Source organism: Schaalia odontolytica, from assembly GCF_009730335.1.
GTDB lineage: Bacteria > Actinomycetota > Actinomycetes > Actinomycetales > Actinomycetaceae > Pauljensenia > Pauljensenia dentiphila.
Genome location: NZ_CP046315.1, coordinates 2305724 through 2421066 on the forward strand (window position 1 = coordinate 2305724; position 115343 = coordinate 2421066).

The following is a 115343-nucleotide window of genomic DNA, read 5'->3' on the forward strand; positions in this document are numbered from 1 at the left end:
AATCAGCGCCACTCCTCGTGATGGTTTCGATGCCATTGGGTCCTCCCGAATGCCGCGTGATGGGGTTTTTGGCTACACGACACAACCCTGTAAGTCTAGATTCTCGGTCAGGTTTTGTCATGATTATTCCGTAACATCAAAAAAAACGATGAAAACATGGTTAGTATTCATGTGTCCCCATGCTCTCACGCATTCCGGCGAGAGAGTCCACTCATACAAATGGAGGTTCACATGGCAGACCAGAGGGCCGCAGAAGGCGCCCTAAAGCAGGGTTTCGCGGCGGTTGAGTCCACCAAGGCCGACATCGACAGCCACCTCAAGCGTCTTGAGGGCGACCTGTCGACCATCGGCAGCTCCTGGCAGGGCGCTGCGTCGGTGCAGTTCTCTTCGCTGATGGCTCAGTGGCAGGAGAACGCAGCAAAGGTTAACCAGGCTCTTCAGGATCTCGCTGACAACCTGCGCGCCACCGATTCGTCGATGGAAGCCAACGAGTCCGAGACCGAGAACTCGTTCGCTCAGCTGCTCGGCGGACTGTGAGAGATTAGATTAGGAGACTGACATGGATTTCCAGGTAAATTACGGCGCTCTTGACGCCGCTGCCGCTGACATCAACACCGGTGCCGCTAACCTGCAGAACTGCCTCGACGATCTCGAGCAGACGCTGAACCAGCTGCGCTCGTCGTGGGAAGGCCAGACGCAGGAAGCCTACGACGTTGCTCAGCGTCAGTGGAACCAGGGCCTCGAGGGCCTGAAGGACGTGCTGCGCCGCACCTCCTCCGCCGTTGACTCGGCTCGCTCCAACTACCAGCAGACGGACCAGTCCAACGCTGCCCGCTTCTGAGAGCATGAGCGCCTAGCGCTACGGAAAAGGGTCGTCCCTTTGGGGCGGCCCTTTTCCGTACCCACGAGCGTCCGATTCCGCGCTACGACAGACCATTTTCGTGCACACAAGCGACCAGCTAGGTATTTTCCGACCCCACCCACAAGAATTTCCCAGTCGGTTACATCGGGGCGGGCGCGAGCGCATACACAACCGCCGCCGTCCCGTGTCGGGACAGCGGCGGTGACCATTCAAAGGATCGGCGCAGCGAGACGATCAACGCGGAGACACGACCGACGCACGAGAGGATCAACGTGGCGAGGGATCGCCCGCCAACAGGGTCAGTGCACCGAATCGGCGTCGGCGTAGACGATCGTGGCTCGCCGATCACCCATGATGACCTCGGTACCGGCGGGCACCTCGACCGCCTGTCCACCCGTCAGTTCCATGACGCGGCCGTCGGGCGTGCGAATCTGCGTGCCGTTCGCGGAGAAGGAGTCTTCGATCCAGGCACCGGTGGCCGTGGGGCCCAGGCGCATGTGCGTACGCGAGAGCGACATCGTGGCATCAGGGACGACGACCGCTCGCGATCCCTCGACGGCTGCGGGTGCACGCCCAAGCGTCACCGGCATGTCGATGAGCTCGCGCTGCCCAGAGTCGAAGATAAGCCACAGAAGCTGCGTGCGCGGCGACGTCACCGGCACACCCCACTGAGACTGGCCGGCACCACCCCACTGGGACGCGCCGGAGCGCTGCACAGTCTGCACGTCGCGGCGACTCGGCGGAGGGCCAGGCACACCGGATGCGGGAGCCGCATACTGCCCTCCCCCACCGTACGAGGCTTGGGCGGGCTGAGGGGACACCTGCTGAGTGGGAGCTCCCCAGCTGGGCGGGGCGGGAACCTGGGCGGGAGCGGCAGGCGCGGCAGGCACAGCGGGCACCGCGGGAGCGGCGGGCGTGGACGGTGCTGCGGGACGCTGAGGCGCGGGGCGATGAGTATCCGGCGCGCCCTGGGGCGGCGCGAGGAGTGTGTCGAACTCGTTGGGCTCGCGCACTGCGGGAGCAGCCGGTGCAGCAGGCACGCTGAGCGCAGCAGGAACGCTGAGCGCAGCAGGAACGCTGGGCGCAGCAGGCAGCGGGGAGACCGCCGGCGTTGCGGGTGCGCTGTCATCCTCCCCGTAGGGATCGTTCACGCGCTGACCGGGTGCCGAGTAGTCCGGCGCCGAAGAAGGCACGGGCGTCAGCGGCGCAGCGGGGGCACTCCACTGATCGGCTCCCCCGCGAACGCTATCGAACTCGCTGGGAGCCCGGCTCGGACGCTCGGAGCGCTCAACCTCACCGGGGCCCGCCGCGAGCGCCGCGTGCTTGCGCAGGTCGACGAAGCGGGTGCGGGTGGGGCCGCTCAGCCAGGTGCGCCCGTCGTGGACCATCGCATACGAGGCAAGCAGGCCCACGCCGGTGACTTGGAGGAGAACGGCGAGGGCCGTGTAGCCCAGCGCCGCGCCGAGCGACGGAGTCTGCGCGTCGTCCTCGTCGCGGATCAGGCACACACGCATGACGGCCATGCCCGGCGTCCGGCCCGATGCGCCGAGCATGAGCGCGGAGGCAACCACTGCCTCGGCGGTGACCATTCCAATCGTCCACGCCGTGAAGTGCACGTACCACGTCACACCAAGCAGGACCCCGAGGATCAGCAGGTCGATGAGATACGCGCCGACGAGCCGCGATGCGGGCGCGTGGGCGAAAGGAGTCTTCGTCGTATCAGCCATTACAGGACTGCCCTCCAAGCAAACTCGAAGAGACCCGAGGAGATAACCGCCGCGGGAAGGAGTGTAAAGATGCAGAAAGTCTGCAAGAAGTCGAGGATCGTCCCCGAAAGGGCGGCGTCGCCCTTAGGAACGTGCAGCGTCATCCACAGGACCGTCGCGATCGCGATAATCAGCAGGATGGACAACGGGAGCAGGGGGAACAGCGAGTACGTTGCTTCGCTGGTCCCCACCGCCAAGGACTGCGACCACTTGCCAAACAGGAACGCACACCCGACGCCCGCAGCGGCGACGCGAGGCAGGATCTGACCGACATGCGCGCGAATCCCCCGAGGTGCCGTCAATAGGGTCACGATGGACATGATGACGAAGATGAAGCCGCCGAGGCCTCGGCCCAACGTGATCGCGGGAGTCACCGTATATGCCAGGGGAATGCCGCCGACCAGGATGAACAGCGTCGAGGCGGCCACCAGGAGGGTGTACCGAGCGTCGGTGTGCCCGAGGGCGTCCGCCATACGGCCGCCGGTCAGCGTGCTGGGCTTTTGCGCGGGAGGCTGACGGATGCGCGACGCGATCGTCTGCACCGACGCGGAATCAATGAGCTGGCTGTCGGGCACACGCAGCGCAAAACGGGGCGCCATCAGGAACAGGAACACTCCGAGGAGGAGAGCCAGCGGAGCGATGTCGATGAGGCCGAACATCGGGTAGGCGCCAATCGTGACGAGAGCCGTGGCGCCGATCCACGCGAAGAGGGCGCTGAGCGCGGTGGGGGTCGTCGTCAGCGACACGACCGCCAGCGAAACCGCGAGGGCAACCCACACGCCGATCACAGGGGCGACCGACAGGGCGTGGATGCCGGACATTGACACGAAGCCGATCGCGCTATATCCGGCGAGCGCGGGCATCAGGAGTAGCAGGGCAGGCCTCGAACGGACCATGCGCGAAGCGAAAAGCGGGAGGATGGAAGCAGCGCAGCACACGGCGGCACACGCGCCGCGCGCCCACAGCGGGATCTTCGCGACTTCGACGGCCCACTTCGGGCCATCCTCGGGGTGAGCAAAGCCAATCAGGGCCGCATCTCCGAGCATCGGCAGGAGGCACAGCGAGCTAACCGCACCTATCACGATGAAGCAGTAGCCGAGGAGGGCGAGGACCGGGGACAGCCACTGGTTCTCCTGGCGCTCCGAGGCCTCGTTCACCTGCTGAGCGGACAGGACGCGACTGGACAGAGCGATCGTCGAGCCTGCGGGCAGGTCACGACCGAGGACAGCTGCGCCGTCGAGGGGACGCCCATCGGCGTAGGAGACGCGCACGGAGGGAAGGGACAGATCGATCTCCAGCATGGCGCACAGGCCCGCGACCGTCGTCCCTTCGGGAGCGGCGAAATCGGAGGTGCCATCGGAGTCGATAACAGTCACTGACACCATGGTGGCGCTCATGTAACCTCCGTTCTCAGGTAAACAACAGTGCCCAGTGTAATGCACCGACGCTAACCGCCGGTTAAAACTTGGAAGTCCACTCAGCTACACTGGGTGCAGTCGCATCGAACACGTACGCGCACAGCGCGAGGAGACCTGATGGTTACACGCAAGAAACGGCGGACTGCCGCGGTTCCGGAGCAGCCCTCCGGAACCCTAGCGATCCAGATGCCGCCGGAGAAGGCCGAGCCCGCATCGATCGGTAACGTCCTGATGATGGTCGTCCCGATGCTCGGTTCGACGGGCGTCATGGTCTTCATGGCCATGCAGAACCCCGACAATACGCGCTCGATGCTCATGGGCGGCGGCATGTTGGTCGCCATGCTGGGCATGGTCGGCTTCAACATGTACCGGCAGTTCTCCCAGTACCGCACGCGCGTGAAGACCCAGCGCCGCGAGTACCTCTCCTACCTGGCTGAGACGCGCGAGTCCGTGCGCAAGGTCGCAAAGAAGCAGCGCGCCTACTACAACTGGGTCTACCCCTCCCCCGACGCCCTCGTGACGCTGGCCGCCAACGGTTCGCGCCTGTGGTCGCGCGAGGGCAACACGTACAACCTGCTGACGTTCCGTTACGGCTCGGGCACCCAGCCCCTCGGCCTTATTTTCGAGCGTCCCCCGATCGACCCGATGACGGAGATGGACGTCGTGTGTCTGTCCGCCATGGACCGATTCATTGGTGTCCACGACCACACGGACAACGTCGGCAAGTTCCTCTACCTGGGCGACTTCAGCCACATCGAGGTGGTCGGCGACGGCGAGAGCGCCTACGACGAAATGCGCGCCATCATGATGCACCTGGCGTGCTTCATCGACCCCTCCAAGCTCAAGATCGCGGTCCTGTGTTCGGCCGATCGACTGGGCGACTGGGAGTGGGTCAAGTGGATGCCCCAGGCTCGTTCGTCCATCGTGCGCGACGCGGTGGGCCCGGGCCGCATGATCTCGACTGACCCGCGCGAGCTCGCCGAGATGATCGGCCCTGACATCGCGATGCGCGGCGCGTACCGCCCGGGTGATGACATGCCCGAGTGGCCCCACCTCCTCCTCGTGTTGGACGGGGCCGAGTTCCCGCCCAACTCCCCCTTCGGTTCGGCGGTGGGCGTGCGCGGTGTGACGATCATGTCCCGCGCCCGCGAGTGGACGCCCATGAAGTCGCACACCGCGCTGCGCCTCGTCATCCACCCCAACCCGGATCACAAGGGCGCGGACGTGGTCGACGTGGTCACCATGGACTCCCTGCCTGAGCAGGCGTTCGCCGACCGCCTCACCGCCGTTCAGGCCGAGGCCGTGGCCCGCCGCATGACGCCCTTCGCCACGCAGCAGAACCTGGAAGAGGCGGAGACGCCCGTGGGCCGTTCGGACGAGGCCCGCCAGATGGACCTCATGGAGCTCGTCGGCATCGGCGACATCCGAGACTTCGACCCCGAGAAGCAGTGGCGGCGCCGCGAAGGACGCGAGCGCCTCGCCGCCCCCTTCGCCGTCACGCCCGAGGGCCGCCCCGTGGTCCTGGACATTAAGGAATCCGCCCAGCAGGGTATGGGTCCGCACGGCCTCCTGATCGGCGCGACCGGCTCCGGTAAGTCCGAGGTGTTGCGTACCCTCGTGCTGGCCCTGGCGCTCACCCACTCTCCGGAGCAGCTGAACCTGGTTCTCGTCGACTTCAAGGGTGGCGCGACCTTCGCCGGCATGTCGGACCTGCCGCACGTGTCGGCCATGATCTCGAACCTGGAGTCGGAGCTCTCCCTCGTCGACCGTATGCAGGACGCCCTGCAGGGCGAGATGGTGCGCCGCCAGGAGGTCCTGCGTCAGGCGGGCAACTACGCGAACGTGTCCGACTACGAGGCGGATCGCCTCGCGGGCAAGCATCAGTTCCCGCCGCTGCCGGCCCTGTTCATCGTCCTGGACGAGTTCACGGAAATGCTGATGGCCAAGCCAGAGTTCGGCGAGGTCTTCATCATGATCGGCCGTCTGGGCCGATCCCTGTCGGTGCACCTGCTGCTCGCCTCGCAGAAGATGGATCTGGGTAAGGCGCGCGGCCTGGAGTCGCACCTGTCGTACCGCATTGCGCTGAAGACCTTCACGGAGAACGACTCTCGTGAGGTCCTGGGTATTCCCGACGCCGCGAAGCTCCCCCCGCTGCCAGGTTCGGGCTTCCTGAAGGCGGGCGGCGACGGCCTCGTTCGTTTCCGCGCGTCCTATGTGGCCGCTCCCCCGCCGGCGCGTACGCTCGCGTCGATTTCCGAGGCCTCGACGGCCGGCGCTCCGACCGCTCCGATCGAGATCCTGCCGTTCACGGTCGCTCCCGTCATCACTCGCGAGGACCTGGGCGAGGAGGAAGAGATCGACCAGAACCAGGAAGTCGTTCTGGCTGGCGACGAGGTCTGGGCGGACATGTCCGAGATGGACATCGCCGTGGCGAAGATGAAGGGCAAGGGTTACCCGGCGCACCAGGTGTGGCTGCCGCCGCTGGAGGTCCCGGATACCTTCGCGACCCTCATGCCCGACCTGCGCCCGGACCCGGAGCTCGGCTTCGTCTCGCGCGCGTGGCGCGAGTCCGGCACTCTGCGCGTGCCCCTGGGCACGGTCGACCTGCCGCTCGAGCAGCGTCGCGAGACCCTCGTTCTGGACCTGTCGGGCGCGGGCGGTAACTTCGCGCTGGTGGGTGGCCCGCAGACGGGTAAGTCGACGGCGCTGCGCACGATCGTGCAGGCCCTGTCGCTGACCTACACGCCGCAGGAAGTCCAGTTCTACGTCATGGACTTCGGTGGCGGCACGTTCGCCGGCTTTGCGGGCGCCCCGCACGTGGCGGGTATCGCGACGCGCGACACCGAGGAGGTGCGCACGCGCATGATCGCCGAGATCGCGGCGATCATGGACGACCGTGAGCGCTACTTCCGTCAGAACGGCATCGATTCGATGGACACCTACCGTCGCGGGCGCCTGGAAGGACGCTACGACGACGGCTACGGCGACGTGTTCCTGGTCATCGACGGCTGGGGCGCGCTGCGCAGCGAGTTCGACGGCCTGGACCGCCAGGTGACGACGATGATGAGCCGAGGCCTGTCGCTGGGCGTTCACCTCATCGTGTCGGCCGCCCGTTGGATGGATATCCGTTCGGAGGCGCAGGACATCTTCGGTTCGCGCCTGGAGCTGCACACGGCGAACCCGAAGGAGTCGATCGTTAACCGCGAGGGCGCCGCCCGTATTCCGAAGGGCCGCCCGGGTCGAGGCATCGACATGGTGGGCCACGAGATGATGATCGGTCTGCCCCGCGCCGACGACGATCCGGATCCGTCGACCGTGTCGCAGGGCGTGACGCGCACGGTGGCGAAGATCCGCGAGTCGCTGGTCCACGGCCCCGGTCCGAAGCTGCGCCTGCTGCCCGAGAATGTCACGGTCCCCGAGATCCTCACGCAGGTGCCGGATCAGCAGATCCTGCCGCGCGGCGGTGGCGACATGATCCTGGGCGTGGAGGAGTCCCGCCTCGGTCCGCTCCTGTTCAACACGCGCGCGGAGTCGCACCTGTACCTGTTCGGCGACGGCAAGACGGGCAAGACGACGTTCCTGCGCTCGATCATTTCCGAGGTCATGCGCCTGTACACGCCGGGCGAGGCGAAGATCCTCACGATCGACATGCGTCGCACCCTCATGGGCGCGGTTCCAAAGGAATACCAGCTGGGGTACCTGACGAACCACGCCGAGGCCATGAAGAAGATGCGCGAGCTCGCAGGGTACCTGCGCACGCGCTTGCCCGGTTCGGACGTGACGTCCGAGCAGATTCGCGACCGCAGCTGGTGGTCGGGTCCCGAGGCGTGGATCCTGGTCGACGACTACGACCTGGTCGCGACGACGTCGGGCAACCCGCTCATGGAGCTCATCGACCTGCTGCCGCAGGCGGCCGACATCGGCCTGCACGTGATCATCACCCGCCGTATGGGTGGCGCGTCGCGCGCGGCCTACGAGAAGGTCCTGCAGATGATGAATGACCTGGCGGTCACCGGTATCCTCCTGTCCGGCAACCCCAGCGAGGGCGCGATCATCAACGGTGTCAAGCCCAAGCGAGCGGTTCCGGGCCGCGCGCAGGTCGTCCACCGTGAGCTCGGTGTCGTCGCCGCCCAGCTGGTGAACACCCCACCCGCATCAATCTGACCGTTTATTGACACGGCGACCCCTTCGTCGCATATGATTGACCAGTCTGAAAGTAGGAGAAAAATATGTCCTCTCTCGTGTCCCGTCGCGCATGTGCGGCCACCTCGTCCCTGCTGCTCGCTGCCGTCGCACTGTCGGGCTGCTCCCTCTTCGGTGGGGGTGGCTCCAAGGCCACCGATATCAGCAAGCTGCCCAACATTCCCCAGGGGCAGAAGCAGCAGCTGGTCCAGCAGATGCAGTCCGCGTCTGGCGACCAGAAGAAGCAGATCGCCGAGAAGGCCGTCGCCCTGAACAACATGGTCGGCGCGCAGCTGGTGGGCGTGGAGCCCAGCCTGATTGCTTCCCAGCAGTTCAAGCTGGATCCCAAGGGCCAGACCGTGGTGAACAAGAACGACACGGTGTACCAGATGATGTCGGCCACCGACTTTTGGCGGCTGGGCAATGACACCTACGACCTGTGCGTGGAGCAGAACTGTGAGTACTACTCGTCCTGGACCGTGGACGTGGAGGGCTCCGGCTCTGACCTGACCTACGTGTGGACCCTCAAGATTGAGGGCTCCGACCAGCCCGACAAGCCGCTGGTCCGCCGCTTCAAGGTCGCCAAGTAAGCAACCGGGCGCATTGCAGCGCTCTTTCATCTTCCATCGATTTTAAGGAGCTACAAATGGCTGGAGAGTACCAGTCGGTTTCTGTTGACAGTGCGAAGCAGGAAGCGGCAGCCACTGAGGTTGTAAAGGGCTTTGATGCCATGACGGAGTCTGCTGAGGGAGCTTCTGCATTAGGAGCCGCTCAGAAGAGCATGTTTTGGGGGCATGAGACGGGTCCGCGTTCCGTGCAGGACAGCTCTACCGAAATGTTTAACGCAGTATCTGAGCTCCTGAAAAACGAAGCAGCCCTGATCAGCACGTTCGAGGCCGAGATCAATGCGGCGCTGTCGAGCTTTACGGGAACGGAGCACGAAAACAAAGCACAGATGGAGAAAATCAATCAGGCTCTCGACCGTGTCGCAAAGTCCGACGCTGCCGTGGCCCTGAAGGCATCGATCGGTCAGTTCTCAAAGGCTTTCGGCGTGTCCACCGCTTCGAGCGCGGCTGGTGCCCTGGTGGGTTCCCTGAGTGGAAAGCTACTCATGAACGGCGGACTTCCTCACGCGTCGAGCGGTGGATCCTCTGGGGGAGCAACTTCCCAAGCACCAACTCAGAACACACAGCCTACTGTCTGATTCATATTTCTGACTGTAGAAAGGACTTTATACATGGTTTCTTCACCAATGTACGAGCGCCTCAAGGTTTTCATGGAGGCTGCACGTTCCAACCGCGACTTGGACGCATGGGATACCGACCACAAGAAGACGCTGAAAGGCTTCGAGGAAGCAGCCGAGCGACTGAAGCGTTACAGCGACAATCAGGGTTTCCAGGGGCAGACTGCCGATGCGATGAACCAGTGGGTAGCTGAATCGCTTCACCGCATCAATATGGTCCGGTCGATCTACGAGGCAGGACACACGACCTACGAGGCCGGTCGATCCACGATGGCAACAGCGCTGAAGGAAGCTGAGATGATCTCTCCGACCCTTCTCGACTCCGCTACCGAGGCCATGCGCGACAACCCCGTCGTCATGGTTCCTAGCTCTTCCCCCGGAGGCGGCGTTTCTGTGCTGGGCAAGCGCTTCACGACCGGCGCCGCCTACGTGGACGCGGTCGAGGCACAGGCCAACGCGCAACGGGAGGCTGCCGCGCAGCGTGTCCTCTCGATGGTGAACGAGCGGACGAGCCACATCGCGGCGCTCATGAGGCAGCAGGCGCAGCTGAGCGAGCAAGTAAAGCAGCGTACTGATCACCCCGGCACGGTCGGTGGCGAAGTAGTTAAAGGGATATCACAGTGGTCATATTCAGAAGACCAGGGTTTCGGGCGCGCCGCTGACCGGAGCCCAAGCTCAGCGAACTACCCGGGTGGTTTCGCCCAGCCGTGGTGGAGCGAGGCGGACGCCGCCGCTGCCCAGAACCGTACCGTCGCATCGGGTGCCATCCCCACCCAGGAACCCGCCTATGGCGAGCTTGGGTCGCGGACAAACCCGATTACGGACCCCCAGGAGCTCATGGGCACGGACCTCCTCCACACCCCCGCGAACGGCACGGCGTACCGTAACGGGGTCGTCGGCGGGCACACCCCGGCTCCCCCGGCCGACGCACATCACCCGCTATGGCGCCTCAACGGAGGCGCGGCCTCCGACTCCGCCACGGCCGGCCGCCTCGGCGGCGCGGGTGTCCTCGGCGCGGGCGCGCTCGGCCTGCGCGGCGCAGCCCGCATGGGTTCGGGCAACCTCGGCGGGTCCGGTTCCCTCGGTGGATCCAGCGTCTTCGGCCGCTTCGGCGGATCCGGTGCGGGCGCGAACGGCCTCGGCGGGTCCGGTTCGGCCGGTGGCATGTCCGGCGCCGGTCGCATGGGCACTGCGGGCATGCGCGGCGTCACCGGCTCGACCAGCGGCCTGGGCGGCGCGGGCGCTGCCGGCCTCAAGGTCGGCTCCTACTCGGGTTCCGGCTTCGGCTCCTACACTCCCCCCGCAAATTCTGCGGGCGCTGGCGGCGCGAACGGTGCTGCCGGTTCCTCCGGCGTCACGGGTACCACGGGTGCAAACGGCGGCGGTGCTGCCGGCGCGGCTGGCGCTGCTGGCAAGGGCGGCGCGACGAGCGGCGGCTTCATGGGAGCCGGCGCAGGTGCGGGCGCAGGTGCTGGCAAGGACGACAAGAAGGGCCGTAAGAACCGTTACGTGGCCTTCAAGTTTGACGACGACGAGGACGAGCTGCCCGCTGGCTACGTGAACCCCCTGTCGCAGACCTCCGGCACCGACAAGGACATCACGCCGGCGAAGCGTAACGACGACGGATGGGACCCGCGCCAGTGGTGAGCATTCGTTCCAACGCCGCGCCCCGTTCTCCCTTCGGTTTTGTGGGGAAGGCGGGGCGCGCCGCGCGCGCCCTGACCACCGCCGCCTCCGCACTCACACTGGCAGCCGGGGCCCTCGCCCTGGCACCGGCCCCCACACACGCGGCAGACCCCATCACCACCCAGGAGTACTTCTCCTACTACCACCTGGACTCCGCACGGCAAAAGGGGTACACAGGTAAGGGCGTCACCATCGCGCTCATCGACGGCCCCGTGGATACCAGCGCCCCCGAACTGGCCGGCGCCACCATCACCGACAAGAGCCGCTGCACAATCGAGGCCTCGCCTGCGGAAGCACGTCACGGCACCGACATGGCGACCTTGCTCGTATCGCCCTATACGGGTGTTGCCCCCGACGCCACGCTGTACACCTACCAGACCGCCACCGCTGATGCTGTATCGTCAGGCACATGCAAGTCCAACGGACTACGTCTCGATACCATGGCTATCCTCATCAACCAGGCCATCGATGACGGTGCCCAGATCATCTCCATCTCGCAAAGCTCTGCAGAAAGAGATTCGGAACTTCAGTGGGCTCTCACCCGCGCGATGAGCGAAGGCGTCATCATCGTCGCATCCGCCGGCAACACGGCAAGCGACAACAGCATTGAGCAGCTGATCCGCTGGTCCGGCGTGGTCGGCGTGTCCGCCATCAACAGTGACGGCACGTTTGCGTCCTACTCCTCGTGGGGTAACGGTGTCGTGACCGCCGCGTTCGGCGGCCCCGTCAACACCGTCGACGCGAACACCGGAGCACCCACGACCGCCTCAGGTACGTCAAATTCGACTGCGCTAGTCTCAGGAATGCTCGCACTAGCACGCCAGAAGTGGCCCGACGCCACCACCAACCAAATCCTCCAGTCACTCGTACATTCAGGCTTGAACCCCAACCATGACTGGAATGAAAAGACCGGATATGGGGCTGCTGCTTTGGGCTCACTCGTGAACGATGATCCTTCGCAGTATCCGGATGAGAACCCAATCATCCAGAAGCCGGGTGGTTCCGAGCCCACGGCTGACAAGGTCGCCGACTACACCGATGGACTCATTAATCCCATTGAAACCACACTGCTTCCCGATTCCTACGTGTACCGCGGTGCCGACGATCAAGTCGTCATGTACCAGGCGGATCTGAAGACACCGCTCCACCTGGGAACGAGCCCCCGCTACCACCGGAAGTAGCCTCGGCAACCCGACACAGCGAAGCGCCCCTGCCACCCACCGTGAACTGCGTGTGGATGACAGGGGCGCTCCCCTATGCGTTACTTCTTCTTCGCGTTGCTCGCATTGCTCACGTGGAAGCGCGGGCTGGTCCCCAGGTGCGTCGGATAGCCGTGCTCGCGGCTCAAGGTGAGATGCTCATCGAAGCCCCGATACTGGTAGGAATCATCCGCGTTGATGCGCCTCGGATCCACGAGGCCATCCGCATAGTCCGCGATGTCCTGGCGGGTCGGTATGGACTCGTAGCCCTTGTTCATGAACGGGTTCTCGTCCGGGAACTGGGTTGGATTCGTCGTCAGCAGCACGTACGGATCCACCGCCCCGTACCCCGTGTACGGATTCCAGTACCCGCCGTTGCCGCCGATCCCCGTGCGGGCCAGGGCCTGCAGGAGCTGATTACCCGTCGCCTCGGGCCAGCTCTGCTTCGCCAACGCCAGGAAGGAGGCGATCGTCGGAGACGCGAACGACGTCCCCTGCCAATACCCGGTCTCCCACGTGATGCCACTCCTCGCGTAGGGACGCGACACGGACGCCGCCGACACGAAGTCCCCGTAGTTCGAATACGAGGTCAGCGACCCATCGGGATTCACCGAGGACGCTCCCACCACGCCGGTCATGCGCGCGAGCGACGTAGACGGGTTGTACTCCGACTCATTGCCCAGAGGGGCCACGACGGGCACCTTCTGCGTGATCGCGCGAGCCAACGCCCAGCGCATACTCTCAGTGTCGGCACTGTACGTCGACGACATCGTGATGATGTCCACCCCATCGTTGAGCGCCAGCTCGATGAGCACCGACGTCTCCGAGTAGCCGTGATCCCACCAACCAATCGCACAATCCCTGCTCGGCGTATCGCCTTTCAGAGACACCGTGTAGCGGTTGAGCCTCGCCTCAGGGGCGATCCCAAACTCCGGTGCTGAGACCATCTGGGCGATGACCGTGCCGTGCTCCCAGCTGTCCTCGCTAGACTCCACGTCGCAGCGGCTCATGTACTGGATGTTCGCGCCCTGCAGCTCCGGGATGTTCGTGTTAACCGGGCCGTCCAGCAGGCCGATTGTCACGCCCCTGCCCGTGTAACCCGATGCGTGGAGCTGCCCCAGGTAGTAGTAGGAGTAGTAGTCCTGCTCGTCCGACGTGATCGGCGCGCGCGAGGCCTGTGCCGGGGCTGCGGGGAACACGAGGGCCGCGCCGGCGAGCGCGCAGGCGACTCCTAGGCCTGCGCCGCGCCGCGCCAGGCGTGGCATCAGATGACTCATCAGCTGTCCTTTCGCTGCCCTACGGCACCGTCACGCACTGGGTGACCGGGGCGGACTCGCGGCCCGTGGAGGTCACGACGAGGCTCACGGTCAGACAGTTCTCGCCGCTCACCGCGGTCGTCGTCAGGCTGTTGCGGCGCATCGTCTCGGCGACCACAGCCTCGCCCGGTCGGGTGAGCACGTACTTGAACTCCAGCGCTCCGGGCTGGTACTGGCCCTGCTCGGGCACCTCCCAGCCCCAGCGGATCTCGTTGCCGTTCGGGGTGGCCGTCAAACCGGTCACGGCCTCGGGCGGGACCGCGCCCGCGTCGCCCTGATCGGAGTTGCTCACTGCCCCTGTGCTTGAGGAGGGGGTCGGCGTGGATCCGCCACCACCGCCTCCGCCCAGGTGGATACTGTGTCCACCGCCGGTGAGCATCGCGACGACCAGGCCGGCCGTCGCCAGCACCATCACGAGCGCGAGGACCGGCACCACCCACACGGGACGCTTCGACTCCCCCTCGACCAACCCGGTTCGGTTCGTCGTCGAGTTACCGGCCCACGCCTCGTTCGACGAGGCCTGGGGACCATCCGAGAAACTCCCGCGGCGGGTGCGCGTGCGCTCCGCGTCCAGGGCCGCCGCAGACGGGGATGACATAGCCGAGGCGGGCGCGCTCGAGGAGGCCACCACACTCAGCTTCATCTCCGTGACCGGGCGGTGCATCTCGCGTTCGACCGTCTGCAGCGCGTAGCCAAGGGCTGCCGCCGACCCGAAGCGCTGCTCCGGGTCCAGGCTCATCGCGCGGCGCACGATGGCCGTCACAGCGTCGGGCACGCCCGGGCGGTCAATGCGCGACACGCGGCCACGGGCGACGCGCTGGGCGACCGCGTGGGCCGAGTTGTCCCCGTCCTCCACCTCGAAGGGCGAGCGGCCCATGAGGAGCGTCCACAGGGTCGCGCCCAGTGCCCACACGTCCTGCGTCGGATGAGCGCGTGCCGTGCCCGCAATCTGTTCGGGCGGCGCCCACATCACCGAGAAGCCGTCGCGGCCGCCGCGCGGGTCCGCACCCACCGGCTCGGCCACGCCGAAGTCGGTGAGCACCGGCGACCCGTAGGCGTTGATCATGATGTTGCTGGGCTTAATGTCGCGGTGCACGTAGCCCGCGCGGTGCAGCATCTCAGCGCCGCCGCACATGCGGATCACCATCGACAGCGCGCGGTCCGTCGACATCGGGTTTGCGCGCACCTGATCGAGGATGTTCGCAACCGGGCAGTACTCCATCACCAGGTACGGGCGACCATCCGGCGTGCGCCCCGCGCCGTACAGCTGGGCCACCGCCGGGTGACCCGACACGAGAGCCATCACGTCGGCCTCACGTGCGATACCGGCCTCGCCGTCCGCCCCGCGATCCCTGCGCGCCACCTTGACGGCCACCTCACGGCTGGGCAGCTCCTGGCGGCACAGGAACACGTCCGCGAAACCACCCGAACCGAGTGGACGAATCCACTCGTAACCCGGCAGCGACGGCACCATTCCGACGCGAGCGTCGCTATCCATCAACGTTTCCCTTTCCTACGGCCCATGCGCTTGGCCAGCGAGCGACCGCCCTTGCGAGCGGCGTCAGCCTGACGGCGGGCGCGACGGCGCCAGCGCAGCGACTTCAGCGACAGCGCGTACCGCAGTCGCGCGAACAGCGACACCGAGGCCGCCCACTCGCGACGCAGCTCATCCACGTCGTTCCACGCCTGCTCCGCGTCCTCGGGGCGGGCACCACCGGCAGCGAAGTCCGCGACGTCCGCGCGTCGCGCCACGGTGACGGCCCGGGGAACCGCGCCCGAGAACAGCGACCAGCCGGGCACGCGTACGTCGGCAGCCGAGCGCTTGCGCGCCTTGCGGGCCTTGGCGTCCCCCTCCTCGTCGCTCTCGGACTTCTGAGGCGTCCACTGCGAGGCCAGCGCCCACGCGACCTCCTGGCGCGTCAGGTGCGGCTCGACGACGAGGCCGGAGTCGATCGCAGTATCCACGAGCTCGTCCCACGAGCCGCGCACCGACTCGGCGGCCTGCGCGCGGCGGCGGCTCTTACGGCGGCGAGACTTCGCCAGGAGCACCGCCAGGACCGGGCCCAGCAGCAGGAGGAGCAACACCGACACCGTGCCGATCGCCATCCACGGGATATGGACGCCGTTCGGATCGTGCGGATCCGTCGCCTGGTCGCGGGTCGCGGGCGGCAGCTCAACCGGCTGCTCGGGCGGCTCCGGGGGCTGCAGGACCTGCGGCTTGGGCACGGACTTGGGCTTGTTGACCTGCGTCGTGGGCTGCTGATCGCGCGGCGGAGTCGGGTCGAAGGTCGCCCAGCCCACGCCGGGGAACTCCACCTCGACCCACGCGTGCATGTCCGAACCCGTCAGGTCGACGCTGCCGGACGTGCCCTCACGGTAGGCGCCCATCACGACGCGGGCGTTGATGCCCTGCGAGTGCAGCATGAGGGCCATAAGGGTCGCGTACTGCTCGTCGTCGCCCACCAGCGCCTCGGCGCTGATCATGCGCTCGATGCGGTCCTGAGAGGAGCCGGGACGCGAATTGATCGTGTCCTCGTTGGAGTAGTAGCCATCCGTGTGCAGGAACTGCTCGATCGCGCGGGCCTTCTCCAGGTCCGAGCGCGCGGTCGACGTGTGATCCGCTGCCAGGGAGTCCACGTCCTTCGGGACGTTCGTGTCTCCCCCGGCGTAGCGCGCTGCGTTCACGCTGGCGAACTCCGAATCCGCGTGTTCGCGCGGCATCGTCGTACTCAGCGAGTAGCTCAGCTGGCCGGTCGGACCCGTTGTCAGGGCGGTATCCGCCCACAGGTCGTAGTTCAGGCCGTCCTGCTGCTCGGCCGCGTTGGGGGCGGAGGGTTCAAAACGCAGGACCGACACCTGGCCGATCGTGGGCACCCACGGTCCCAGCAGCTGCGAGGTCGACACCGAGGTCTGCACGCCCGCCGTATCGGCGCTGCGCCCCGGGATCGTGGACCCCACGCGGCGGTATCCGGCGGTGCCGTCAGCCGTGTTGGAGACACCCATGCCGAAGGTCGTCCCGTCGTACACGTCCATCGCGCCCAGGCGCACGCGCGCCTCCTTGGGCAGGTTGGACACGCGGATCAGGGATTCATCCTCGAGGTCCTTGTTGTAGTGGCGGTAACTGGACAGCGGCGAGGGGTACTGGCGCGCGTCCACGGGCGGCTCGACGACGTCGCGTCCGACGACGCGGTCCGAGGCCGTGGGGCCCAGCAGGGACGCCGCAGGGATCGCCGCAGCGACCATCACGCCCACCATGAGCGCGCCCATGCCCACGCGCCACCACACGTGCACGATCTGGCGCGAGGAACCGCCCATGGTCGTCGACGCGGTGGTCGCCGTAGAGGCCATACCAATGACGATGTCGGCGCCCAGTCGTGCGCGTCCGATCGCCGAGGCCCACGCCCACCACACGATGAGTCCCACCCACCACGCGATGACGAGGAGGGCGGACGGAGAGTGGCCCGACGGCCCCCACACGATCGCGATCACGCCAGCGAGGATCAGCGGCACCGATCCCCACATGGGGCGCCCGTAGCGCACCGTCACAACGCCCGCCGCGACCGAACACACGAGGCAAGCCATCCACGGCACCATCGCAGGCCCCACGTAGGAGCCGGCCGGCGGCGTCAGCGTGAGGAGGTCCTTCCAGGCCTCGACCGAACCGACGACGAGCGTCTGGACGGTCCGCGACGTCGGAACCACACCCCAGCGGGTCGTCTCGCGCAGCGCGGCAGGGCCGCCGAGGAGGAAGTGTGAGGCCACAACCGTCGCGACGATCGACAGCAGGTCCCAGCGCCACTTGGCGGCCGCCCACGCGACCACGAGGCCGACCACGACGCCCGCGAGTGCCGCGATCGCGCCCTGGCCACCACCGAAGACGGACTCGAACATGAGGATCGGACCGGAAAAGAGGACCCCGAGGACGAGCAGGGACCACGCGGGCATGGCGGCGCGGTAGATCGACCCGCCCATGGTGGTTTCCTGGGCGGCGGGGCGACGGGAGCGACGCGGCGGAGGTGCCGGACGCGAGGCGTTGCGAGCAGGAGTACTCACGCGTTCACCCCCCGCGACACGAGCATCGGCAGGTCTTCGAGGGAGGGGCAGTCGATGATGACGCCGCGCGTGATCTTGCGACGGCGACGCGCCCGGCCTGGGACCACGCGGATCACCGACACGATGACATCGACAGGAGCGATATTCGCCAGGCGAGCAGCCTCCTGGTCGTCCACGCCAGCGCCGACGACGATCGAGAGCACCGAGATCCCGCCGCGCTCCATGATGCAGCGGCGCACAATACCCGCGAACTCCGAGCGCGTCGACGTCTCCATCTCGGACAGCGCATCCAGCATCGCCATGGGCGAGCCCGTGGGGATCCACTCGTCCGCGGTGTGCATCGACACCGTGCGGGCCTCGCCCGAGCCGGCGAGCGCCAGCGACGCAGCAACCGACACGGCCGTCTCAAAGGAGCGTCGATCCCACGCATCCACGCGCGTATCCAGCAGCACCATGTGGTGCGAGCGGTGAGTCTCCTCGAACTGACGGACGATCAGGCGGCCAAAGCGCGCCGTCGACGGCCAGTGCACCGCGCGACGGTCGTCGCCCGGCTCGTAGTCACGCAGGGCGTGGAAGGACACGTCGGAGCTCGTCAGCTTCTCGCTGGCAACGCCCTCGACATCCATCTGCATGCCCGTCGCGTCAAAGGAGAAACGCACCGTCGGCGGGTGCACGTGCACGAGGATCGGGTCATCCCACGAACGCACGCGACGCAGCAGGCCCAGGCCGTCCATGCGCACGGTGCGCGCCGGGCCCACGTTGATGACGCCGCGGCGCTTCGTCATGACCGAGAAGGACTCGTTCCACGTGCCGTTTCCGCTGATCGGGGGCACGAGGAACTCGCCACTGCCTCGTCCGATCGTGACCTCCACGAGGGTCGAACCCGAGCGGCGCCCGGACTCGTTGACCACGCGGACGCGGCCCACCGCCACCTGGCCGGCGACGATGCGGTCGTTCTTCATGCGCAGGGTAACGGAGAGCGGGGACGGGGAGGCGACCGAGGCGACCGCGACCACGAGGGCCACCAGGCCCATGACGGCCACGATGAAGCCCTCCAGCCAGCCGAAGGCGAAGGCCGCGACGGTGCCCGCGAGCATCGCCACGATCACCGCCCACCCGACCGGGGTCAGCGCGCTCAGCCAGCGGGCGACGCCCTCGTAGCCGGGCAGCGCCTGCACGCGGGCGCTCAGGGCGCGCCACGCATTCTTCACAAGTCGACGTAGTTTCTTCACGGCTTACCTCACCGGGCGGCAATTGCCGACGCGCACCTTCTGCGCGAACGCCGCCTCGGAATCCGCCCGCGTCGCGATGTTCGACTCGATGGGACCGGCACGATCGATAGTCACCTCTTCGGTCCAACCGTCCAGATCCGAACTAATCGTACATTTGTGAGTAAGCGACGTGCCAGCCCACCCCGGAGCACTGAACGTAAAGGTGTGGCATCCACCCGGGGGCGTGTGCTTCTCGCCTCCCTGGCAGACGTCCGTCCACGTCAGGTTCACGTCCAGCTTTGTCACGACCGACGAGTCCGCCTGCATCTGAGTCGTTCCCCAGTCGTTCGTCGCCGCGACCGTGGCCGAGTACTCAGTGCCCTGTGCCAGGTCACTGAAGGTCGCCTCCGTGGCGCCAACCCCGACGGGTTGCTCCCTGTTATTCAGGTACACCTTGAGACCCGACAAGGCGGGGTTGGCACCGATCGGATCCCAGCGCACGACGGCAGACGTGCTACCGACATCCGAAACCCACACCCTGACCGGATCGGGCTTGGCCGTGGGTTGGCCAACGGCAGAAACGGCGTCCGACGTGACCTCATTCCTGTTGAGGCCGCGGCCAGACTGGCAGAAGTGGACTTCACGCTTCTGCCAGCCGCCCACATCGATTCGCTCGCCCTCATGGATCGGCGTTCCGTTCGCGCATGTGCCGGAGGTCAACGAGTAGCGCACCGTCAGCTCCGATGCGCTGAAGCCGTGTCCCTCCTTGGGCCTCAGATTCGAGACAACCAGCTGCCCCGGCGTGCCGTTGCCCTGCAGAGTCGGGGTATCGATCGGCAGAGGCACGGTCGCCACAGCCACGTGCGTGGTGGTAACCAGAGAAGCATCTCGATCAGAGTTCGTCAGCTGCACCGTCACCGGTACGGACGTGTCGGTGTCGACGCCATCAATCACCACCGATTGAGCTTCAGCAGGGACTCGAACCTCTGAACCACCGACCGAGACTATTGTCTCCCCCCAGCCAGCTCCACCGTGGTCGTGCCGTTCCCACGTGACCTTCACCTTCGCCTTGGACAGGCTGAGACCACTGTCGACCGAGTACGCATCGACGGACGTCGGCTGGTCCGGCGCGCGGTGCGGGTGCATGGTCGTCCCCAAAGACATCGGCGACGGCGTGTCCGCTTTGTTCTGCGCCTGGACATACACCGTGTAGTCCGTGCCGTTCTGCAGACCCGGGATCCGCAGGTAGGTCTTAGGGGCGGACACCGGGTACTGGGTCGACTGGCCAGATCCGCCCGTCGCAACGAACACCGTGTACGACAGGATCCGCGATCCTTCGTTGTGCGGCTCCACCCACGAGACCTCGAGGGCACTATCCGTACCCACGACCGTGGGTGCCGCCATCTGCTCGGGCGCCATGTCGATGCGCACCTCGGCGGAGGCAGCCGACGGGTCTGAGTCCCCGGCCTCGTTGTGAGCGACGACCGTGAACGAGTGCATCTCTCCGATCGCCAGGCCCGTAATCTGCGTGCCCGGATCACGAGTCTCGTAGGTCTTCCCGTCGAACTTGTCCGTAATCGTGTAGCCCGTAATCGTGCCACCGTTGGAGGCACCCGAGTCGAAGCGAACGAAGGCAGAGTTCGCGCCCACCGGCGTCGCCGAGACCTTCTGGGGCGGTTCGGGGCGGTCGACGACCTGGACGACAACTCGGCCCTGGACCACGCGATCCGGGTCGTTCGTCGCATCCATGACGCGGTACACGATGGTCATGTTGCCGTGGAAGCCGGCCTTGGGGGTCACCGACAGGACGTTGCCGTTGCCCGAGGCGGTTCCCTGGCCCACGTGCACCGACGCGTCCAGGACCACGAGCGGATCCGGGAACGGGTTCGTCGTGTACTCCGAGAGGTTCACGTCCACCGCCTGGCCGGCCTTCGCCTTGATGCGGGCCTCCGTGGTCGTCACGAGGGGCTTGGAGGACTTCACGATCGTCACCGGAATATCGGCGTTGACCGCGCCCGAGCCGTCGTCGACGCTGACGGTAATCGCGCCGACCGGGCCCTTGGGCTGGTCCTTCTTGCCGGACACAGTCAGGTTGTAGCCGTCCAGGGAGACGTCCACGCCGCCGGGTGCCTTCACCACGGCGTAGGAGAAGCTGTTCTTGGCCTGGTCATCCGGGTCGTCCACCATCTGCGTGAGGTCGACCGTCACGCTCTCACCCTGGCCCACGACGATCGGGGTCGGGGTCAGGCGCGGCGGCAGGTTCCTGGCCGGCTGGATCGTGATCGGGATCGTCAAGGTCGAGGACAGCGCCGAGGCGTCGTCCGAGGCGCCGTCACGCACCGTGAAGGACACCGAGGCCTTGCCCGAGGCCGTGTCGGGCGCGCTCAGCGTAATGTGCGTGGAGTCCTGGAGCGAGGCCGATTCCAGGCCGCCGCTGAACTTCACGGACGAGGCGTCCGTAATGATCGGGGAGCGCGAATTGTCGCGCACCAGCACGTAGTCGTGCATGTCGAGGGTGAGGGTGGAGCCCGCGCGCATCGCCACCGGGACGCGCGTCGTGTCCAGGCGAGGAGCCAACAGGTCGGTGCCAGGAACGGTCACGACCGCGCTCGCGCTCAGGCCGTCGGGGTCCGTCACCGTGTACACGACGAGGCGACGACGTGCGTCCGTGGAAATCGACAGGTTCTGCCCCGACACGCTCACGCCCGAGGCGTCCGAGGACACCGTCAGCGCGGCCGTGGTGCCGTCCGGGTCCTCGTCATTGACGAGGACGGCAACGCTCACGGGCTTGGAGTCCGAGGGCAGGTCGGACACGGGCACGACGTCGTCGCGGGCAATCGGCGCGCGCAGCGGCGCCTCAGCGTCCACCGTCACGGTCAGCTGTCCCTGGGCGCGGCCACCTCGGCCGTCCTCGATCTGGTAAGCCACGACGAACACACCGTTCGTGTTCGGCGCCTTGACCGTCACCAGGTCCTCGGCCACCGTCACGGTCGCGGCCGGATCCGACACCGACACGGTCGCCGGATCCGTGTCCATGTACAGGGTATCGCCGTCCGCGTCCACGTCGTTGTTCAGGACGTTGATGCTCACCTCGCGCCCCGGACGCACCGTCACCGAGTCGGGAACGGCCGTCGGGTTGTGGTTCTGCGAGCCGGGAGGGGCGATGCCGACGCGCACGCGGGCGCGTCCCTGCACGCCGAGGCGGTCCTCGACGATGTAGGAGAAGGTGTCCGTGCCGGTCGCATCGTCGGAGGGCGTGTATTCCAGCCACTCCGTGCCCAGCACGACGCTGCCCTTGGCCGGCGGCTGGTCGATGCCTACCAGGGCGACCGAGTCGCCGTCGGGGTCGATGCCCGTCAGCGGCACGGGGACGCGCGTCATCTGGCCCTGCACGGCCCAGGCGCTCAGCGCCTTGGGCACGGGCGCGCTGTTCGCAGCGGAGGAGGCGATGACCTCGAACGTGACGGTCGACGTCGAGCGGTTACCCACCGAATCGACGGCCGTGTACGCCACGCGCACCACGCCCGCCTCGGAGCCGGCGGCCAGACGCACCTGGTTGCCGGTCACGAAGACCGTGCCCAGCTCGGCGCCGGTCATGACCTGCACCTCCGGATCCAGGCTCAGCGACAGGCCGATCGGCGAACGGTCGTTCGACAGGACGCTCACCGAGCCGATGTCATCGGCGCGCACCTTCGCAGTGTCCGGCGTGGTCTCAGGCGGAGTCTCCTCACTCTGCGCGTTCGTCGGGATGACGCTGACCTGGGCGGTCGCGGAACCCGCGCCGTTGGAGACCGTGTAGGTAAAGGTCGTCACGTCGGACAGGCCGCCCGGCGACGTGATGCGCAGCAGGTGGCGCTCGATGAGCGTGACCTCGAGGCCCGAGTTCGCGGGCACGTCGATCGACTGAACGACAAGCACTCCGCCGGACGGATCCGTGTCGTTGGCCAGCGGCGCGATCAGCGAGGCACCGCCGCTGGGCAGGACCGCCAGGTCGTCCTCGGCGATCGGCAGGGCGTTCGTGTCGTCGTCGACCACGTCCACGCGGATCACGCCCACGGTCGTCGACGGGCCGTCGGAGACCGTGTAGGTGAACTGGAAGGATCCCGGCACCGAGCCCGTGAACGTCAGCGTGCCGCGCGAGAGGTCAGCAGAGACCGCGGTGCCCGCCGGGGCCGTGCCCGCAGCCACGAGGGACAGGGCGTCGCCGTTGGGATCCGTGTCGTTGGCGATCGGGTCGATCGTCAGCGGCTCAGCCACGCGCGCCACGTAGAAGTCGGCGCGCGCCACCGGCGGCACATTGCCCGCCTCCTGGACGCTCACCTTCAGCTCGCCCGTGGTCTCAGCGTGGCCGTCCGACAGCGTCACGGCGATCGCCTTGACGCCAGCGCCCGAGCCCAGGTCGCGGATCTGAACCGTGCCGTCCTCGGAGAACTGCACGGCCATGCCCTCGGGGGCAGTCGCCGACATCAGGTAGAACTGGTCGCCGTCCGGATCGATCCAGTCCGACAGGAGGTTGTACTCGACCTGCGCGTTCGCACCCACCTTGATGACCGGGTGCTTGAGCTGGCGCGGGCCCTCGTTCTGGCTCCACGGGTGGATCGTCAGCGTCACGTTCGCCGTCGCGCCCGCGAGGCCGTCCGAGGCCTCGTACGTGAAGGACGTCGACCCGCTCGTCATGCTCTCGGGGACATCCGTGATCTGCAAGGCGCGGCCGCCCCTCGTGCGCACGATCGAGCCGAACTCAGGGTTGGTGACCGCGCGCGCCGTCAGCACATCACCGTCATCGTCGGAGTCGTTGTCGAGGACGGGCAGCAGCGTCGAGCGGCCCGGGCGGATGCCGAACTCGTCATCCACGGCCTCGGGCGGCGTGTTCTTGTCCTTGTGCTCCGGCTCGGAGACCTGCTGGCGCTCGTCGGGGGTCGGAGTGTCCTCTTCCTCCTGCTCCTCGGTGGGGGTCTGATCCCAGTTGCTGACCACGACCATGTTCTTGTCGGGCAGCCACAGCGTGCCCGTCGAAACGTCGTTGAGGACGATGCGCGTGCGGTTCGTGCGGAACACAGCGGAGGAGGCCTCGGCCAGGCTCGACACCGTCTGCGCCTGGTTACGCGTGGAGTCCGTGCAGGTGCGCACGAACGCGCCCGAGCCCGCCCATGCACCGTAGGAGCAGCCACGGTGGAAGACGGGGGGCGCGGGGGTGCCCTTCTGGCCGCTCTCCGAGGCCTCCTGACGCTCGATCGCCTTGCCGTTCAGGGGCACGGACACCAGCTGGTCGCCGGTCGCGAGGAGGACCGAGGCGGCCTCGTCGCCGGGGGCCTGCAGGACGGCACCGCTCACGTGTTCCTCGGACAGGTCACGCACCTTGCCGCCGGGCAGGACCAGCTTGTTGCCGGTCTGGTCGTAGACGACCGGCTTGTCGCCGACCGCGGTGATCGTCGGGGGCCCGGCGGGAGTAAAGTCTTTGATCTCAGTGGTTTTCACGCGCCAGGCCTGGCCTTCGCTCGTCAGGGTCACGAGCTTGGAGGAACCGGGAGAATAGGCGAAGACCGTGCCCGAGTTCGACACCGTCACGATGCCGTCGCTCAGGTCGTTGGCGACCGCATCCTCACGCAGGAGCGACATGGTGGCGGGCTCGTTGGCACTGCCGACCCACAGGAGGCCCTCGTTGGGGTCGAGGACCGCCAGGACCGAGCCGCCCTGAACCTGAACAGCGTTGTCGGGCAGGGTGACGGACTGGCCGAGGGAGAAGGAGGTCGGACGCACCGGGGTGACCGTGCGACTCACGGTCTCACCCAGGGTCACGTCGCCGCCCTCCTGGCCGATGTCGAAGGACGCGGACTTCACCGAGACCGTGCCGTCCAGCATGAGGGCGTCGTAGTTGAGGTGCCCGAGGAGCTTGCGGTCCTGGTTCGTCACCCAAATGCCGCCGTCGTCGACGCTCACCTGGGTGACCTCGACACCCCGATACACGACCGCGAGCACGCACAGCATCGCGGACACCAATAGGACGGAGAGCGCGGGTATCCGCTTCGACCAGGTGTTTCGCGATCGACGCGCCTTGTTCATGTGGCTTTCCTCAGTCTCAATGTGCGCACTGGTATGGGGCGTTGTCTGTATCCGCGGAGGGTATGGACAACCATCCCAAGGATACACACCGACCAACCCTATGGATAAACCCCGTAGACAACAACAGGTACCGAGGAATCTGCAACCTGTCGTACGGGGTTCTCGCGGCGGCGCGTATCCATTCCTCATGCGCGAGAACCTGACCACAGTCGCGCATTTGGGCGATCACGCTCCGGGAACGAGGCCGGTGCGGGTCACGGGTCCGCTCTCCCAACGCCGCAGTCACGGCGCCCGCCCGCGCGCGGGAACCGCAAGCCCGTGCAATGACCTGGGCTGGTTCGAAGAACGGCGCCCACCCGCGCGCGGGACCCGCAGATGAGGGCGGGTCGGGTTACGGTGAGTGCATGGCGAAAGAGAAGATCACCTACCGCTGCTCCGAGTGCGGGTGGACCTCCCCCAAGTGGGTGGGCCAGTGCCGCGAGTGCGGGGCGTGGGGCACCGTCGACCAGGCCGGCGAGGCCTCGGGCGGGCCGCGCGCGGCCGCGACTCCCCCGCGTCGCCCCGCCCTGCCGATCGGCGAGGTGGACGGCGAGCGGGCCTCGTCGCGCTCGACGGGCGTGAGCGAGCTGGACCGGGTCCTCGGCGGCGGCATCGTTCCCGGCGCGGTGATCCTCCTGGCGGGCGAACCCGGAGTGGGTAAGTCGACGCTGCTGCTGGACGTGGCCGCTAAGGCCGCGCGCACGGCGGCGGCGGGCGGGCGCGGCCCCGTCCTCTACGTGACGGGCGAGGAGTCGGCGGCGCAGGTGCGCGGGCGCGCGGAACGCATCGGCGCGCTCGAACCGAACCTCCTGATCGCCGATGAGACGGAGCTCGGCGTCATCCTCGGGCACATCGAAGCCTCGCACCCCTCTCTGCTCATCGTCGACTCCGTGCAGACCATCTCCTCCGCCCAGGTCGAGGGCGGGGCGGGCGGCGTCGCGCAGGTGCGCGCGGTCGCGGCCTCGCTGATCCGGGTCGCCAAGGAGTCCGACCTGCCCACCCTGCTCGTCGGCCACGTGACCAAGGACGGCGGCATCGCCGGTCCGCGCGTCCTCGAACACCTCGTGGACGTCGTCTGCCAGTTCGAGGGCGACCGTCATTCGCGCCTGCGCCTACTGCGCGCGGTGAAAAACCGCTACGGCCCCACCGACGAGGTGGGCTGCTTCGAGCTGACAGACTCGGGCATCTACGGCCTCGCCGATCCGTCCGGCCTGTTCCTGTCGCGCACGACGCGCGGCGTGCCCGGCACGTGCGCGGCCGTTTCTCTGGAGGGGCGCCGGCCGCTGCCCACGGAGATCCAGTCCCTCGTCGCCCCCTCGTCGGGCGGGTCACCCCGGCGCACGACCTCGGGCGTGGACCACGCGCGCGTCGCCATGATCCTCGCGGTCCTTCAGGCCCGCATCGGCGCGGACACGTCGGGGGCGGACGTCTACGTCTCCACGGTCGGCGGTGCACGCACGGTCGAGCCCGCGATCGACCTGGCGATGGCCATCTCCATCGTCTCCTCGCTCAAGGGCACTCCTCCACGCCCCGACCTCGTCGCGGTCGGAGAGATCTCGCTGACGGGCGAGGTACGCGCCTGCACGGGCACCCAGCGCCGCCTCGCCGAGGCCGCGCGCCTGGGCTTCTCCAGCGCGATCGTGCCCGCCCAGGGCAGCGAAGACCTGTCGGGAGTCGACGGCATCACCGTGTTTACTGTGTCGGATCTGGCGACGGCTATTCGTGTCTCTTTTCCGGCGGACTCGCAATAATAGGAATCACACCGACTGTTCTGGGAGGGAATCACATTGACGTCCGATGCAGCGATCCTTCGTGACGCACTGCGCGCAGTCGCGCCCGGCACGCCTCTGCGAGAGGGACTGGAACGAATCCAGCGCTCCCACACGGGTGCTCTCATCGTCCTGGGGTACACTCCGGAGGTGCAGGCCCTGTGCTCGGGCGGCTTCGACCTCGACGTCGCTTTCACGGCCGCGCGCCTGCGCGAGCTGTGCAAGATGGACGGCGCAGTCATCATCGATCCCAACCAGTGGCGCATCCGCAAGGCGAACGTGCAGCTCTTCCCGGACCCGACGATCCCCACGGACGAGTCGGGTATGCGTCACCGCACCGCGCAGCGCACCGCCCGCCAGACCCACCTGCCGGTGCTATCGCTGTCCGCGTCCATGCGCATGATCTCCATCTACGTGGGCTCCGAGCATCGCCTGGTGGAGGAGCCCGAGGCCCTGCTCTCGCGCGCGAACCTGGCGGTTGACACGCTCGACCGCTACAGCCAGCGCCTCGACGAGGTCCTGCAGACCCTCACGATCCTGGAAATGCGCGACAGCGCGACCGTGCGCGACGTCGCCACCGTCATGCAGCGCATGGAGATGATCCGGCGCATCACCTCCGAGATCACGGAGTACCTCGAGGAGCTGGGCTCGGAGGGCCGCCTGCTGGCCCTGCAGGTCGAGGACCTCGTGCGCGGCTCCGCGTCCGAGCGCGCCCTCGTCATGCGCGACTACATCGCGAACCCGGACGACCTGGCACGCGTCGAGGCCGAGCTGTCCTCGCTCGGCTCCGAGCGCATCGTGGACCTCACCGCGATTTCGAACATCCTGGGCCTGGACGTGTATGAGGTCGCGGACCTGGATCGCGAGATCACGCCGCGCGGCGTGCGCGCCCTGTCCCTGGTGCCGCACCTATCGTGGAGCGCCATCAAGGTCGTGTCGGCGCACTTCAACTCGCTGCCGCAGCTGCGCGCGGCCACCGTCGAGGACCTGGAGGAGCTCGAGGGGATCGGCCCCTACCGGGCAAAACTCATCACGGAGAACCTGGCCCACCAGGCTCAGGCCGTGAGCGCCGGCATCGTCGGCTGGTAGCCGCTCGCCGACTCCCAGCCGTTAGCGGCCCGACTGTGTGCCGGACTGGGCGCCCGACTGGGGCGCGGGGGTGGGCGCGGGGGTGGGCGCCGGCGTCACGTCGACAACGGTCGAACCGACTTCTCGCGTGCCCATCGTGACGGCCACCTTGTAGGTGCCGGCCGCGGCCGCGCTCGCGCCGCCCGCGGGAGCCGTACAGCCGTTGGTGTACACGTATCCGTCCCAACTCAGCGAGCCGGACCAGGTGCCACCCGGGCGCAGCAGCAGCGTCATCGAAGACTGCTGGCTGTCGGCACAGCGCGAGGAGTCGTAGACCTGGTGGTCGCCGGTCGTCACCGCCAGGTTAAAGCGCGTCAGCGACGTTGAGCAGGCGACCGAGCCGCGGTTTTCCAGCGTGAGCGTCACGGGCATGGCGGAACCAGAAGCCACGGGGCTCGCCTTCGCAGTGGCCGTGATGTCGCGGTCCAGGCAGGCAGGAATGTCGATCGTGGTGCCGTCGGTGAGCAGGCCGTCGGCGGTGGCCTCCTGGCCGCCCTTAAGCGTGTATCCGGAGGCGTCGAGGGCTCCGGACTGGACGACGGACTGCGGGGTCGACTGGGGAACAGGAGAGGCGCTGAAGGCTCCCCCGATGGCTCGCACAGCGGCGACGATACCCCACACGATGAGCGCGATGATGAGGAGCAGGCCAAGGCCGGTGATGATGCGCCGGGGCCACAGATTCACGGGCGGACGTCCACCGCCCGAGGAGGCCTTCTTAGGCCGACGCGCGGCTGCCCCGCTCCCCCGCTTGGCCGTCGAGGCGCCGGCGGAAGACGCCCCGAGCCTCGAGGCTGCCCGACCGCCCGTTGCGGCTCGGGAGGCGCGGTCGCCGGCGCGTCCGGATGCGGACGCGGAGCGACGGGACGAGGGTCGCCGGGGGGAATTCTTACGCTGGTCAGCCACGCGTCCACGATACCGGCCCGCGCCATCGGGGCGCGACTAACGCTCGGGGCGGGCTCACTTTCGCGCGCGAGAGGACTCCCACACGAGGCGCTTAGGCTGCTGCGCTGCGCTTGTGCGAGCTCGAAGATCCGTCGTCGTCGGGGTTAATCACGCACCAGCGTTCCACGACGAGAGCGACGACAATCCAGACGAGGCCAACGAGGCCGCTGAGGCCCGACGCAATCGCGTTGGCGACCATCGCCGAGGCCTCGAGCTGCGTGAGGGACACGATCATGACACCGATGAGGACGCCTGCGAGCGCGGATCCAACGATCGCGCTGGCCCTGGCGAACACGGCGACCCGCATCGCGCCGATCGCGTCAATCCACGTGTCCTTGTTGGCGCGCAGGCGGCGCACGGCCAGGCCGGACCAGATGAGGAGCGCGGTCGCGACCGCGAAGACGACGGCCGGGCCGGGCGTGACGATCATGGGGGTGCCTCCCGCACGCATGTGCGCGAAGAAGCCGAGGAAGCTGAGAAGGGCACAGACGAAGCCGACCAGCGTCACCCAGGTGATCGACAGGGGTTTCATTTAACGCCTCTTGACGATGGGGATCGCACCCGTCATCGTGGGCCGCACAACAACGCGGCGCAGGATGCCGGTCTGAGTGGCCTCTTCCTCGGGGATGGGGCCGACGGGGGTATTGTCGGGCAGCCCGGGGGCAAGGATGGTGGAACGTCCGTCGGCGTGCACGGTGGCCTTGGGGGCCTCGTCGTCGCGCCCCAGGCCGGAGCGGTCGTCGACGACGCGCACGTCGTGGGAGGCGCCCACGGAGAAGTTCCAGTCGGGCAGCGCGATCTTGGAGCGGGACTCCTCGCGCTTGGACTCGAACACGGGGGCCCAGCGGGGCTTTTCGGTCCCGCTCGGCTTGTAGGTGCCGGTGCCGATCTTGCGGGTCATGCGGCCGGCCGGGGAGTCGGCGGGCACGGAGGACACGGGGTGCCAGGACGGGCGCGACGAGGCCTTGGCTTCGTCCGCGCGGCGGCGGCGCTGGCGGTGGGGCGGGCCGGGCACCGCCGGGGCGGTCGGGGCCTCGTCCGCGGGGGCTTCGCCCTGCGGGGCTGCGTCGGTTTCGTCAGCCGGCGCGGCGGCGTCCGCGGCCGGAGCTTCGGCCTCGGGCACGTCAACGCCGTGCGACGCGGATTCATCGAGCTCTGGCTCGCTGGCCTCAGGCTCTTCGGCGCTCGAGGCCTCGTCCGAAGCCTGGGCGGCGGCCAGGCGGCTCCAGATGCTGGCGCGAGGGGCAGGGGCCTCGGCGGCGGAGACGGGGGCAGCCTCGGGTTCCTCGGCCTGCTCGGGGGCCGACTCGGAGTCTGCGGCCTCCTCAACGTCGTCGCCGGAGTCCTCGATCACCGTGTGGGCAGCGGGAATCTCCACCGGCTCGGCGGGCTCGCCCGGGCGGGTGACGAGGTCGCTGACCTGGCTGATCTCGCCGGTCAGAGCCTCGATGAGCTCGCGCATGTCGGCGCTGGCCTGCTCGGCACGCAGGGCGAGGAGCTGGTCGGAGTCGGCCATGACGGCTGCGGGATCCTCCAGCCAGTCGTCGACCGCGTCGATGATGCCCTCGCGGTCGGGGGTGTCGGCCAGCAGGTCGGACACGCGGCCCACGCCCTCGAGGACGGCGTCGGGCTCACACAGGATCCAGGGCGCCAGAACGAAGGCGCGTTCCTTGGCGCGCGGGTGCGGCAGGGTGAGGACCGGGTCGGAGGAGGCCAGGCCCTCGATCTGAATGATGTCGATGTCGACGGTGCGCGCGCCCCAGCGCTGGTGGCGCTCGCGTCCCAGCTCGCGCTCGATGCGGCTGGTCTGGGCGAACAGCTCGTCGGGGGTCGCGATCGCGGAGCCGACGACGACGGCGTTCCAGTAGTCGGGCTGGGGGGCTTGGCCGGGGGCCAGCACGGGCTTGGTACGCATGATCGGCGAGACGTCGTCGATCTGGAAGCCCTCCATGTAGGACAGCGCCTCGACCGTGTGCATGAGGGTGACGGGCACATCCCCAAGGTTTCCGCCGATTGCCAGGACGACGCGGCGCGAGCGCAGGTGCTCGGGGCGCGTTGCATCGTGGGCGGGCGCGGCGTGTGCGGCCTGGACGTCGCGACGCGTGGGCAGGGCGCCGCTCTGCTCCTGCTCGGCGGGGCTGGGGGCCTGGGCGCGTCCGTAGGCCTCGATCTCGCCGGTGAGGACGGAGCCATCCTCGGCCTCGTATACTCCCTTGAGGGACAGCGACAGGGGCATCGCGTCGGTCTGGCCCGCCCGCACGGTCACGGACACGTCCGCGAAGGGGTGGTCGATGGGGGCGTCGGGCTTGTGGACGGTGACCTCGGTGCCGACGACGCCCTCGTGGCTCATGACGTGTGAGGCGATGGTCTCGGCGAGGGTCTCGATGAGGTCGACGGCTGTGCCGGTGAGGACGGCCATGGCCTCGTCGGCAATGTCCGCGTAGGAGACGGTGGCGGCGATGTCGTCGGCGGTGCCGGCGGTCTCGACCCACATGACGATGTCCGCACTGAAGCGCTGGTTGCGGTCGCGCTCGAAGTCGTAGACGCCGTGGTTGGCCAGCGCCCCGAGTCCTTTCAGGGCGATGATGACGCGTCGGTTAGTCAACGTCGGTCTCCTTTCGGGTGATGGCCGCCACGGTGGCTGCTACGTCGTGGACCCGCACGGCCCACGCGCCAGCTGCCGCGCAGTAGGCGGCGATGTCCGCACTGTTCGCGTCCACGTCGCCGTCGAGGGCCTTGACGAAACGCTTGCGAGACGCGCCGACGAGGACGGGGTATCCGCCCTGCAGGAAGCGCGGCAGTTCGCGCAGAATCTGCCAGCACTGGTCGCCCGTCAGCGAGAAGCCGAGGCCCGGGTCGACCACAATTTTATCAGCTGTCACACCAGCATCAATAGCGTCATGAACCTGGGACCCCACGCGCTCGATGAGCGTACCCACGAGGTCATCCCCGTAGTCGAAGTGCTCCCCCGGCATGCCCGGCAGCGCGCGGTAGTGCTGAACGACGTACGCGCAGCCCGATTCGGCAACAGCAGCGTTCATCTCGGGGTCCCAGCGCCCGCCGCTCACATCGTTGATGATCGCCGCACCGACGCGCGCGGCCTCGCGGGCCGTCGACGCGTGCAGCGTATCCACCGACACGATGACTCCGTCAGTGGCCAAGGACTCGACGATGGTGCAGATGCGCGCCCACTCCTCGTCCGCGCTGATACGCGTCGAGTTCGGGCGGGTCGACTCCCCGCCCACGTCGATGAGGTCCGCTCCGGCGGCCACCATCGCGCGCGCGTGGCGCAGGGCGGCCGCGACGTCCGTGTAGCGTCCCCCGTCCGAGAAAGAATCCGGGGTGACGTTGAGGATGCCCATGATCGCCGTCCGCCCGCTGGGCAGGCTCAGGCCGCCGGGCAGCGCCGGAGGTGGCGGGACCAGGGACGAGGCCGGGGCGGCGGGCAGGGGCAGGGCACTCACGTCATCGGCTCCCGGACAGGACGAGGGCCATCATCTCGGCGCGGGTCGCGCCGTCGCTCATGATGCCGCGGAGCGCGCTGGTCACGGTCGAAGAGCCGGGCTTGGAGATGCCGCGCATCGACATGCACATGTGCTCTGCCTCGATAACGACGATGACGCCCTGGGGATCGAGGATCTCGTCGATCGCGTCAGCAACCTGGGCAGTCAGGCGCTCCTGGACTTGAGGGCGGCGCGCGTAGCCTTCGACCACGCGGGCCAGCTTGGACAGGCCCGTCACGACGCCGCCGCGCGGGATGTAGCCCACGTGGGCGCGGCCGTAGAAGGGCAGCAGGTGGTGCTCGCACACCGAGAAGAAGGTGATGTCGCGGACCAGGACCAGCTCGTCGGTGCCGGCGTGGAACTGGGTGTGCAGGTGCTCGCGCGGGTCCTCGGTCAGGCCCTTGCACATCTCGCGCCACGCGCGCGCCATGCGGTCGGGAGTGCCGACCAGGCCCTCGCGCTCCGGGTCCTCACCGATTGCGACGAGCAGGTCGCGCGACGCCTTTTCGACGCCAGCGGGATCGTAGGTCACGCCTGCTCCCCTTCCACGCCCGAGGCGTCGGTGCCATCGGTCGGCACCACCTCGGCGTCCTCCTCCATGACGGGCTTCAACTCGTCCTCGGCTTTAATGCCCACGGGGTGGCCCAGGACCACGCCGGGGACGGCCGCATCGGACTGGTAGTTCCACACGGGGCGCTCGGGGGCCTTGACAACGTCCTTGAAGATCTCCGCGAGCTGCGCCTCGTCGAGGGTCTCCTCCTCGAGCAGGCGCGAGGCCAGGGTGTCCAGAACCGCGCGGTTTTCCGACAGGATCCGCCACGCCTCGCGCATCGCGTTGTCGAGGAGGCGACGCACCTCCTCGTCGATGATCGCGGCCGTCTCGTCGGAGAAGGAGCGCGGACCCTCGCCGGACCCGTGACCGAAGGCCTCGGTGTCTGCGTCGCCCAGCTTGACCATGCCAATGCGGTCGCTCATGCCGTAGTCGGTGACCATGGCGCGGGCCGTCTTCGTGGCCTGCTGGATGTCGTTGGCAGGGCCGGTCGACGGGTCGCGGAACACGATCTCCTCGGCGACGCGGCCGCCCATGCCGTAAACCAGATCGTCGAGGAGCTGGTTGCGGGTCTTATTGAAGCGATCCTCGGTGGGCATGACCATCGTGTAGCCCAGCGCGCGACCGCGCGGCAGGATCGTGACCTTCGTGACCGGGTCCGTGTAGTTCAGGGCGGCGGCGGCCAAGGCGTGGCCGGCCTCGTGGTAGGCGGTCACAGCCTTGTCGTGGTCGTTCATGACGCGGGTGCGCTTCTGCGGGCCAGCGATCACACGATCGATGGCCTCGTCGATGGCCCGCTCATCGATGAACTGCATGTCCGAGCGCGCGGTGAGCAGCGCGGCCTCGTTGAGGACGTTCGCCAGGTCGGCGCCAGTGAAGCCGGGCGTGCGCTTGGCGATCTGGCGCAGGTCGACCTGCTCGGTGAGGGGCTTGCCCTGCGCGTGGACCTTCAGGATGGCCTCGCGGCCCTTCAGGTCGGGGGCCTCGACGGCTATCTGGCGGTCGAAACGCCCGGGGCGCAGCAGCGCCGGGTCAAGGATGTCGGGGCGGTTGGTCGCCGCGATCAGGATGATGTTGGCGCGCTCGTCGAAACCGTCCATCTCGACGAGGAGCTGGTTGAGCGTCTGCTCGCGCTCGTCGTTGCCGCCGCCGATGCCGCTGCCGCGGTGGCGACCCACGGCGTCGATCTCGTCGACGAAGATGATGGCCGGCGCGTTCTTCTTGGCGCGCTCGAAGAGCTCACGCACGCGGGAGGCACCCACGCCGACGTACAGCTCCATGAACTCCGAACCGGAGATCGAGAAGAAGGGGGCATTCGCCTCGCCGGCGACGGCCTTGGCGAGGAGGGTCTTGCCCGTTCCGGGAGGACCGTAGAGCAGGACGCCGCGCGGGATGCGTGCGCCCACCTTGTGGAACTTGTCCGGGGAGGCCAGGAACTCGCGGATTTCCTCGAGTTCCTCCACGGCCTCGTCCTCACCGGCGACGTCCGCGAAGGTGACGTCCGGGCGCTCCTGGTTGAATTCCTTAGCGCGCGACTGCGTGAAGCCGCCCATCATCCGCGAACCCGACATGGAGCGCATGATGAAGTAGAATGCGACGCCCAGGATCATCAGCGAGATCAGCAGTTGAACGACGCCGCCGAGGATGCCGGACTGGGGACGCATCGCGTTCCAGCCCTTCGCGGGGGCCTTGTCGGCCACCGTGTCCAGAATCTCCTTGGTCTGTACGTAGGAGTACGTGAAGTAGACGTTCTTACCCAGATCAGCCGTGCGGTCGCCACTGCCCGTGCTCTGGTGGACGTAGTTTTCCGTCAGCGTCAGATTCACCTGCTGGGTGCCCTCGTTGAGGACCACCCGCTCGACCGTATCACCCGAGATGAGCGCGAGGCCCTCGGAGGTCGTCACGGCACGAGGGGCGAAGAAGCCCCACACGAACCAGCCACCGGCGAGCAGCATGATGAGCGGAACCATCACCCACCCCAGGCTGGGGCGTTTGTTCTTGATCTTCTCGTTCACGTGGGTCCCCTACAGGTAGGCGTTCTCAGTTGTTGTAGACGTGCGGCTGCAGCGTGCCGACGAAAGGCAAATTACGGTACTTTTCCGCGTAATCCAGGCCGTAGCCGACGACGAACTCGTCGGGAATATCGAAGCCCACGTAGGCAACGTCCACGTCGACCTTGGCGGCCTCCGGCTTACGCAGGGCGGTCGCGATCTTGACGGAGGAGGCACCTCGTCCGAGCAGATTGGCCTGCAGCCAGGACAGGGTTAGGCCCGAATCGATAATGTCCTCGACGATCAGCACGTGGCGTCCGGCCACGTCCTGGTCGAGGTCCTTCAGGATGCGCACGACGCCCGAGGTCTTGGTGCCGGAACCGTAGGAGGACACGGCCATCCAGTCCATCTCGAGGGGGGTGTGCAGCTTGCGGGACAGGTCCGCCATGACCATGACGGCGCCGCGCAGGACGCCGACGATCAGCAGTTCTTCGCCCACGTAGTCGCGGTCGATCTGCTCGGCCATTTCGGCGAGCCGACGGTCCATATCCTCGGCGGTGACCAGGATTTCCTTCAGGTCGTTACCCATATCGGTGGCGTCCACCGTGTCCTCTTTTCGTATCGAAGCTACGCGAGCGATTCCACTATAAGCGTGCCACACAAACGCTCGCCTGTTCCAGGAAGGACGGGATTCTCTCTATCAGCGCAACATCCTGTGATCGTGCAGGCAGTGCCGGGCCGCTCCAGTGGGGTCTATCGCGGTGTATTCCCGCTGTTTAGGCGGGGTCTGGTGCCGTCGGGGCGCCCACCTCGCGCGCGGCGAAAGCGATGCGCGCGTGCGCGCCGCGTCCAACACGTGAGGCGGTGCCTCCGGGCAGGTCGATGGGCCCCTGGCCGCGCCACGCGACCACGAGGTCGTCAAGGGCGTCCACGTGGGTGCTGGACAACGCGCGAATTCCTGCGGCGCGCGCGGCCTCACGCAGCGCCCGGGTACGCACCGCTCGGGGGGCGCCCAGCAGGCCGGAGACCGCCAGGGACGGGTGTCCTGTCTCTGAGTCATGTTCCGCCCCGGGCGCCACCGAGGCCGCGATCGCGCTCGCCCACTGGGTGAGGGCATCGTCGTCGGCCGCGCACAGGGCGGCCGTGCGGGCCAGCGCGGGAACCGGGTCCACACCCAGAGCCGACGCCAGGGCGGGGATCGCGGCGTGGCGCAGCGCCGAGCGGCGCAGGGGGCTGCCGTCCGCGGCGCGCCACGGCCCGTCGATGTCGTTGGTCGGGTCCTGAATCGGGGTGAGGCCCGCCTGGGCACACGCCTGCTCCGTGTCCGTTCGCCGCAGCCCGAGGAGGGGGCGCAGCCACGTCACCCCATCATCGTCGCGCGAGACGGGGGCGATGGCCCGCAGGGACGAGGGGCCGGAGCCGCGCGCGAGGCGCAGAAGGACCGTCTCAGCCTGGTCGTCCATCGTGTGGCCGAGGAGGATCGGGGCACCCTCACGCTGGGCGACCGCTCGCAGAGCGGCTCGGCGGGCATCGCGGGCTGAGCCTTCGGGCCCACCCGGGCCCTCCACCGACACGGTCTCAACAACGGCACGCGCCCCCAGAGATTCCGCTCGATCAGCGACGCAGCGAGCCTCCTCGCCGCTGCCCGCGCGCAGCCCATGATCGACGGTCACCGTCACAACCGGGATTCCCGCGCGCGCGGCCACGTCGATCGTCGTCAACGCCAGCGCCAGCGAATCCGCACCCCCCGACAGGCCGACGACGAGAGCGGGAGGGGCCCCGACCTTGTCGATGAAGGAGGTCAGAGAAGCGCGCACCGCCAGGGAACAGGCTCGCAGGGGGCCGCGCGGGTTCGCACCCACGAGGCGGGAGGCGTCAGCGCACACGCGCCAGCCACGCTGCCGGCTCCGCGTACTCGCGGGCGCTCGGCAGGGCCTCGACGCTGGACAGAAGCTGCGCGATCGCGTCCTCGCGCACGACGGTGCGCGCAAATCCTTCGGTCTGCGCCTGCAGGGCCTCGACCCCGGCCAGGGGCATTCCGGCCGCCGCACACGCGCGCACCAGGCCGACACCCCCGGCGTGCGCGCGGTGGGTGCGCAGCCACTGGATCGAGGGCAGGTCGCGAGGCGTGAGGACCTCCATCTCCGCGGTGGGCAGGGCGTCCAGGAGCAGCACGATGCGCACGAGTTCGTCGCTGCGCTCGGGCAGCGAGCGCATCAGGTCGGCGATGTAGGGGACGAGGTGAGGGGCGTGGGTGAGGTGGACGCCGCGCAGACCCGTGCACAGGGAAACCCAGCGGCACCAGTCCGTCTGGTCCAGGGCGTAGCGCTGCGCGTCGGCGAGCACGTTGGGGGCCACGAGGATCCGGCGGCCAAAGCGCACGTCCCAGATGCCCGTCGCGTCCTTGGCCAGGGCGCGCAGAATGACTGCCTCGGCGGCCAAGACCTTGGGCGTGCGCGCGTCCTCAAAGCTCTCCAGGAGCGATCCGACCGAACGAATCAGGCCACGACGGTCGACGACGAGGGTCGAGGAGCCCGCCACCTTCTCGGAGGCCTCGGGCAGGGTGGACAGCTCGGCGAGCCGACGATCCGACCATGCGACCGAGCGGCGCAGGCGCGCCACGACGGCGGAAGCACCCACGCGAGAGGCCGAGGGCCCCGCGTAGGACAACGAAGCGAGAACTCCCGCGACGTTGCGCGGGCCAAACGGCATATCCATGGCCTCAGTCTAGCCCGGCGAGGCCCTCCTCGAAGGCGTCGAGGTGGCCGCGCGTGGCGTAGGCGCCCTCGGTGACGTTGTCGTGGCCGATCGACACGAGGAGGACGCGCCCGCTCTTCGTCATGACGGAACCGGACAGGGAGGTGACCTCCTGGAGGGCGCCCGTCTTCGCCTGCACGTTTCCGGCCGCGAGTTCCTCAGTCATGCGCTTGGAGAGCGTGCCCACCAGGCCCGCCCACGGCAGGAGGCGCATCGTGTTCGCCTCGGTGCCCGTGCCCTCGTACGAGGCCTTGAGGACGCCGACGAGGGTGTGTGCGCTGATCTTGTCGTTGCTGGACAGACCCGAGCAGTCCTCGAGGGTCAGGCCCTCCGTGGGCACACCGGCCTCGGTCAGGGTCTTGCGCACCGTCTCGGTGGCGCCGTCATAGGTCGAGGGGGCTCCCGCAGCGCGCGCGGCGAAACGGCAGTACTGGTCGGCAAGGGTGTTATCCGAGTGGGCGAGCATCCAGCGCAGCTGCTCCCCCATCGTCGCCGAGCTCACCTGGGCCACGGCTCCCGCTCCCGCGGGCGGATCCCCGGCCTCGCCGAGGGTCGCGGAGATCCCCTCCGCGCTGAGGGCCTGCGAGAAGACCTCTGCGACGCGTCCCGGCGCGTCCGAGTAGAAAGCGTTGGCGCCCTCGTAGGTGCGTCCGGCGTCAATCGCCATGGGGCCGACGTGGCCCTCGTAGGAGCCGACTTCCTGTGCGTCCCAGGAGGACAGGTGCGAGGCGCCCTCGAAGAGACTGCCGCGCCAATTCAGGGTCACGGAGGTGATGCCGCGCTGCGCCAGGGCCGCGGCCGTGTCCTTCGCGAGGGTCTGCAGGCCCGCGCGGCCCGAGACCTCAACCTCGTCGGAGGTGCCAATTCCCAGGAGCAGATCGCCCTCCGAATCCAGGTAGAGGGTCTGGTTGTCAGCGCCGAGGAGCGCGCTGGTCGTCAGCGTCGCCGTCGGATCCAGGTGGTGCAGCGCGGAGAAAGCCGCGAGGGTCTTCGTCGTCGAGGCGGGCGTGTGAGGGGTGGCGGCGGCCGCATCCAGGAGGACCTCACCAGTCTCGGCGTCCACGACCGTGCCCCACGCCGTGTAGCCGCCCTCAGCCGCAGCTGCCGCGACCGGCGCCCACAGCGCCTGGACGTCCTCGGCGGAAACCGGCAGCTTCGCGCCCTTCGCATCACCGGAAATCGTTGCGGGTTCAAGCGTCGAGGCCGTGGGAGCGTCCGCCGGAGTAGCCGTTTGCGTCGAACAACCGGCACCCACCAGCGCCGCCGTCGCCACGAGTGCGGCGCTAGCGCTTACAATGGCCCCCATAGACGTGCGATGCATGGATTTCCCTTCGTGGTTACTTCGGTACCTACAGTACCTGTCCATGCGCCGACACAACCAACCGGACCCCCGAGTTTCGGGGCTAATGAGGAAGGCGCGGCCATGGAGTTTGACGTGACCATCGAGATCCCCAAGGGGAACCGAAACAAGTACGAGATCGACCACGTGACGGGCCGCATCCGCCTGGACCGCATGCTCTTCACGTCCACTCGTTACCCTGATGACTACGGCTTCATCGACGACACCCTGGGCGAGGACGGCGACCCGCTGGATGCCCTGGTCCTCCTTGAGGAGCCCACTTTCCCCGGCTGCGTGATCCGCTGCCGCGCGCTGGGCATGTTCCGCATGCGCGACGAGAAGGGCGGCGACGACAAGGTCCTGTGCGTTCCCGCCTCGGACCAGCGCGCCTCCTGGCGTACCGAGATCGACGACGTGTCGGAGTTCCACCGCCTGGAAATCCAGCACTTCTTCGAGGTCTACAAGGACCTCGAGCCCGGCAAGAGCGTCGAGGGCGCCCACTGGGTGGGTCGCGAAGAGGCCGAGGCCGAGATTCGCCGCTCCTACGAGCGCCTGAAGGAGCACGAGGGCGAGCACTGAGCTGACTGCTTGAGAGGGGCCGCGCAGACACACAGTCTGCGCGGCCCCGGATCGTCAAGCAACGATGCGGCTCAGAGCCTCACGGCGTAGGGCATGATCGAGCCCCAGCTGTACACGCCGGTGATGCGCACGGGCACGCCGAAGGTGGGAGCCTCGATCATCTGGCCGCCGCCCAGGTAGATGGCGACGTGGTAGATGCCGGACTGTGTGCCGTTGGAGGACCAGAAGATCAGGTCGCCTGCCTCCATGGAGCCGATCGGCACGTGCGTGCCGTAGCTGTACTGCGCGCGAGACAGGTGCGGCAGGTCGACGCCGGCGCTCTCCCAGGCGAGCATGGTCAGGCCGGAGCAGTCCACGCCGCCGTAGGATTCGCCGCCCCACACGTAGGGCACGCCGAGGTAGCTCTTCGCAGTCGCGATTGCCGTGTCGGCACCGCCACCCGAGTAGGAGGGCGCCGAGTACGAGGGCTCCTCGTAGGAGTAGGAGGGCGCGGAATACGAGGGCGCGGAGTACGAGTAGTCGTCGTCATCGTCCTCGTCGTCCGAAGAGGACGATGCCTGGGATGGGGCAGCTGCGGCGGCAGCAGCAGCGGCAGCGGCAGCGTCGGCCTGACGCTGGGCGTCGGCGGCAGCGGCTGCCTGCTCGGCGGCGATGCGCGCAGCTTCCTGACGCTCGGCCTCGAGGGCGGCTTCACGCTGGTTGATGAGGTCGACGGTCGTGTTCTGCTTAGTCGCGAGCTCCTGCACGTAGGCGCCACGCTGGGCGGCGACAATCGCGGCCTCGTTCTGCGCGACGGCCGCGGCCTCGTTGGCGGCGTCGGTGCGGGCCTTGACCGCGTCGGTGGCAGCCTGCTGGTTTGCGAGCGCGGAGTTCGCAGCATCGCGGGTCACCTTTGCGACCTGCTCGAGAGCCGCGACGTTCTGCATCTTCGCCTCGGCCGAGGAGGAGAAGGAGTTAATGCCGGCCTGCTTCGTCTCGACGGTACGCAGTCCGTCGGAGTCGAGGTAGGGGGCAAGCGAGTCGAGCGTGCCGCCACCGCCTCGGTAGGCGGCCTGGGCGACGGAGGCGATCTGCTGCTTGCCCTCCTGGAAGGCGGCTTCGGCGGCATCGGCTTCGGAGGAAGCCCGGGTCGCCGTCTCGGTCGCCTCGGACAAGGCTATGTTCGCCTCGTTGAGATCCTCGCCGGCGATCTGCGCATTCTGGGTCGCGGTTGCTGCTCGGGCACTGACCTCGGCGAGCTTGACCTCAATCTGGGCGACGCTCATCTTCGCGGCCTCTTCGGCAGCCTGGGCGGCAGCGATCTCTTCCTCAGAGGGGGCGGCTTGCGCCATCTGGGGCAGCACGAGGAGGGCGCAGGCGGCGATAGCCGTCAGGCCCATGCGAATGGTTCCGCGTCGTCTCATCGTTGTCTCATCTCGTCCAATTGGGTGCGCCGGAGCGCGCGTACTGGGAAAGAGCCTATCCACTTTCGTCACGCTTGGCAACAAACACACCATAAAACTCAACTTTCACACATGCAACAATCGCAGAATTCGCAACACCAACACCATGATTACCGTGCAAACACCTGCGCTTTCATAACATTTTCAACCACCACTGCGAGCCTCCTCACACATCCCGACACCACGTCCCCACCTGTCACAAAAGTCCACCATCCGGGACCATCGCGCCCAGTCCTCGTCAATGACAAACAATTGAAGGCATGAACCGTCGAATGTGCCGCTGACTGCGCGTCAGCACAAGCGACTGCCGCGCAGTCCCCCGACAGCGGGACGCGCCTCGACGCATGTTCACTTCACCGCATCTGCGGCCCGCCGGAGGGGAATCAGAGACGAACCACCCCTCTCCTAAGGAGCCGCACGATGACCGCCAACGACTGGTCCTTCGAAACCAAGCAGATTCACGCCGGATACAACCTCGACCCCGCCACCGGCGCGACCGCACTGCCCATCTACCAGACCTCCTCCTACGCCTTTGCAGACACCGCGCAGGCAGCGAGCCGCTTCGCCCTGCAGGAGCTGGGCCCCATCTACACGCGCCTGACCAACCCGACGACCGACGGCGTCGCCGCCCGCATCGCGGCCCTCGAGGGCGGCGTCGGTGGCCTCCTCGTCTCCTCCGGCCAATCCGCGACTGCCCTGTCGATCCTCGCCCTGGCCGTCGCCGGCAACAACGTGGTCGCCTCCCCCTCCCTGTACGGCGGCAGCGTCACCCTGCTGAAAAACACGCTGGGACGCCTGGGCGTCGAGACCCGCTTCGTCGCGGACCCCCTCGACCCCGAGGCCTGGCGCGCGCTCGCCGATGACAAGACGGTCGCCTTCTACGGCGAGACCATCCCCAACCCGCAGGGCGACATCCTCGACATCGAGCCGATCGCCGCGGTCGCCCACGAGGTCGGCGTGCCCCTCATCGTCGACAACACGGTCGCCACCCCCTACCTGATCCGCCCGATCGAGTGGGGCGCCGACATCGTCGTCCACTCGGCCACCAAGTACCTGGGCGGTCACGGCACCACGATCGCGGGCGCGATCGTCGACTCAGGCAACTTCGACTTCGCCTCCCAGCCCGAGCGCTTCCCCCTCTACAACACGCCGGACGAGTCCTACCACGGCCTCGTCTACGCCCGTGACCTGGGCGTGGGCGGCGCGCTCGGCGCGAACCTGGCGTTCCTGCTGCGCATCCAGACGCTCATCAACCGCGACCTGGGCGCCGTCACCTCCCCCTTCAACGCGTTCCTCATTTCGCAGGGCATCGAGACGCTGTCCCTGCGCATCGAGCGCCACGTCTCCAACGCGCTGGCGGTCGCCCGTTTCCTGGAGGCCCACCCGGACGTCGAGTCCGTCAACTACGCGGGCCTGGAGTCCTCCCCCTACTACGAGCTGGGCAAGAAGTACGCGCCGCTGGGCACGGGCGGCCTACTCTCCTTCGTCATCAAGGGCGGGTACGAGGCCGGCCGGGCTTTCGCCGACGGCGTGCAGCTCCTGCCCGTGGTCGCCAACATCGGCGACGCGAAGTCCCTCGTCATCCACCCCGCGTCGACGACGCACTCGCAGCTGACCGAGGAGGAGCTGGTCAAGGCCGGCGTCGCGCCCGGCACCGTGCGCCTGTCGATCGGCCTGGAGAACATCAAGGACATCCTCGCCGACCTGGAGCTCGGCTTCGACGCGGCCCACGCGGCCACGGCCTAACAGACCCGTCGGCGGCCTCGGCGATAGACACTCCTGAGGCTCCGAGGCCGCCGATACCCCCTCCCCCGTCTCCCGCGACAGCGAAGCGCCCCTGCGAAAGAAGGACATCATGAGCCGTCACAATCTGCCCCCCGCACCCACGTCTGGCGCGTGGCGTGAGGGCGACCCGGTCGCCTTCCGCAAGTTCGCGAACCTGGGCGCTCACCGCCTCGAGAACGGCGAGATCCTGCCCTCCGTGACGCTCGCCTACGAGACGTGGGGCGAGCTGGACGAGGCCTCGTCCAACGCGGTCCTCATCCTGCACGCGCTCACCGGCGACGCGCACGTGTGCGGCGAGGCAGCGCCCGGCCAGCCGACCCCCGGCTGGTGGGAGCAGATCGTGGGGCCGGGGCGCATCATCGACACGGACCGCTACTACGTGGTGGCCGCGAACGTTCTGGGCGGCTGTCAGGGCTCCACGGGCCCGGCGTCCCCCGCTCCCGACGGCGCACCGTGGGGCTCGCGATTCCCCGTGATTTCCACGCGCGACCAGGTCTACGCCGAGTCCCGCCTGGCCGACCTGCTCGGCATCGATGAGTGGAGCATCGTCGTGGGTACCTCGCTGGGTGGACACCGCGCCATCGAGTGGGCCGTCAGCTACCCGGAGCGCGTGCGCCGCCTCGTGGTCGTGGCCTCGGGCGCGCAGACGACCGCCGACCAGGCGGCATGGACACACACGCAGATCCGCGCGATCGAGCTGGACCCGGCGTGGCGCGGCGGCGACTACTACGCGGGCCCCGGCCCCACCGCCGGGCTCGCGCTCGCCCGCCAGATCGCGCACACGACCTACCGCTCCCCCTCGGAGCTGGACGAGCGCTTTGGTCGCATCCCCCAGAACGACGAGGATCCGCTGCACGGCGGACGCCTGGCGGTCGAGTCCTACCTGGACTATCACGGCGAGAAGATCGTGCGTCGCTTCGACGCAGGTTCCTACGTGGCGCTGTGCCGCACGATGCTGTCCCACGACGTGGGCCGCGACCGCGGCGGCGTCGTTGAGGCCCTCAAGGCCGTCACCGCGCGCACGCTCGTCGTCGCGGTCGACTCGGATCGCCTGTTCTTCCCCGAGCAGGTCTGGCAGATGGCGGCCGGTATTTCGGGCGCGTTCTACCGTGAGATCCACTCCGATCACGGTCACGACGGCTTCCTCATCGAGCACGGCCAGCTGACCGCCCTCCTCGACGAGTTCCTCAACGAGCGCATCCCCTCGCGCGCGTCCTCCTTCGCCTGATCGGCACCCTTTCTCCGTGAGGTCGCCCCGGTTCCTCCTCCTCATCAACGAGGCCGGGGTGGCCTCGCGCGTTATGCTGACCCCATGAGCGTTACCAGCGACCCCACGCCCGGAGACGAGCCGATCCCGGACACGAGCGGTCTGCCTGACCTGTCCAGGGTGGAGACCCCAGCCTCGTCGCCCGAGGGAATCCCCGAGCGCGACGTCATGGCCCCGTGGGGAGAGGACGGCCCTCCCGGGCTTCAGTGGCGCGCCGACATCCTCGGCGACGGGTATGAGTCGCGCACGATCGAGCTCCTCGACGACGCGGAGGGGCCCTGCGTGGCCACACTGGTGCGCGCGACCCCGCCCGCTGACGCCCGCATGACAGTCCTATACCTGCATGGGCGCAACGACTACTTCTTCCAGACCGAGATGGCGCAGCAGCTGGTTGACGCGGGCGCGGCGTTCTACGCGCTGGATATGCGCAAGTACGGGCGTTCCCTGCGCCCCCACCAGACGATCGGCTACGCCGACGACCTGTCCGCGTACGACGAGGAGATCGGAGAGGCCATCGAGATCATCCGTTCCGAGCGCGAAGACGAGCCGATCGTCCTCATGGGCCACTCGACGGGCGGCCTGATCGCGACCCTGTGGGCGCACCGCCACCCGGGCGTCCTGGCTGGCCTCATCCTGAACTCGGGCTGGCTGGAGATGCAGTCGATGGCCGCCTGGCGCGGGGCGATGGCTCCCGTCATCGGGCGCATCGCGTCGCGCAACCCCATGTGGGAGGTGCCCTCGGGCGGGACCGGCCACTACGGCCGATCGCTCGCGGGGCGTGCCTCCTCGGAGCTTCCGATCCCGGAGGGGCTATCAGCAGAGGACCCGTCGGTCGCCGGCTGGCCGATCATCCAGGAATGGAAGCGCCCCGAATCTTACCCGGTCCCCGCCTCGTGGCTCGAGGCGATCATGGCCGGGCACGACACCATCGAGAAGCGCGTACACCTGGACTGCCCGGTCCTGTCGATGGTGTCCACGTCGGCCTATTTCGAGGAGGAGTGGTGCGAGCGCGTCTTCACGTCCGACACCGTCCTGGATCCCACGGTTATCGCCCAGCGGAGCTTGGGCCTCTCGGACCTGGTGACGATCGCCCGTTTCCCCGGCAAGCACGATCTGGTCCTGTCGGACGCTCCCGTGCGCGAGGCCGTGTACGCGACGATGCGCGGCTGGCTGGACGCTTTCGTGCACTGAGCCTCAGGTAGCGAGGAGGCCCGGGATCGCGCGATCCCGGGCCTCTCTTCGTGCGCGTGCGTCGCGTTATGTGGACGCCCGCCGCAGTCGCGTCAGTGCTTGGCGGAGTGCTGTCCGCGCGGAGCCTGCGCGTACTCGCGCACGATCTCGCGGTTGATCTCGTCGAGGGCTTCGGCCAGGGTCGGGCCCAGGCGGTCGCCGATGCGCACCTGACCCCACGCGTCGATATGGCCGAGGCCGCGCGCGGTGAGCAGGGTGTCGAGCGACGGGTAGGTCAGGCCAGCGCCCGAGATGGCGCCGCTCGCGGCGAGCACCAGGTCGGCGGGCAGGCCCAGCTCGCTGCGGGCAACGAGGGGCGTGTCCTGGCCGAGAATTTCCGCAAGGGTGCGCAGTCCGGTCTCGTCGCGGCCGAGGACCGGCAGGCCCTCCGCGCGTGCCTGGGCGACCTCGGGGGATTCTTCGGAGCGATCCACGGACGAGGCCGTGGCCGCGTCGGTCGCACCGTCATCGTTGAGTTCGCTCGACTCCTCGCGAGCGCGGCGCGTGGCGCGGCGGCTCATGTGGGCGGGGCGTTCCCAGCGAGGCTTTTCCTCCTCGGGGGTCTGCTGCTCGTCGGCCTGCTGGGCGTCATCCGTGCACGCATCGTCGGCCTGCTGGGCGTCGGCCTGCTCAGGGGCTTCCTCGGAGTGAGACTCGTCGACGGGCGCATCGGCGTCATCGTGAGCGTCGACGGCGGACTCATCGGCCACGTCGTCGGCGTTCTCCTCCGTGGCCTCATGCTCCCGAGCCTCAGCGACGTTGTCTTCGTGATCGAGGAGCTCGTCGGCCAGCTCGGCCTCGGCATCCTCGGAGTCGTCGCCGTGGACGGTATGCTCGGCGTGCTCGGCGGTTTCACTAACGGGCTGCTCGTCGGAGAAGTCTTCGGTGGAGGACTCTTCGGCTGCGGGCTTCCAGGGGGCCGGGGGCTCCTCGTCGATCGGGTAGGTGAAGACCTCGCGCAGGTGCGGGGCGACCTTCGGCGTGGGGAGCGTCGTGGGGGTCTCCGAGTCCTCCTCGTTCAAGGCCTCGGCGCCCTCCTTGGCAGGCGCAGGGATCGCGGACTCTGCGGGCGCACTTTCCTCGAAGGGAGCCGGCTGTTCGGTTGCGACGGTGATCTCGGGGGCGGCGGTGGCGGAGGCAAGGAGCTGCGGGGCGTGACCGTAGAGGCGCGGGCCAACCGCGTTCACGTCGAGGAAGAGGCGGCCGTTGGACATCTGGCGCAGGTTCATGAGGTGCACCTCGACGCCGGAGGTCGCCAGCACGGACAGAGCGGGGCGCACGGAGGGGTCGATGTCGCCCGCGACCATGATCAGGCGGGGACCCGGGCCGACGGCAGGGGGCATCGAATCGCGGAACTGCGCCCAACCGGCGCGGAAGCCCTCGGGGCCGGACGGGTACTCGGCGGCGAGATCCGACCAGGAGATCGAGGCGACCTCTGCCAGTCGGGACAGGGAGGTAATGAGGGTCTCGGAGTCAAGTTCTTTGAGGATTTCGACGGAGACAATCTGGCCGGTCACGTCGAGAGCCGTCAGGCGGGGCGTCTCCTCGTCGTCCTGGCCGGTCATGTCGCGCCAGGTCACGGGGAACAGAGGACGCGAAACAATCTGCAGGACCTGCTGGCAGATAGCGTCGACGAGGTCGGGTCCCAGGTCTTGGGCGACCGGGTATCCGAATTGAGCGGGTACGAGGTGACCATCCTCGAACTCAAACAGGGCCATCGCTCTTTCCTTCACGTGTATGGGGCGCTCGTGGCCATTGTTTCATACGTTCCAAAAGAAACTTGGGTGACACGGGGACATTGCGATAGATACCAGGTAATCATGTGTGCGAACGAGATGCATTCGCCTGCCATCTCACCGCACGAACCCGCCGCTACCACGCTCCTTCATGTCGGTAGAATAGTGGACTAGTAACGCACAATTTCGACTCCAGGACACAACTCCGATGCCCGACCTCGACATCCGCCAAGGCGACCTCGAAAAGTTTTCCACTGAGCTGCGCGAACTTTCCGCAAGCATCGCAACCTACACGACACTGCCCCTCAACCTGTCCCAGGTCCAGTCGGCCATGCCGGGAGGCTCGGCCTACAAGCAGGCCCAATACGCGGGCGAACACATGGAGGATCAGCTGACAGCCTTGAAGACCTCCCTCGAGGGGCTCGCGGACAACGTTCAGGCGGCAGCCACCGAGTTCCAGGCAACCGAAGACATCAACCAGCAGTCACTCCAACAGATCATGGCGAGCACACCCGAACCCTGCCCGCCCGTCGGCCCCGCGAAGGGAGAGTAAAGCATGGCGATCTCGTGGGCAGACATCATCGCGTGGGAGACAGGTCCCCTTGACTCCATCGGGAGCGACCTCTTCGAGGCAAGCAGCGGCCTTCGCAGCGCCTACGAACAGGGCGAGGGGGCACTGCAGGCGGTCCAGTCGCAGGGCAACGCCGTCACAGCCATGCGCGCGACAACCATCTCGAACCTCGCCTCGCTTGAGCGCGCGCTCACCAACGTCAACGGTGCTCTCATCGCCATCGAAGGCGCACGAGACGGGGTCGCGACCGTCATGGCAAACATCAACGCCCTACAGGCATACGCTGAGGCGAACGACTGCACGATTCTCTCCGACGGTAGCGTCACCGGGAAGGGCACAGAGAACGAGCAAGGGGAACCGTCGATCGCCCTGGCTTCCATTAGCATCAACATCGGGAAGATCCTCAAACAGGCCGACCAGGTCGACACGGATCTCTATCACGCGCTCAGCGACATCAACACCGACACCTACACCGACGGGGACAAGAAAGACAACAAAGTCGCCGGCGTTCCCGACCACCCAAAGAAGGATTGGACGCCCTCCCAGGTTGCCGCCTGGTGGAACTCACTACCCGAGAAGCAACAGAAGCACCTCATCGACCACTGCCCAGACGAGGTTCGCCACCTCGACGGCCTCCCCGCAGTGGCGCGAGACAGGGCTAACCGCAACGCCCTCAACGGCTATTTTGACAACAAGGGAAAGTATCGCCCGGGTGCCCTTGCGGATGCCGAGCAGGCCGTCAAGGACGCACAAAAGGAATACGACGATGCCCGCACACGCCTCTCCGGCGAACCGAGATCAGGCCACATGAACTCGGAGGAACTCGCCGCCAAAGAGAAGCTAGATCGAGCAAAAGAGGCATACCAGGACCTCGTAGTCATCAAGTCGCAAACGGATCCTAGCTATCGACTGACTCACGGCCTCGCCCCCGCCTACCTGCTTGACTTTGACTACGACGAGAAGTACAAGCGCACGACCGCGATCGTTTCCTCCGGCAACCCCGACACCGCGACCCACGTGTCAACCACCGTCCCCGGCATCGGCACAAACGTGCGTGGAGACCTCGGATACTACATGAAGTTCAACGATCGCCTGAGGGCACAGACCGCCCACGCGGGAGTCGACCCCGGAAACGTCGCGACGATCTCCTACCTCGGATACGTGGCACCGAAGAACTCCGGACTGGATCTTGTTCAGGCGGCGGACATCGGCTACGCGGACCGGGCTGCACCCAAGCTGGCCCGCTTCGAAGAGGGACTGCGCGCGAGCGCAGACGCTCGGGGCCACCAGTTCACCAACACGCTCCTCGGCCACTCCTACGGCTCAACGACTTCCGGCAAGTCGGTGCCCATGATGGCCGCGGGGACCATCGACAACTTCGTCATGTTCGGTTCTCCCGGATCAGGCGTGCGTAACATCGATGCCTACGGTCTGCCCGAGGGCCACGTCTACGAGTCATCGACCCCCTACGGCGACGCTGTCCAAGGACTGGGTCCTGACGCCTCGTACGGAACCAATCCCCGCAAGCTGGAGGGCATCACCCATCTGAGCGGCGACACAACCGGCTCCTCCAACTATGCGGTTGCTACCGGAGCATTGTCGTTCGATAACCACATGTCCTACTTCGACGAAGGCACCCGAACGTCTCAGGATTTCGCCAACATCGTCGCCGGCGGCAAGCAGACGACGGACGAAGAGTGGGAAGCGCTCCAAACTGCTCAAGGAAAAATTACGGAGCTCGATCGCAATCCCTGGATGAAGCAATACATGGAACCCAATGAAGCGAAAACACCGCCACCTACGACGCCAGACATCATGCCGGGAGATCCACTCGCACGCCACTCGTGAACTAGCCCACCCCGAGGCGCTATCCCAGCCCCTCAGGCCGAGACCGCGTCCATGCGCGACGTCAAACCCCGGCCACTGACGCGCATACGCTAACCGCGCTCGCCCTCGCGAGCGCAGTTAGCGTATGGACACAACGACAGGCACAGGTCAATACAGCTCAGACGAAGGCACAATCCAAGCGCTGACATGTTCTGAGCAACTATTCCTGTTTTCCTGCCGACATGGGACCAATGTCGTGTAGGATACCTTGTGTTGCGCACGGAACGGATGACAGATCATCTTCCAAGTGGTTAGACTACTGCGCATCAGGTTATCAGCAACAGACAGGGTGGCGAACAATGGGCAGAAAAGACCTGCGCATCGTTGAATACTCGGCACCAGAACCACGAGTTCCGGCATCCGAGGAGACTCGCCGCGAATTATCCCCCTACCGCCTGGACACTCACTCATGGCCGCGCATGTATCCGCATCCTGACCAGACAGTCAGCCCTCACTTCCCTCCTGTCGAGCGCATGCCTGTCCCCGTGACACCCTTTCCAAACCTGTTCCGCGACGACCCGGAACCCGCCTAATCTGAGGGCCGCAGGCATCGAAATGCCACGGCCCTCTTCCTTGTCAATCAGCCACACCCCGTCCGCGCGAGCATCCGCACACCGGATACCCCGGGCCGCTCCCGCGCCATCGTGACACACTGGCATCATGAGCGAGAGCTTCCTGACGGACCTGCGCACACTGATCGACGTCGACTCCTCGAGAGGCACGCGAGCGCGCTATTCCTCCGACGCCGGTCTCACGCGCATCCCGCCCTTGGCCGTCGCGTTCCCCCGCACGCCCGAGCAGGCGATCGCGGCCTTCGACCTCGCCCGCGCCCACGGCATCCCCCTCACCGCCCGAGGCGGCGGCACCTCGTGCGCATCCAATGCGATCGGCCCCGGCCTCGTCCTCGATTTCTCGCGCCACATGAACCGCGTCGTCTCCATCGACCCCGAGGCCCGCACCGCCACCGTCGAGCCCGGCTGCGTCGGCTCCACCCTGCAGGCAGCAGCGGGCACGCACGGGCTGCGCTTCGGCCCTGACCCCTCATCCCAGAACCGCGCGACAATCGCCGGCATGGTCGCCAACAACGCGTGCGGCCCACACGCGACCGCATGGGGACGCACCTGCGACAACATCGTGTCCCTGGATTGCGTCGACGGACAGGGCCGACGCTTCACGGCCACGACCGGACACGACGGCGCACTCAGCGACGTGCCCGGCCTCGCCTCGCTCATCGACTCGAACCTGGCCCCCATCCGCACCGAGCTCGGCCGATTCAAGCGCCAGGTTTCCGGCTACTCCCTCGAGCACCTCACCCCCGAAGGAGGGCGCAACCTCGCCGCTATGCTCGCGGGCACCGAGGGAACGCTCGTCCTCATCCTGTCCATCACCGTGCGTCTCGTCCCCCTGCCCGAAGCCCCGGTCCTGGCGGCCCTCGGCTACCGTTCCATGATCGACGCGGCCGACGACGTGCCCGCACTGCTCGCCCACTCGCCCCTCGCCGTCGAAGGTATGGACCGCCGCCTCGTCGACGTCGTACGCGCACACAAGGGGCCCGGCGCCGTCCCCGCCCTGCCCGAGGGCGACGGCTGGCTCCTCGTCGAGGTCGGCGCCCCCGGCGAAGACCTGGAGGTCACCCTTGAGCGCGCACGCGCCCTGTGCGCCGACTCGGCCGCCGTCGATACGGTCGTCTACCCGCCGGGCGCACAGGCCTCGGCGCTGTGGAGGATCCGCGCGGACGGCGCGGGCCTGGGCGGACGTACGCCTCCGGACGGCGCGGGCGGCGGCGACCAGCAGGCCTGGCCCGGCTTCGAGGACGCGGCCGTCCCACCCGAAAACCTCGGGGACTACCTGCGGGACTTCACCGCCCTCATGGAGGAGTTCGACATCGACGGCCTCCTCTACGGTCACTTCGGCGACGGCTGCGTTCACGTGCGCCTCGCAATGCCCCTCGACACCCCCAAGGGCGTCGCCCACTCGCGCGCATTCCTGCAGTCCGCGGCCCGTATCTGCGCCGCGCACGGAGGCTCCGTCTCCGGCGAGCACGGCGACGGCCGCGCCCGCGGCGAGCTCCTGCATTTCATGTACTCCCCCGAGATGCTCGACCTCTTCGCGCGCGTCAAGCACGTCTTTGACCCGGGCAACCTCCTCAACCCGGGAGTCCTCGCCGCGCCCATGGACGAGGCCGAGGCCGCTTCCCGCTCAAAGGCGCGCACTGCCGGTTTCGCCGGCAATTCCGTGGAGTTGCAGCCAGGCGTCGATCCCCTCGATCGCAACCTACGACGAGTGGCCGCCCACCCGATGCCCGCGGACGGCGGATTCGCATTCACCCACGACGGCGGCGACTTCACAGCCGCCGTCCACCGCTGCACCGGCGTAGGCAAGTGCCGCGCGGGAGTATCGGGAACCTTCATGTGCCCGTCCTACCTGGCCACACGCGACGAGAAGGACGTGACCCGAGGCCGCGCTCGCATCCTCCAGGAGGCCGCAAACTCACAGCTCGTCAAAGCCATCGACTCCCCCGAGGTCCTCGAGGCCCTCGACCTGTGTCTGGCTTGCAAGGCCTGCTCGGCCGACTGCCCCGCCGGAGTCGACATGGCCCGCTACCGCTCCGAAGCACTCTTCCGCACCTACCGAGGACGCCTGCGTCCCCTCAGTCACTACACGCTCGGCTGGCTGCCGCGACTCACCCGCGTCACCGCGCGCGTGCCCGGCCTGGCTGCCGTCGCGAACGCCCTCATGTCGGTAGCACCGCTGCGATCCATGGCCTTCCGCATCATTGGCCTCGATCCTCGCCGTGGCATGCCCGACCTCCAGTCCGGCACCTTCACCGCGTGGGCTCGGCGCCGGTCGCTGCTCGCCACATCCGTGCCTCCCCATTCCGACCCCGGCACCTCTGCCCGCGAGCGCGAGGCGACCACTGCCTCGTCGCTGCCGGATTCCCCGATCCTGAGCGGCCCGCGCGATCCCGGCGGGCGGCCGTACGCGCTCGTGTGGGCGGACTCGTTTAGCCAGACCCTGGACGACACGGGTGCGCGCGCGGTCGTCAACGTGCTCGAGGCCAACGGTTTCGCTCCGATCGTCGCGCCGGACGCGTGCTGCGGGCTCACGTGGATCACGACGGGTCAGCTGACCGGGGCCAAGAAGCACCTCACGTCACTGCTCGGCGCACTCGCCCCCTTCGCCGCGTCGGGAATCCCAATCGTCGGCGTCGAGCCATCGTGCACGGCGGTGCTGCGCGACGACCTGGCGGACCTGCTGCCCGACGACCCACGTTCGGCGCTCGTGTCGGGCGCGACCCACACCCTTGCGGAGGTACTGTCTGCGGTTCCCGCGTCCGCCCGTCACCTGCCGAGCCTGGAAGGCGTCGAGATCGTGGCGCAGCCGCACTGCCACCACTACTCCGTCATGGGGTGGGACACGGACCAGGCGCTACTCGAATCGTTGGGAGCGCGCGTCACACGCCTCGAGGGCTGCTGCGGCCTAGCCGGGAACTTTGGCATGGAGGCGGGCCACTACGATCTGTCGGTCGCGGTCGCATCACACTCACTGCTGCCCACGTTGTCGGCACATCCGGAGGCCGTGTACCTGGCGGATGGCTTCTCGTGCCGTACCCAGGCCGCGCAGCTGGCGGACCGCGGTGGCGTCCACCTGGCGACGCTGCTGGCGTCGCGCTAGGTGAGCGCGCTGTCGGAACTGACATGGGCTTCCCAGTTGGCCAAACGCAGCTACAGCCCCCGTCCTGACAGGGGAGAAAACGCCACAGACATACCAATCGGTCAGGTACAATACGGTCATGTACTTCTTCGTCGCCGTGCTGCTGTGGCTCGTGTTTTTCTTCGCCATCTGGTACTACAAGAAACTCGTCCTGTGGGTGCTTCTCTCCCCGGACTACCTCCTCATCATCGGCGGGGTCGGAGCCTTCACCGTCGATCACATGTGGTGGCTCACCTCGACCAGGCAAGCCCACTACGTCTGGGCGACCCTGGCGATGATGGCCGTCGGCTTCGGATACCACGCCCTCAATAGGTGGCTCTACCTGAGGTCGGCCCACACCTACAAGATCGTCAGCTTCCCCTTCGTCGTCGCCTCCAGCCTCGTCATCATGCTGGGCCTCGTCCTGAAGATAGCCGACGAGGTCGCCCCGCGCCTGGCCGACAACCCCACGGTTCAACACGTCATCTACATCATCATCGGGATCGTCCTGGCGATTGTCGCGTGGATGAAACGCCAGTCGACGATGGCCAGGCTCTTCCCGCCGGAACCGAGCCTGGTCATCAACGGCGACGTGACGATCAACGGCGGAGAGGTCACCGCACAGGCCCCCGAGGCGCCCGAGTCTCCCTGCACCCATCCCGGCAGCGACACGGGCGTGGCCTCCTACTGACACCCGATCGGCCCGGCAATCCGCACCAAAGCCCAGCACTCAGCATCCCACCGACACATGTCGCAGACTACTCAAGCAACGAAACAACACACCGCACCCATCCGACAGCAATCGTCGAGCGTCGAGCGATGTGCGTCGTTTGTCGTTTGTCAACAGATTGCCTCGATAGCACTTGTTGTTGAGAGTGCTACACCCGATCCGTCAGCATTGCACCCTTTCTGTTCGGGTGCAGCGCTTCATAACGGGTGCACCGCCCCGCAACGGGTGCAGCGCCACACGGCGCTCCAACGGCACAGCACACAATCAAGCACCAACCACCACACACGGCAAGACAAGAGTACCAGCACCCACAACGGATACAGACCCCACAACAGCCACAACACAAGCAGCGATACACCCGATCCATCAGCATTGCACCCTTTCTGTTCGGGTGCAGCGCCACACAACGGGTGCATTGCCAGTGGCTCATCCCCTGCACACCAGTCCACACGCAACGGTGATAACGCGGAGGTACTCCTGATGCACGTCGGTAATCGTCGAGGTCAACCTCAACAACGATCCCGCGCCTCACACCGCTCAGCTGACGGTCATCACAGTTGTCTCAGTACTTCCTCGACGGGTGAATGATCACAGGGGCATAGGACAACACACGGTTGCACCAGCACTCATAGCCTCCACCGCATGGCGGCCGTCAACGGAGCGACAACGGGAACGAACACGCCCGTCGAGCGTTCGGTTGCGAGTCTCGGCAGTGTCACATCACGCCTGGCGGGTAGACCACATGAGCCCCGTCCCTCGCCCCCCACCCTCTCGCCATGCGGGCACCGACCAGGCCTGACCGCGCCTGGACCTCATCCCTGCTCAGCACGCACAATGCCCACAACCTTCGTCGAGGCCAGGGCGCCAGACAGGCGCGACCATCGGGCCACGACGTCCGAAACATCGATGGACGGGTCAACGAGCAGTGCCGTCGACAGGGCCTCCGCCAGCACACCCGACGAGGCCACGACACTGACTTGTCGCACACCTGCATGAGCGGGGTATCCCGTACGCGGGTCGATGATGTGGTGGTCGAAAACACGACCACCACCGACAGATGTTTCACGCGATGTTTCACGCGCACGACGATCCGCCGCAGGCCCCACCAGAGGACCCACCGCACTCCCCGCCGCAGACCCCGCACAAACCGCACGCACACCGCCCAGCGGCCCCAGGTTGTCGCCAGACGTCGACAGGGACGCCATGCCACCCGCAGGCAACTCGACGATACCAGCGACCGACGTGGGCCCACCTTGAGGGTCGCGCAGGCCCGCGCGCCACGAAGAGCCGTCGGCGCGAGTCCCGAACACCGACACCGACGACGTCCCCACCGACACGAGGACGCCGCGCGCCCCCATAGCCACTGCCAGATCGCGGCACGCGTCGGCGGTGCATCCCTTCGCGATACCGCCCAGGTCGAGGCTTGGGCTGGGCGCATCCACACCGCCCACGGACTCACCAGGGAGACCCATCACCCAACGCCGTTCGCCCACACGCGACAGCAAACCCCACGACGACGCGCGCAACGCCGCCTCCACGACACGCTCAGAAGGCGCGGGCGGCAAGGGCGCACCCGCGACGTACGCGGCCCGCATCGACTTAACATCCCAGGCGGCAACGAGCGGCCCGATCAGCGGGTTGAACGCTCCCCCGGTTGCCTCCGCGAGCGCCAGCGCGTCGCGCAGCAGCCGGTCGGTTTCTTCACTGACGACAAGGCCGAGGCCGGCCACGGCGGAATCGGCCCCGCAACGGGATGCACCGCCACCGCACCCAGTCGAAGCAACAGCGGCATTGAGTCGCGACACCTCGGAGGAAGGCCGGAACACGCTCCACATGTCCTCGTGGCGTGCAACAACGCCCACGACTGCGTTGACGATCGCCATACCGTCCCCGCCCCAGCCGATGATGTCGACGCGGGTGCCCATCGCGGGGAAGGAGGATCGCCACGTGGGCGCTACCCCCGCGGACTCAGCCATCGCCTCGTCCCCCGGGGTGCCGGCGAAGCGCGAAGCCTCAGCCGTCGGAGCCTCCGAGGTCCTTGTCGAGGTCGCCATCCTTGGTGGCGTCGTTCAGGCCGGGGATGTTGATGTCGTCGGCGCCGTCCGGGGAGACGCCCTGGGCGGCGGCGATGGCGCGGATGGCGGCCTGCACGAACTGCTGGTGGGCGACGGTGGCGCCGGTGATGACGTCGACCTTGGCGGGGTCGCCGACCTTGGTGAGGTTGTCGGAGTACTCCTGGTAGGAGGCGACGGCAGCCTGCGCCTTCTTGTAGTAGTCCTCGTTGAAGACTTCGCCCGCGGAGTTCTTGCCGTACTCGGCGCCCTTGTCGGTGCCGTCGGCCAGCGTCGTCTCGTAGGAGGTCGCGGTGATGCGCCCGCCCTCGACGGTGATGGTGATGGTGCCGATGGAGCCCTGGTCGTCGGCGTTGGACTGGGCGGTCCAGGTGCCGTCGCTCATGGGCTTGGTCATGTCCAGGCCGGTGTTGGGCGTGCACGCGGCCAGGATGGTCGCGCCGAGGGCGCCGAGGACCGCATACGAGGCCGGAGCAACCCAGCGGGATCGGCTCTCAACAGGGGTGGGCGTGGTCATCGCACCTTGTCCTTTCCGCTGCGCGCGTCGCCGTCGCGGCCGGGCAGGACCAGGCCGGAGGCGCGCTGTTCGAAGTCGTGGTCGTGCCAGGTTTCCTTGACGACCTTGCCGTGGTCGAGTCGGATTTCGCGCTGGCCCTGTTCGGCGACGAGCGCGTCGTGGGTGACGACCATGAGGGTCGTGCCGTCCTGGTGAAGCTGGTTGAACAGGTCGAGGACGATCTCCTCGTTGGTTTCGTCCAGGTTGCCGGTGGGCTCGTCGGCCAGCAGCAGCTTGGGGTAGTTGATGAGGGCGCGCGCCACGCACACGCGCTGCTGCTCGCCGCCGGAGAGCTGGCGCGGCAGGTGGGTGGCACGGTCGGCGAGGCCGACGCGGTCCAGGGCCTCGAGGGCTTCCTTCTCGTCGGGCATCGAGTGGTAGTACTGGGCGACCATGACGTTCTCAAGGGCGGTGAGGTGGCCGATGAGGTGGAACTGCTGGAAGACGAGGCCGATGGTGCGGCAGCGTACCTCGGTGAGCTCGTCGGCGGTCAGGTCGGAGATGTCGTGCCCGTCCAGCATGACGGTGCCCTTGGTGGCGGTGTCCATGGCGCCGACGATGTTCATGAGGGTGGTCTTGCCTGAGCCGGAGGGGCCGACGATGGAGACCCACTGGCCGCGCGGGATCTCGAGGGACACGTTGTCGAGGGCGTGCAGGTCCCCGTAGATCTTGGAGACGCCCTCGAGGCTCAGCAGCGCGTCCGTGGGGGCCGACGAGGCCGGGGTGGCGGTGGAGGTGGTCATGGTGACTCTCATTCTCCGCGCAGGACGAGCGCGGGGTCGACGGCCAGTGCACGGCGCACGGGCGGGAGGCAGGCGAGGACGGCGATGAGGATCGAGCAGGCGACCGTGCCGAGGAGGATGACGGGGTGCAGCGAGATGGAGCGGTGGAACACGGAGGTGGAGATGAGGACGGCGAGGCCGTAGCCGGCCCCGGCGCCCAGGAGGCCTCCGATGAGGCCGAGCATGACGCCCTCACCCATGAACTCGCGGGTGATGGATCGGGCGGTGGCACCCAGGGCCTTGCGCAGGCCGATCTCGTTGCGGCGCTCGGTGACGACGGCGATCATCGTCGTGGACACGCCGATCATGGTCAGCGCAAGCACGATGACGGTGATGACGACGAGGAGGGAGCGCAGCATCGCCAGCACGCCCGTGTCGGACTGGGCGAGGCGGCGCACGGTCTGGGCGTGAACGTCGGGGTTCGCGGCGTTCATCGCGTCGGCGATGGCGCTGAGCTGATCGCCTTCCAGGGCGATCGAATACTCGGCGAGCGACACGGCGCCGGTCTGCCCGGTCAGCGTGCTCATGTCCTGTCTGGACATGTACACGTAGCCGTCTTCGTTGCCTCCGGTCTTGAGGATGCCGGACACGGTCAGGGTGACAGTACGCGGATCGACCTTCAGGCCGGGCGCCGGGGCGCCGGACTGTACCTGCGCGCCCTTCGAGGAAGCGCCGGCGTCCAGCTGGCTCACCGTGATCGTGTCCCCCGCCTTCACGTCGATCGTCGAGGCGACCTGCTCACCGACGAGGATCTGACCCGTCGCAGCGGGCCATTCCCCGTCCACGTACCAGTACGGGTTCATGGCGTGCACGGCCTCCAGGTCGGCGCCGCCCGCGACGTAGGGCTGGTCGTTAATCGTGACCGTCTCGTAGTCAAAGGCTGCGGATCCGACCAGAGCGCTCGCGGGCACCTGGGCGGTCGCGGCGGCCACGGCCTCGTCCGTGATGGGCACGTCACCGGCGGGGGTGACGACGAGGTTGGCGCCGTAGGAGCGGATCTCTCGGGCCAGCTGGGCCGGCACGTCGACGGCGATCGTGACGAGGCCGGACAGCGTGGTCGCGCCGATGGCGACGGCGAGGATCGCGATGAGGACGCGGGAGCGACGGCGCAGGATGGAGGAGGTGACCATCCGCCAGAACATTGCTCGTCTGGACATGTGCATCACCTTCCGTGCAGGACTTCCGCCGCGTTGAGGCGCAGCAGGTAGCGGATCGCCGGGATGGAGGCTCCCAGGACGACGAGGATGACAAGGACGGTGACGAGGCCGACGACGACGGGCACGAAGGCGATGGAGGAGCCAAAAACCATGTAGCCGATCGCCTGCGCGAGGGCGAGGCCTCCGCCGTAGCCGATGGCGCCGCCGACCAGGCCGACGACGATCGTCTCCGTCAGGAACAGCGAGATGATCTGCTTATCCTTGGCACCCACGGCCTTCATGAGACCGATTTCGCTGGAGCGCTCCATGACGCCCGCGGTCACCAGGTTCGCGATGGCCAGGGCCGAGGCGATGAGCGCCAGGACGGTCACGAGGACCATGAGCAGCTGGGTCTTCTCCAGGATCGTGCCTTCGGACTCGGCGACCTGGCGGACCGGGCGGGCCACGGAGTCCGTCATGACTTCCTCGATCTGGTAGGCGATCGAGGAGACGTAGGCGGTGCAGTACCAGGTTTCCTTCTCGGACACGCTCAGCGAGTTCGGGTTCTTCGCGGCCTTGCGCGCCAGGTCGTTGTCGGGGGTGGTCAGGGCGGAGACCTCGACGCTGCCGACGACGCCCTCGCGCTCGAGGAGCTCCTGGGCTTGCGCCAGCTGAATGTACACGCCGCGGTCGGCATCGTCGCCACTGGTGAGGATGCCGCGCACCGTGAACTCGCGCGTGATTCCCTCGCGGGTCAGGGTGAAGGTGTCGCCGACGCCGAGGCCGTGGGCAGCCGCGTAGGTGGTGCCAACAAGGGCGCCGCTCTCGTCGTCGTCCGCGGGCCACGACCCCTCGATGCCCCACCAGCCGCGCAGCTTGTCGAGGCCGGTTTCGACGCTCTCGCCGGTGGCCAGCTCGAGGTGGTGGCTGAACCAGGTACCGGTCGTGGGCACGTGCTCACCGCTCGCGTCGGTGGCGGACACACTCAGCAGGGGTGCGAAGTCGAGGATGTTGTAGGTCCAGAAGATCGTCTTGATGTTGCCGAGCTCGTCCTCGCGCAGGTAGGAACGGGACTCGGTGGCCTCGCCCGTGGAGTAGAGGTCGTCGAGGACGGCCGCGCCCTGGGGGCGCACGACGATGTTGGCGCCGTAGGACTTGAGTTCCTGGTTGACCTTGTCGCCCACGTTGAACATGACGGAGAGCATGGACGTGGCGACGCAGGCGCCCAGCGCGACGGTCAGGGCGATCATCAGGTGGCGATTGCCGCGCCTCGTGAGGGCGCCGCGCAGCATTCGGACGAACACGCGATCCCCTTACTTCGCGAAGACGGAGGCCGAGGCCTCGAGAGCCGAGATCGGCACGGTCAGCGTACCGTTGGAGACCTTGTAGTCGATGGGGATCGGGTTGCAGCCGCCCTTAAAGCCGATGGTCGCGATGTTCATCGCCACTTCACACAGCTTGCAGATGACCTTGCCGTCCTTCTCGTAGTAGCCGGTGGGGCCGCAGATATCGCACGCGTCCAGGCCCACGCCGAAGGAGGAGCCGGACTTCTGGATGACGATAAAGCGCACCTTCACGCCGCCCGAGGTCGTGTACTCGAAGCGGTGCAGGTGGCCATCGGAGATGTCGGCGAGGTTGACACTCACCTGGTCGTCGACGACGCTGAATGACTCGGGCGCGGACAGCTCGATCTCCTGGCTACCGTACGCGACACCGACGGTGATGAGCAGCGCACCGCACAGGTAGCCGAGGGCTGCGGTGCCCGCCATGGACTTGTAGAGGCGCGAGCGCGCGCGGCCCAGGCGTCCCTCGGCGGGGTTGGCGCCCACAGTCGGGATGGAGCGCGAGGCCAGCCAGGTGAGAACGACGACGGCACACAGGGCCAGGCCTGCGGCGATGGTGAAGACGGCCTCGTGGTTGATGAACCACGACATGGCGTTCCACGCATCCTTGGGAATCGAGATCCAGCGCTTGGCCTTGAGGATACGCACGATCATCAGGGCGTGGTTGGCCAGCAGGGCGATCAGGATGAAAGCCGCCGGCCACACGCGGTTGTTCCACGAGCACAGGCGGTAGGAGACCCATGTGACGAAGCAGACGAGCACCCACGCCAGCACGTAGCCGACGAGCGCGAGAACGACCGGGGTCGAGTAGATCTCGACGCCGCCCGAGAGCATCATGACGGCCTGGTTCATGGCCGTCGGCACTGCGCGGAACAGGGCGGCCGCAATGTAGAGGGCGCCGACGATACGCACGAGGGTATCCCCGCTCACTGCGGTGTCCATCGACGAGGCCGCCCGGGCCTCATCGTCGGCGTCGCCGGGCAGGAGGGAACGCACGCGGCGCGAGCGCACCGCGATGAACGCGAGGAACAGGACCGCGAGGACGATCGCGACGGGGAGGGTGAACAGGCCAACGGTCTGGCGGTTCACGGACTTGGGGGCCTGGACGTTAATGATCGTCAAAGCCAGGGAGGATACCATGCCCAGGCCGATACCGGCCCACACGGCGACCGAGCGCACCTTCTTACCGCGGCGACCACGCCCGGCGGCGGGCATGAAGCGGATGACGGCGCCGAGCGCGAGCATCGTCAAGAGCAGCGTTAGGGTTGCTTCACTCATCTGCTGAAGCATTGGCTTTCCTCCCGTAATAAAGGTTCACCGAAGTCGTAGCTACGGTATCGATTCTAGTCCCCTCACGGGGCGAGGGCCGAGGCCAGCGGTCCTATAAAGAACCACTGCCTCGGCCCCTCTACAAGCGATCGTCGATCACCAGGAGACGGCCGTGGGATCCCACTGCCAATCCGGGAACTCGGCGACGAGCGGCTCGGTCCAGAAGCGACCCTCAACACCCGTGGTCTTATCGGTGTGCAGCAGCCACACGCTGGGGGGCTTGATCATGAAGGACACGTCGTAGGTGCCGGCGTCCAGCTTGGGCAGGTTCAGGCCGTAGTGCGGGCCGTCGGACGCGTTCATCGGCATGAGCGTGCCCTCCTGGACGACGTTGCCGGACTTGTCCTTGATCGCGTAGTCCACGGTCAGACCGGGGACGAAGTCGCCGGCACCGTAGCCGAGCTTGTTGTCGGCGGCGGCGGCGATGTCGGCCTCAATGTGCATCGAGGATTCTGCGGCGGGGGTGCCCACCTGGGGCTCCATCTCGACGGGTTGGAAGTAGACGCCGCCCACGACGAGGGGGCCGACGTGGACCTCGTCGCCGAGGGGCTGCTCTTCGAAGCCAGCGTCCTCGCCGGGGGCGGGGGCGGCAGAGTCAGCGGCGGCTGAGGACGAGGCCGCGGGCTTCTCGCTGGAGGACGAGGAGGAGTTGTTGGAGCAGGCGGCCAGAGTGCCTGCGAGGGCCAGCGTGGCCAGGGCCGCGCCGACGCGGAACAGAGAGCGCTTCATGTGATGATCTCCTGTGCGTGTTGGTTGGGTGAAACGTCGGTGTCGCTCGAGGGTGTCATTCCCCGGCCCGCGACTGGGCGGCGGCCTCGCGGGCGAGGCGAGCTTTTCCGAAGAAATAGAGACCGACGATGATGGCGAGAACGATGGCTTGCGCGGCCAGGTTCTCCACTCGGGGGTAGATCCCCAAGAGGTCAATGGTGGGGAAGCCGGAGATGGGCGTCAGGGACACGACGTCCGCCTCCTGAAGTTCCCCGATACCAGAACCCGTGAACGTGAAGGCCATGAAGGCCATTAGCAGCGAGGTAATGGTGAAGAAGGGGCGCAGCGGGATGCGGACCGCCGCGAACTGGATGAGCAGGTAAATGATGACCAGGGCCACGAGGCCGACCGCCAGGCCGATCCACACGTAGTGGACCTTGTCGCCCGCGGCGGTGACGATCGGGACGTAGAAGAGGATCGTCTCCGCCCCCTCGCGCAGGACCGCGAGGAAGGAAATGAAGGCCAGGCCCAGCAGGGAGCCGCTGCTCAGCGAGGCGTCCGTCTGCTTCTTGATGTACTCGTCCCACGCCTTGTTGGAGGACTTGTTGATCATCCAGTTGGAGACCCAGATCAGCATGGCAACCGCGAAGAGCGCCGCGAAGCCCTCCAGGAGCTCCTGGTTTGCGCCCGCCAGGGAGGTGACGTAGCTGAAGAGGAAGGCCAGACCGATGGACAGGCCGAAGGCGAGGACCACGCCGCCCCACACGATGGGGGCCTTGTTCTTGTGGCCTGCCTTGGCCAGGTATGCCAGGACGGCGGCGACGACCAGGATCGCCTCCATGCCCTCGCGCAGAATCACGAGGAGGGAGGGCAGGAACTGGGCGATCCACGGGGAGGTGCCTGAGCTGTCAGTGGTCTTGTCGGCGGCCTTGCCGGTGTAGCCGTCGAGGCTATTGGCGTCCTCGCGGATGTAGTTCGTCAGTGTCGAGAGGTGCTGGTCGACCGCCGCCGAGTCGTCGTCGGTCATGGCCTTCTTCAGGAGGGAGAACTCCATCTCCACCTGCGAGACGCGCGAGCCGGAGATGCGGCTCATCACCTGCTTCTCCATGCCGGTGATCTCGTAGTGCTTGTAGTAGGCCTCGTTAACCTTATCCTTACCGGCCTTGGCGTCGCCGCCCTTATAGGCGTTGACGCCGTCCTCGAGGATGCCGTTGATCGTCTTGGCGACCTCACCCCACGCGCCGGGGCTGTAATCATCCGACGAGGCCTGGGCTGCCGACCCGGGAGCCACACCGTCCAAGGAGGCGCCGTCCTCGACCATGTACTGCTTGAGGGTCGTAGCGTGGTTATCGACGCCCGCACTGTCGGCGTCACTCATGGCCTTCTTCAGGAGGGAGAACTCCATCTCCACCTGGGAGACGCGCGAGCCGGAGATGCGGGCCATGACCTGCTTCTCCATGCCGGTGATCTCATAGTGCTTGTAGTAGGCGTCGTTGACCTTGTCCTTGCCGCCCTTGGCGTCGCCCGCCTTAAAGGTGGACACGCCTTCGTCAATGAGGCCATTGATCGTGGTCGAGACATCGCTCCACGTCTGATCCGCGGCTCGCGAGGGCGAGGCGAACATCGCCACGGCCAGAGCTGCCATGACTGCGACGATGAGGACGCGACTGAGTCGCTGACCGATGTTGCTCAGGTGAACGCGAAGCACTGCCACCGCTTGCCTCCTGTAGGTCCAGTGATGAGGTATAGCCGGGATGATGGAATTCCTAAACGTTGAGCCTAGCCACATCTCGCCGAGGTGAAAAGTAGTCCGTTTAGGTCATCCTAAATTGTGACCATGCTGTGACGGTGTCTAGCGCGGTGACACACCCCCCTTGAGGGACTAAGGGCCCAGGGCGATCATTTGCTGACGCGGTGCCACGAAAACCTTCCCCCGTCAGGGAAAACGAGCCACGTCGCTTGCGCGCCAATCTTCCCCTGTGGCGATCTACCACCCGCAGCCACCGTCACGCGCATTGGGCGACCAAGGCGCGGCCCTCCCAGGCGCAGGGGTTCACGACCACCTCAACATCCACGCATCCCCGCGCGCGTTGCACGCGCGTCGTCCAACCAGGAGGCCGTCGCGCCAGGCACATCGTCTCAACTATCCGCGCGCCACTCTATTTCAAAATCTGTCAGAATATACGGGCAGCACAACAGCCCAACAGGAAGTGGCCACAGCTCCATGTCTACCGACCCAAGCACGCACTGCGCACCTACGACTCCCGTATCCACCGGGGCGACCCCGACACCGAGCCCCCTGCCCACTGTCACCGCGACAGATAACGCGGCCAAGGCCTCGTTCCCCATGCGGCCCGCGCGCCCAAGTCGCGCCGACTGGGTGCGGATCGCGATCTTCGGCATCCCCTACGCGACCTTCTTCCTACTCGGCACCGTACCGACATCGATCATCCCCGAGTCATGGAACGTCACTGCCGTCAACATCGTGCTCGACTCGATTTTCCTGGTCATGGTGCTGGCATTCTTCGGGCGCGAGTTCTTCCCCGCCTTCTCATACTTCCGCACACGACCGGTACTCAAGATCGCACTGCTATTCGGCATGTGGTTCCTCCTCACGATTGTGCAAGCCACGCTGCGCATCTCCATCTACGGAACCAATCCGCCGATAGCCCAGAACCAACAGGCCGTCATGAACGCCCTGTCCGAAGGCGCTCTCAGCATCGTGTTCTCCTTCTTTGTGGCCATCGGCGTCCCAATGATTGAGGAGATCTTCTACCGGCACATCCTCATCGGCAAGCTCAGCGCGTTTGCGCCCACGTGGCTCGTCGCGTCGATCTCCGCCATTCTCTTCGCCTACATGCATTGCTACCAGTGGCAGGACCTGCTGGCCTACCTGCCGATCTCCATTACCCTCACCCTCGTCTATGTGAAATCAGGGAAGAACGTCGCCTACTCGTGGGCGTTCCACGCTCTCAACAACTCGATCATGGTGGGCCTGATCTTCCTGCTGCAGAGCACGGGCGTCACCCCCTGAGCAGCCAGCACAACACACAAGCGACACCTACAACACGCGAGGCCGTGACCGGTTACCCGGCCACGGCCTCGTCGCTACGCTCGGCGAGCGGCACCCGCGAGGGCACCGCACAACCGTCCGCACCCTGAGCGCAGCCACCGTCGACAAGCCAAAACCCGTGACACCTCTGCTCCGGCCCTACGCCTGCGCACGTTAACCCGATGGGCGGCGGCCTGGGCCCTTTGATGCGCACGTGAACCCGATGACCTGCATCTGGGCCCTTTAGCTCGCACGTTAACCCGATGACCTGCACGTCGGCAGCCACGCCCACATGCATGTCTAGGGGTTAACGTGCGCATCAAAGGGTCAACACGCATGTTCAGGGGTTCGCGTGCAAACAACACACCACGCAAGACACCGTTACGCCCAAAACGCAGACCACCTCACCCACAACGGCCCATTTTCAGCCTATTTCGCCGAGGTGGTCTGCACTTTGGGCACCATACTGCCTCAAGCCGCGGCCTCACCGCCACCAAACGGGGGAAATGGCGTCATTAGAACCTCGACACGCCGGCGACATGCCCCCAGCCAGCTCCTAATGCTGCAAAACCCCCACCGCCACCGGCATGAAGGGTGCCGGAGAGACCGGAGGGCACGGGCGGGCTTCGAGGCGCGGCGCCGAACGAAGCGAGGCCGTCCAGCCTCGCGGGCGGCCGAGCCCTCCGGCACCCGGAACACCAGCGGAATCACAACCCCACCCACAACGGAACGAGGCCGCGACCGGTTACCCGGCCACGGCCTCGTCGCTACGCTCTGCGAGCGGCACCCGCGACGGCACCGCCCGCCTCACGCATCAGGCGGTCATGTCCACGTGATCCTCGACTGCGGCGCGGCCAGCCTCGAGGCGGGCGACGGGGACGCGGAACGGGGAGCAGGACACGTAGTCGACGCCCACGTTGTGGAAGAAGTGGATCGAGGCCGGGTCGCCACCGTGCTCGCCACACACACCGAGCTTGATGTTCGGCTTGGTGGAGCGGGCGCGGCGCACGCCCTCCGAGACCAGGGTGCCCACGCCGTGGACGTCGATGGACTCGAAGGGGGAGACGCCGAAGATGCCGGCCTCGATGTACTGCGGGAAGAACACGCCCTCAACGTCGTCGCGCGAGAAGCCCCACACGGTCTGCGTCAGGTCGTTGGTGCCGAAGGAGAAGAAGTCGGCTTCCTCGGCGAGGTCCTCGGCCGTCATGGCGGCGCGCGGCAGCTCGATCATGGCGCCGATGGAGACACCGGACAGGTCCACGCCGCGGGCAGCGGCGACGGAGGCGATGATGCCTTCGCCTTCCTCGCGCACGAGCTGGAGCTCACGCACGGAGCCGACGAGCGGAACCATGATCTCGGGACGCGGGTTGAGGCCGCGGGCCACGAGGTCGGCGGCCGCCTCGCACAGGGCGCGCATCTGCAGGGCGAACAGGCCGGGCAGGTAGATGCCCAGGCGCACGCCGCGCAGGCCCAGCATGGGGTTCTGCTCGTGCATGCGACGGACCTCGACGAGCATGGCCTCGTCGGCGGGGTCGAGGGTGCCGGTGGCCTTGCCGACGGCGACCTTCGTCTCCAGCTCGATGAGGGCGGGCATGAACTCGTGGAGCGGCGGGTCGATGAGGCGCACGGTCATGGCCTTGCCGTCCATGACCTCGAGCATCTCGAGGAAGTCCTGCTTCTGGAGCTTCTCGAGCTCGTTGAACGCGGCCTGGCGCTCGTCGGACTCGGGAGCGGAGAGGATGGCACGCTCAACGAGCGGGCGGCGCTCACCCAGGAACATGTGCTCGGTGCGGCACAGGCCGATGCCCTCGGCGCCGAAGGCGATGGCGCGCTTGGAGTCGAGGGGAGTGTCGGCGTTGGCGCGCACGCGCAGGCGGCGGACCTTGTCGGCGTGGGCGAGGAGCTTGTCGACGGCCTCGACGAGCTCGCGGGTGCCCTGGTCCTCGCCGGCGGCGGCAATGCCGGCCTCGAGGCCGTCAGCCAGGTAGGTGGTGACGGGCGAGTCGGCGACGGGGACCTCGCCGCGGAAGATCTCACCGGTCTGGCCGTCGATGGCGATGGTGTCCTCGGAGGTGAGGACCAGGTCGCCGATGGTAACGGTGCCGGCAGCTTCGTCGATGACGAGGGATTCGGCGCCACACACGCAGGTCTTGCCCATGCCTCGGGCGACGACGGCGGCGTGCGAGGTCTTGCCACCGCGGGCGGTCAAGACGCCTTCGGCGGCGACCATGCCGGGCAGGTCATCGGGGTTGGTCTCGCGACGCACGAGGACGGTCTTGATGCCCTTCTCGGCGGCCTCGACGGCCTGGGCGTTGTTGAAGGCGATCTTGCCGACGGCGGCGCCCGGGGAGGCGGCCATGCCGCGAGCGATGAGCTCCTTCTCGGCCTTGGCGTCGAACTGCGGGAACATCAGCTGGGTGAGCTGGTCGCCGGTGACGCGGCCCAGGGCCTCGTCGCGGGTGATGAGCTTTTCGCCCAGGAGCTGGGTGGCGATACGGAACGCGGCGGCGGCGGTGCGCTTGCCGACGCGGGTCTGGAGCATCCACAGCTTGCCGCGCTCGACGGTGAACTCGATGTCACACATGTCGCGGTAGTGGGTCTCCAGCTTGCGCATGATGGCGCGCAGCTCGTCGTAGACGGGCTTGTTGATTTCCTTGAGGGCGGACAGGGGCAGGGTGTTGCGGATGCCCGCAACGACGTCCTCGCCCTGCGCGTTCTCGAGGTAGTCGCCGTAGACGCCGGAGTGGCCGGAGGAGGGGTCGCGGGTGAAGCAGACGCCGGTGCCGGAGTTGTCGCCCATGTTGCCGAACACCATGGTGCAGATGTTGACGGCGGTGCCCAGGTCGTGGGGGATGCGCTCACGGCGGCGGTAGATGCGGGCGCGCTCGGTGTTCCAGGAGCGGAACACGGCCTCGATGCCCATGTCCATCTGGGTGCGCGGGTCCTGCGGGAAGTCCTTGCCGGTCTGTTCCTTGACGATGCCCTTGAAGGTGTCGACGAGGCCCTTGAGGTCCTCGGCGGTCAGCTCGGTGTCGCCCTTCACGCCACGCTCGGCCTTGAGGGCGTCGAGGGCGCCGGAGAAGAGGTCGCCGTCGATGTCAAGGACGGTCTTGCCGAACATCTGGATGAGGCGGCGGTAGGAGTCCCACGCGAAGCGCTCGTTACCGCTAACGGCAGCGAGGCCGAGAACGGACTCATCGTTGAGGCCGATGTTCAGGACGGTTTCCATCATGCCGGGCATGGAGAACTTGGCGCCGCTTCGCACGGAGACGAGGAGCGGGTCGGAGGGATCGCCGAGGTGGCGGCCCATCTGGTCTTCGACGCCGCGCAGGGCGGTGGTGACCTCGGTGGCAAGCGACTCGGGAACCGTCGACTCCTTGAGGTATGCGCGGCACGCCTCGGTGGTGATCGTGAAGCCGGGGGGAACGGGCAGACCGAGCTTCGTCATCTCGGCGAGGTTGGCTCCCTTTCCTCCGAGGAGGTCCTTCATGGACTTGTCGCCCTCGGAGAAGTCGTATACGTACTTGACCATCGTGGTCCTCAACTTCCTTGTTTGCGATGACCGACCCACCAGCGGGTCGCTACCAGGGGTAAGGATACACGCTTCAAGGGACCTAGGTCACCTCAAGGCGCGCGCGAGCATGATTGTTCTTACATAGACGAGGCCGGGACAGTCGACCGCTCCCCTCTCCCCCGTGAACAACGCAGACAAACACAGGTGGGGCGAGCCCGAAGGCCCGCCCCACTTGCAGCGTTTGAGTCAATCAGCGCACGCGGAACTCGATGGTGGTTCCCTCGCCCACGTCGATGAGGTCGCCGTCGTTCAGGGCGATCGTCACCATGGGGGTGACGTCCTGGAACGAGCCGTCGGCGTGGCGCAGGACGGTGCCATTCGCGCTGCCCAGGTCCATGAGGGCCCAGGAGCCGGGGGTCGTCATCATGACGGCGCAGTGTGAGCGGGAGATCTCGGTCTGCGGGCTGGGCACGCGCAGGACGGTCGCGACGGGGCGGCCGGTCAGCGCACGGGCGTCGGGGTCGCGGCCGATGACGACGTCACGGGAAACCTCGACGGGCACGGTGCCGCCGTGAATCAGGAATGCGACGGGCGCGGCGGGGCCCGAGTTCGTGGGAGACAGGCGCAGGATCGTCGCCTCGGTATCGGTCTCAGCACCCAGGTCAGCCAGGCCCTCGGCGCTCATGGCCTCAGGGACGGCGGGAGACTCGACGACCTCCCCAGAGGCCGGCTCAGACGAGGCCGGGGCACCCGACTCGCCGAAACCGCCCGCACGCTCGGCGGACTCAGCGGTGTCGACCGGCGGTTCCTCGGCATCAGCAACGATGTAGAGCTCGCCCGAGGGCTGCTCAGCATCCTTCGCAGGCGCCTCCTCGTGCGAAGCTTCCTCGACCTGCTCATCCGAGACCTCGGGAGCCGCGGGAGCTTTCTCGTCGTCAGGGTTGCGCGAAGAGGGGCACAGCGACACCGGGCCATTGCTGGTCGCGGCGAGGAACTGGGCCTCAACAGCCGCCAGATCGACGGAAGCCGAGTGCACGGAAGGCTCCGGCAGCTCCTCGCGAGCCTCGCGGCGGGCACGGCGCTCGCGGTCCGGAATATCGGGATTGATCAGAAAGCCCATCGTGTCGACAGGCATCGAGGCAAGGGCCTCGACCTCGTCGAGTGCGCGTCCGATACGGATCTCGCCAGCTTCGACGCGATCGGCGGCGGGCACCATCCACGTGACCTCGTCGCCGTCGACGATGGTGGCCTCGAAGGTCTGCCACTCACCGGGGTTAAATGGCCACGCCCAGATCGGGTCGGTCCACACCTGCTCGGTGATCTGGCCGGCGGCACGCATGCGCAGCTGAATATTGCCCAGCACAGTCAGGTACGGCTGCTCGCCCGCGCAGTCCAGCAGCAGGACGTCACCCTTTTCAGCCTGGACGTGGGACAGCCACGCCTGGGTGTCGGCGCGTCCCCACACCACATCGGCGGCGGAATCCGCAAAGTCGAGCGGAGCCAGCGCCGCACCGAGGGGACCCGTGACGAGCATCGCGCCCTGCCCGCGACACAGGAAGCGTCCAATCTGAAGCATCAGTTACCGCCTTCTCTACGAGGAACCCGGCGAGCGGTCTCAATCGACGCCGGACGTACTGGTTGAATCATCCGATTCATGACATTCGTTGTCAATGTTACTCGCGATTTGGTTCCTGCGTAAACTACAACCGCGGTCGCATTGTCCCGAGTCCCCGCCTCCAGCGACGCTCGAACAAGTCTGTCGGCCGTGCCCTGCGGACCATCGCCGTCCGCAACAACCTCATGAATCCGCGAATCACTCAGGACACCGTGCACGCCATCCGTGCAAATCACGGCCCGATCTCCATCTTCCAACGGCATGATTGTATAGTCCGCTTTCACACTTCCGACCTGGCCTGCACCGAGTGCCTTTGTCACGACGTTTGCGGGAGGGATCACACGAGGAGCCCCGGAGGTAGCCGCAAGATCACGCGCCTCCTGCAGCGCCGAGTGGTCGTGGGTGAGCTGCCGAATGCCCCCACCACCCACAACATAGGCACGGGAGTCACCCACGTTAAATGACAGCCAGTACGGCCCTTCGGCGGTACGCAGCACCATGAGGCCCGACAGCGTCGTGCCGGGCGCACTCATCGGATTATCGACCGACGCCAACGAGGCGACCGCCGTGGCCGCTGCGTCGATCGCAACGGACAGATCCACCAGGTCAACGGAACGATTCCCAAGGCGCTGAGGACTCAGGAACTCCCGCAGCGTAATGACAGCCTTCGACGAGGCCTGGGCACCACCCAGGTGCCCACCCATCCCATCTGCGACAGCGAAGACGGGGGGAACCGCCAGCCAGGAATCCTCGTTCTCAGAGCGGACCGGACCGATGTCGGTCGACGCGCCCCATCGAACTGCGGACCATTCCGCATGTTCTTCTAGAGACATGTGCCTTCATCCTTTAGCTGCGTTGAGCGCGAGAGACTACGCGCGATACTGACTATTTTACACCCGGCGTGACCAGCGTCTCGATCGACGAAACTGGACTGCAAGTAAGAATAACGAACCGACGAAATGATCTGCGTCATGGAACCTCCACGCAGACACGCACCGGGTCTGACATGCGCCCGGAAGAACGCGACACCGTCGTGATCTCGATGCAGTTCTCGCCACTGGCCCCATCGACCGTCACACTCGTCGATTCCACGCGACCACGCGATTTACCGGCCGCCCCCGAGCCCTCGTAAGCGTACACGATGTCCGAGGGAGCGGGACCCTCGGGCGCGGTCCACGTCCAGGCCACCGTACCGTCGGAATACTCGCCGGCCAGATTCGACACCTTCGGGGGTGCCACGCCCAACGCGTCACCCGGGGCCGCCGAGGTACTCGTCTTCTCCGGATCGGGAGCGATCCGCGTAAACGACCCCTGTCCACGGAGTATCCCCGCCACCAGCCCGGCCGCGATCAGCGCGGCCAGCAGCGCCAGCAGCACGCCCGCCAGCGGCGAGATAGTCTTCTTAGCCTCCAAGGATCCCTCGACGACACGACGAGCCGAGACCTCGTCCACATCCCCAGAACGATCGCTCTTCCACGAGTCCGCCACTGCCTCGACGCCGCCGGAACCAGCCCCTCCCTCGAATGAGTAGGTGGCAGAGCGCAGCCGCGTCGCATCCGGGTCGATGACCGGCGCGCCACGCAGCCGCGTCTTCTGATCGCCAGCGACGGTGACGGAGGCTTTAGAGCGCTTCTCCTTGATCTCCATCTCCGTGCGCGGGTAGCCAATCTCTTCCTGAACCCGTTGAAGACCCTCGCCAAACTCCTTGGCCGAAGGCGTGCGCTCCGCCGGGTCCACCGCCATCGCCGCACGCAACACACGCTCCAACTCACAGGGAGCATCCGCTCGCCCCAGGCCACGCATGCGTCCGCGCTGCACGCGGTTGGCGATCGACGCCGCCGAATTGTCACCGATTGGGTCCTCGAAGGGGCTACGCCCCGTCACAAAAGTCCACGTCGTTGACGCCAGAGCCCACACGTCCTGCAGCGGCGAGGCGGGTGCGGTCACGTCCTGCTGCTCCGGGGGTGCCCACAGGACCGAGAAACCATCGAAGGCACCAACCTCCAACGCTCCGACCTTCGACGCGACTCCAAAGTCGGCCAGGACCGGCTTGCCGTAGGCATCCATCATGATGTTCGAGGGCTTGATGTCGCGGTGCACGTAGCCCTGCCAGTGGAAAGTCTCGACGACGCCGCAAATCTTGATCATCGTATCCAGGGCGTCCTCAAGCGACATCGGTCGCGCGCGAACCTGGGTGAGGAGGTCGGCAACCGGGCAGTACTCCATGACGAGATACGCCCGCCCGTCTGCGGTCGTTCCCACCCCGTGTAGCTCCACGACGGAGGGGTGCCCCGACAGGAGAGTCATCGCATCGGCTTCACGATGCAGTTCCTTCGTGCCCCGCGCATCGCCCTGAGCACGCACGACCTTGATAGCCACATCGCGACTCGGTAGCTCCTGACGGTACAGGAACACGTCGGCGAAACCACCTTGCCCCAGAGGACGGACCCACCGGAATCCGGGAATATCCGGCCCCCTCATGCCTGCGACAGCTGGACTCACTGATCGTTCTCCTCTCGCATCGTGCGCCCGACCAGGGGAGTATCCCTGCGTAGCTTGCGGCGCATGCGCAGACTGCGCAGGGAGAAAGCCCGGCGCACGCGCGCGAGGAAGCCCGCACGCTTGGACACCTGGTCGCGCAGGTCCCTCACCTGTGCCCACGCGGCGCGTGCACTGTCGCGCGAAAAACCATTAGAAGCAAAGTTAGCGACGTCTGCGAAGCGCGCGATGACGACGGGAGCGGGAACGTCACCTCCGAAGCGGCTCCAGCCATCAATCACGTAGCGCCCCTTGTCGGCGACGCCTGCACTATCCGAGGAGGAGGTCGCCCCGTCCTCGCCAAGGTTCACCTCGTCCGTCACCAGCGCAAAGGGATCACCCGGGTCTTGCCCCAGTTCCCACTCGGAGGAAAGAGCCCACGCGGTCTCCTGACGAGTGCGTCCCAGATCGATACGCAGGCCATAGTCGGCAGCCAGGTCCACGACCTCGTCCCACGAACCCACCAGCGCCTCGCCGGGGGAGGCCCTGCGGCGACGCCTGCGCCGGCCCGCCTTGAACACCAGGATCGCCAGGGGTGGCATAGCGAGGAGGATGACAGCGCCCGAGCCTGCGGCGATGAGACCCCAGGGAAGGCCCGCCTCGGGCGGCTTGAGGGGGTCGGCGTTCTGGTCTCGTGTGGGCGGAGGCATCTCAGCCGGGGGCTCGGGAGGCTCCGGCGGCTGCAGGACCTGCGGGCGCGGGACGGAACGAGGCTTGGGCACCTGAGTCTGCGGCACATGATCGCGCGGCGGAGTCGGGTCGAACACGCCCCAGACACCGCCCGAGAACTCGACCTCGACCCACGCGCGAATGTCGGATCCACGCAGGGTCGCGGCACCTCCCTGGGAGCCGCCCTCGGGGTAGGCTCCCATGACGACGCGCGCGTTGATCCCCAGCTGGTGCAGCATGAGAGCCATGAGCGCGGTGTACTGCTGGTCGTCGCCGATCAGGTTCTCGTCGGAGGCCAGCATGCGCTCCAGCCGATCGCTGCGCACGCCCGGCCGCGAAAAACGAGTGTTCTCGTTGAGGTAATAGCCGTTGGTGGACAAGTAGTGTTCGATGGCTCGCGCCGCCGCGAGCGGCGTCGACGCGTTCTGCGTGAGCTCGGCGGCCCTATCAGCGAGGCCGTCGGGAACATTCTTGTCCTCCAGGGTTACCGACACCGCCACGAGGTTAGCCAGTTCTTCGTCGCGCACGGGCGCGACGAAATCCGTGGTCACGTTGTAGCTCATCGAACCGACGGGGCCGGTGGTCAGAGCCGCATTCGCCCACGTATCGACATGGAGGCCCTTCTTCTGCCGGGCTGCCTGCCCGCCAGTGAAAGCGATCTGCGAGGGAGTTCCCAGGACGGGAACCCACGGGCCTGACAGTCCTGTGGTCGTGAGCGTCACCACTGAGGTGCCCTGCGCGCGACCGGGGATGGTCGTATGAACCGGGATGTAACCCGTATGTCCGTCGTCTCTCTTCCGGGACATGCCGAAGGTCGTACCGTCGTAGACGTCCATCGCGGCGATTCGCACACGCTGGTTCTCAGGTAGATCGGAGACGGTCAGCAGCGTCTCGTCCTTGAGATCCGTCGTGTAGTGACGGAAGGAAGACATCGGGGAAGGGAACGCCTGAACGTCAATGGGCGGCTGAATCAGGTCGCGCCCAACAAGGCGCCCGCGGGAGGACCCCAGGACCGTCGCAGCCGGCATCGCCACGCCGACGGAGACCGCGAGAACGACGATGGCACCAAGCGCTCGCCTCCCCACGTAGACGGTCGAGCGAGAACGACGCCCAACCGTCGCCTCGCCGCCAGGCGAACTTGCTCGTCCCACGAGCACATCCTGCCCCAGGGTGATTCTCTGGTACTGTGCGGCGCTCGCCCACCAGGCGACCACAAGCGCCCACCAGACCAGGACCAGCGACAGAGGAAGAGGATAGCGAGCGAGCCCAAAAAACACGGCGATAACCGCCATCGCCACGACGGGGATGGACCCCGGGACGGCCCGTCCGGCACGCGCCGTGATCAGGCCCGCCAGGACCGCCAGGACCAGGCCGCACATCCACGGCACCAGCGCCGGTCCGGAGTAGACCGACACCGGGGGCGTGAGCGTCAACAGGTCCTTCCAGGCACGGAACGATCCGAGCACCATGACCTGCAGGGTCTGCCCCGTGGGTAGGAAGCCGTACAGCGCCTCTGAGCGCAGCGCGGCACCGCTGCCGACCAGGAAGTAGGTCACCACAACACTTAAGACCGTCGTGAGTGCATCCCACCGCCAGTAGGTAGAGGCCGCGGCGATCGCCAGGCCGCAGGCCACTCCTGCTCCGGCAGCGATCGCACCAACTCCGCCACCGAAGACCGGTTCAAAGGCCGCGACAGGCCCCACGAAGAGGAAGGCAAGAACCAGGAGGGACCATATCGGCAAGCTCGACCGGTACGTCGCGAAACGCTGTGTGACGGTCAGGAGACGCGAACGCGTCGTCTTGGGACGAGGCCCCTGCGGCCCCACGTTGGGACGGTCGCCGTCGCGGGAAGAGGCAGAAGGAACGGAGGACGCTCGCACCTCGGTTGCAACGGGGGACGTCGGTCTCGTCTGAGCCTGCGATTCAACCCTTTGTGCGCGAGGCTTGGTATCAACGCTGGTGGTCATGCAAGCCCTCCGGCAACGATAATGCGCGGCAGGTCCTCAAGGCGCGAGCAGTCGAGGAGCACCCCTCGACCGAGGTCTCGCCTGGTTCGTCCCTCAGCCCCACCGATTCGGATGATGGAAACAGGGACGTCAATGGGAGCCAGCCGCGCCAGGTGCGCGGCGTCGACATCGCTCACCTTCGGGCCGACCACGAGGGTGAGGGCCGAGATTCCGGGACGCTCAGCCACTGCCTCGCGCACGCGCAGGGCCAGGTCCCCTCCGGAACCCGCCTTGATCTCGGAAAGGGTGTCCAGAAGGCGCATGGCGCTACCCGACGGCAGCCAAGCCTCCGTCGTCGTGACGGACACGGGACGAGACTCTCGCAAACTGGCCAAACCAAGCGATGCCGCGACGGAGACCGCCGTCTCGAAGGAGTCGTGATCCCAGACGTCGCGGGAAGTGTCCAGGACAATAACGTGGTGGGAGCGGTGCGTTTCCTCGTACTGGCGCACGATGAGCTTGCCTAAGCGGGCGGTCGACTGCCAGTGGACGGCGCGCCGATCGTCTCCGGGTTCGTAGTCGCGCAGCGCATGAAAGGACACATCGGAACTGGAGAGCCTGCCCGTGGACACACCCTCGACATCCAGTTGGAAACCGGTGGCGTCGAAGGGAACGCGCACGGTTTTCGGGTGCACGTGAAGGATGACGGGCTCGTCCCACACGCGCACGCGGCGCAGCAGTCCGAGCGCGTCAGAGCGCACCGAACGCGCCGGACCCACGTTGATGAGGCCGCGGTGACGCGAGGAGATAAGGAACATTTCGTCCCACGACCGTCGCGCACCCAGCGGGGGCACGACGAATTCGCCGGTGCCCGAGCCGATCGGTAGCTCGATGATGCCCGATCGCACGGGCCGGTTACGTTCGTTGCGCACCGTGATCTCCCCGACGGCAGTCTGGCCTGCGACGATGCGCTCGTTGGGGACGCGGATCGACACGAGGTGCGGGGGCTTCCATGCGACGCGGGTGGCCGCCAGCACGAGTGCGACGGCGCCCGCGAGCGCGCACGCCAACGCCTCGACCCACTGGAATACGGCGGCGACCGTAACACCGGCGACGATGAGCACGATGACGGCCCAGCCGATCGGCGTGACGGCTCCCGCGAGCGCCGCGAGGGGCCGCGGACGGCCGGTCTGCTCCCTGCGGTGCCCGACCCCGTCTGCGCTATCCGAACGCTTCCCTTCCATCACTTCTACCGAGAGGCTCCTTACGCGCCGACAGCGGGTGCGGGGACCGAGGTGAGGGCGCGCTGGATGACGCCCTCGGAGGTGGCACCGGAGAAGGCGGCGTCGGGGTCGACGACAATGCGGTGGGCCCACAAGGGGACGGCGAGCGCCTTGACGTCGTCGGGCAGGACAAAGTTGCGACCCTGGGCGGCGGCCCACACGCGGGTGCATCGGACCATGCCGATCGCACCGCGCGTCGAGACTCCCAGCATGGAAGACTCGTCCTCTCGCGTGGCTTCCGCGAGGGCGGCCACGTAGTCCAGGACGGCGCGGTCCGTGTGATTATCCGCTGCGAGAGCAGACCATGCGACGATGTCCTGGCCGGACACCATGGGTTGGAGGTTCTTGGATCGGTCGGGCGAGGCCGAGCCGTCAAGGACGTCGATCATGGCGCTACGCGAGGGGTAGCCGATTGACGTCTTCATGAGGAAGCGGTCCAGCTGGGCTTCGGGCAGGGGGTATGTTCCGGCCTGCTCGACGGGGTTCTGGGTCGCGATAACCATGAAGGGCTGGGGCGCGGGACGACGCACACCGTCGACCGTGACCTGCGCTTCCTCCATGACCTCCAGGAGGGCCGACTGGGTTTTCGGCGAGGCGCGGTTGATCTCGTCCGCCAGAACGATCTCAGCGAAGACGGGGCCCGCGTGGAAGACCCACTCGCCGGTCTTCTGGTTGAACATGTTCACGCCCGTGATATCGGAGGGAAGCAGGTCGGGGGTGAACTGAATACGCGAATGCGTGCCATCGATGACGGCGCTGATGGCGCGGGCCAGTGCGGTCTTGCCGGTGCCCGGTGCGTCTTCGAGCAGCAGGTGTCCTCCGGCAAACATGGTCGTGAGCGCGAGGCGCACCGCCTGGCGCTTGTCCAAGACCGCCACGGAGACCCCGTTAACGAGGTTCTTGAACACCTGGGCGAAACGCGTCGCGTCCTCAATGGACAGTGACATGAGTATCCTTTTCTCTTCGGTCGTTGTGTTGGTTATGTGTCTTCCGGTTCCCGGGCTTTCTCGCTCGGATACCTGTCCTAGTGCATGTACTTGACGATCTCTTTGCCCGTCGACAGGCTGATGTAGAGGGCGACCTTGTAGCCGCCATCGTTTGGCAGTTCGGAGCCGAGGACCCGAAGGGCCGGGGTCTCAGTGGGCGATATGACGGCGTCGCTCTGCTTGTAGATCGTCTGGCCGGTCGCCGAATCGACGACCTTGAGCCGACAACCGTAGGTGCACAGGCCCTCGATCTCCTTGGAGCGGCGGATTCCCACCGCGAAACCGCCGTCTGGGTAGCCCACGAACTCCGCGTCGATCGGGATGTTCGCCCAGTCCTTGTCCGGGGCGGCGTGGTCGTTCCTCGGGGTGCCGGTGACCCTGATGGCGCTCGAGACCATGCCCGAGGTCGAGATCTGGCAGAAGTAGAAGTTCTGCGGAACCCCGTTCGCCTCATCTCCCCCGAACCACACGAAGTTCGTGCCCTGGACCCTGCGGTTTTTGTCGTTGGCGCGGGCCTTGGCGGAGCAGTCGGCGCCGCTCGTTCCCCAGAACACGGTGAGCTCGTTGGCGAGGTAGCCTCGCCCGGGCTTGACGTTGACGTTCGTGGCGTGGAGCTGGCCGGAGTTGCCCGTCGCCGTGATCGTCGGCGGGTCGATCTCGAAGGGCGGGGTGTTCGGGTTCGGCGGGATGCGCACGGTCTGGGGGGCCGACGTGGTGGCGTCACCTTCAAGGTTGCGCACGGTCACGGTCACGGTCGCTGTTGTCGCCGAATCCTCGAGGACCACCTTGAGTTTGCGCGTGTCCCCCGTGACATTCTGCGACTCGCCGTTAACGTTGATGGTTGTCTGGCCCCATCCGCTGCCGCCACTGTTGCCGACCGTCCACGAGACGAAGACTTTCGCCACGATCACGCCTTGTCCCTCCCAGCGTTCGGTGGTCACGGTGACCACCGGCTCGTCCGGGGCAACGTGTGAGGGATGAGGATGCCCGCTGGTGGGCGAGGACCACGGTCCGGCCTGACCCTCGCCGTTGACGGCCCGGACCCGAACGGCGTAGTCGTGCCCGTTGACCACGGAGAGCGTGGTCGACAGTCCATGCACGGTGATCGGTTCGTCGGTGTTGACCTGGACCTCGTAGTGGTCGATCTTCGACCCGCCGTCATTCTCCGGTGCCACCCACGAGACCTTCAACACCGAGTCACCGGCCTCCACCTTGGGCGCAACCATCTGGCTGGGCTTTCCGACCGTCGTAATCCTATTCGACGCCGCGGAGGGCTTGGAATCGCCCTCGCTGCTGGTGGCGACAACGGAGAAGGAGTAGCCGCGACCGGCGCTGAGCCCATCGACCGTACACGAGCCGGCGGTGCAGGTGGCCGACACCTGCTGGCCCGAGTCAGCGTCAAGGACCCGGTAGCCGGTGACGGTGGCGCCGTTGGTCGCGCCCGGGGTGAAGGTCAGGCGAGCGCCGCTCGTACCCCTGGCCTCGGCGTGCACTCCCGTGGGGCGATCCGGCGCGCCGACGACGGTGACGGTGATGGTGCCCTGCGTCGAGCGCGACGGGTCGCGCAGGTAGTCGTTGAGGCGGTAGGTGACCTTGATGGTTCCCACCGCGTCGGGGGTGATCGACACGACCGTCCCCTCGGCGTGCACCCGCCCGGCTCCCAGTCCCATGACCGCGCCCTCGAGCGTGAGCGGGGAATCGGGGAAGGGGTTGATGGCACGAGAGGCGACGTCCACCCTCACCGTTTCGCCGACCCGGGCCCGTTCCTGGTAGTCAGGCGCGCTGACGTGAGGCTTGGAGGAGGCCACGACCTCGACGGGGACGGAACCCGACACCGAGTTGCCGTCCGTGTCGGTCACGCTCACAGCGATGCTTCCGGCCGGGCCTCGGGCCGTGCCCTGGGCCGCGGTCACGGTGAGCGTCGAACCCGACACCGAGGCGCTGATGCCATCGGGGACGGTGCCCACCGAGTAGGTGAAGGTCGAGGGGTCGCCGCCCTCGGGATCGGTGACTCCGAGCGCCAGGTTCTGGGTGACGGCCTCGCCCCCGGCCTCGACGCGCACGCCGGTCGGGGTGAAGGTGGGCGGCTGGTTCTGGGTCGCGCGCACGCGAACGGGTACGGACAGGCTCGATGACAGAGCGCCCGCGTCATCCCCGTCGCTGACCTGAATGGTGAATGCCGTGTTTCCGGAGAAGCTCTCGGCCGCGCTGATCGTCAACTGCGTCGCACCCTCGGCGCTCACCGATGTCAGCCCCGCCTGGGCGGCCGGAGAGGACCCCTCCACCAGCTGCGCAGAACGCCCCGATCGCACGATGACGTAGTCGGCGAGGGAGATCGTGCGCTGGGATCCCGCGTCCACCTCGATCGGGAGGTTCGCGTTATTCAGGAAGGGCGCGGTGGCGTTGCGTCCGGGCACGGTGACGACGGCGGAGTTGGTCAGTCCGTCGCGGTCGGTGATCGTGTAGACGACGAGGCGCAGCTGATCGGAGACCGGGATGAGCAGGTCCTGGCCGCTCACGTTCACCCCGGACTCGCCGGTGGTGACCTTCAGCTCGTCCACCGACCCATCGGGGTCGTCGTCGTTGTCGACGACGCGCACGCGCACGGCCGACCCGTCCTCGGGCAGCTCCGTGTAGGCCACGTAGTCGTCGCGGGCGACGGGGGCCTTGAGGGGGACGTCCTCGGATACGTAGATGGTGGCCAAACCGGTGGCGGAGCCGCCTCGGCCGTCCGAGACCGTGTAGGCAACCGCGTAGCTGCCGGTTTCGGATGGGGTGCGCACCGAGATCGTGGTCGCGGAGCGGACCTGAGGATTGAGCGCGGGCGTGGCCGTCGTCAGGCCACCCTCATCCAGGGTGAGCGTGTCACCGTCGGGATCGACGTCATTGGACAGGACGTTGATGTTGAGGACGCGATCAGGGCGGGCCTGCACGGTGTCCGGGACGGCCACGGGGTTCTGGTTGGACGTGGGTGACGGGGAGATCGCGACGCGCACGCGGGCGGAGGCGCGCGCTCCCTTGCGGTCCTCGACCGTGTAGGTGAAGGTGTCGGTGCCGACCGCCCCGCGGTTGGGCGTGTAGTCGATCCAGGTGGCCGAGGCGGTGGCCACGCCCTGCGTCGGTGAAGAGTCCACGCCGACCAGCGTCACCGAGTCGCCGTCGGGATCGATGCCGCTCAGCGTAACGGGGATCGTCACGGCCTGACCGGCGCTCGTCCACGCGTTGAGGGTCCTCGGACGGGGGGCCTCGTTGCTGTCGGAATCCGGGATGACCTCGAAGGTGACCGTACTGGAAGCGCGGTTGCCGGCGGAGTCGATGACCGAGTAGGTAACTTCAAGGAGTCCGGGGCTGGTTCCGGCCGCAAGGCGCACCTGGTTTCCAGTCACGAAGGGCGTTCCGACCGCCGAGGCCTGGTCGTACTCGAGAGTCGACTCAACCTGGAGGTTCAGACCGGCCGGGGAGCGGTCGTTGGACAGAACCGAGACCGTTCCGACGTCGCCGACGCGCACCTTCGCCCGGTCGGGCCGCAGCACGGGTGCCATGTCGGAGCGATCCGAAGCGCCGGGAATCACGGTCACCTCGGCGGTGGCACTTCCCTGACCATTAGAGACCGTGTAGGAAAAGGTCACGGTCTTGTCGATGCCCGCATGGGCGGTGATCCGCAGGAGGTGGCGTTCGATGAGCGCAACCTCAATATCGGGCGCCTTCGTCGTATCCACCGAGGTCACTGAGAGCATGCCTCCGGCGGGGTCGTAATCGTTACCCAGGGGATTGATCAGGACAGATCCGCCCTGGGGTAGGACGGCGGTGTCGTTCTCTGCGATGGGACGCACCGAGGAGGAAGCCACAACCTCCACGCGGATGATACCCAGCGTCGTCGCGATCCCGTCAGAGACCGTGTAGGCGAAGGAGTAGGATCCGGGCTGCTGCGCCCGAAAGTCGATGGTTCCGCGGTCGAGGTCCGGGGTGAGAGTCGCACCCGACGGGGCTCCGGAGACGGCGGCGAGGGAGAGCGGGTCGCCGTTGGGGTCGGTGTCATTCTTGAGCGGGTCAAGGGTGACGATCTCGCCCGGCTGAGCCTGGAAAAGGTCGCCGTTGGCCGAAGGCGGGAGGTTGCCCGCCTCCTGGACGTTGACCACGAGCTCTCCGCGAGCCTCGGCACCCTGGTCGTCAGCCACCGTCAGGACGATGGTCTTGGGGCCAGCCGACGCCCCCTCCTCCGCGATGGTTACGGTGCCGTCTTCGACGAATGAGACGTTCAGGCCAGTCGGAGCCTGGACCTCCTTGAGGTAGATCGGGTCACCGTCGGGATCACGCCAGTCACTGAGGGCCTGGTACTGGATCTGCGCGCCCACCCCGATCTTGACGGAGGAAGAACGCACCTGAGTGGGGGCCTCGTTCTGGCCGTAGGGGTGGATCGTGACCTGAACGTGGGCGGAAGCGGAGGCCCGCCCATCCGAGGCATCGTAGGTAAAGGACGTGGATCCGCTCTGGTCTGCTGATACGTCCTCGATTTGCAGGGCGCGCCCGCTACGAGCCACGACCACAGAACCCCATCCCGGCTGCGTGGTCGGGGTGGCGGTGAGCACGTCTCCGTCCAGGTCGGAATCGTTGTCCAGGACGGGCAGAATGGTCGAGCGTCCCGGGCGGATACCAAACTCGTCGTCGACGGCCTCGGGCGGAGTATTTTCCTCGCGCTGCTGCGGGTCGGCCACCTCGTTGGTGAGCTCCGGGCTATCCTGCTCTTCTTCGCTCTCTTCGAGCTGATTCTCGACCTCATCCCAGTTGTCCATCAGGACCATGTTCGAGTCGGGCAACCACACGTTCCCCTCGGCGACGTCGTTGAGGACGATGGCCTTGCGATTGGTGCGGAAGACAACCTCACGGGCGGAGACGAGCGTATCGACGACCATCTGCTCGTTCGAGGTCGGATCCTTGCACGAGCGCACATACGCCCCCGATCCGCTCCACGCACCGTAGGCACATCCTTCATGCCGCACGGGCGCCGCCGGGATGCCGGTCGGGGCCCCCTCGGCGGCGGGCGTGATCACGGGTTGCCCACCCGTCAGTGGAATCGCTACAAGAGAGGTGGCGGTGGCCATCAGGACCGAGTCATCCTTCGGTCCGGCCTGCTGCAGGACGGCATCGGCCTCTATACCGGCCGCGCCGAGGTCGAGGGTCTTATTCCCGGGCAGAAAGAGGGTGTTAGAGGCAGAGTCAAGGGCGACAACCTGATCGCCGACGACCGTGATGGAAAGGCGGGCACCATCGGGAATCCCGGTGACCTGAGTGGTCTTCGCTTGATCGACTGACCCGCTGCGCTTGACGGTCGTGAGCGTTCCCGAGTTCGACAGGGAGTACACGGAGCCGTCCTCGCCGGTCACGAATGCGCTGACCCCCATGTTCGAGGCCAGAGCTGCAGAGTCGGCGAGATTGGAGGGGCTCGGAGACGCCGCAGACGTTGTCCACAGGGTGCCATCGGCAGCGTTGAGGACGCCGAGGACGTCACCCCCCTGCATCGCACTCGAGCCGGCGGGCAGCGCCGTCGGAGAGCCGAGGGCGACCTGGGTGACGTTGACGGGGGCAACGGTCAGTGAGCCGAGGTCGGAGACTGTCACCGTTTCGCCAGCCTGGCCGACGTCAAAGTTGGTAGCCTCGGTGCGCAGGGCACCGTCAAGAATGCGGGCTTCGTAGTCGAGGTGGCCGACCAACTGCTTGGACTTGTTAGTCACCCAGATACCGCCATCATTGACATTGACCTGAGTCACTTCGGCACCCTTATAGATGACGCCTGCGATGCAGAGCGCAGCAACGACGAGCATGAGAACAAACGCCGGCAGACGTCGCCTCACACCGGTTACGTTTCGTCGCTTTTGCGCGCGCATTGACCCTCTCCCGATTGCTGAGTAGTGCCCGCACAATAGTGTGGCACAACTTCAACCCAGCCTAATAGTTAATCAGAATCTATCAGAGGCAGGATTACTTAACAACTAGAGGGCGGCTCGCCGCAGAACGAAGGGCCGCCCTCTAGAAAAGGCACTTTGTCAGCTTCAAATAATTGGCGAGTAAATCACTCCCCGTTGAAGGTGAACGCGCGATCCTTTCCTTCTCCGGTGACGCCAACGGTGACAACCTGACCGGGTTGCAATTCTCCGAAGAGGATGCGCTCGGACAGTGCATCCTCGATCTCGCGCTGAATCGCGCGGCGCAGCGGACGCGCACCCAGGACCGGGTCGAAGCCCACGTCAGCAAGCAGCTCGCGCGCGTCGTCGGTCAACTGCAGGCGCATGTCCTGAGCCTCCATGCGCTTGGCCAGCTTGGCGATCATCAGATCCACGATGCGAGAGATCTCCGGCTTGGTCAGCGGCGGGAACACGATCGTATCATCGACACGGTTGAGGAACTCGGGACGGAAATGCTGCTTGAGCTCCTCCGCAACCTTCGACTTCATACGACCGTAGTCGTGCGTCGAATTGTCCGCGGTCTGGAAGCCCGTGAGGACACCCTTGTTGATGTCTCGGGTACCCAGGTTCGTCGTCATGATGATGACAGTGTTCTTGAAGTCCACCTTGCGACCCTGCGAGTCTGTCAGGCGGCCCTCTTCCAGGATCTGAAGCAGCGAGTTGAAGATGTCCGGGTGAGCCTTCTCGACCTCGTCGAAGAGGACAACCGAGAACGGCTTACGACGAACCTTCTCCGTGAGCTGGCCCCCCTCGTCATAGCCAACGTAGCCCGGAGGAGCACCGAAGAGGCGCGAGGCCGTATGCTTCTCGGAGAACTCCGACATATCCAGCTGGATCAGGGCGTCCTCGTCGCCGAAAAGGAACTCGGCAAGGGCCTTGGCCAGCTCAGTCTTACCAACGCCGGTCGGGCCGGCGAAGATAAACGAGCCGCCGGGACGGTTCGGATCCTTCAGACCCGAGCGCGTACGCCGGATCGACTGGGCAAGCGCCTTGACGGCCTCATCCTGGCCGATAACGCGCTTGTGCAGCTCGTCTTCCATCTTGAGTAGCTTCGCGGTTTCGGTCTGGGTGAGACGCACGACCGGGATACCGGTCGACATGGCCAGAACCTCGGCGATCTCCTGATCCCCGACCTCGGCGATCTCGTCGGATTCGCCGCCCTTCCAGGCCTCTTCCTTCGCCTTGCGCTCCTCGTTCAGCTTCGACTCCTCGTCGCGCAGCGACGCGGCCTTCTCGAAGTCCTGATCATCGATAGCCGCCTCCTTGTTCCGGCGCACCTCGGCGATCTTCTCATCGATCTCGCGCAGCTCTGGCGGGGCAGTCATGCGACGAATGCGCAGTCGCGCACCGGCCTCGTCGACCAGGTCGATAGCCTTATCCGGGAGGAAGCGATCTGAGATATAGCGATCCGCCAGCTCGGCGGCCGCCTGGATCGCGGCGTCCGTGATGATAACCCGGTGGTGAGCCTCGTAGCGGTCGCGCAGACCCTTCAGGATCTCGACCGTCTCATCGACGCTGGGCTCCTCGACCTTGACCGGCTGGAAGCGACGCTCAAGGGCAGCGTCTTTCTCGATGTACTTGCGGTACTCGTCGTTCGTGGTCGCACCGATCGTCTGGAGCTCGCCGCGGGCCAGCATGGGCTTGAGCATCTGGGCGGCGTCGATGGATCCCTCAGCGGCACCAGCACCCACGAGGGTGTGGATCTCGTCGATGAACAGGATGATGTCGCCGCGCGTGCGGATCTCCTTGAGGACCTTCTTCAGGCGCTCCTCGAAGTCGCCACGGTAGCGCGAGCCCGCCACCAGCGACCCCATGTCGAGGCTGTAGATCTGCTTGTCCTTGATCGTCTCGGGCACGTCGCCGTGCACGATCGCCTGGGCGAGGCCCTCGACGACCGCGGTCTTACCGACGCCGGGCTCACCGATCAGAACCGGGTTATTCTTCGTGCGGCGCGAGAGGACCTGCATGACGCGCTCCATCTCGACTCGGCGGCCGATGACGGGGTCCAGCTTGTTCTCGCGCGCGGCCTGCGTCAGATTGCGGCCGAACTGCTCGAGGATCGCGGAGTTGGAGCGCTCGGGACCACCCGAGCCACCCACGCCCGCGCCGACAGACTCGCGGCCCTCGTCGTCGCCGCGCTGGTAGCCACTGAGCATCTGGATGACGGTCTGACGCACCTGCGCCAGGTCCGCGCCCTGCTTGGTCAGGACCTGGGCGGCCACGCCCTCGCCCTCCTTGAGGAGGCCAAGCAGCAGGTGCTCCGTGCCGATGTAGTTGTGGCCCAGCTGCAGGGCCTCGCGCAGGCTCAGCTCGAAGACGCGCTTGGCGCGCGGGGTGAAGGGGATGTGGCCCTCGACCGGCTTCTCACCCTCGCCGATGATCTCAATGACCGAGGCACGGACGGCCTCGCCCTTGATCTCCATCGTCTCCAGTGCCTTGGCTGCGACGCCCTCACCCTCGGAGATCAGCCCGAGCAGCAGGTGCTCCGTGCCGATGTAGTTGTGCTTGAGACCGCGGGCCTCGTCCTGCGCGAGCACGACGACCCGGCGAGCGCGGTCGGTAAAGCGTTCGAACATGCCTCTCCTCATTTCACAGGACGGGCATTTCGCCGAGCTCGACGTACGCCCGTCCCAGTTGACTGGTTACAGCCTACGAAAAGCTCCCGCGCCGTGCGCGCGCTTTCGCCCTGGGCGCATGGGCGGCCCTCAATGTGTGCTCCCCGCTGCACAAATCGCGCCCAATTCGATGGTCCAAAACGTTTAATTCCGTCCAGAAACGTTGCAATTTCAACGATGCGGTTTCGTTGCTTGAAAAGTTGTCGCAGAAAATGCGTGCGAGATTGTCAGGGGCCTAGGACACGGTGCTAGGCCTCGACGAGGACCGTGAACGGCCCGTCGTTGACCAGCGAGACCTCCATCATCGCCCCGAACTGGCCGGTTTCGACGTGCAGGCCCCGGCCTCGCAGATCGGCGACCACCGCGTCGACGAGGGACTCAGCCTCCTCGCCGGGGGCGGCGTGTGCCCACGAGGGGCGCCGCCCCTTGCGAGTGTCCCCGTACAGCGTGAACTGGGAGATCACCAGGATCGGCGCGCCCGCGTCGGCGGCCGAAAGCTCGCCGTCGAGGATACGCAGCTCGGCGATCTTGCGGGCCACCGTGGCCACCTGCTCGGCACCGTCGCCGCGCTGGACCCCCAGGAGGACAACAAGGCCCTGGCGCGTCTCGCAGCCACTCTCCCCCGCCGGGACTGCTGGGTCCTGCCCGCCAACGCGGGACGCTACGCTCTCGCGGCGGGCACCGGATTCGTCAAGACTGTCGAAGGCGAGACGGCCGACGACGGTGCCGTCGACGCGGACCTCGCCCGAGGTGGCGCGCTGGATGACGGCTCGCATCAGCGCGACCCCAGGGCCGAGCCGAGGCCGCCGAAGCCCGTGGACCCGCCGCGCTGGCCGGCCTCGCGCGAGAGGTCGGCACCCGGGCGGGTCTCCGGGGACACGGAGGACTTGCCGTGGACAGGCACGATCTCCTCCTGGGCGGCGGCGACGCCGTCGATGTCGAAGACAGTCGTCACGGGCACGGCGCGCGCGATCAGCGCGAGGGCGATCGGCCCCTCGTCCGCGTGGCGGGCTGAGGAGGTAATGACGCCGACCTGGCGTCCGCCCACCTCGATGGGTGTGCCGGGCGCGGGCAGGTCGCCGCGCGAACCGTCCAGCTGCAGGTAGGTAAGGCGGCGCGGGGGCCGTCCGAGGTTCAGGACGCGGGCGATGGTTTCCTGCCCGCGGTAGCAGCCCTTCGTCGTGTGGACGGCGCTGCGCAGCCAGTCCAGCTCGGGCGGGATCGCGCGGGCGTCGGTCTCGCGGCCCAGGCGCGGCTTCCACGCCGCAATACGCGTGGCCTCCCACGCCAGGTATCCGGCGCGGCGGCGCGAGCCGGCCTCGGGGCAAGCAGACAGCCAGGCGGCCTCAAACTCGTCCGCGGCCTCGCGTGAAACAGCGTGAAACATCATCGGGGTGCGCGCGCCGGGGTGACACTCACCCTGGAAGTAGGCGGCCCCACCTTCCACGACGCCGGGCCACGGGTCCTCCCAGGTCCACAGGTGTCCGGGCAGGTCGGCCGCGGACTCGGGCATATTCGCGCCCGCGCGGATCGAGGAGAACACGGCGACGTCGCGCTCGGAGACGGCGACGCGCAGCGCAAAACGCATCGACTCGAGGAACGCCACAAACTCCGACACATCCGAGCGTTCCACGATCAGGTGCAGCGTCTCCCCGTCGTCGCTGGCGCCGGCCCAGTGCTCGACGCGACCCTCGGGCGAGAGGATCAGCAGCTCGCGGCTCGCGCCGGGGACGAGGTCGGTGACGTTCTGGGATGCAAGCGACGTCACCCACGTCAGCCGATCGGCCCCTGACACAGAGATGACGGCCAGGTCCGGGCGGCGCACCAGCGCGCGGCCGCCCTCGAGGGCCCACTGCTCCCCCGACGGGTCCCCGAAGTGCGGGGTCGCGCCGAAGGATGCCACGGCCTCGTCGACGAACTCGGAATCGAACGCAGACTCAGACAAGGAAGCCGTCCTGGGTGTCGTCGATGCCTTCGATGACCTCGCCGGACTCGGTGGAGGCCTGCGCGGTGCGCATGAGGCGGCCGGAGATCTCGACGTCGACCTCATCCTCGCCGTCGAGCGTGCGCTCCTGCGTCCACATGAGCTCGCCCGCGACCAGGCCGAACATGCGGCCCAGGTGCGTGACGCGGGTGGCGCCCACGCCGAGAGCGATTGCATCGGAGACCATCTGCACGCGCGGGCCGACGCTCACGCCGTCCCACACGGCGCTGTGGCCCTCGGTGGACGCGGAGGTCGCAGTGAATTCGCGGGGGTTGTACTGGCCGGGCGGGGGCAGCGGCGCGTCGGAGGGGGCGACGGAGACGTACACGGTCTCTTCGCTGATCAGGTCGTCCTTCTTGATAGCGGACAGGCCCTTCGCCGCGTCCCACGTGGGATCGATCGGCTCGGAGGCGACGCCCGCGTACACGCGGGTCACCAGGCGCATCTGCTCGCCGACGACGTCGCCGCGGATCTCCTCGATGACGGGGGAATCCTCGGTGGGTTCTTCCTGGCCGGGGGCGGCGGGGGCGGCGTACATGCCCCACCCCTCCCAGGTTCCAAGCATCCACGCGACGGGAGCGACGAGTGCGGGCAGGTCAGCAGGTATCACCATCATGCCTCCAGCCTAACGCCTCGGGTGGACGCTCACCGCACGAGCAGGGGCGCGCGCAGCTGGAAGCGAACGGGACGAGGCCGGGGCCCGGCTATGCGGTCGTCCAGCCGTCGTGGGGTCTCAGATTCCGCCGATGCGGATCATCGCGTACACGGGCAGGGCGGCGACGAGGAACTTCGCGGCGCCGCGGCCCAGGATGTTGGCGAGCTCGGCGGAGGACGCGCGCTCTCCCAGCAGCGCGTCGACGACGGAGACGGCGAAGCCGACGCCGAAGCCGGTGACGCCACCCAGGGTCAGGAAGGCGGCGAATTCGCCGAAACGCTTGGCGATGAAGGGGAAGACGACGGGCAGCAGGTCCGAGGTCTGCCCAAGGAACCAGGCGATCGAGGCGACCACGAGACCCGCGACGAGGCCTGCGATCATCGCGAAGGCAACGCCGACTTTCGCGCTGCGCCCGAAGCGCGCGGAGGCCGCGCCGATGACGGCGATCAGGGCCGCCATGGGAACGATGCCCGACCAGCGCTCGTGGACGGTGAGAGAGACCCACATGGAGCCGGAGGTGACGATGAGGAGGCAGGTCACCGACGAGGCGAGGGCCGCACTCAGGGCCGTGGAGCCCCAGTGCTCACTCGTGCGCCCCACGGAGTGATCGCGCGGCGCGGGCGCGTCCAGGATCGTCGCAGCGACCAGCGCGACCAGCGTGATACCCGTCAGCGGCACGGCGATGTCGAGGTTCTTCCAGTAGGCAACACCCAAGGGGGTCAGCGCACCACCCAGGGCGAGGACCGCCTGCGCGAGCCACGGCATGTGCAGGCGCGCCAGCGTCGGCCAGCCGAGAGCCAACAGGAAAGACGCGACCGCGACGACGGGTCCGACGCTCCAACGAGACCCCGGCAGCCACCAGGCAACGATCGTGGCCGCAGCCAGCACGGTGACGGTGAGAATACCGATGATCGTGGGCACGTGTCGGTTGGCCAGGGTGTCGCGGCGACGTCCGCGGCTTGAGCCGGTGCGGCGCCGCGTGGGCGGGGTCGATGTCATCACGCTTCAATGGTCCCACATGTGCGCACCTCACGAGGCAGGGGCCGCTCGCGCGGGTCGGCTCTCCCGGGCACGGGGCCGGGGGTCAGGCCCGCTTCACGCTGCCACGGCCTCGGCGATGAGGGGCGGCCTGTGGCGCACGCCCCGTGTGGGTTGATGCACGCCGCCACGGGATGCGCGCGGGCGTTGACTGGTCGTACAGTTGGGGGGCACGCCGGACCGGTATGCCCCGGGCTCCAAACTCTGCCGCTACGAGCGGCCTTCGCGCCGACAGGCGCATTCGGTTCGGCGTGCTTTGTCGTATGCGCGTGCCGGCGCGTATCCCGCGAACTACCGCCTCACGGCACGGTTATCCACGTTGTCCACCATATGAGTTCCACGCACTCCCTTGTATGCACGTGGGCCTCTTCCCCCGCACGTTAACCCGACGATATGCACGTGGGCCCCTTCCCCCGCACGTTAACCCGACGATATGCACGTGGGCGGCCCTGCCCACGTGCAGGTCAAGGGGTTTCCGTGCGCATAAAGGGGTTTACGTGCAGGTCATCGGGCCCACGTGCGGAACCCATGCGGGACAACAACTATCCACACACAGCGGGGCCGGCGCCGCATCGCAGCACCGGCCCCCACTGTCGTTCAGAAACCGTCACATGAGCGGGTAGCGCACGATCGTGGCCTCGCGGCCCGGGCCGACGCCGATGGACTGGATGCGGCAGCGCGACAGCTCTTCCAGGCGCTTGATGTAGTCCTGGGCGGCCTGGGGCAGCTCATCGAAGGAACGGCACTGCGAGATGTCCTCGCTCCAGCCGGGCAGCTCCTCGTACACGGGCACGGCGGCCTCGAAGCCGGCCTGATCGAGGGGCATTTCCTGAGTGCGCACGCCGTCGACCTCGTAGGCCACGCACACGGGGATCGTCTCGTAGCCGGAGAGCACGTCAAGCTTGGTCAGGCAGATGTCGGTCAGGCCGTTGATGCGTGTGGAGTAGCGCATGATGACGGCATCGAACCAGCCGGTGCGGCGCGGGCGACCCGTGGTCACGCCGAACTCGCCGCCCTTGGTGCGCAGCGCCTCGCCGACCTCGTCGTCCAGCTCCGTGGGGAACGGCCCCTCGCCGACGCGCGTCGTGTACGCCTTGGCCACGCCGACAACACGGTCGATGCGAGTCGGGCCGACGCCGGAGCCGGTGAGCGCACCACCCGCGGTCGGGTTGGAGGAGGTCACGAAGGGGTAGGTGCCGTGGTCGATGTCGAGCATCGTGGCCTGGCCACCCTCGAAGAGGACGGTGTCGCCGCGGTCCAGCGCATCGTTGACGACGAGGGACACGTCGCACAGCATCGGCTTGATGCGGTCCGCGAAGGACAGCAGGTGGTCCGACACCTCGGCGGGGTCGAGCACCTCAAGGTCCACGGCCTCGAAAATAGTGTTCTTGGGGGCCAGGGCGGCCTCGACCTTGGCGCGCAGCTCCTCGGGGTGGAAGAGGTCCTGGATGCGCAGGCCGATGCGGTTCATCTTGTCGGCGTAGGTGGGGCCGATGCCTCGGCCGGTCGTGCCGATGAGGTTGTTGCCGCGCGCACGCTCGTTCGCCTGATCCATGAGGCGGTTGTAGGGCGGGATGATGTGCGCGTTGGAGGAGATGAGCAGGCGCGAGCAGTCGACGCCGCGCGCGGTGATGTCCGCGAGTTCCTCGAAGAGTACGTCCGGGTCGACAACGACGCCGTTGCCGATGATGGGGGTGACGCCTTCGGAGAGGATTCCGGCGGGCAGGAGGTGCAGCGCGTACTTTTCGCCGTCAATAACGACGGTGTGGCCGGCGTTGTTGCCTCCGTTGAACTTCACGACGAGGTCGGTGTGCTGGCCGAGCTGGTCAGTGGCCTTCCCTTTGCCTTCGTCGCCCCACTGGGCGCCGAGCACGATGACGGCGGGCATGAGAATCTCCGTTTAGTTGGGTCTGTTACGCGGGCGCGCGCAACAGACCCATCCTACCGGAGGAACGACGAGGCCGGGGCGCCCTGGCTGGTCGCGTCAGTTTCCGGCGGCAACCAGGGCGACGCCGACGCCCCACAGGGTGGCGCTCGTGAGGGCGGCGATCAGCTCGATGGCGATCGTCCATCCGAAGGCCTTGAGGGCGTGGAGGGTGGCCGTCCAGGCGCTGGCGGTGTCGCGGCTGCGCAGGTATTCGACGAGGAAAATCGCCGCGACCATGCCCAGGACGAGGCCGAGGGGCAGGCCGATGAACCATCCGACGACGCCACCGACAGCTCCCCATACGAGCGTGGATTGGGGGATTCCCGCCTTGTTCATGCCGCGGGCGGGGATCACGTATTTCAGGACCGTTCCGAGGATCAGGACAAACGCCACGATGGCGAAAACAATCCACGCGGCGCGGGTGCCGGTCATCCACGACCACACAAGGATCGCGCCTCCGACAACGGGTGCAGAGGGCCAGATCTGTACGACCGCACCGATCACTCCGATGAGGATGACGATGCCAACGATGACGGTTCCAAGGACGCTCATGGCCTCATCGTATCGTCTCCGGGTTTCGTGCGATGACGCTCACGCTGATAGCCTGGCCTCGTTACCCCGATCCCCAGGAGTGCTGATGGATATCACTCCCCCGCGCCTGCCGTTGGACTCCCTCCTGAAGAGGCGCCCCATGACGGTGTACACCGTGTCGTGTCCGCCGGCAGGGGCCGTCGCGCGCTGCGTGGCGTTTTGGCGAGCCATCGGCATCAAGCGCGAGTCAACCACGATATGCAAGCGTTTCGCGGACATCGGCTGGTCGGGCACAGAAGTCACGGTCATGCCCGGGCAGGTCGAGAACCGAAAGCGGCTCCGTGACCGTGATTTTCCTGATGATCTCTCAGATATTCCTCCCAGCTTGCTGCTGGGAGGCCTCGCCGTCTACCTGACGTCGAAGGCGGTGCGCGCGCAGCTGCGCCACCTCAACAAGACGACGATCATCGTCGCGGCTCGCCCGATGCCGGGCGCCGAACAGGCCAGCACCGAGCTGTGGTGTTTCCCCTGGGATACGGCGATTCAGCGCGCCCGCCCCGGCAAGGACCCCTTCGCCCGCGTCTTTGAGTACCTGCACACGGCCCTGCACCAGCAGGGCATCCTGCTGGCTCCCCCGCGCCTCGTCGACGGCGAGGAACTGCCCGAGGACCACCCCCTCTCCCCCACCAACATCGCCCAGATGCGGGGCAGTTTCCTCGACCCCGTCACCAAGTTCCTCCCGTCGAAGGAGCGGTCATGACCCCCGGGTTCTCACTGCGCCGGATTTTCAACCGCCGCAGGTACTTCTATGCCAGGGTCGCGCTCGACCCGCAACAGGAGAAGGCACCATGCACAGTGAAGCAATGAAGAAGCGACAGCCCCGCCGCGACAACGGAGAATCACGATGAACTCTTTCATCTCAAGTATGCAGCAAGGCTTCAACGAATCTTTCAGCGCCATCACCGTTTTTCAGCTGTCAGCACCCCCGTCCGATGCCGTCTCTCGCTGCGTCGGCCTCTGGAAGACGAAGGGGGCCCGCCGCACCAGTACCGGCATGCAAGAGCAATTCAAGCAGCGGGGATGGACCGGAACGGAACTGATCATCGGACACAGCGGTCGTGCATTCCTGACTAATGTTGTCTTCGAGACACGCTCATACCGTCGCCTCTTGTCACATGCCCCCTCTCTCTTGCCCGACCGAATCAAGCGAGCCACCATCACCAAGGTGTACGTGGATATCATTGCACGCACAGTCGAGAGCGAATCGAGTCCGGTGACCGAACTGTGGTGCCTCACTGATTGGGCAACACGGATGAATCTCAGCGGCTTTGAAAAAAGTTACGCTGAATCGTCGATGCACTCACTCGAAGAGTCCTTCAACGCGCAGGGCATCATGACTGCACCCGCCCGTGACCTCAATCGCTGGGATATCCCGTCAGACATCCCCCTCTCACTCCCCGAGCTCACGGCAATGCGCAAGGCTGCAAAGAAGAGCCGGGGGTAGCCTCCCTCCCTGACCGATCACCACGAGGCCTCCCCTGCCTCGTCGATCCCCGGGGAATCTCGCGCAATAGTACCCTGACACCAGAGCGCATCTCGCTTGCGTTGGGACCGTGCTGATGCGCTGACACAGGTCGTGCACGAGGAGGCTGCTTATGACCCCTGGTTTCTCGCTGCGCCGGATTTTCAACCACCGCAGGTACTTCTACGCCAGGGTCGCGCTCGACCCACAGCAGGCTCTCGACCTGTGCATCGGATACTGGGTGTCGACCGGCGCCTGGGGAGAAACGCCGGGAATGCGCGAGCAGCTCGCCCAGCAGGGGTGGGTCGGCACCGAGATCACGACCGGCAGCGACGCTCGGCATATCGCCGTCTCATCCGTCTTTGACGAGATATCACCCTTCGGCGTCTTCCCGTCCGCGGCGCCTCGCAATGTCAAACGGGTACGCCAGGAAAACACGCCTATCCTCATCGCCTCACGCTCCTGCTCGGTCGCAGGCCGCCCCGCGAGCGAACTCTGGTGCTGCGAGGCTCGCATTCTGCACGATGAACGCTGGGGTACTGACGCCTTCATAGACATGTCCTTCCGTGAACTCGCGGGCGACCTCCAGTGCCAAGGACTCCTCCTGGAAGCTCCTCGATTCTTCCACGGCGGAGACCTGCCGAAAGACCACCTCTTCACGAGAGAAAACGTCCTGTCGATGCGTAAGGCCGCCAAAAAGGAGTCTCGCCGCAGGCGCTAACGCGCACCCACGGCGAGACAACAGATGGTTCGGAAGACTCAGCCCTGCGCGCGCAGGGAAGCCACCTCGTACAGGGCAATGCCCGTGGCGACGGCCGCGTTGAGGGACTCGACGGTCGACGCGATCGGGATCGACACGATCTGGTCGCAGGTCTCACGCACGAGGCGGGACAGGCCGGCGCCCTCGGCACCGGTCACGACGACGAGGGGGCCATCGGCCAGCGACAGGCCACGCAGGGGCGCGTCGCCGCCGCCATCCAGGCCGACCACGAAGTAGCCAGCCTGCTTAGCCTCCTCGAGGGCGCGCACAAGGTTCGTCGCACGAGCCACGGGCACTCGGGCGGCCGCACCGGCCGACACCTTCCACGCGGTCGTGTTGACACCCGCGCTGCGACGCTCGGGAATGATGACGCCGTCCGCTCCGAACGCGCCCGCACTGCGCAGGACCGCGCCCAGGTTGTGAGGGTCCGTCACCTGGTCGAGGGCGACGAGGAGCGGGTGGCCCAGCTGCTGCAGAGAACCCGCGATCAGATCGGAGGCGTCGGCGTACTCGTATCCGCGCACCTCGATGGCGACGCCCTGGTGGACGGCGCCGTCAGTCGCGACATCCAGGTCGCGGCGGGTGACCTCGTAAACGGGGGCTCCCATGGCCGAGGCGAGGCGCACAACCTCCTCGACGCGGTCGTCCTTCACGTTGTCGAGGACGAAGACTCGCTCGATCGGGACCGAGGCGCGGGCGGCCTCGGCGACCGGGTTGCGGCCGGCGATCAGCTCGTGACCGGGCTTGACGCGGATCGACGACTTGGCGCGGGCGCGCGCGATCGCGGCCTCCTGGGCCTCGCGGGCCTCGCGCTTCACCTTGCGCTTGTGGGCAGGATGGTAGGTGCGATCCTCGGCCTTGGGGGTCGGGCCCTTGCCTTCGAGGCGGCGGCGAGAGTGGCCGCCGGTGCCGACCTGCGCGCCCTTCTTGGTGCCCTTCTTACGGATGGCGCCGGGGCGCCCGCTGTGTGAGGCCATGGTGTCTCCTCGTTTTCTCGTGAACTGACACAAGCGTACGGGTTTTGGGCTGCATCGGGGCCGCAGGGGCGCGCGCGGGGGCCTAAATCACGATTGGGCGGGGTCAGCCTCAGCACTGCGACAGCATGGCTGCGATCTTCTCGACCGTCGCACCCGAGCGGATCGTCACCTGGCGATAGAAGTCCTCGCGCAGCAGGCGCTTGTGATACGCAGTCTTCAGGAATTCTTTTTCGTCGAACTTGCCCCAAAACACAGCGCTCTCACCAAAGTGGACGGCCTCATCACCCAGTTCCATCGCCTCGATGCGTTCGCGCACGTGATCCCGGTCCAGGCCTCTCGTGTAGAACAGGGCGTCGCGACGGGCGATGTCGCCGTGCCACCAGTCGGGCAGGCCAGACAGCTCAGCAAGGTAGTCCTCCCCCGTCAGAATCGCGAGACGGATCGGGAAGTCATAGTTTCTTTCCAGGATGTCTTCGACCACCTGGGCCACGTCCTCAGCCGGGGCGTCGGATTCGAACAGGAGGTTGCCGCTGTTAATATAGCTGCGCACGTTCGTAAAGCCAGCGCGCGCGATGAGCTCACGCAGCTCGCTCATGACGACCTTGTTCTTGCCGCCGACGTTGATGCCGCGCAGCAGAGCCACGTACTCCATGCTGTTCCTCTCCGTTTGCCGTGATGCCTCGCGGCGTCGACTGGTTATCAGATTACGGCCTTGACTCGCATCGCGCTGATCCCGCACGTGATCCCTCCAATCCGCACGCGGGCCCTCCAAGCCATAAACTCACACCCACCAAACAGGGGAATTGCACGACACGGGGGTCCGACACACCGACGACACACTGCTAGAAAGCTACGTGTCGTGCAAACCCCCATTGCCGCCCCAATCGGCACCCGCCGCATCACCTACTGGGCAAGGACTCACCGCTTACGGCAGCTATGCGTTACAAACGTCGTCAAACCAGAGCATTTTGAAGCCCTCTGTGAGGACCCGTGTTACAAACGTCGTCAATCTGAGGCCAAAATCCACTTTTTTTCGCAAAAATGCCGTCGGATTGACGACGTTTGTAACAAGCGCAAGATAATCCGCACGAAAAGCAGCTCGGATTGACGACGTTTGTAACAACACGCGCCGAACCAGACAACAGCGACCTGGCCCCACTGGTGTGGAGGGCGCCGGAGGGACCGGAGGGCACGGAGGGCACGGGCGGGCTTCGAGGCGCGGCGCCGAACGAAGTGAGGCCCTAGCCTCGCGGGCGGCCGGGGCCTCCGGCGCCCGGAACACCCGTGGGGCCACAAGCAGCAACACGCCGCTCGGACGGCGGGCCGCCGCCCACGGGCACATCAAGCAGCCCGGCCCGGCTCGCGCGAGGGCCGCTGCACCCGTTACGGGGCGCGACACCCGATCAGAAGGGGTGAACTGCCTACGGATCGGGTGCAGCGCACCAAATCACAAGAGCAAACGCGGAATCGGCGAGACGACCGCCGACACGCACAAGGCCCCGGGAGCGCGCGCTCCCGGGGCCTCAGCACACAGCGATCAGCCAACGCTCCACGTCGCGCCATCGCGCCCGTCCGCGACGGTGACGCCGGCGGCGGCCAGGCGGTCGCGCAGCTCGTCGGCGCGAGCCCAGTCTTTGGCGGCGCGGGCAGCAGCCCGTTCCTCCAGCACGGCCTGGACCAGCGCGTCCAGCGCCGAGTGCTCGGCCGCAGCCGCGCCAGAAGCGCCAGCGCCGATGCCGGCCTGTCCGCGCCACTGTTCAGAAGCGGGGTCCAGGCCCAGCACATCCAGCATGGAGCGAACCAGGATCTGCTCGCGGTACACACCGGAAACGTCACCAGCAGCAAGCGCGGCGTTACCGGCCTTGAGGTGCTCGTGCAGGACCGCGAGCGCGCCGGCGACGTTGAGGTCGTCGTCCATGGCGGCGACGAAGGCCTCGGGCAGGTCGGCGGGTGCCAGGGCAATCTCGGAGGCCGGAGCCTCACCGGCGGTCTCAATGGCACGAGCTACAAAGGTGGAGAACTTCTCCCAGGCGGCGTGCGCGGCGGGCAGCGTCTCGGCGCCCCATTCGATGGAGGAGCGGTGGTGAACGGTGGACAGCGCCCAACGCACGGCGACGGCCGGATACTCCTCGGTGAGCGCCCCGATCGACAGGACGTTACCGAGCGACTTGGACATCTTCTCGCCCTTGGTGGTCACCCACGCGTTATGGACCCACAGACGCGCGAACTCCCAGCCCGCGCCGTGCGACTGGGCCTGTTCGTTCTCATGGTGCGGGAAACGCAGGTCGATGCCGCCGCCGTGGATGTCGAACTCGTCGCCGAGGTAGCGGCGCGACATGGCGGAGCACTCGAGGTGCCAGCCGGGTCGCCCGCGTCCCCACGGGCTGTCCCACGAGGCGGTGGCGGGCTCACCGGGCTTCGTGGCCTTCCACAGGGCGAAGTCGCGGGGGTCGCGCTTGCCTGCCTCCACGGCCTCGTCGATCTGAGCGTCGTCCTCGGTGGTGCGCATGTCGGCCAGGCGCTGGCGGGTGAGCGAGCCGTAATCGGCCTGGGAGTGCACGTCGAAGTACACATTCCCGTGCCCGTCGCTGTAAGCGTGGCCGGCGTCGATGAGGCTCTGAACGAGGTCGAGCTGCTCGGGAATGTGTCCGGTGGCGCGCGGCTCGTAGGTGGGGGCCTGCACACCGAGGGTCTCGTACGCCTGCGTGAACTCGCGCTCGAAGCGGTAGGCCCACGCCCACCAGTCCCAGCCGGCTTCGGCGGACTTGTGCAGGATCTTGTCGTCGATGTCGGTGACGTTGCGGACGTAGGTGACCTCGTAGCCGCTGCGGCGCAGCCAGCGGATCAGCGTGTCGAAGGAGACGGCGGCGCGCAGGTGGCCGACGTGGGGGGATCCCTGGACGGTGGCGCCACACAGGTAGATGCCGACCTTCCCGGGGGTGACCGGTGTCAGGGGCTGGACGCGGGCGCTCTTGGAGTCGTACAGGTGAAGCATGGCTCAATCCTACCTGGGCACCTGGCCCGCTTCCGCCCGCGACCGCATTCGCGGAAGTATGTAACGAGGCCCGGGCCACGACTGCGCAACCGCGCGGCTTCGCTGGTGGGGGCTCGGGCCTCGGCGAGTCAGGGAAAACTCAGGCGCCGGGGCGCACGCGCGCGGCGATCAGCGCCTTGAGGTCCTCGGCGGAGTTGGCCAGCGGGGTGACGCGCTCTTCGCGGCCTTCGATGCCTTCGAAGCGCTCGGGCACGGGCGGCAGGTGGCCGGTGGCCTCCTGAATTGTCTCGGCGAACTTGACGGGCAGGGCGGTCTCCATGACGACGAGCGGGCCCTCGATCTGTGAGCGCAGCGCGCGGGCGACGTGCACGCCGTCGGCCGTGTGCGGGTCGAGAAGGTAGCCGCTCTCCTTTTCCGTGCGCGCGATCTCCGCGAGGCGGTCCGCGTGCGAGGAGGTCCCGGAGGTGAAGCCGTAGGTGTCGCGCAGGGAGGAAAATTCGGGTGTGCCGGACAGGTCGAAGTAGCCGTCGCGCGCGAGGGCATCATCGAAGAGGGCGCGGGTGGCGTCACCGTCGCGGCCCAGCAGGTCGAAGATGAAGCGCTCAAAGTTCGAGGCCTTGGAGATGTCCATGGACGGGCTGGAGGTGGCCAGCGTGTCCGCGGAGGAGCGGGGGCGGTAGACGCCGGTGCGGAAGAACTCGTCGAGGACGTCGTTCTCGTTCGTGGCGACGACGAGGGTGCCGAGCGGCACGCCCATCTGGCGGGCGATGTGGGCGGCGCACACGTTGCCGAAGTTGCCCGAGGGCACGACGACGCTGACCTTGGACGAGGCGTCGGCCCCTTCCTCGGTGACGCGCAGCCAGGTGGCCACGTAGTAGCAGACCTGGGCAAGCAGGCGCGCCCAGTTGATGGAGTTGACGGCGCCCACGTGCCAGGTGGCCTTGAAGTCGGCGTCCATGTTGACGGCCTTGACGAGGTCCTGGCAGTCGTCGAAGACGCCGTCGACGGCGACGTTGACGATGTTCTCGTCAAGGAGGGAGAACATTTGAGCTCGCTGGAAGGCGGTCATGCGGCCGGCGGGCGTGAGCATGACGACGGAGAGGCCACGTCGGCCGCGCAGCGCGTATTCGGCGGAGGAGCCGGTGTCGCCGGAGGTGGCGCCGACGATGGTCAGCCAGTCGCCGCGGCGGGTGAGCTCGTATTCGAAGAGCTCGCCCAGGAGCTGCATCGCCATGTCCTTGAAGGCGGCCGTGGGGCCGTTGGAGAGGTGAGCGAGGTGCAGGTCGGTGCCCTCCAGGGCGTCGACGGGGACGATCTGGGGGTCGGAGAAAGCGGGGGTGCGGTAGGCGCGGGCCGTGATCGCACTCAGGTCGTCGGCACCGATGTCGTCGACGAAGAGGGAGATGATGCCGGCGGCCATGGCCGCGTAGCCGTCCTCGCGCAGGACGATGCGCAGCTCGTCCAGGTCGGACTGCGACAGCGTCGGGTATTCCTCGGGCAGGTAGAGGCCGCCGTCGGGGGCGAGGCCTTCCAGGAGGATGTCACTGAAGGAACGGGTGGGCGTGTTGGGGCCGCGTCGGGTCGAAATGTAGCGCACGGGTCGATCCTATCGGAGAGGGGGCGTGGCCTGCGAGGGCGCCCGTTCCTCGTCACATGCGTGGGACGAGGCCGGGGCATGGGATCGGGGGAGGCTCCCCCGAGGCGTGTGGTAGAAACGTGGTGTGAGCATCAACGATTCCCAGTGGCCAGCCCCGACAGACTCCGACGCGTCGGCCGCTTCGATACCGCAGCCAATCACGCACGCGAAATCTTTGTTTGCCACGCCGAACGCGTTCCGCGCCCCCGCGCCCGGGACTGTTCCCGCATCGGCCCCCGCGTCGCACGGCAAGAAGCTGCGCTGGTGGCACGTTGCGCTGATCGCCTTGCTGACGGTCATCGCGATGGTTGCCGGCGTCATGTTTTTCGCGACCAAGGCGCCCCGGGTTGCTCCGAGTCCGCGCGGGCAGGGCTACACGGGGTCGGGAACCCTGACGGGCACTCTGGCGAGTTCGTGGGCCAACGGCGTGGACGTGGCCTGGAACCTGGACGAGTTTTCCGCTTACGTCGACGACTACGACGCTCCGTCTCTGCTCGTGGAGGGCACGACCCTGTACGTGGCCGCCAGGAGCGACAGTGAGGGCCATGCTGTTGCCGCCGCATACGACATCTCGGGCGCGAAACCCGAGAAGCTGTGGCTGAAGGAGAGCTCGGACGCAACGGTGACGAAGCGGAGCGACGCGCAGACGCTCGCTTCCGCCGGAGATTCGCTCGCCTACAACGACGTTGTGATCGATAAGAAGACCGGGGCGATCGCTCAGGCCCCGTGGCCGGGCGATGTTCCCATGGCCGCCGCCGATGACATCCTGGTGACCTGTTCCGGCATGGAGACATGCGCCGGCTGGAAGCAGGAGTCCGGTTCCTGGAAACAGCAGTGGAAGAGCGTCACGTCTCGACAGGGGCGCGACCTCGCTCTGGAGGCGCCCAACAAGACGCGGATGATGGGCAGCGGGGAGGACGCCTCGTTCCTGCTGTCCGCCGAGGATGGTTTCGCGCCCCAGATCATTAATATCCACACCGGCACGGTCACCACCCTCGGGGGCGATGCTCCGGCAAAGAAATTTGAGAGCCGCGGCTTCCTCATCGCCTCCGACGGCTACATCAACGTCAGCGACTACGACAAGGCCGACGTCTACGACATGACGGGCAAGCTCGTCGAGACCATCGATTACGAGCGGATGTGGGCGGTCCCCACGAGCGACGGCCCCGCGCCGAGCCTCGATCAGCTCCGCTCGTACCTGAAGGACTCGAAGGCCCCGTGGGCGACGGGAACGATCGAGATGACCGGCTCGAAGTGCACCACGGCGACCCTCATCCTGTCCTCGGATGCCATGCCCCGCTCGGCGTACGGCGTCAAGGACATGTCCATCAGCGACTCGGAGCCCTGCCTCTTCTCGCCGCTCGACGTGCGAGCCAGCGCCGATGGGGCTGCGCTGTTCATCAGCGAGGCCGGCTCTCCGTCCAACCAGCGCGTCTACTTCGCGAACACCAACACGAAGGAGGCACACACCTCGAAGGATCTCAACGGGGCTCATAGCCTCACGTGGGCCTACGATGACCTGGTGATCGGCATGACGAAGCAGGGGGTTGTCGCCTTCACCCCGGCCTCGGCCTAAATGAGGACTCATGAGTAACGATTCTTCTCGCTGGGCTCCCCCGGACGCGGATTCCAACCCCGCACCCGGGAGCGAGCCGAAGACGCAGAGCGCCACCGAGCAGCCCGGAGACCGCGCAGCTTCGACCGGTGCCTCGCCGGCCCCCGCGAGCGCACCCCGGAAAGGCGCTCGCCCTCCGCGCACGCGCACCAACCCCGAGCGTATCGCGGGCCATCAGGCATACATACGACTGCAGAGGAAGAAAGCAGCACTCATCGTCGCCACGAGCCTCGCGGTCATCGCTTTCCTTTTCGCGCTACCGCGTTTCATCACAGCGATTCCACAGCCCACCGCAAAACCGGTAGCCTCCCAGGGCTACAAGGGTTCGGCCACGAACACGAACATTCTCTCGTCGGACTGGGCAGCGGGCGTGAGCGTCGCCTGGACCGTTCCTGAACCTCGCACCGGCATTGACAAGCCATCCGAAACCACCCTGTTTGCCGACGGCACAACACTCTACATGGTCTCCCGGGACCTTCATTCCCATTCCATCTCTCTTGCAGCCATCGACGTCTCTTCCTCCGAGCCCGCCGTGCTGTGGACATCCAACGACGGGTCCATGCAGGTCCCATACTCGGGGATAGATTTCTCCATCGTCTCCGTCGGCGAGTGGCTCGCCGTCGAAAATATCCTGATCTCGAAAGCAACTGGCATTCAGACACAGGCGCCGTGGGAGGACGGCCATCCGATCACCATGGTCGACGACATCCTGGTGACCTGTTCCGGCATGGAGACATGCGCCGGGTGGAAGCAGGAATCCGGTTCCTGGACACGGCAGTGGCAGAGCATTACGGGAAAACAGTCCCGTAACTCCTCCCTCTCACGATGGGACGGGCCACGCACGATTGGGACCGGAGAGGAGGCTTCCGCCTTGGTTCCCGTCGATGACTACAGGAACCCACAGATCGTCAACGTATACACGGGTGTTGTGACGCCCTTTGGACAAGAGGGGCGTTTAGCTAATGCCCGTTCCTATTCCTACAATGCTCTGTATCCAGCCTCGGATGGCCTCATCGTGCGTAAGAACGCCACGTTGCTCGAAAAATTCGACATGTCCGGCAATTCCCTGGGCACTTTTGGGCCGAGCCTTAAGTACATTATCCCCGCAGAAGATGGCCGCATGCCGACTCTGAGCGAGTGGGATGCTTTCTTCGACTCGGGCAGGACGCCATGGACGACGGGCATGCTGGAGGCGACCGGCGACAGGTGCCAAACCCTCACGGTGCACACCTCGGGGGGCGTTGCGAAATACTCCGCGGAGGGATTGGTGGGGGTTTCTTCCAGCACCCGTCCGCCCTGTTCCTTCTCCCCCACGCACGCTCGTGCGAGCGCCGACGGAACCGCTGCGTTCATTCTGAACATCGGGTACAAGGAACAGACCGTCTGTTTCTTCGACATGGCGAACAACAAGACGCATACCTCAACCGAGTTGAGGGCGGCACGGAATCACACGTGGGTATTCGACGACCTGCTGGTCGGACTGACAGATGAGGGTCTCATCGCCTTCACGCCGACTTCCTCGTGACGCTACCCTGGTTCCATGACTGATCTGCCTTTCCGTATCGGCCAAGCTGTCGACGTCCACGCGTTCGCCGCCCCCGACTCGCCGCGCCCTCTGATGGTCGCGTGCCTGGAGTGGCCGGGCGAGCGGCCCCTCGAGGGGCATTCGGACGCGGACGTGGCCGCGCACGCCCTATGCGACGCGATGCTGCTGGCGACGGGCCTGGGCGAGCTCGGCACCGTGTTCGGCGTGGATCGCCCCGAGTGGGCGGGTGCTTCGGGGCGCGCGCTCCTTGAGGAGGTTCGTCGCATGACCGCCGAGGCCGGCTGGGTGCTCGGCAACGCGACCGTTCAGGTCGTGGGGAACCGGCCTCGTATGGCCGCACGACTGCCCGAGGCCTGCGCGGTCATGAGCGAGATCGCCGGGGGCACGGTCACCGTGTCAGCGACGACCTCGGATCACCTGGGTTTCACGGGACGAGGCGAGGGCGTGGCCGCGCTGGCGAACGCCCTCATGGTGCGTGCCGAGTAGTACCCCCGCTCGGGGCCGCACGGCACCGACGACGCAGGTGCCTGCGCCTCCCTGCGGCGGGCGAGATTGGACTCGCATGCGTCGGGGACGCGCCTCGTCTGAGGCGAGGCGTTCAGCCCTCCATGTGGTCCAGGGTCGCGCGGTCTGCCTTCACGGGGATCGTGAGGGCCAGGCCCGCGCCGAGGATCAGCATGATGCCGAGAATGCCCCAGTAGGTGTAATCCTGGCCGGCGGGCGTCATACGCTTGCCAAGCAGCAGGAAGAGGCTGTACATCGCGGGAGCCATGAAGGACACGGCACGGCCGGTCGTCGCGTAGAGGCCGAAGACTTCACCCTCGCGGCCGGCGGGGATGATGCGCGACAGGAAGGAACGCGACGCGGACTGGGTGGGCCCAACAAAGACGCACAGGACGAGGCCGAGGCTCCAGAACACGATGGGGCCGCGGGCGTGCAGGAAGAAGACGCCGAAGCCTGCGACGACCATGGCGCACAGCGACAGGATGATGACCTTCTTCGGGCCGATCTTGTCATCGACCCAGCCGAAGGCGACGGTCGCCAGGCCTGCGACAACATTGGCGGCGATTGCGAAGATCAACACCTCGCTGGCGCTAAAGCCGAAGGCCGTCTTGGCCAGGACCGCGCCGAAGGTGAAGACGCCGGCGAGGCCGTCGCGGAAGACGGCGGAGGCGATGAGGAAGAAGAGGGTGTGCGGGGCTTCGCGCTTGAGGGTTCGCACGGTGCGCCACAGGAGCTTGTAGGAGTCGATGATTGACTCGCTACCGCCGCCGATCAGGACCTTCTTGGGCAGCGGGGGATTCACGATGACGGGGATCGCGAAGCCGCCGAACCACAGGGCCGCGATCACCATGGAGATGCGGATGTTCAGGTGGTCGTCGGTGGGCACGCCCAGCAGGTTCACGCCGATCAGGCCCACGTAGAGGATGAGCAACAGAACGATGCCGCCGATGTAGCCGGACGCCCAGCCAAAGCCGGAGATCTTGCCGCGGTCTTCCTTCTCGCCCAGGTGGTTGATCATCGCGTTGTAGTTCACCGAGGCGAACTCGAAGAACACGTTGCCCAGGCCGAGCAGCGCAATACCCAGCATGAGGGCGCCCTGGGGACCGAGGACCGAGGCGGGGTGCACGAAGTACATGGCGAGCATGCAGGCGACGACCGCCCCGGTGAACCACCCGAGCCAGACTCCGCCCTTGCCTTGTCGGTCGGCGCGCTGGCCGGTGATGGGAGCGAGCAGCGCGATGAAGATGCCGGCGATCGTCATGCCGTTGCTCAGCCAGGTCGAGGCAGTGCCCGAGTCGGTGAAGACTCCGTCGCTGGTCAGGAAGGTCGTGAACACGAAGGTCGTGGCGACCGCGTTGAAGGCGGCGCTGCCCCAGTCCCAGGCCGCCCAATCGACGACTTTGCGCGTGATGACGCGATGCGGGGTGGCGGGGGTAGCGCTCATGGGATCGGGCTCCTTCGACGGGGAGTTCTCGGCGACGCGAGTGCGTCCAGGGTGAACCTACCACGTTTCGTAGCTCACTTACTCCTCGGGCCGCCCCAGGGACGAGGCCGGGGAACCGCCAGCGCGACCTGACCACATGTCATATGCTGGTATGTCACCCTGGAAGGAGAAGACGATGGCACGCAGCACGCTGGTGAGCCCCTCGGAAGCCGACAAGCAGTACGCCAAGGCGAGTAACTTAGTTCGCCCGGCCATCTTCTTCCTGGTGACCGCGGTTATCTTCCTCTTACTGTCGGGATATATTCCAGGCGGCATCGCGCTATTTTTCTCTGTCTACTGCTTGCTCTTAGGCATCGCATCTGCATTCCTCGCAGTCACTCAAATGCTCCGCCGATACGACAGATGGATCGTGCACGTGGAGGGTAAGGGAATATCGATACGTCCCACCCTTGCCCTCGTTCGCGTGAAACAGATCGCCTTCGGCATCGGCATAGCCTGCGCTCCGATAGCGATCATCATCGAAGTGCTGGTGACCCACTCGGCCGTCGGCACTGTCCTCAGCTTGATCACGGGCCTCATGTTCTCGACGATGTTCTATTTCATGTTCATGTCCTCACCCCACAGGCTCTGGCTCATCCATCAGGGCCCGATCATCGAGTTCACTCCTGAAGATGTCGCGTTCCGTTCTCTCATCGACAAGTCCGCGACACGTATTCCGTGGGATCGCCATCCGACCGTTAAGGGCTTCAGTCCAATTCCCGACACCGGTGATCAGCTTCCGCTCATGTACGTGTCCGCCGACGGAGCCAACCGCGACATGGAGTTCGACATGACAGGAATCCCCATACCGCTTTCGCGGGTGGACAGCCTGGTCACCTACTTCAACAATCGGCCGGAAAAGCTTGCAATGCTGGCTTCCTCAGAGGGAGCCAGGATGGCATGCGCGATCTTGACGGCCCGCTGACACGTATCACCGCCCGGGCCGCGGTGGGGCGCGAGCTACGAGCGCACCCGACAACGCCAACCGGGCAGTGCCTTTAGGCGGTCGCCTCCTCGGCGACCAGGATCTGCGCAAGCGCCAGGTCGAGGGGGCGCGTCACCTTCATGGAGCGCTCGTCGCCCGCGACCGTGTGCACGGTCCCGCCGATCGCCTCGACGAGGCCGGCGTCGTCCGTGGCCGCCCAGGCCTCGTCTGCGCCCAGGGAGGCGCCCTCCTCGTGCGCACGAATGAGGACGTCCCAGCGGAAGCCCTGCGGGGTCTGCACGGCCACCATCTCGGAGCGGCGGGGCGTGCCGACGACCACGCCGGAGGCATCCACGGTCTTGAGGGTGTCGGTGACGGGCAGGACGGGGATGACCGCGCCGGCGCCACCGCGCACCGCGTCGATGACGCGGGCAGTGACCTGCGGGGGCGTCAGGGGCCGCGCCGCGTCGTGCACGAGGACGACCGTGTCCGCCTCGCACCGGCCAAGCGCGGCCAGGCCGAGGGCCACGGACTCCTGACGCGAGCGATCGGAGCCGGCGACGACGGTCAGATCATCAATATCGGACAGGGCGCTACGAAATTCCTCGATGGACGAGGCCGGGGCAGTCACGACGATCGCCCCCACTCCCCCGGCGCGTAGGCCGCGGGCCGCCCACCAGACAAGGGGGCGACCCGAGAGTTCAACGAGGGCTTTCGGCCCCTCGCAGCAGAGGCGAGATCCGGAGCCGGCGGCCGTCAGGACCGCGCAGGACTCACTCTTCGACGGCATCTTCTTCGACTTCGATGCGACCCTCAGCCAGGACGGCGTCGAGGCGCTCGGCGGCGGCGGACTTTTCGATGTTGCGTGCCAAGGCCAGCTCGGAGGTAAGGATTCCACGGGCCTTCGTCAGCATGCGCTTCTCGCCCGTGGACAGCTTCTTCAGGTCGTCGCGGCGGGTCAGGTCACGCACGACCTCAGCGACCTTCACGATGTCGCCGGTGGCGATCTTCTCCTGGTTCGCCTTGAAGCGGCGCGACCAGTTGGTGGGCTCCTCGATGTAGGGGGCGCGCAGGACGGAGAGGACCTCTTCGAGGCCGTCCTCGTCGACGATGTCGCGGACGCCAACCATATCGACGTTTTCGGCGGGGACCTGAATCTCAAGATCGCCCTGATTCACACGCAGCTTCAGGTACGTCCGCTCCTCACCACGAATGGTGCGAGTCATGACCTCTTCGATCGTGGCTGCGCCGTGGTGCGGGTAGACGACCGTCTGACCGATTTCAAACGACATGGATGGACTCCTGGGTGCGTGCGTGGATAGCACAACTATTCTACCAGCTGGCGAGCAAAACCGACCCATACAGTGTGAAAGCTCAACGTTACACGCATACAAGGATCGACACAAACCAACCTCAAGCACAACCACAGTTCATCCCAGCATGCGACCCTGCTCACGTTCAAACGTGCGCCATAAGGACGGGTATCACAACCCAAAAAGCCCGGTTTTCCGGCCATGACGGAGCCCCGGCCTCGTCCATTCTGAACTGCGCCCCGAAACTTGGACGCTTTAAATGGTAGCCGTTATGCGGCTTCCTGTAGGGCCTGATCCCGGTATTCTGCCGGGGTCAGGCCCTTGAGCTTTACTTGGCGTCTTGTTGTGTTCCAGTGCGTGATGTAGGCGTCGAGGTCGGCTTTGAAGCTCTCGAAGGTCTGCCAGTCCTGGCCGCGGAAGAATTCGTCCTTGAGGTGTCCGAAGACCTGCTCGGTGGCGCCATTGTCGATGCAGTTGCCTTTGCGTGACATGCTCTGGATGAAACCGTTATCGGCGAGCGTGCTGATGTAGGTTTCGTGCTGGTATTGCCATCCCATGTCCGAGTGCAAGATCGGTTCGGCCCCTGCTGGTTTGGCGTCCATGAGTATCTGGAGCATCTCTTGTTGCTGGGCGAGGTTGGGGCACATCGAAATGGAGTGCGCGACGATCTCTTTGCTGGCAAAGTCGTAGACCGGAGCGAGGTAGGCCTTGCCGAAGGAGAGCTTGAACTCGGTGACGTCGGTACCCAGTTTCTGCCAGGGGCCATCGGCCTTGAAGTCGCGGCCGATGATGTTGTCGAAGCTGTGTCCCACGTCCCCCTTGTAGGAGTTGTACCTGTGGTAGGCCCTCTCGCGGCGTATGCCGCAGCGCAGACCCATCTCGCGCATCATCTTCAAGACCGTCTTGTCGGCGATGCGCTCCCCTTCCTCAGCGCGCAGGCACATGGCTATCTGCCTGTGACCGCACCCGTTGGGGGTGCGTGAAAAGATCTGGGCGACCTTGGGACGTAGCTGCGCTCTGGTTGGCTGCTGGGGGTGAGTCAGCGCGTAGTAGTAGCTCGACCTGGCAAGGCCTGCCACCTCGAGGAGATCACACACCCTGTGTCCATGCCCTGAAAGCTCGGCAACCACTAGGGCTTTGTCCCGGTTTGGGAGCGCCTCTGCGCCTTCAGGGCAATCGATTTTTTTAGGTACGCCACCTGCGCCTCAAGCTTACGCACGCGCTCTTGGAGTTCCTCCTCACGCGTTGGTGGCACCGCCCGCACCGACCCCTTCGGCCTGCCCTTGGGCTTAGGCTTAAGGGCCTGCGCGCCGCCCTCGCGGTACAGCCTGCACCACTGCTTCAACGGTGTCGCGCTCGCAATACCGAAGCGCACCATCGCCTCAGGCTTACTCATCCCGCCGTCTACCACGGCCCTCGCTGCGGCGACCTTGGTCTCATAGTCGTATCTGGCGTACTTCACTCCCATGGCCAAAAGTCCGCTCCTCCCAATTGCGCGGTATGTCTTCTGCCACTCTCTCACAGTCTCGGCACACACACCAAGCCTCCCGGCGGTCAAAGCATAGCCACAACCCCTCTCAAACATCGACACCGCCTGCTCCCGAAGCAAACGATCATGCCTCAACCGCAGATCCACAGACATGAAAAGCCTCCCATTCCCCGGACTTCAATTTCGATGTCCAAGAAACGGGAGGCAGTTCATTCAGACGATGCCGGGGCTCCGCTCAGCTCACTTGCCCTGGTTGGCGACCGCGGCGATCTTCGCCTCAGCCTCGGGATCCAGGTAGGTGCCGCCCTTCTTGATGGGCTTGAGGGTTTCCTCGTCAAGCTCGTACACCAGCGGAATACCGGTGGGGATGTTGACGCCGGCGATGTCCTCGTCGGAGATCTCATCCAGGTGCTTGACGATGGCGCGCAAGGAGTTGCCGTGCGCGGCGATCATGACGGTCTTGCCGGTCTTGATCGCGGGAACGATGGTCTCATCCCAGTAGGGCAGCAGACGCGCGATGACATCCTTGAGGCACTCGCTCATGGGGACGGGCTCGCCAGCGTAGCGCGGGTCGGTGTCCTGCGAGTACTCCGAGCCGGCCTCGATGGCAGGCGGAGCCACGTCGAAGGAACGGCGCCACAGCATGAACTGGTCCTCGCCGTACTCGTCGCGGATTTCCTTCTTGTTCTTGCCCTGGAGCGCACCGTAGTGACGCTCGTTGAGGCGCCAGTTGCGCTCAACGGGGATCCAGTGGCGATCGGCAGCGTCGAGGGCGAGGTTCGCGGTCATGATGGCGCGACGCAGCATCGACGTGAACAGGAGGTCGGGCTTCACGCCCGCTTCCTTGAGGAGCTCGCCACCGTGGGTAGCCTCCGCGCGGCCCTTGTCCGACAGCGGAACATCCACCCAACCGGTGAAGAGGTTCTTTGCATTCCATTCGCTCTCGCCGTGGCGGAGCAGCACCAGTTTGTAGCTCATGTCTCCATTGTCCCACAGGTTCCAACCCTCCTCATACATCCCGTGGGGTTGATCACGCCACAGCTTGGACGCCGGACCGCAAGGGGGACGAGGCCTCGCCCCCGACACCGCGGAACGAGGCCCCTTATCTTGTGCGGACAAAGACCCCGGCCATACCCTGATTACCCCCTGACTGCCCCTCGGAATACCCCTGAGTTCTTTGAGATTCCGAGGTTTTACATGATTACCGGAACAGTGTGTGCCCCTCGTATTTTCCCGTACGGTTAGGTTCATGATCATCACACGACGCACCCTGACAGCCTCCGTTCTCGTCGCTGCGACCACGCTCGCCCTGGGCGCCTGCGGCTCCTCGAAGCCCCAGACTCCCGCGGCTGCGCCCACCGCCGAGGCCACCACGGCTGCACCCACCCAGTCCGCAACTCCCGCCTCGGTTCCGACGGTCCCGGGTTACCGCCCCGGCGAGATCCCCCCGATCCCGCTCTTCTCGGTTCCCGCGATCGACGTGTTCGCCTCGAACGCAGACAAGGCCGTCGTCCAGGCGGCCTCCTCGTCCCTTGCCTCCGTTCCGGGCGTGACGGTCTCCCCCGCCAAGTGCGACGGCACGTCCCTGGTGTCCGGCTCGACGGTCCTGGGCGGCGACGGCTCCGCCGTTTCCTCCAGCGACAAGGGCACGGTCGTTAACGACGGCACCGGATCCGGCGTCATCACCGAGGGCCCCATCTCCATCATCTACGGCGGCGACGGCTCGGGCACCTACTCCAACGCCGACACCATGGTGACCATCACCGTCGAGGCCGACGGTTCGGGCACCTACTCCACGACGACGACCAGCATCATCCTGGACGGCAATGGCGGCGGCAACTACTCCAACGCGAACTCCATGGAGTCGATCATCAACAACGGTGACGGCTCCGGCCAGTTCTCCAAGGGCACCGTCACGATCATCAACAACGGCGACGGCACGGGCAGCTACTCGGACGAGAAGCTGACGATTCAGAACAATGGCAACGGCACGGCCACCGTCAACGGCGTGACCGTCAACGACGCTCCGAAGGTCGAGAAGGTCAGCAAGCTCGGCAAGTTCCCGGCCGTCGAGTCCCTCAAGCCCGTCGAGTCCTGCGGCACGGTCATCACCCTGGAGGACGGCGTCCTCTTTGACTTCGGCAAGTCCGACATCCGCCCCGAAGCCGCCCAGACCCTGAAGAGCCTGGCGGGCGTGCTCAACAATGCGAAGGTTCCCACCGCCCACATCTACGGCCACACCGATTCCATCTCGGACGAGGCCTTCAACCTCCAGCTCTCGCAGGAGCGCGCGGATGCCGTGTCCGCCGAGCTGAAGAAGGACGGCGTGAGCGCCATCCTGGATGCGACCGGCTACGGCGAGTCGAAGCCCGTCGCGCCCAACGAGAACGCAGATGGTTCGGACAACCCGGCCGGCCGTGCGCTCAACCGCCGCGTCGAGATCTTCATCCCCGCCTTCTAACCCACACCCACATCAATCCAAAGCTGAGCGCCTGGGCGAGACTCCTCGCCCAGGCGCTCAGCCCTACGCCATGGCTCGCACCCCCAAGGGCGGCAAGCACAGAGAATGTAACACTTTTACACATTTACCGAACCACTATACAGGCGGACTGTTTTCCCTTAGGGTGAGGGCATGAACACCGCGCGCTCCACCCTGACAGTTATCACACTCGCCGCCGCGACCACCCTCGCCCTGGGTGCCTGCGCGGCTTCCAAGCCCCAGGATCCAGCGGCCTCACAAAGCGCAGCTACATCCACTCCCTCCCCGTCTACCTCAACCGACACCATTCCAACGGTGCCGGGGTACCGCCCGGGCGAGATCCCCCCGGTCCCACTCTTCTCAGTTCCCGCTATCGACGTGTTCGCCTCCAACGCAGACAAGGCCGTCATCCAGACCGCCTCCTCATCCCTCCAGTCCGTCCCTGGCATCACGGTCTCCCCCGCCAAGTGCGACGGCAACGTCCTCATTTCGGGCAGCACGGTCTTCGGCAGCGACGGCTCAGCATCAACCTCGACAGGAAACGGGGTCATCATCAACAACGGAGACGGCGCAGGGACCATCGTCGAGGGGGATGTCAGCATCAACTATGGCGGTGATGGCAGCGGAACCTACGTCGACAACTCCGATGCCTACATCTACCTCATCGTCAACTCGGATGGCACCGGTTCCTACAGATCCAGAACTCTTAGTATTTCCCTGAACGACAACGGAGGCGGCTTCTATGACAACTCTGAGACCGATGAAACGATTTACATCAAGGGTGACGGCTCGGGCAACTACAAGACACCGAGCACTTCAATCATCAACAACGGTGATGGGTCTGGCTTGTACATCAGCGAGAATCTCAGAATTACCAACAATGGTGACGGAACGGCATTCGTGAATGGCGTGAGGATTACGGACGCCCCCAGGGTTGAGCCGCTCCCTGCGCTCGGGAAGTTCCCACCGGTGGAGTCTTTGAAGCCAGTGGAGTCCTGCGGCACCGTCATCACCCTGGAGGACAGCATCCTCTTCGATTTCGGCGAGTCCGACATCCGACCCGACGCGGCCCACACCCTGTCCAAGCTCGCCACCGTCCTCAACGACGCCAAAGTCCCCGCCGCCCACATCTACGGACACACCGACTCCGTCTCCGACGAAGCCTTCAACCAAAAACTCTCCGAAGACCGAGCTAACGCCGTGTCCGCCGAACTGAAAAAGGACGGTGCGAGCGCCATCCTGGATGCGACCGGCTACGGCGAGTCGAAGCCCGTCGCGCCCAACGAGAACGCAGATGGTTCGGACAACCCGGCCGGCCGTGCGCTCAACCGCCGCGTCGAGATCTTCATCCCCGCCTTCTAACCCACACCCACATCAATCCAAAGCTGAGCGCCTGGGCGAGACTCCTCGCCCAGGCGCTCAGCCCTACGCCATGGCTCGCACCCCCAAGGGCGGCAAGCACAGAGAATGTAACACTTTTACACATTTACCGAACCACTATACAGGCGGACTGTTTTCCCTTAGGGTGAGGGCATGAACACCGCGCGCTCCACCCTGACAGTTATCACACTCGCCGCCGCGACCACCCTCGCCCTGGGTGCCTGCGCGGCTTCCAAGCCCCAGGATCCAGCGGCCTCACAAAGCGCAGCTACATCCACTCCCTCCCCGTCTACCTCAACCGACACCATTCCAACGGTGCCGGGGTACCGCCCGGGCGAGATCCCCCCGGTCCCACTCTTCTCAGTTCCCGCTATCGACGTGTTCGCCTCCAACGCAGACAAGGCCGTCATCCAGACCGCCTCCTCATCCCTCCAGTCCGTCCCTGGCATCACGGTCTCCCCCGCCAAGTGCGACGGCAACGTCCTCATCTCAGGCAGCACGGTCTTCGGCAGCGACGGCTCAGCATCAACCTCGACAGGAAACGGGGTCATCATCAACAACGGAGACGGCGCAGGCTCGATCGTCGAAGGCCCTATCACCATCACCTACGGCGGTGACGGCAGCGGGTCCTACGTCAACTCCGACACCCATGTGTCCCTGTTTATCCTTTCGGACGGTGGGGGAACATACTCCGCCGGGCCGGTCAGCGTCTTCATTGACAGCCGCGGCTACGGCAACTACTCCAACTCCGAGACCGACGAGAGTATCGTCAACAACGGCGACGGCTCGGGCAACTACTCGGTCGGGAAAACATTGATCTATAACAATAGAGATGGATCGGGCAGCTATAGCGATGGAACATTGTCGATCATCAACTATGGTGACGGGACGGCTTTGGTGAACGGCGTGACGATCACGGACGCACCCAGGGTCGAGCCGCTCCCTGCGCTCGGGAAGTTCCCGCCGGTGGAGTCTTTGAAGCCGGTGGAGTCCTGCGGCACGGTTATTACTCTTGAGGACGGTGTGCTCTTCGATTTCGGTAAGTCCGACATCCGCTCCGACGCGGCCCACACCCTGTCCAAGCTCGCCACCGTCCTCAACGACGCCAAAGTCCCCGCCGCCCACATCTACGGCCACACCGATTCCATCTCGGACGAGGCCTTCAACCTCCAGCTCTCGCAGGAGCGCGCGGATGCCGTGTCCGCCGAGCTGAAGAAGGACGGCGTGAGCGCGATCCTGGATGCGACCGGCTACGGCGAGTCGAAGCCCGTCGCACCCAACGAGAACGCCGATGGTTCGGACAACCCGGCCGGCCGTGCGCTCAACCGCCGCGTCGAGATCTTCATCCCCGCCTTCTAGTACTCTGATTGACGTTTGACCAACTGATCAACATACGAAAGGGAGACACCATGTCCCTGAAGTCCTTCCTTCCCGCCGCTGCCGCCCTGGCCGTCGCCACCGTGGCCCTGACCGGCTGCACCCAGACCGCCAACGTCTCCGGCGACGACTCCTCCGCCCCCGCGGCTTCGTCCACCCCCGAGGCCTCGAGCAACCCGCGCACGGACACCAAGACCGATTCGTCCACCGACTCCGGTAAGTCCGATGCAGCCGGTGCCTTCACGGTCAACGAGTCCAACGCGCACGTCGAGATCCCCGCAGGCACGAAGACCGTCGTCGTCAACGGCTCGAACAACCACATTGAGGGCGAGGCCGTCTCCGAGATCACGATCAACGGCTCCCAGAATTCCGTCGAGGTGAAGTCCGCCGACAAGGTCTCCTTCACCGGCTCCAATAACGCTGTCCAGTACGACGACGGAAAGGCTCCTCAGGTTGGCAGCGACTCGGGCGCGAATAACGTCGTCTCCAAGGACTGACATCCGACGCACCTGAGGGGTGGCACGCATAACGCGTGCCACCCCTCACCTGTGTACAAAGAATTGCGGGCGCACCTTTCGGTGCGCCCGCAATTGCGTCGTGAATCAGGCGCGAGCCTTGCGGTAAGCCTCGACGATCGGAGCGGGAATGCGACCGCGGTCGGACAGCTCGAGTCCCTCTTCCTTTGCCCAGGCGCGAATCTTCGCGTTCTCCAGGCGCTGCGTGGGGTTGCCGGCGTTGCCACGGCGGCGGGTCGAACCCACCTTGCGACCAGCCTTAATGTAGGGCTGAATGGCCTCGGCAAATTCCTCGAAATGCTCGCGGCTCAGATCAATTTCGTACGACGCGCCATTAAACGCGAAGCGGACAGTCTGATCGGCGGGGGTGCCATCGAAGTCGTCGACAATTTCGACAATCTTCTTCGTCTTTTTCATGTATTCATTCCTCTCGAAGTATTTGGCTTCATTCTCTGACGAGTTCAGATGCGTATTGCACTGCAATTAGAGTAGCGCAATTCAAACAATTCAGATCATTCGATCATTCATTCTGAGAACGTGACGTGCGCTGCATCGATTTATACCTAGGTCTAATTGAAAGTTATACTCGTAGGCAGCCCGAGGCCGATTTGGCCTCACCCGGAAGCATTGAACGAGGAGATCCAGTGA

General features: G+C 66.5%; 84 protein-coding genes (2 of these 84 running past the window's edge). 30 read left to right on the forward strand and 54 right to left on the reverse strand.

All coding sequences use genetic code 11. The annotated features are described in order from the left end of the window. On the reverse strand, positions 1-36 hold the 5' end (the start) of the coding sequence (gene eccD, locus FOC40_RS10060) for a type VII secretion integral membrane protein EccD (RefSeq protein WP_039929657.1). 1326 nt of this gene lie to the left of the window's left edge; only the first 36 of its 1362 coding nucleotides appear in the window; the start codon lies at positions 34-36; its stop codon lies off the left edge, out of view. A 195-nt stretch (positions 37-231) separates the two neighbouring features. Here eccD and FOC40_RS10065 point away from each other — a divergent pair, with 195 nt between their 5' ends. Next, on the forward strand, positions 232-537 hold the full coding sequence (locus tag FOC40_RS10065) for a WXG100 family type VII secretion target (RefSeq protein WP_034465071.1): 306 nt from the start codon (positions 232-234) through the stop codon (positions 535-537). A 22-nt stretch (positions 538-559) separates the two neighbouring features. Continuing rightward, the gene (locus tag FOC40_RS10070) at positions 560-841 is read left to right on the forward strand and encodes a WXG100 family type VII secretion target (RefSeq protein ID WP_003792060.1); all 282 of its coding nucleotides are present in this window, start codon (positions 560-562) and stop codon (positions 839-841) included. 320 nt (positions 842-1161) lie between these two features. On the opposite strand, the gene FOC40_RS10075 is transcribed toward FOC40_RS10070, so the two are convergent. Both FOC40_RS10075 and FOC40_RS10080 read right to left on the reverse strand, forming a co-directional pair. After that, entirely contained in the window at positions 1162-2589 is a 1428-nt protein-coding gene (locus FOC40_RS10075; RefSeq protein WP_004565525.1) for an FHA domain-containing protein, read from the reverse strand. Continuing rightward, the gene (locus tag FOC40_RS10080) at positions 2589-4025 is read right to left on the reverse strand and encodes a hypothetical protein (protein ID WP_004565524.1); all 1437 of its coding nucleotides are present in this window, start codon (positions 4023-4025) and stop codon (positions 2589-2591) included. The genes FOC40_RS10075 and FOC40_RS10080 overlap by 1 nt, the downstream gene beginning before the upstream one ends. 138 nt (positions 4026-4163) lie before the next feature. Here FOC40_RS10080 and FOC40_RS10085 point away from each other — a divergent pair, with 138 nt between their 5' ends. The 5 genes from FOC40_RS10085 (at position 4164) to FOC40_RS10105 (ending at position 12338) form a co-directional block, all read left to right on the forward strand. Next, positions 4164-8210, forward strand: coding sequence for a type VII secretion protein EccC (locus tag FOC40_RS10085; RefSeq protein ID WP_004565523.1), 4047 nt, complete (start codon positions 4164-4166; stop codon positions 8208-8210). Positions 8211-8275: 65 nt separating this feature from the next. After that, complete coding sequence (locus FOC40_RS10090; protein ID WP_004565522.1) at positions 8276-8818, forward strand: hypothetical protein; 543 nt, start codon at positions 8276-8278, stop codon at positions 8816-8818. Positions 8819-8874: 56 nt separating this feature from the next. Then, entirely contained in the window at positions 8875-9432 is a 558-nt protein-coding gene (locus FOC40_RS10095; RefSeq protein ID WP_004565521.1) for a hypothetical protein, read from the forward strand. A 33-nt stretch (positions 9433-9465) separates the two neighbouring features. Beyond that, complete coding sequence (locus FOC40_RS10100; protein ID WP_155844149.1) at positions 9466-11118, forward strand: hypothetical protein; 1653 nt, start codon at positions 9466-9468, stop codon at positions 11116-11118. After that, positions 11097-12338: a S8 family peptidase gene (locus tag FOC40_RS10105; RefSeq protein WP_004565518.1), complete on the forward strand. Its 1242-nt coding sequence runs from the start codon at positions 11097-11099 to the stop codon at positions 12336-12338. The genes FOC40_RS10100 and FOC40_RS10105 overlap by 22 nt, the downstream gene beginning before the upstream one ends. 80 nt (positions 12339-12418) lie before the next feature. Here the strand turns inward: FOC40_RS10105 and FOC40_RS10110 are convergent, their stop codons facing one another. The 5 genes from FOC40_RS10110 to FOC40_RS10130 form a co-directional block, all read right to left on the reverse strand. Then, entirely contained in the window at positions 12419-13633 is a 1215-nt protein-coding gene (locus FOC40_RS10110; protein WP_004565517.1) for a S8 family peptidase, read from the reverse strand. A gap of 19 nt (positions 13634-13652) precedes the next feature. Continuing rightward, on the reverse strand, positions 13653-15170 hold the full coding sequence (locus tag FOC40_RS10115) for a serine/threonine-protein kinase (RefSeq protein WP_155844150.1): 1518 nt from the start codon (positions 15168-15170) through the stop codon (positions 13653-13655). Beyond that, positions 15170-17644: a transglutaminase-like domain-containing protein gene (locus tag FOC40_RS10120; protein ID WP_004565514.1), complete on the reverse strand. Its 2475-nt coding sequence runs from the start codon at positions 17642-17644 to the stop codon at positions 15170-15172. Before FOC40_RS10120 ends, FOC40_RS10115 begins: the two co-directional genes overlap by 1 nt. Positions 17645-17721: 77 nt before the next feature. After that, positions 17722-18957 (reverse strand): DUF58 domain-containing protein, encoded by a 1236-nt coding sequence (locus FOC40_RS10125; protein ID WP_039929655.1) that lies wholly within the window; start codon positions 18955-18957, stop codon positions 17722-17724. 3 nt (positions 18958-18960) lie between these two features. Further along, positions 18961-24999, reverse strand: coding sequence for an Ig-like domain-containing protein (locus FOC40_RS10130; protein WP_039929654.1), 6039 nt, complete (start codon positions 24997-24999; stop codon positions 18961-18963). 404 nt (positions 25000-25403) lie between these two features. Between FOC40_RS10130 and radA the strand changes: the two genes are divergently transcribed. After that, complete coding sequence (gene radA / locus FOC40_RS10135) at positions 25404-26789, forward strand: DNA repair protein RadA (RefSeq protein ID WP_034512624.1); 1386 nt, start codon at positions 25404-25406, stop codon at positions 26787-26789. Between the two features lie 36 nt (positions 26790-26825). Beyond that, positions 26826-27896: a DNA integrity scanning diadenylate cyclase DisA gene (disA, locus tag FOC40_RS10140; protein ID WP_003792031.1), complete on the forward strand. Its 1071-nt coding sequence runs from the start codon at positions 26826-26828 to the stop codon at positions 27894-27896. Positions 27897-27917: 21 nt separating this feature from the next. On the opposite strand, the gene FOC40_RS10145 is transcribed toward disA, so the two are convergent. The 10 genes from FOC40_RS10145 to dacB form a co-directional block, all read right to left on the reverse strand. Then, entirely contained in the window at positions 27918-28838 is a 921-nt protein-coding gene (locus FOC40_RS10145) for a hypothetical protein (RefSeq protein WP_231126019.1), read from the reverse strand. Between the two features lie 91 nt (positions 28839-28929). Further along, positions 28930-29409 (reverse strand): DUF3180 domain-containing protein, encoded by a 480-nt coding sequence (locus FOC40_RS10150; protein ID WP_004565508.1) that lies wholly within the window; start codon positions 29407-29409, stop codon positions 28930-28932. Beyond that, positions 29410-31482, reverse strand: a complete 2073-nt coding sequence (gene folK / locus FOC40_RS10155) for a 2-amino-4-hydroxy-6-hydroxymethyldihydropteridine diphosphokinase (RefSeq protein ID WP_155844151.1) — start codon at positions 31480-31482, stop codon at positions 29410-29412. Next, positions 31475-32341 (reverse strand): dihydropteroate synthase, encoded by an 867-nt coding sequence (folP, locus tag FOC40_RS10160; protein WP_039929653.1) that lies wholly within the window; start codon positions 32339-32341, stop codon positions 31475-31477. The genes folK and folP overlap by 8 nt, the downstream gene beginning before the upstream one ends. 1 nt (position 32342) lies before the next feature. After that, complete coding sequence (gene folE, locus FOC40_RS10165; protein ID WP_004565503.1) at positions 32343-32912, reverse strand: GTP cyclohydrolase I FolE; 570 nt, start codon at positions 32910-32912, stop codon at positions 32343-32345. Beyond that, a complete protein-coding gene (gene ftsH, locus FOC40_RS10170; RefSeq protein ID WP_004565501.1) occupies positions 32909-34945 on the reverse strand; it encodes an ATP-dependent zinc metalloprotease FtsH in 2037 nt (678 codons plus the stop codon). The genes folE and ftsH overlap by 4 nt, the downstream gene beginning before the upstream one ends. Before the next feature lie 25 nt (positions 34946-34970). After that, positions 34971-35525 (reverse strand): hypoxanthine phosphoribosyltransferase, encoded by a 555-nt coding sequence (gene hpt, locus FOC40_RS10175; protein ID WP_039929652.1) that lies wholly within the window; start codon positions 35523-35525, stop codon positions 34971-34973. A 172-nt stretch (positions 35526-35697) separates the two neighbouring features. After that, the gene (tilS, locus tag FOC40_RS10180; RefSeq protein ID WP_155844152.1) at positions 35698-36807 is read right to left on the reverse strand and encodes a tRNA lysidine(34) synthetase TilS; all 1110 of its coding nucleotides are present in this window, start codon (positions 36805-36807) and stop codon (positions 35698-35700) included. Beyond that, on the reverse strand, positions 36797-37639 hold the full coding sequence (locus FOC40_RS10185; protein ID WP_004565497.1) for a hypothetical protein: 843 nt from the start codon (positions 37637-37639) through the stop codon (positions 36797-36799). The genes tilS and FOC40_RS10185 overlap by 11 nt, the downstream gene beginning before the upstream one ends. A gap of 4 nt (positions 37640-37643) precedes the next feature. Continuing rightward, positions 37644-38999, reverse strand: a complete 1356-nt coding sequence (dacB, locus tag FOC40_RS10190; protein WP_039929651.1) for a D-alanyl-D-alanine carboxypeptidase/D-alanyl-D-alanine-endopeptidase — start codon at positions 38997-38999, stop codon at positions 37644-37646. A gap of 102 nt (positions 39000-39101) precedes the next feature. Between dacB and FOC40_RS10195 the strand changes: the two genes are divergently transcribed. Then, positions 39102-39596 (forward strand): inorganic diphosphatase, encoded by a 495-nt coding sequence (locus FOC40_RS10195; RefSeq protein WP_003792014.1) that lies wholly within the window; start codon positions 39102-39104, stop codon positions 39594-39596. Between the two features lie 71 nt (positions 39597-39667). Here the strand turns inward: FOC40_RS10195 and FOC40_RS10200 are convergent, their stop codons facing one another. Continuing rightward, positions 39668-40999, reverse strand: coding sequence for an NlpC/P60 family protein (locus FOC40_RS10200; protein WP_039929650.1), 1332 nt, complete (start codon positions 40997-40999; stop codon positions 39668-39670). A 459-nt stretch (positions 41000-41458) separates the two neighbouring features. Here FOC40_RS10200 and FOC40_RS10205 point away from each other — a divergent pair, with 459 nt between their 5' ends. From FOC40_RS10205 to FOC40_RS10215, 3 genes are all read left to right on the forward strand, one after another. Next, positions 41459-42784, forward strand: coding sequence for an O-acetylhomoserine aminocarboxypropyltransferase/cysteine synthase family protein (locus tag FOC40_RS10205; protein WP_004565493.1), 1326 nt, complete (start codon positions 41459-41461; stop codon positions 42782-42784). Positions 42785-42893: 109 nt separating this feature from the next. Continuing rightward, positions 42894-44051, forward strand: coding sequence for a homoserine O-acetyltransferase MetX (gene metX / locus FOC40_RS10210; protein WP_004565492.1), 1158 nt, complete (start codon positions 42894-42896; stop codon positions 44049-44051). A gap of 84 nt (positions 44052-44135) precedes the next feature. After that, positions 44136-45281 (forward strand): alpha/beta hydrolase, encoded by a 1146-nt coding sequence (locus FOC40_RS10215; RefSeq protein ID WP_004565491.1) that lies wholly within the window; start codon positions 44136-44138, stop codon positions 45279-45281. A gap of 92 nt (positions 45282-45373) precedes the next feature. Here the strand turns inward: FOC40_RS10215 and FOC40_RS10220 are convergent, their stop codons facing one another. Beyond that, the gene (locus tag FOC40_RS10220; protein ID WP_004565490.1) at positions 45374-47038 is read right to left on the reverse strand and encodes a hypothetical protein; all 1665 of its coding nucleotides are present in this window, start codon (positions 47036-47038) and stop codon (positions 45374-45376) included. A 226-nt stretch (positions 47039-47264) separates the two neighbouring features. Between FOC40_RS10220 and FOC40_RS10230 the strand changes: the two genes are divergently transcribed. The 4 genes from FOC40_RS10230 to FOC40_RS10245 all read left to right on the forward strand — a co-directional run bounded on the left by FOC40_RS10230 (position 47265) and on the right by FOC40_RS10245 (position 53898). Further along, complete coding sequence (locus FOC40_RS10230; RefSeq protein WP_004565488.1) at positions 47265-47609, forward strand: type VII secretion target; 345 nt, start codon at positions 47265-47267, stop codon at positions 47607-47609. Between the two features lie 3 nt (positions 47610-47612). Continuing rightward, positions 47613-49475: an alpha/beta hydrolase gene (locus FOC40_RS10235; RefSeq protein ID WP_004565487.1), complete on the forward strand. Its 1863-nt coding sequence runs from the start codon at positions 47613-47615 to the stop codon at positions 49473-49475. A 699-nt stretch (positions 49476-50174) separates the two neighbouring features. After that, the gene (locus FOC40_RS10240) at positions 50175-53189 is read left to right on the forward strand and encodes an FAD-binding and (Fe-S)-binding domain-containing protein (RefSeq protein WP_004565485.1); all 3015 of its coding nucleotides are present in this window, start codon (positions 50175-50177) and stop codon (positions 53187-53189) included. 118 nt (positions 53190-53307) lie between these two features. Next, complete coding sequence (locus FOC40_RS10245) at positions 53308-53898, forward strand: hypothetical protein (protein WP_004565484.1); 591 nt, start codon at positions 53308-53310, stop codon at positions 53896-53898. An 851-nt stretch (positions 53899-54749) separates the two neighbouring features. Here the strand turns inward: FOC40_RS10245 and FOC40_RS10250 are convergent. From FOC40_RS10250 to FOC40_RS10285, 8 genes are all read right to left on the reverse strand, one after another. Further along, on the reverse strand, positions 54750-55991 hold the full coding sequence (locus FOC40_RS10250) for an FAD:protein FMN transferase (protein WP_004565483.1): 1242 nt from the start codon (positions 55989-55991) through the stop codon (positions 54750-54752). Continuing rightward, a complete protein-coding gene (locus tag FOC40_RS10255; RefSeq protein ID WP_003791980.1) occupies positions 55951-56526 on the reverse strand; it encodes a hypothetical protein in 576 nt (191 codons plus the stop codon). Before FOC40_RS10255 ends, FOC40_RS10250 begins: the two co-directional genes overlap by 41 nt. Continuing rightward, positions 56523-57308: an ABC transporter ATP-binding protein gene (locus FOC40_RS10260; protein ID WP_176748711.1), complete on the reverse strand. Its 786-nt coding sequence runs from the start codon at positions 57306-57308 to the stop codon at positions 56523-56525. The genes FOC40_RS10255 and FOC40_RS10260 overlap by 4 nt, the downstream gene beginning before the upstream one ends. An 8-nt stretch (positions 57309-57316) precedes the next feature. After that, a complete protein-coding gene (locus FOC40_RS10265; RefSeq protein WP_050755245.1) occupies positions 57317-58504 on the reverse strand; it encodes an ABC transporter permease in 1188 nt (395 codons plus the stop codon). A 5-nt stretch (positions 58505-58509) separates the two neighbouring features. Next, entirely contained in the window at positions 58510-59775 is a 1266-nt protein-coding gene (locus FOC40_RS10270; protein ID WP_004565481.1) for an ABC transporter permease, read from the reverse strand. A 21-nt stretch (positions 59776-59796) separates the two neighbouring features. Then, on the reverse strand, positions 59797-61116 hold the full coding sequence (locus tag FOC40_RS10275) for a DUF2318 domain-containing protein (RefSeq protein WP_004565480.1): 1320 nt from the start codon (positions 61114-61116) through the stop codon (positions 59797-59799). Positions 61117-61251: 135 nt separating this feature from the next. Continuing rightward, positions 61252-61884, reverse strand: coding sequence for an iron transporter (locus FOC40_RS10280; RefSeq protein WP_004565479.1), 633 nt, complete (start codon positions 61882-61884; stop codon positions 61252-61254). Between the two features lie 55 nt (positions 61885-61939). After that, the gene (locus FOC40_RS10285) at positions 61940-63508 is read right to left on the reverse strand and encodes an FTR1 family iron permease (RefSeq protein WP_231126082.1); all 1569 of its coding nucleotides are present in this window, start codon (positions 63506-63508) and stop codon (positions 61940-61942) included. A gap of 579 nt (positions 63509-64087) precedes the next feature. Between FOC40_RS10285 and FOC40_RS10290 the strand changes: the two genes are divergently transcribed. Next, positions 64088-64897 (forward strand): CPBP family intramembrane glutamic endopeptidase, encoded by an 810-nt coding sequence (locus tag FOC40_RS10290; protein WP_231126020.1) that lies wholly within the window; start codon positions 64088-64090, stop codon positions 64895-64897. 832 nt (positions 64898-65729) lie between these two features. Here the strand turns inward: FOC40_RS10290 and ppdK are convergent. From ppdK to FOC40_RS10365, 15 genes are all read right to left on the reverse strand, one after another. Then, positions 65730-68447: a pyruvate, phosphate dikinase gene (gene ppdK, locus FOC40_RS10295; protein ID WP_004565474.1), complete on the reverse strand. Its 2718-nt coding sequence runs from the start codon at positions 68445-68447 to the stop codon at positions 65730-65732. A gap of 232 nt (positions 68448-68679) precedes the next feature. Beyond that, positions 68680-70005, reverse strand: a complete 1326-nt coding sequence (locus tag FOC40_RS10300; RefSeq protein ID WP_004565473.1) for an FHA domain-containing protein — start codon at positions 70003-70005, stop codon at positions 68680-68682. Continuing rightward, positions 70005-70877: a PP2C family protein-serine/threonine phosphatase gene (locus FOC40_RS10305; protein WP_004565472.1), complete on the reverse strand. Its 873-nt coding sequence runs from the start codon at positions 70875-70877 to the stop codon at positions 70005-70007. The genes FOC40_RS10300 and FOC40_RS10305 overlap by 1 nt, the downstream gene beginning before the upstream one ends. A gap of 136 nt (positions 70878-71013) precedes the next feature. Next, positions 71014-72525 (reverse strand): serine/threonine-protein kinase, encoded by a 1512-nt coding sequence (locus FOC40_RS10310; RefSeq protein ID WP_004565470.1) that lies wholly within the window; start codon positions 72523-72525, stop codon positions 71014-71016. A gap of 17 nt (positions 72526-72542) precedes the next feature. After that, positions 72543-75218: a transglutaminase domain-containing protein gene (locus tag FOC40_RS10315; protein WP_231126021.1), complete on the reverse strand. Its 2676-nt coding sequence runs from the start codon at positions 75216-75218 to the stop codon at positions 72543-72545. After that, positions 75215-76441, reverse strand: a complete 1227-nt coding sequence (locus FOC40_RS10320) for a DUF58 domain-containing protein (RefSeq protein ID WP_004565468.1) — start codon at positions 76439-76441, stop codon at positions 75215-75217. Before FOC40_RS10320 ends, FOC40_RS10315 begins: the two co-directional genes overlap by 4 nt. A gap of 20 nt (positions 76442-76461) precedes the next feature. Then, positions 76462-77427, reverse strand: coding sequence for an AAA family ATPase (locus FOC40_RS10325; protein ID WP_004565467.1), 966 nt, complete (start codon positions 77425-77427; stop codon positions 76462-76464). A gap of 77 nt (positions 77428-77504) precedes the next feature. Then, positions 77505-83288 (reverse strand): Ig-like domain-containing protein, encoded by a 5784-nt coding sequence (locus tag FOC40_RS10330; protein WP_004565466.1) that lies wholly within the window; start codon positions 83286-83288, stop codon positions 77505-77507. A 248-nt stretch (positions 83289-83536) separates the two neighbouring features. Continuing rightward, positions 83537-86005: an ATP-dependent Clp protease ATP-binding subunit gene (locus FOC40_RS10335; RefSeq protein ID WP_039929647.1), complete on the reverse strand. Its 2469-nt coding sequence runs from the start codon at positions 86003-86005 to the stop codon at positions 83537-83539. A gap of 287 nt (positions 86006-86292) precedes the next feature. Then, the gene (gene dtd / locus FOC40_RS10340; RefSeq protein WP_004565463.1) at positions 86293-86820 is read right to left on the reverse strand and encodes a D-aminoacyl-tRNA deacylase; all 528 of its coding nucleotides are present in this window, start codon (positions 86818-86820) and stop codon (positions 86293-86295) included. After that, positions 86820-87989, reverse strand: coding sequence for a YgfZ/GcvT domain-containing protein (locus FOC40_RS10345; protein WP_004565462.1), 1170 nt, complete (start codon positions 87987-87989; stop codon positions 86820-86822). The genes dtd and FOC40_RS10345 overlap by 1 nt, the downstream gene beginning before the upstream one ends. Further along, positions 87982-88644, reverse strand: coding sequence for a heme-binding beta-barrel domain-containing protein (locus tag FOC40_RS10350; RefSeq protein ID WP_004565461.1), 663 nt, complete (start codon positions 88642-88644; stop codon positions 87982-87984). The genes FOC40_RS10345 and FOC40_RS10350 overlap by 8 nt, the downstream gene beginning before the upstream one ends. Positions 88645-88761: 117 nt before the next feature. Further along, positions 88762-89682, reverse strand: a complete 921-nt coding sequence (locus tag FOC40_RS10355; protein ID WP_231126083.1) for a hypothetical protein — start codon at positions 89680-89682, stop codon at positions 88762-88764. A gap of 646 nt (positions 89683-90328) precedes the next feature. Then, positions 90329-91609, reverse strand: coding sequence for an adenylosuccinate synthase (locus FOC40_RS10360; protein WP_004565459.1), 1281 nt, complete (start codon positions 91607-91609; stop codon positions 90329-90331). Between the two features lie 96 nt (positions 91610-91705). Further along, positions 91706-92200, reverse strand: coding sequence for a DUF456 domain-containing protein (locus FOC40_RS10365; RefSeq protein ID WP_004565458.1), 495 nt, complete (start codon positions 92198-92200; stop codon positions 91706-91708). Between the two features lie 85 nt (positions 92201-92285). Here FOC40_RS10365 and FOC40_RS10370 point away from each other — a divergent pair, with 85 nt between their 5' ends. The 3 genes from FOC40_RS10370 to FOC40_RS10380 all read left to right on the forward strand — a co-directional run bounded on the left by FOC40_RS10370 (position 92286) and on the right by FOC40_RS10380 (position 94422). Continuing rightward, positions 92286-92939, forward strand: a complete 654-nt coding sequence (locus FOC40_RS10370; RefSeq protein WP_004565457.1) for a hypothetical protein — start codon at positions 92286-92288, stop codon at positions 92937-92939. Between the two features lie 144 nt (positions 92940-93083). After that, the gene (locus FOC40_RS10375) at positions 93084-93683 is read left to right on the forward strand and encodes a hypothetical protein (protein WP_004565456.1); all 600 of its coding nucleotides are present in this window, start codon (positions 93084-93086) and stop codon (positions 93681-93683) included. A 151-nt stretch (positions 93684-93834) separates the two neighbouring features. Continuing rightward, complete coding sequence (locus FOC40_RS10380) at positions 93835-94422, forward strand: hypothetical protein (protein WP_004565455.1); 588 nt, start codon at positions 93835-93837, stop codon at positions 94420-94422. A 38-nt stretch (positions 94423-94460) separates the two neighbouring features. On the opposite strand, the gene rlmB is transcribed toward FOC40_RS10380, so the two are convergent. The 4 genes from rlmB to thrC all read right to left on the reverse strand — a co-directional run bounded on the left by rlmB (position 94461) and on the right by thrC (position 100030). After that, on the reverse strand, positions 94461-95438 hold the full coding sequence (gene rlmB, locus FOC40_RS10385; protein WP_004565454.1) for a 23S rRNA (guanosine(2251)-2'-O)-methyltransferase RlmB: 978 nt from the start codon (positions 95436-95438) through the stop codon (positions 94461-94463). A 109-nt stretch (positions 95439-95547) separates the two neighbouring features. Then, complete coding sequence (locus FOC40_RS10390) at positions 95548-96090, reverse strand: DUF1697 domain-containing protein (RefSeq protein ID WP_004565453.1); 543 nt, start codon at positions 96088-96090, stop codon at positions 95548-95550. A gap of 885 nt (positions 96091-96975) precedes the next feature. Next, a complete protein-coding gene (cysS, locus tag FOC40_RS10395; protein WP_155844153.1) occupies positions 96976-98433 on the reverse strand; it encodes a cysteine--tRNA ligase in 1458 nt (485 codons plus the stop codon). A 139-nt stretch (positions 98434-98572) separates the two neighbouring features. Then, positions 98573-100030 carry a threonine synthase gene (gene thrC / locus FOC40_RS10400; RefSeq protein WP_003797134.1) on the reverse strand — a complete coding sequence of 486 codons (1458 nt, stop codon included), beginning with the start codon at positions 100028-100030 and terminating at the stop codon, positions 98573-98575. A 124-nt stretch (positions 100031-100154) separates the two neighbouring features. Between thrC and FOC40_RS10405 the strand changes: the two genes are divergently transcribed. From FOC40_RS10405 to ispF, 3 genes are read left to right on the forward strand one after another with little or no spacing between them, the layout of a single operon-like run. Continuing rightward, positions 100155-101645, forward strand: a complete 1491-nt coding sequence (locus FOC40_RS10405; protein ID WP_003797136.1) for a hypothetical protein — start codon at positions 100155-100157, stop codon at positions 101643-101645. A 10-nt stretch (positions 101646-101655) separates the two neighbouring features. Then, positions 101656-103209 (forward strand): hypothetical protein, encoded by a 1554-nt coding sequence (locus tag FOC40_RS10410; RefSeq protein WP_003797137.1) that lies wholly within the window; start codon positions 101656-101658, stop codon positions 103207-103209. Between the two features lie 15 nt (positions 103210-103224). Beyond that, positions 103225-103716 carry a 2-C-methyl-D-erythritol 2,4-cyclodiphosphate synthase gene (ispF, locus tag FOC40_RS10415; protein WP_003797138.1) on the forward strand — a complete coding sequence of 164 codons (492 nt, stop codon included), beginning with the start codon at positions 103225-103227 and terminating at the stop codon, positions 103714-103716. Positions 103717-103828: 112 nt separating this feature from the next. Here the strand turns inward: ispF and FOC40_RS10420 are convergent, their stop codons facing one another. Continuing rightward, a complete protein-coding gene (locus tag FOC40_RS10420; RefSeq protein ID WP_003797140.1) occupies positions 103829-105178 on the reverse strand; it encodes an MFS transporter in 1350 nt (449 codons plus the stop codon). A 175-nt stretch (positions 105179-105353) separates the two neighbouring features. Between FOC40_RS10420 and FOC40_RS10425 the strand changes: the two genes are divergently transcribed. Beyond that, a complete protein-coding gene (locus FOC40_RS10425) occupies positions 105354-106142 on the forward strand; it encodes a hypothetical protein (RefSeq protein ID WP_196773353.1) in 789 nt (262 codons plus the stop codon). Between the two features lie 73 nt (positions 106143-106215). On the opposite strand, the gene ispD is transcribed toward FOC40_RS10425, so the two are convergent. The 5 genes from ispD to FOC40_RS10450 form a co-directional block, all read right to left on the reverse strand. Beyond that, on the reverse strand, positions 106216-106932 hold the full coding sequence (ispD, locus tag FOC40_RS10430; protein WP_003797143.1) for a 2-C-methyl-D-erythritol 4-phosphate cytidylyltransferase: 717 nt from the start codon (positions 106930-106932) through the stop codon (positions 106216-106218). Beyond that, entirely contained in the window at positions 106916-107434 is a 519-nt protein-coding gene (locus FOC40_RS10435) for a CarD family transcriptional regulator (protein ID WP_003791906.1), read from the reverse strand. The genes ispD and FOC40_RS10435 overlap by 17 nt, the downstream gene beginning before the upstream one ends. A 290-nt stretch (positions 107435-107724) precedes the next feature. Further along, positions 107725-108585, reverse strand: a complete 861-nt coding sequence (locus FOC40_RS10440; RefSeq protein ID WP_003793783.1) for an IS3 family transposase — start codon at positions 108583-108585, stop codon at positions 107725-107727. Beyond that, positions 108585-109097 (reverse strand): helix-turn-helix domain-containing protein, encoded by a 513-nt coding sequence (locus tag FOC40_RS10445; RefSeq protein WP_003793785.1) that lies wholly within the window; start codon positions 109095-109097, stop codon positions 108585-108587. Before FOC40_RS10445 ends, FOC40_RS10440 begins: the two co-directional genes overlap by 1 nt. A gap of 87 nt (positions 109098-109184) precedes the next feature. Then, the gene (locus tag FOC40_RS10450; RefSeq protein ID WP_039929858.1) at positions 109185-109922 is read right to left on the reverse strand and encodes a phosphoglyceromutase; all 738 of its coding nucleotides are present in this window, start codon (positions 109920-109922) and stop codon (positions 109185-109187) included. Between the two features lie 271 nt (positions 109923-110193). Between FOC40_RS10450 and FOC40_RS10455 the strand changes: the two genes are divergently transcribed. The 4 genes from FOC40_RS10455 (at position 110194) to FOC40_RS10470 (ending at position 114677) form a co-directional block, all read left to right on the forward strand. Then, positions 110194-111405, forward strand: coding sequence for an OmpA family protein (locus tag FOC40_RS10455; RefSeq protein ID WP_003797165.1), 1212 nt, complete (start codon positions 110194-110196; stop codon positions 111403-111405). A 171-nt stretch (positions 111406-111576) separates the two neighbouring features. Next, the gene (locus FOC40_RS10460; protein WP_039929859.1) at positions 111577-112785 is read left to right on the forward strand and encodes an OmpA family protein; all 1209 of its coding nucleotides are present in this window, start codon (positions 111577-111579) and stop codon (positions 112783-112785) included. Between the two features lie 171 nt (positions 112786-112956). After that, positions 112957-114162, forward strand: a complete 1206-nt coding sequence (locus FOC40_RS10465) for an OmpA family protein (protein ID WP_039929861.1) — start codon at positions 112957-112959, stop codon at positions 114160-114162. Positions 114163-114212: 50 nt separating this feature from the next. Continuing rightward, positions 114213-114677 (forward strand): DUF3060 domain-containing protein, encoded by a 465-nt coding sequence (locus FOC40_RS10470; protein ID WP_231126022.1) that lies wholly within the window; start codon positions 114213-114215, stop codon positions 114675-114677. Between the two features lie 105 nt (positions 114678-114782). Here the strand turns inward: FOC40_RS10470 and FOC40_RS10475 are convergent, their stop codons facing one another. Next, on the reverse strand, positions 114783-115112 hold the full coding sequence (locus FOC40_RS10475; protein ID WP_003791899.1) for a histone-like nucleoid-structuring protein Lsr2: 330 nt from the start codon (positions 115110-115112) through the stop codon (positions 114783-114785). Between the two features lie 227 nt (positions 115113-115339). Between FOC40_RS10475 and FOC40_RS10480 the strand changes: the two genes are divergently transcribed. After that, positions 115340-115343: the beginning of a MarR family winged helix-turn-helix transcriptional regulator gene (locus tag FOC40_RS10480; protein ID WP_003791897.1), read on the forward strand. Its footprint extends 458 nt past the window's final position; only the first 4 of its 462 coding nucleotides appear in the window; its start codon is at positions 115340-115342; the stop codon falls past the right edge of the window.

Coding starts and splice junctions, on each gene's coding strand:
- FOC40_RS10275 (WP_004565480.1), bottom strand. CDS start 61,116: ATGCTTCAGCAGATGAGTGAAGCAACCCTAACGCTGCTCTTGACGATG.
- ispD (WP_003797143.1), bottom strand. CDS start 106,932: ATGCCGTCGAAGAGTGAGTCCTGCGCGGTCCTGACGGCCGCCGGCTCC.
- FOC40_RS10460 (WP_039929859.1), top strand. CDS start 111,577: ATGAACACCGCGCGCTCCACCCTGACAGTTATCACACTCGCCGCCGCG.
- FOC40_RS10220 (WP_004565490.1), bottom strand. CDS start 47,038: ATGGCCCTGTTTGAGTTCGAGGATGGTCACCTCGTACCCGCTCAATTC.
- FOC40_RS10230 (WP_004565488.1), top strand. CDS start 47,265: ATGCCCGACCTCGACATCCGCCAAGGCGACCTCGAAAAGTTTTCCACT.
- FOC40_RS10200 (WP_039929650.1), bottom strand. CDS start 40,999: ATGAGACGACGCGGAACCATTCGCATGGGCCTGACGGCTATCGCCGCC.
- FOC40_RS10095 (WP_004565521.1), top strand. CDS start 8,875: ATGGCTGGAGAGTACCAGTCGGTTTCTGTTGACAGTGCGAAGCAGGAA.
- FOC40_RS10065 (WP_034465071.1), top strand. CDS start 232: ATGGCAGACCAGAGGGCCGCAGAAGGCGCCCTAAAGCAGGGTTTCGCG.
- FOC40_RS10085 (WP_004565523.1), top strand. CDS start 4,164: ATGGTTACACGCAAGAAACGGCGGACTGCCGCGGTTCCGGAGCAGCCC.
- FOC40_RS10380 (WP_004565455.1), top strand. CDS start 93,835: ATGACCCCTGGTTTCTCGCTGCGCCGGATTTTCAACCACCGCAGGTAC.
- radA (WP_034512624.1), top strand. CDS start 25,404: ATGGCGAAAGAGAAGATCACCTACCGCTGCTCCGAGTGCGGGTGGACC.
- cysS (WP_155844153.1), bottom strand. CDS start 98,433: ATGCTTCACCTGTACGACTCCAAGAGCGCCCGCGTCCAGCCCCTGACA.
- ispF (WP_003797138.1), top strand. CDS start 103,225: ATGACTGATCTGCCTTTCCGTATCGGCCAAGCTGTCGACGTCCACGCG.
- FOC40_RS10410 (WP_003797137.1), top strand. CDS start 101,656: ATGAGTAACGATTCTTCTCGCTGGGCTCCCCCGGACGCGGATTCCAAC.
- metX (WP_004565492.1), top strand. CDS start 42,894: ATGAGCCGTCACAATCTGCCCCCCGCACCCACGTCTGGCGCGTGGCGT.
- FOC40_RS10325 (WP_004565467.1), bottom strand. CDS start 77,427: ATGTCACTGTCCATTGAGGACGCGACGCGTTTCGCCCAGGTGTTCAAG.
- FOC40_RS10260 (WP_176748711.1), bottom strand. CDS start 57,308: ATGACCACCTCCACCGCCACCCCGGCCTCGTCGGCCCCCACGGACGCG.
- FOC40_RS10245 (WP_004565484.1), top strand. CDS start 53,308: ATGTACTTCTTCGTCGCCGTGCTGCTGTGGCTCGTGTTTTTCTTCGCC.
- FOC40_RS10100 (WP_155844149.1), top strand. CDS start 9,466: ATGGTTTCTTCACCAATGTACGAGCGCCTCAAGGTTTTCATGGAGGCT.
- FOC40_RS10365 (WP_004565458.1), bottom strand. CDS start 92,200: ATGAGCGTCCTTGGAACCGTCATCGTTGGCATCGTCATCCTCATCGGA.
- FOC40_RS10075 (WP_004565525.1), bottom strand. CDS start 2,589: ATGGCTGATACGACGAAGACTCCTTTCGCCCACGCGCCCGCATCGCGG.
- FOC40_RS10150 (WP_004565508.1), bottom strand. CDS start 29,409: ATGAAACCCCTGTCGATCACCTGGGTGACGCTGGTCGGCTTCGTCTGT.
- FOC40_RS10335 (WP_039929647.1), bottom strand. CDS start 86,005: ATGTTCGAACGCTTTACCGACCGCGCTCGCCGGGTCGTCGTGCTCGCG.
- FOC40_RS10290 (WP_231126020.1), top strand. CDS start 64,088: ATGTCTACCGACCCAAGCACGCACTGCGCACCTACGACTCCCGTATCC.
- FOC40_RS10255 (WP_003791980.1), bottom strand. CDS start 56,526: ATGACCACGCCCACCCCTGTTGAGAGCCGATCCCGCTGGGTTGCTCCG.
- dtd (WP_004565463.1), bottom strand. CDS start 86,820: ATGCGAGCCGTCATCCAGCGCGCCACCTCGGGCGAGGTCCGCGTCGAC.
- FOC40_RS10355 (WP_231126083.1), bottom strand. CDS start 89,682: ATGACATCGACCCCGCCCACGCGGCGCCGCACCGGCTCAAGCCGCGGA.
- FOC40_RS10130 (WP_039929654.1), bottom strand. CDS start 24,999: ATGAACAAGGCGCGTCGATCGCGAAACACCTGGTCGAAGCGGATACCC.
- FOC40_RS10215 (WP_004565491.1), top strand. CDS start 44,136: ATGAGCGTTACCAGCGACCCCACGCCCGGAGACGAGCCGATCCCGGAC.
- FOC40_RS10235 (WP_004565487.1), top strand. CDS start 47,613: ATGGCGATCTCGTGGGCAGACATCATCGCGTGGGAGACAGGTCCCCTT.
- FOC40_RS10475 (WP_003791899.1), bottom strand. CDS start 115,112: ATGAAAAAGACGAAGAAGATTGTCGAAATTGTCGACGACTTCGATGGC.
- FOC40_RS10450 (WP_039929858.1), bottom strand. CDS start 109,922: ATGAGCTACAAACTGGTGCTGCTCCGCCACGGCGAGAGCGAATGGAAT.
- FOC40_RS10425 (WP_196773353.1), top strand. CDS start 105,354: ATGGCACGCAGCACGCTGGTGAGCCCCTCGGAAGCCGACAAGCAGTAC.
- dacB (WP_039929651.1), bottom strand. CDS start 38,999: ATGCATCGCACGTCTATGGGGGCCATTGTAAGCGCTAGCGCCGCACTC.
- FOC40_RS10070 (WP_003792060.1), top strand. CDS start 560: ATGGATTTCCAGGTAAATTACGGCGCTCTTGACGCCGCTGCCGCTGAC.
- FOC40_RS10270 (WP_004565481.1), bottom strand. CDS start 59,775: ATGCTGCGCGGCGCCCTCACGAGGCGCGGCAATCGCCACCTGATGATC.
- FOC40_RS10105 (WP_004565518.1), top strand. CDS start 11,097: ATGGGACCCGCGCCAGTGGTGAGCATTCGTTCCAACGCCGCGCCCCGT.
- FOC40_RS10435 (WP_003791906.1), bottom strand. CDS start 107,434: ATGTCGTTTGAAATCGGTCAGACGGTCGTCTACCCGCACCACGGCGCA.
- FOC40_RS10390 (WP_004565453.1), bottom strand. CDS start 96,090: ATGGAGTACGTGGCTCTGCTGCGCGGCATCAACGTCGGCGGCAAGAAC.
- FOC40_RS10195 (WP_003792014.1), top strand. CDS start 39,102: ATGGAGTTTGACGTGACCATCGAGATCCCCAAGGGGAACCGAAACAAG.
- FOC40_RS10250 (WP_004565483.1), bottom strand. CDS start 55,991: ATGGCGACCTCGACAAGGACCTCGGAGGCTCCGACGGCTGAGGCTTCG.
- FOC40_RS10280 (WP_004565479.1), bottom strand. CDS start 61,884: ATGAAGCGCTCTCTGTTCCGCGTCGGCGCGGCCCTGGCCACGCTGGCC.
- FOC40_RS10375 (WP_004565456.1), top strand. CDS start 93,084: ATGAACTCTTTCATCTCAAGTATGCAGCAAGGCTTCAACGAATCTTTC.
- FOC40_RS10115 (WP_155844150.1), bottom strand. CDS start 15,170: ATGGATAGCGACGCTCGCGTCGGAATGGTGCCGTCGCTGCCGGGTTAC.
- ppdK (WP_004565474.1), bottom strand. CDS start 68,447: ATGGTCAAGTACGTATACGACTTCTCCGAGGGCGACAAGTCCATGAAG.
- FOC40_RS10320 (WP_004565468.1), bottom strand. CDS start 76,441: ATGGAAGGGAAGCGTTCGGATAGCGCAGACGGGGTCGGGCACCGCAGG.
- FOC40_RS10360 (WP_004565459.1), bottom strand. CDS start 91,609: ATGCCCGCCGTCATCGTGCTCGGCGCCCAGTGGGGCGACGAAGGCAAA.
- FOC40_RS10350 (WP_004565461.1), bottom strand. CDS start 88,644: ATGATGGTGATACCTGCTGACCTGCCCGCACTCGTCGCTCCCGTCGCG.
- FOC40_RS10110 (WP_004565517.1), bottom strand. CDS start 13,633: ATGAGTCATCTGATGCCACGCCTGGCGCGGCGCGGCGCAGGCCTAGGA.
- FOC40_RS10090 (WP_004565522.1), top strand. CDS start 8,276: ATGTCCTCTCTCGTGTCCCGTCGCGCATGTGCGGCCACCTCGTCCCTG.
- FOC40_RS10120 (WP_004565514.1), bottom strand. CDS start 17,644: ATGGGCGGGTCGATCTACCGCGCCGCCATGCCCGCGTGGTCCCTGCTC.
- rlmB (WP_004565454.1), bottom strand. CDS start 95,438: ATGGCCTCACACAGCGGGCGCCCCGGCGCCATCCGTAAGAAGGGCACC.
- FOC40_RS10080 (WP_004565524.1), bottom strand. CDS start 4,025: ATGAGCGCCACCATGGTGTCAGTGACTGTTATCGACTCCGATGGCACC.
- FOC40_RS10205 (WP_004565493.1), top strand. CDS start 41,459: ATGACCGCCAACGACTGGTCCTTCGAAACCAAGCAGATTCACGCCGGA.
- FOC40_RS10285 (WP_231126082.1), bottom strand. CDS start 63,508: ATGGCAGCTCTGGCCGTGGCGATGTTCGCCTCGCCCTCGCGAGCCGCG.
- FOC40_RS10330 (WP_004565466.1), bottom strand. CDS start 83,288: ATGCTCGTCGTTGCTGCGCTCTGCATCGCAGGCGTCATCTATAAGGGT.
- FOC40_RS10470 (WP_231126022.1), top strand. CDS start 114,213: ATGTCCCTGAAGTCCTTCCTTCCCGCCGCTGCCGCCCTGGCCGTCGCC.
- FOC40_RS10185 (WP_004565497.1), bottom strand. CDS start 37,639: ATGGATATGCCGTTTGGCCCGCGCAACGTCGCGGGAGTTCTCGCTTCG.
- FOC40_RS10455 (WP_003797165.1), top strand. CDS start 110,194: ATGATCATCACACGACGCACCCTGACAGCCTCCGTTCTCGTCGCTGCG.
- FOC40_RS10300 (WP_004565473.1), bottom strand. CDS start 70,005: ATGCTTCAGATTGGACGCTTCCTGTGTCGCGGGCAGGGCGCGATGCTC.
- FOC40_RS10370 (WP_004565457.1), top strand. CDS start 92,286: ATGGATATCACTCCCCCGCGCCTGCCGTTGGACTCCCTCCTGAAGAGG.
- FOC40_RS10310 (WP_004565470.1), bottom strand. CDS start 72,525: ATGAGGGGGCCGGATATTCCCGGATTCCGGTGGGTCCGTCCTCTGGGG.
- FOC40_RS10315 (WP_231126021.1), bottom strand. CDS start 75,218: ATGACCACCAGCGTTGATACCAAGCCTCGCGCACAAAGGGTTGAATCG.
- FOC40_RS10420 (WP_003797140.1), bottom strand. CDS start 105,178: ATGAGCGCTACCCCCGCCACCCCGCATCGCGTCATCACGCGCAAAGTC.
- FOC40_RS10445 (WP_003793785.1), bottom strand. CDS start 109,097: ATGTCTGTGGATCTGCGGTTGAGGCATGATCGTTTGCTTCGGGAGCAG.
- FOC40_RS10240 (WP_004565485.1), top strand. CDS start 50,175: ATGAGCGAGAGCTTCCTGACGGACCTGCGCACACTGATCGACGTCGAC.
- FOC40_RS10265 (WP_050755245.1), bottom strand. CDS start 58,504: ATGTCCAGACGAGCAATGTTCTGGCGGATGGTCACCTCCTCCATCCTG.
- FOC40_RS10465 (WP_039929861.1), top strand. CDS start 112,957: ATGAACACCGCGCGCTCCACCCTGACAGTTATCACACTCGCCGCCGCG.
- FOC40_RS10305 (WP_004565472.1), bottom strand. CDS start 70,877: ATGTCTCTAGAAGAACATGCGGAATGGTCCGCAGTTCGATGGGGCGCG.